The following is a 115343-nucleotide window of genomic DNA, read 5'->3' as shown; positions in this document are numbered from 1 at the left end:
GCTGTGACGATCGGGACAAGCGGAGCTATTCGAGCAGTGACTGACAAGCCAGTAGTTGATCCCAAAGGTCGTATTTTCTGTTATGCGTTAACTGAAGACCACTGGGTAATTGGCGGCCCTGTAAATAACGGAGGCATGATTTTTAGATGGGCTCGCGATCAGTTTGGAGCATCCGAAGTAGAAACAGCTAAACGCCTTGGAAAAGATCCGTATGAAGTATTAACGGATATTGCAGCTTTAGTGAAACCGGGAGCAGACGGCTTATTGTTTCACCCATACCTTTCAGGAGAGCGTGCGCCGCTTTGGGATGCAAATGCGAAAGGTTCATTCTTTGGCCTAGGTTTACATCATAAAAAAGAACATATGATTCGTGCTGTATTAGAGGGCGTTATTTTTAACTTGTATACGGTGTTATTGGCACTTGAAGAGTTAATTGGAGAGCCTACAAAAATTCAGGCAACAGGCGGATTTGCACGTTCCGCACTTTGGCGTCAAATGATGGCAGATATTTTTAACCAAGAAGTATCCGTGCCGGAAAGTTTTGAAAGTTCATGTCTAGGAGCAGTTATCCTTGGCTTATATAGCCTTGGCGAAGTTGACTCATTAAACGTTGTTTCTGATATGGTTGGAGCGACTAATCATCATTATCCAATCAAAGAAAACAGTGAAGTATATAAAGAGTTAACGGCTATCTATATTCGTTTGGCTCGCTTATTTAAAGAAGAGTACGAAAGCATTACGGCTTTTCAAAAAAAATATGTACATTAAGTTCAAAAATCATCGCTTGAAGCTTTCAAGCGATGATTTTTTGTGTGTTAGGTTATCTAACAATCAAAAGAGTTGACACTACACAATATATAAAAGTTTCCTCAAATAATGTTACAATTTGTCCAGTGTATCCCCGTTTCGCATTAAATATAATAAGGGATAACGTTAGTATTTATCACATACTAGAAGGAATCGTCACAAACGCCTTTATATTTCAGAAAATTCAAACAAAATTTGTTTTTTGAAATGAACTTATTTTATGAAAAGGGGTTTTATGGATGAAAACACAAATTGAGCAAGATGGAATTGTGACGCTCACAGATGAGACGCACAATCAGCTGAGCGGCAGTGACCTTTGGAATGAGGATTTACGTCCGACTACGATGAAAGAGCATTCTTGGAAAGGAGTTAACTTTGCCACGCTTTGGATTGGGATGTGTCTGTGTATTCCAGCTTACACAATGGCGAGCGGAATGATGACGCTTGGAATGAACTGGTGGCAAGCAATTGGTACAATCTTTTTAGGAAATGTTATTGTTCTTATTCCTATCTTGCTTAATTCTCACGCTGGAACCAAGTTTGGCATTCCTTATCCAGTATTTGCCCGCCTGTGGTTTGGAGATAAAGGAGCACATATCCCAGCACTGGCTAGGGCCATTGTGGCTGCTGGGTGGTTTGGAATTAATACATGGATTGGAACGGAAGCAATTGATACACTTCTAAGCGCTTCGTTTTCGTCTTGGAATGGTTTAGCTGGTCATACAGCCATTGTATTTGCTCTTTTTTGGCTTTTAAATGTAGGAGTAGCATATAAAGGACCGCAAGCGATTAAAGTATTAGGAGCGATTGCTGCTCCAGTTATTGGTATTTCAGCTATTATTCTTTTTATATGGGCTTATACCAACTCGGGAGGGTGGGGGCCCATTTTATCTGCGCCTTCTAAATTTACATCAACCAGAGAATTTCTAGCCATATTTTTCCCTGCTTTAACCGGAGTCATTGCATTTTGGGCGACGCTCGCTTTGAACATTCCTGATTTTTGTCGATATGCTAGAAGTCAGAAATCTCAAATGGTTGCGCAAACCTTTTCCTTGCCGTTGACGATGAGTATTTTTTCATTTATTGGAATTGCTGTTACCTCAGCAACAATCGTTATATTTGGAGAAGCTATTTGGGATCCAGTGGCGTTAGTAGCTAAATTCCCTCCATTTATCATTTTCTTAGGAACAATCGTTATCGTGCTTTCTTCTTTAACGATTAATGTGGGAGCAAACATTGTCGCGCCAGCCCGTGCAATTGAGAATCTGAATCCAAAGAAAATCACGTTTGCGATGGGGGCGCTAGTGACCGGTATTTTTGCTATTTTACTTCAGCCATGGTACATCATGTCTAATTTCGGGAACTATATTTTCGGCTGGCTTGGAACATACGGAGCACTGCTTGGCCCTATAGACGGCATCGCCATTGCTGACTACTGGCTTGTAAGAAGGAGACAGATGGCATTAAAGGATTTATATGAGGTAAACGGTCGCTACAGTTATTCAACAGGTTTTAATAAAAACGGTATTTATGCATTAGTAATTGGCGTGGCCATACCCGTTTTAGGCTTACTAATTCCTGGACTGCGTTTTTTATGGGATAATGCCTGGACATTTGGCCTGTTCATTTCTATCATCGTTTACACGTATCTCATGAGAGGAGATAAAAGTGTATTAGCGCCGGGGGAATATGAAGAAATAACGTTAAAAACAAGCGAAAAACCGATTATCGACAGTCAAACAGCTGATCCAACCATCACCAAATAAATAAGGTGAATCCAATCATTAACATGATTGGATTTTTTTATATGTTAAAAATGTATGGAAGAAAATTGATAAAATTTTTTTGAGTTTTTTTATTGATTTAAGAATTTTTTTTTCATATAATTTAAGTAATAAAAAAATGAAATCGTTTTCTAAATTAATTAATGTAAACGATTTCGATAATTGGAACTTATTTTTTAAAAAATTCACAGGGTGTAGAGCTTTTTTGCTACATAGAGAAAGCGTTTACTTAAAGGGAAGGTGGAAAGCAAGATGGATGCATACTTATTAGCTATTACAGTTGCCGCAATTGTTATTGTTATTGTAGGTGTTTCAGTTTTTAAATGGCATGCGTTTATTAGTTTAACGGTTGCGAGTTTGTTTTTGGCAATTGCTTCTGGGTTATCAATGGATAAAATTGTTGGCGCTTACGAAACGGGAGTGGGCGGTGTTTTAGGGCACTTAGTAGGAATTTTAGCGCTGGGAACGATTTTAGGTAAGCTGATGGCCGATTCAGGTGCCGGCATGCAGGTAGCGGATTATTTCGTAAGAATATTCGGTGTGAAAAGACTGCCATGGGCGATGCTAGTAGCAGGTTTCATTATTGGTATTCCTGTTTTCTTCGAAGTAGGAATTTTAATTCTACTGCCTTTAGTTATTTCGATTCATAAAACAACAAAACAAAATATATTATTGATTGCTCTGCCGGTTATTGCAGGATTATCAATTGTTCACGGTCTCGTTCCTCCTCATCCAGGAGCGATGGCAGCTATTAGTATTTACGGAGCAAATACGGGAAAAGTGCTTTTATACGCATTAATCATTTCAATTCCAGCTGCAGTTATCGCTGGACCAGTTTTTGCAAAATGGGTTCACAAACGAGTGATTCCAGAAGGAGAACCTGATCTAATTCGTATTACGACAACATCAAAAGATCTTCCTGGTACAGGCGTTTCATTTTTTGTCATTTTACTGCCCGTTCTATTAATGATCTTAGCAGCGATAGCACCTGTTATTAACGGATTGCCAAGCGGCGTAGTGAAGTTTGTAGAATTAATAGGAAGTCCATTAATTGCACTTTTAATTGCTTGTTTTGCAGCGTTTTACCTGCTTGGAAAACGTCAAGGTATGACAAAAGATGTGATTAAAAAACTAACGGAAGAATGTTTGCTTCCTGTAGGATCTATTGTCTTAATTATTGGTGCAGGGGGTGGCTTCAAACAAGTATTAATCGATAGCGGAGTAGGTACAACGATTGGTCAAATGTCTGAACATCTATCTCTATCACCACTTGTACTTGCATTTTTAATTGCTGGATTAATCCGTATTGCTACAGGTTCAGCAACAGTTGCATTAACAACAGCTGCTGGTATTGTCTCACCAATCATTGAGCATATGTCCGGTGTTAACTTAGAACTGCTTGTTATCGTTACGGGTGCGGGTTCACTAATGTTCTCTCATGTTAATGATGCTGGCTTCTGGATGGTGAAGGAGTATTTAGGATTAACAGTGAAAGAAACGTTCAAAACATGGACCGTTCTGGAAACGCTTCTATCCTTTATTGCTTTTGCAGGAGCACTTATTCTAAATGCATTAATTTAAAAATAAGACTCTTTTACTCTATGTAAAAGAGTCTTATTTTTTTATGAAAGAAAAGAATTTACAAGAAAAATAATCAAAATATTTTATTTATTCGTTAAATTATGGCAAAATAGAAATAGAAGAATAATAGCTTCTAAGAAGGGAATGACAGAGAGTGAGTAATCAACTAGTATTTTTCACAAACTTTTCAGAAGGAAAATTAGATTCAGACGTTTCTTGGTATTGTCCACCAGCTCAATTTCAAATTGATACAGAAACGAATCGATTAGTGATTAAAACAGACGCTAAAACGGATTTTTGGCAGCGTACTCATTATGGCTTTGAAGCGGACAATGGACACTTTCTTTACCGTGAAGTAGAAGGCGACTTTGAAATCATGACAAAGGTGCATACATATCCAGTTAATCGCTACGATCAAGCAGGTCTCATGATTCGTGTATCAAAAGATACGTGGATCAAAACGTCAGTTGAATACAATCCCGATGGTCCTAACCAATTAGGAGCAGTCGTAACCAACCAGGGCTTCTCAGATTGGTCCAGTCAAAATTTTACTCAAAACAAATCAGCGCTTTATTTTAAAATTCAGCGCAAAAACGATGATTACACCGTTTGTTATTCAAGTGATGGAGATTCTTGGACTCAGCTCCGACTCGCTCACTTATTGAACTCAACCAAAGAACCTGTTCAAGTTGGTATTTATGCTTGTAGTCCTCAAGGAGAAGGGTATGAAGCCCAATTTGATTTTATAAAAGTAGAAAAAATGTAAATAAAAACCACGATTTAGCCACAGCTAAATCGTGGTTTTTATTTAGAAAGCGCATTATCTAAAGGCTGTGTGGAAGAAGCGGATGTCGGTTGATTGTGTAAAGCAATCTTTTGTTTGAAGTAGCTGATGACAAAACCTGTAATCGCAATGGATATAACAGAGAAAATTCCTTTTGAAAGTCCAATTGAATACATGCTCGACAGCACGACAAGGAAATCAAATGAAAAATTCACTTTTCCAGGATCCCAACCGAATTTTCGCTGCGCGAATAACGCTAGAATATTAGCACCGCCGAGAGAAGCTCCGTTCATAAATAAAATGGATAAGCCAAGGCCGGCAATTAGTCCGCCCGTAACAGCACCCATCAGGCTGGGAAGTGTAAAAGAAGGAAGCAAGTGGTCGAGTGAAGTGAGAAGCGATAGCAAAGACACTGATCCTATAGTTGTGGCGGTAAATTTCCATCCCATTTGAAAGAAGGAAAAGAGATAAAAAGGAATATTAATGAGAAAAAAGATCACGGCAAACGATAAGGGAAGGGCATATGACAAGCTAAGAGACAGACCAGCTGTTCCCCCGGTCACTACGTGAGAGTGCCGCAAGATAAGAACACCAATACTTGCAATCGTACATCCAAGAATAATCCATAAAACTTTTTTCATAAATAAACCCCTTTGTTTGTTTTTTCGGAATTTTCATTTTCAATTATCTACTTTAATGATAGGATATTAAATAAAGAAAACACATGTATAAATGAAGGAAATAATACTTGTTCTGTTATCAACTTGAATAAAGATTTTATTTATTATATTCATTTTGAAAGGAAAGGTTTGTATGGATCAAATCGATGCACAACTATTGTCTATTTTGCAAAGGGACGGACGTATGACGATTAGTGATTTATCAAAAAAGCTGGCTCTTAGCCGTCCAAGCGTATCAGAAAGACTTCAGCGTCTTCAGGAACGAGGGGTGATCCAGCGTTTCAGCGCTACGGTGTCTCCGAAAGCTTTAGGAAGAGATACACAGCTGTTTATTCAAGTAAGTGAATTAAAAAGAAAACCGGAGGAATTTGAAGACTTTATTGAGCAAAATGAAGACGTGCTTGAATGTCATCGCGTAACGGGGCCGGTTTCTTACTTTATTAAAGCAGCCGTGTCTGGAATGGATGGACTTAGAATGCTAGTGGATGAACTGATTCCTTATGGAAATGTGAATACCTCAATTATTTTAAAGTCGCCTGTAGAAAACAGGCTGATTACTCCTGTACAAAAACCGGCCCCATAAGAGGCCGGTTTTTCGTATAAGGACATATTAATAAAATCCTTTAATAATATAAAAATGATTTTGTAAAATATCAGGTATTTCTTCTTCTGAAAGGTTCCTTTTCGTCTTTTTTTCGCCATCTGTTACAGTCAGAGTTTCACCGGAAAGGGTAATGCGCCCTGTAGGGGTTGCGATTGTAACAAGACGTTTGTGTACAAACGGAGAATCGGCTGACGTTTGATTGAACTCACACATGGGAGTAAAGTCAGTCAGTTTCTTAGGAAGCGTAGACACACGGTACAGCGTTTTCCATACATCATCTTCCCATCGCTGCAAATCGTACATATGCTCAGCAACGTTTGTCATACGATAAGAGCCGCTTACATCTCTTACTACTTCGCCATTTAAAGGCATTGGCTTGCGCACAGAATCTCCAAACCCAACGTCTACGATGTAAGGCTGATTTTTAATCGTCACAAGATTTGTAGCGTGACTTCCTTCAATGGTCCACGTGCCGTCGGGTTTTTTGACGGTAGCTGAAACGTAAGAGACTTCATATCCGCTTTCTTTTAATAGCCAGCCAAATAGACCGTTTAATTCGTAGCAAAATCCTCCCCGCAAATTTACAATTACTTTTTGAAAAATTCGTTCTAAATCAATTATAATAGGGGTTTGAGACAGAACATCTAAGTTCTCAAAAGGAACATGAAGCATGTGTTTGTTCTGTAAAGCAGCTAAGCTTTCATACGTTGGGCTATCCGGTTTCTTAGCTAAAAACCGACTAAAATAATAATTAATATTCATCAAATACACCTCTTAGTGAATCATTTCTCTCTGTCTTTAGCAGAACGTTCATGTAACAGCGCTTTTTCGATTGTCTCTTTGAAAGCGAATCCTTGAAGTACACGGCTGTCAATTTTTAAAGTTGGTACTTTCATCCCGTCACGCTCCTTTATGGCATGTTTTTATTTTATCAAAAGTAAAGACGATCCTTCCAACTTGGGAACTGCGGAAAAATAGTTGACAAAATTGGATAACTCTTTCTATAATATAGTCAATACATATCACGAGCGATTAGTTCAGTGGGAGAATACATCCTTGACAGGGATGGGGTCGGGGGTTCGAATCCCTCATCGCTCATACCAAAGCCGTTTTCTTATTAATAAGAGAGCGGCTTTTCTCTTTTGTTTGACAAATCAATGCTACATTAAATCTTGAGCGCGTATAGAAGAATTAAAGTATAATGAAACATAGTGCATCAGGTCATGATAAAGATAATCACTAATTTAAAATAAATGAGGGTACAAAATGAATCAAAGAAGTTTTAGTCAATATGGGCTTAGCGATAAGGTAGCTAAGGCGCTTTCTAGCCTGCAATACAATCATCCCACGGAAGTACAAAGCAAGGTGCTTCCCATCGCGCTAGAAGAAAGAGATGTTGTCGTGAAGTCTCAAACAGGAAGTGGAAAAACGGCTTCCTTTGGCATTCCACTGTGTGAATTAGTTAACTGGGAAGAAAATAAGCCCCAGGCCTTAGTGTTAACACCTACACGAGAGCTGGCCGCGCAGGTAAAAGAAGATATTACAAATATCGGCCGTTTTAAGCGAATTAAAGCAGCAGCTGTCTACGGAAAATCACCGTTTGCTAAGCAAAAAGTAGAATTAAAGCAAAAAACACATATTGTTGTAGGTACGCCTGGACGAGTGCTTGATCATATAGAAAAAGAAACGCTTGCATTAGAGAAAATTCGTTATTTGGTTATTGATGAAGCAGATGAAATGCTAAATATGGGTTTTATTGACCAAGTAGAAGCAATCATTCAACATCTTCCTAGTGAGCGTGTAACGATGCTTTTCTCTGCTACGCTTCCTGAAGATATTGAAGAGCTTTCTCGCAAGTATATGAAAAAGCCGGTTGATGTTGAAATCAAAGCGAATGGATTAACAACAAGTACGATTGACCATTCCGTTATATCAGTAGAAAACGAACGTAAATTTGAACTGCTGAAAGACGTAACCACAGTAGAAAACCCAGACAGCTGTATCATTTTTTGCCGCACACAAGAGCAGGTAAATACGCTGTTAGATGATTTAGATGATCTTGGGTATCCTTGTGATAAAATTCACGGGGCAATGGTACAAGAAGACCGTTTTGAGGTTATGAATGATTTCAAAAAAGGTAAATTCCGCTATTTAGTGGCGACAGATGTAGCTGCGAGAGGAATTGATATTGATAATATCACACACGTTATTAACTACGACCTTCCGTTAGAAAAAGAAAGCTACGTTCACCGTACAGGAAGAACGGGACGTGCCGGTAAAAAAGGAAAGGCTATCACATTTGTAACGCCTTATGAAGAGAGAATGCTATCGGAAATTGAAGAATATATCGGTTTTTCAATTCCAACATCTACTCCTCCTTCTAAAGAAGAAGTACAGCAGGCAGCATCCGCTTTTACTGAAAAAATCAATGAGCGTCCAGAAGTTAAAAAAGATAAAAGCGAGTCATTAAATAAAGACATTATGAAGCTGTATTTTAACGGAGGAAAGAAAAAGAAAATTAGAGCGGTTGATTTTGTGGGAACAATTGCGAAGTTAGACGGAGTAACCGCGGACGATATTGGAATTATTACGATCCAAGAAAATGTCTCTTATGTAGAGATTTTGAATGGAAAAGGTCCAAAAGTGTTACAAGCAATGAAAAACAAAACGATTAAAGGAAAGAAATTAAAAGTTCATAAGGCAATTAAATAGCAGAAGGAAGTCCATCTTTTTAAAGATGGGCTTTATTTATAGAGACAATAAAGGAGTTGAGAGTATGAAGTACATAAAAGAAGCGTGTGTAGAAGGGTATGAGCAGGCAAAAAAAGCAGAAAAGCTAGAAGCAGACCGCATTGAATTATGTGACAATCTCAGTCAAGGAGGCACTACGCCAAGTTACGGCACCATTCAATATGTAAGCGAACATCTTGATACAGATATCAACGTAATTATTCGCCCAAGAAGCGGTGATTTTATATATTCCGAAGCAGAATTTCAAATTATGAAAAAAGACGTTAAAACATGTAAAGACCTTGGAGTAAACGGAGTAGTATTTGGCATTTTAACAGAAGAAGCTGAAATCGATTATGGACGCACTAAAGAGTTAATAGCAGAAGCTCATCCTTTAAGCGTTACGTTTCATATGGCATTTGATGAGATTAAAGATAAATACAAAGCTATTGATATACTTAGTGAATTGGGAGCAGACCGTATTTTGACCAAAGGAGGGAAAGGATCTGCTTTGGAAAATCTTCATATGATCCGGGAATTGATCACATATGCTAACGAACGTATTATTATTTTGCCTGGCGGAGGAATTCATGAAGGCAACGCAGAGGCGGTTATAAAAGAAACAAAAGCAGCTGAATTACACGGAACAAAAATTGTAGGAGATTTATCTCGTTAAATAAAAAGAGGCTGCTACAAAAGCATTTTAATCCAAGTGAAAAACGAACCATTAATCAATATGTTTGATTCGTGGTTCGTTTTTTTTGATGGTGAATATAGTTTCATCTGTTTCGTTCCTTTTAGCAGGTGATTGGAGGGCAAGGCGAAGACTCCTGTGGGAACAGCGGAACAGATGAGACCCCGCAGGAGCACAAGCGACGAGGAGGCTCATCGGCAGCCCGCGGAAAGCGAAGCCTTGCACGGAAATCAACTGCGGTGTAATAAGCAGTCCAGCTCATCTATCTCATTTGTTCGTCTTAAGATTGAATTCATTTAGTTATGTCTCAATCTCTTTTATTTTGATGTATTTTCTTTTGCTGCTAAGCCGCTCGTCATTTTGGTACGCTGAAAGAAAAAAGAACCTACGACGAGTACAGCAATTAAAAGAGTTAAGAAGAACTGCGAACGTAATGAATCAATAAATGCCATGGCAATAAAAATACTAGTGATGGCAAGGATTGTAGCGTAAGTTAAGTAAGGAAATAACCACATTTTAATTTTTAATGCTTCGGGATTTTCTTTTTCATATTTTTTTCTCATTTTAATCTGTGAAAATGCAATAACAAGATATACAAGAAGCGCTACGCCGCCTGACGCATTCACTAAAAACAAAAAGATTTTGTCCGGTGAAATATAGTTAAAGATAACGCTAATGTACGAGATAACTGTACATGCTAATATCGCGCTAACCGGCACGCCTTTTTTATTTAATTTTGAAAAACTTTTTGGCGCATCGCCGTTTTGAGACATGGAAAACAGCATGCGAGAACTTGTATACAGACCAGAATTCAGACAGGAAAGAACGGCTGTTAAAATAATAAAGTTCATAATTTGAGCTGCGGCCGGTACATTCACTAATTCAAGAATAGATACAAATGGGCTTTTCATTAGGCTTGACGAATTCCACGGAAGAACCGTTACTAAAATAAAAATAGAGCCTAAATAGAAAAACAAAATGCGATAAATAACGGTATTGGTCGCGATGGTAATGGCTTTTTCAGGCTGAGACGATTCACCTGCTGCGGTTGCGACAATTTCTGTTCCCATAAAAGAGAACATGACAAGGGCAATTCCTAAAAATACAGAGCTAATTCCATTCGGTAAAAAGCCGCCTTTGTGCAAAAGGTTGGAAGTGCCGGGAGAATCAATTCCTGGAATGAATCCACAAATAATAGCTATACCTAAAAGTAAAAAAAGAACGATACTGACGACTTTAATGAGGGAAAACCAATATTCAAATTCTCCGAAAGATTTAACAGAGTACAGATTGGTCATCGTTAATAAAAAAGTAAGAGCCAGGCTTACTCCCCAAGACGGAAAAGACGGGAACCAGTATTGAATAATATTTGCACCTGCAATGGCTTCAACAGCAATAACGATAACCCAGAAAAACCAATAGAGCCAGCCAATCGTGTAGCCGGCCCAAGGGCCTAATGCTTCTTTTGCATAAGTAGAAAAAGAACCGCTGGAAGGATTGGCAGTAGACATTTCGCCAAGCATTCGCATGACTAAAATAACGAGCAAACCAGCAAATGCGTACGAAAAAATAGATCCCGGTCCAGCGGTGTTAATAAGTGATCCGCTTCCGATAAACAATCCTGCCCCGATAATTCCTCCAAGAGAAATCATGGTGATATGCCGGATCTTTAACTCTTTTTTTAACTGTGGCTGTGGATGGCTGTTCATTTGTAACCTCCTATATAACCTGAATTTTTAGTTAATATGGAGAATTATAGTATGTTGTAAGACGTATGGACAGGATGTTGTTAGAGGTTCTTTCATACAAAAAGCGGATATGAATGGTTGCATTCATATCCGGCTTACTCTGACACAGACATTCATTATGCGTATAAAGTACCTGATTAGCGTCTTTTTCCTTTTTTATAATAAGCAATGTAGATGAATTTCTTATGAATGGTAGCTGAAAATAAGCTGAATGATTGTTTCAAATAAGTTAAGCAAAAGAGGTATACATTCTATTAAAGGATAATGTGGAATGATATTCAAACTCTCTGCAAAGCTCTAAATGCGGGTTTTCCTTTCTGAAAACGGGTATATATAGTAGTAAGAAGTTTATTCTTTTGCTAAGTATAAAAGAAAGTTGTGCGATAGAAACAGGAGGTTATAAATAATGAAACATGTTGAAGTAGTAGAAAAAGGAGCAAACATTAACGAAGCAGTTAATCAATTTGCAGACAAAGGTTTTGAGAGAGATGAAGTATACGTGTTTACGTATGACAAGGAAAATTCTAAAAATTTAACAGAAGTAACGGACACAAATATTATTCGACTGTCTGAAGAAGGTCCTTTACATTCAGCAGCGAGTTTATTTTTAACCAGAGAAGATGAGCTTCGAACAAAAATGGCTTCACTAGGCTTATCAAAAGACGAAACAAAAAAATATGAAGAAGAGTTAAAGAAAGGCAGTGCGATTGTAGTGGCTGCTACAGGAGAAAGAAAAGACGTTTAATTTTAATAGAGACTATGGAAGAAGATCCGAATGCGTTTGATTCTTGATGAAGAATCAAACGCATTCGGATTTTTTTGTGGGGACGGTGTAACAGGTGAACCATACGAGCTTCTTTATCCCATTTGTTCGTCTTTAGATTTAATTGATTTCGTTACGTCTCACACTTTTTTTGTTTTTTCCAATATATGATTGATAAAACTAATGGTATTAGTTAAAATAAAAACTAATACCATTAGTTTTTATTTTGATAATAGGGGATGAGGAAATGAGAATAGTTCGTGAGAAAATGTTGTATCAACTGACGTTTTTGCCTCACTTTTTTCCAGTGAATTGTTATTTAGTCGAAGAGAAAGACAGTCTTACATTAATTGATGCAGCTCTTCCTTACAGCGCGTCGGGTATTTTGAAAGCTGCAGATCAAATTGGAAAACCGATTACTCGAATTGTTTTTACACATACTCATGAAGATCACATCGGAGCGATTGACAATTTGAAAAAAAGGTTGCCGAATGCTTCTGTTTATATGTCGCAAAGAGATTATCGATTGTTTTCAGGAGATTTCACACTCGATTCTGAAGAACCTCAAAACCCAATCCGTGGAGGAATACCAAAACTAGGAAAGGTTTCAACTAAAATTGATCATTTCATCGAAGAAGATTCTTATATAGGCTCACTTGCTCCTATTTTTACACCTGGACATACACCTGGATCTATGTCTTTTTTAGACCAGAGAACGAACGCATTAATTGCCGGAGATTCGTTCCAAGTGCGAGGAGGAATTGCAGTATCAGGTCAGTTAAAACCGCTGTTTCCGTTTCCTGCCTTTGGAACGTGGAGCAAAGAGCTAGCGCTTAAAAGTGCAGAAAAGCTACATGAACTAAACCCGTCACTTCTTGCTGTTGGACACGGAAGAATTCTTTCTCAGCCGCTAAAATTGATGGGAAAAGCAATACAACAAGCGAAAGTAAAAATAGAAAAAAGGAGATGAAAGGATGTCGCCACGACAAGGATTAGATTTCAAAAAGGTGATTCAAACAGGTGAAAATTTGGCCAATCGTGAAGGGTTTTATGCTGTTACAATTGCTTCATTAGCCAAAGAATTAAATGTTCGTCCACCGTCTTTATATAACCATATAAAAGGGTTAGAAGAGCTGCGCAAAGAACTGGCTTTAAGTGGACTGCAGCAGTTATATCATCTTTTAAAAAGTGCTGTTGAACATGCTTCTGCAGAAGACGCTGTTTATCGGCTAAGTAAAGCATACGTTTCATTTGTAAGAAAGTCTCCGGGAATATACGAAGCAACGGCAACGGTAGCACCAAGGATACAGGATGAAGAAGTACAAAAAGCATCTGATAACATTGTGTTTTTAGTGCTAGATGTGTTAAAACCGTATCATCTTCCGGAAAATGAAGCCCTTCATGCTGTTAGAAGTCTTCGCAGTATTTTACATGGGTTTTCTTATTTGGAGCAGAAAGGGGGATTTGGAATGTCATTAAGCACTGATGAGACTCTAGACTTTTTAATCCGTACGTTTGCACTGGGGCTACACCGGTATAAACAGACCACATAAATTTCATTAATGCCACTAAGCCTAATGCTTTAGTTGAAATTGAAAAAAAAGAGAAAGAATGATAGATTACAAATAAAGACATTTATTCCTATTGTTTTAGGGTTGTTACTGATGAAGCAGGCAAAACCTAAGCTGCAAGGACAGAAAAAGGTAGTTTCTGTTTGTTGCTGTTTAGGTATTTTTTGTTTTTGTTTAAAATAACCAGCCCTTTTCATTTGTTTTATAAGGGAGAAATCTTCTGGGAATGGAGAGAAGCAAACATGCTTAATTCAAGAATGATCGTCATATTAAGAGAACTAATGTCCGTACAGTCTACACTATCAACCGTTACGAGTGAATATTTAGCAACAGTAAATCAAGTATCTTCTCGAACTATTCGAACGGATATAAAACAGCTAGATGACATTTTGTCTCAGTACGGAGCTAAAATTAAATCAGCTCGTGGGACAGGGTATGAACTTAGCGTTTTAGATGAAAAACAGTTCCATCACCTATTAAAAGAACTTTCGGCTAATCAATTATTTGATGCAACTTCTATTCCAACCGTTCCTGATGACCGCGTGCATTATTTAATCAAAAGGTTGCTGCTAGCAGACGAATATTTGAAGCTCGAAGATTTAGCAGACGAGTTGTATATTAGCAAGTCAACGGTTCAAAACGATTTAAGAGATGTTAAAAAACAGCTTTGTAAATATGATATTCTTTTAGAAAAACGTCCTAACTACGGCTTGAAAGCCAAAGGGGACGAAATGAAAATGAGATTCTGTATGTCTGAGTACATATTCAACCGAAAAGATAAAGAAATAGATATGGTATACAATAAAATATCTATCCTGCCCCAAGAATCAATCTTAACGATTAAAGCCCACATTTTAAATCAAATAAAACGATACAATATTATGGTTTCAGACATTGGATTAAACAATTTAATCATTCATTTAGCGATAGCTTGTAAGCGAATACAAGAAGAAAATTTTATCTCTTTGTATTCAGAAGATCTGCTTGAGATTATGGCGCATAAAGAATATGAAGTGGCAGCTGAAATTGTGCGAGAGATTGAAAATGCATTCAAGATTCGTTTTCCGAAGTCAGAAACGGCATATATCGCCATTCATTTGTTAGGTACAAAGATGCTCAACAATAGCAATCATGAAGAAAAAGAAGTGAAGCAGTTTATCGACACAAATATCTATGAATTAACTGCAGCTATATTAGAAGCAATTGAAAAAGAGCTTCATTTAGGAATTAGTGAAGATTCAGAGCTGATCCTTGGCATGAGCTTGCATTTGAAACCGGCTATCAATCGCTATAAATATGGAATGAATCTGCGGAACCCGATGCTTGAAGGAATTAAGAGTCATTACCCTCTGGCTTTTGAAGCTGGGATTATAGCTGGGAAGGTTTTGAAAAATCGCCTTGAAATCGACATGCATGAAACGGAAATTGGCTATTTAGCTTTACATATTGGAGGGGCTATTGAACGTCGAAAAATTATCAATCAGCCTAAGCGCTGTTTGATTGTATGCGCATCGGGAGTAGGGAGTGCCAAGCTATTATCATATAAGCTGCAGGCTACTTTTGGATTAAATCTGACTATTTTAGGAACAACGCAGTATTATAAGCTTCACCAAATGTCTCTGCACTCTTTAGATTTTATTGTTAGTACCATTCCAATTCCAGATCATCTTCCTGTTCCTGTAGTACAAGTAAGTACGATTCTAGGAAACAGTGACTTTAAAAAAATTGATTGTTTAATGAAGAACAAACAGCAGCCTTCCTTAGAATACACAAAAAAAGAATTAGTATATTTACAGCAAGAATTTCAAACGAGAGAAGAAGTGCTTCATTTTTTAGGAGAGAAATTAACTCATCTAGGACTAGTTCCTTCTCAATTTATAGAATCTGTTTTTGAAAGAGAAGCTGCATCACCAACAAGTTTTGGCAATCTCGTTGCGATTCCTCATCCTATGGTTCCTCAAACGGATACGACGTTTTGGGCCATTTGCACGTTGAAAAAACCGATTATGTGGGAAGGAAACCTCGTACAATTTATTTGTCTTTTAAGTGTAAAAGCGAATAATCAAGGTGATTTGCAGAAGATGTACAGTTTGTTAGTCCGGGTTGTGGATGATAAGCAGGTCGTGCAGCGCTTAATAAAGTGTAAGGATTATGAGGAATTTATCGAGGTGTTTATGAAAAATATTAGATAAAAAAAGAAGTCTGAGAGAAGGGCTTCTTTTTTATCTGAATGTTCAAACATAATTTTTCCGTTAGTAGCGGAAAAAGGTTGTGTATAAATGTAAGCGCTTTTATTTTAAGATAAAACTATCAACAAAACAGATACCAAAATAAAAAAACGGGGGAATGACAAATGAATATTCTATTATGTTGTGCAGCGGGAATGTCTACAAGTTTACTAGTAACAAAAATGGAAAAGAGCGCTCAGGAGCAAAGCACGGAGTATAAAATTTGGGCGGTTCCTGGTGACTCTGTTCGCAACCATATTGATCAAGCGGATGTACTTTTATTAGGACCTCAAGTGCGCTACTTATTGCCGCAGCTTAAGAAGCTAGGTGAAGAAAAAGGAGTGCCAGTTGACGTTATAAATCCTGTTCACTACGGAACGTGTAATGGAGAACAAGTGTTAAAATTTGCAGTTCAACTAGTTTCAAAATAGGAGTGTGGACTACATGAGCAAATTTAATAGTATGCTTGAAAGCAAAGTAATGCCTATCGCGGGGAAAATGGCGGGTCAACGCCATTTACAAGCACTTCGAGACGGTATTGTTCTGACAATGCCGCTCATTATTATCGGTTCAGTATTTTTAATACTGTCGAATTTACCGATACCAGGTTACAACGACTTTATGGCAGGGATTTTCGGAAAAGAATGGGCAACGAAAATGGCCTACCCAGTTGGAGCTACATTCGATATTATGGCGCTGCTTGCTTGTTTCGGAATAGCCTATCGGTTAGCTGAAAAATACGGAGTAGATGCTTTGTCCGCAGGGGCTATTTCACTTGCTGCTTTTTTACTTGCTACTCCGTATAAAGTGTCCTTTCTCCCAAGTGGAGCCAAAGAAGCTATTTTAGTAGACGGCGGAATTCCAACCGCTTTAATGGGAAGTAAAGGACTCTTTGTAGCAATGATTGTCGCGATTCTCTCTACGGAAATTTACAGGTGGTTTATTCAAAAAGACTTTGTCATCAAGATGCCTGATGGAGTTCCTCCCGCTGTTGGAAAATCGTTTGCTGCTCTTATTCCTGGCTTTACGGTAATAGCATTTATTTGGATTTTACGTTTGTTAGTAGAACAAACTCATTTTGGAAGTCTGCATAATATCGTTGGAGAATTGCTTGGAAAGCCTTTAGGTGTGCTAGGCGGCAGTTTAGGGGGTACGCTAGTTGCCGAGCTTGTTATTATGCTCATGTGGTCTTGTGGACTTCATGGAGCAAATATTGTCGGTGGAATTATGGCTCCCATTTGGTATGGAGCTATGGATGAAAATCGAATTGCATTTGCTAATCATGAAGCATTACCAAATATTTTTACACAGCAGTTCTTTGATATTTGGATCAATATCGGAGGCAGCGGAGCAACGTTAGCTCTAGTTGTAGCTATGATTTTAAAAGCACGCAGTCAACAAATGAAGCAGCTTGGTAAGTTAGGGATAGGACCAGCTCTTTTTAATATCAATGAGCCGATCATCTTTGGACTTCCGATGGTGATGAATCCAATGATGCTTATTCCGTTTATTATTACCCCTCTTGTAACGGTAGTAGCAACCTATATTGCGATGTCGACAGGACTGGTAGCAAAACCAGCAGGTATTGCGGTTCCTTGGACTATGCCTCCAATTATTTCTGGCTATTTGGCAACAGGAGGGAAATTATCGGGTGCAGTTATGCAAGCTATTAATATCGGAATCTCTGTTTGCATCTACTATCCTTTCTTTAGAATGTGGGATAAACAAAAATTCACTGAAGAAAATGGTATACAGCCTGCAGCTGAAGAGGTACCAAGTGATACAAAGAAAGATATTGTGTGAGGAGGGATAAAGGATGGAAAGCATTCAAGAATATATTTTTAAATTAATCTTACACGGTGGAAACGGCAGAAGTTCAGCAATGGAAGCGATAGCGGCTGCTAAAAGAGGAGATTTTTTAGAAGCACGTGAAAAGCTTACACAAGCTGCAGAAGAATTAAATGCCGCTCATCATATCCAAACGTCGTTAATTCAAGGTGAAATTAGAGGAGAAAGCACAGAAATTTCTCTGCTCATGATTCATGCTCAAGATCATTTAATGAATGCAATGACGGTAAAAGAAATGGCTACTGAATTTGTAGATTTATATGAAGCAATCAAAATTTCCGGGGGGATTACACTATGACAAAAGGTATTAAGATTGTAACGATTGGCGGCGGTTCAAGCTATACGCCTGAACTAATAGAAGGATTTATTAAACGATATGATGAACTTCCAGTTCGAGAACTGTGGCTAGTAGACGTCGAAGAAGGAAAAGAAAAGCTAGAGATTGTTGGTAATTTAGCGAAGCGAATGGTGAAAAAATCAGGTTTGCCAATTAGTGTTCATTTAACGTTAGATCGAAGAGAAGCATTAAAAGATGCGGATTTCGTAACGACTCAATTTCGCGTTGGCTTGTTAGACGCCCGAGCAAAAGATGAAAGAATACCGCTTAAATACGGGGTGCTTGGTCAAGAGACAAACGGACCAGGCGGGTTATTTAAAGGACTTCGTACAATTCCGGTTATTTTAGATATCTGCCGTGACATTGAAGAGTTATGTCCAGAAGCTTGGCTGATTAACTTCACAAATCCTGCAGGTATGGTAACAGAAGCTGTGCTCCGCTATAGTAACATTAAAAAGATTGTAGGACTTTGTAATGTACCAATTGGAATGGAAATGGGCATTGCTAAGCTACTTGATGTAGATCACTCTCGCATTCGAATTGATTTTGCTGGTTTAAATCACATGGTCTACGGATTAGATGTGTATGTAGATGGCGTAAGCGTCAAAGATCAAGTTATTGATTTACTAAGTGATCCAACTAACAGCAGCTTTGTGAAAAATGTAGCGGGACTTGGATGGGAGTCAGAATTTACAAAAGCCCTAAATGCGTTAACTTGTCCATATCACATGTACTATTATAAAACGCGTGAAATGGTAGAAAAAGAGCTTGTTAATTATGAAAAAGGTGAAACCAGAGCAGAAGTCGTAAAACAGTTAGAAAAAGAGCTGTTCGAACTGTATAAAGATCCTAATCTAGACATTAAACCGCCTCAATTAGAACAGCGCGGCGGAGCCTATTATAGTGATGCAGCCGTTCGATTGATTACATCCATTTACACGGATAAAGGCGATATTCAGCCTGTAAACACTATTAATAATGGTGCCATAGCAAGCATTCCTGCTGATTCTGCCGTAGAAGTAAGCTGTATCATTACAAAAGATGGACCGAAGCCAATTTCAGTCGGCGACCTTCCTGTACCTGTGCGAGGTCTTGTTCAAACAATTAAGTCATTTGAACGGATTGCAGCTGAAGCAGCAGTGAACGGAGATTATGATAAAGCTATTTTAGCATTAACCATTAATCCGCTTGTGGCTTCTGATAAACTAGCTAAGCAAATTGTCGATGAGATGTTAGAAGCTCATAAAGATTACTTGCCTCAATTTTTTAAACCTGTTCAAGCTTAAAGTCAGGCTGTTCGAATACAGTACGTATTCGAACAGCTTTTTTGTGCAAAAGATATCTATTGTTTTTACTCTTTTCCATTTATACTAAGACACAAGACTCAGGGGGGGTACAGCGTGAACAGGAAGAGAGAAGAACTAAATTGTATTCATGAAATAGTAGATGGAGAATTAAAAACTATTTTTGATATTTCTTATGATGCTATTTATATGTCTGATGGAGAAGGAAGAACATTAAAGGTAAGTTCGGGGTGTGAAAAAATATGGGGATACAGGGAAACAGAGTTGCTTGGAAAAACGATTTATGAGTTAGAAAAGGAGGGTGCATACAGCCCCTCCGTTACTAGACTTGTATTAGAAAAGAAAGAAAAAGTATCAATGATTCAAGTCACAAAGTTGGGAAGGCGATTAAAAGTAATAGGTGCACCAATAAAAAATACGAAGGGGGACATTATTCGAGTCGTTAATATTTCAAAAGATATTACGGAACAGAACCAGTCTTTACAAAATGAAAAAAAAATTGCTCCATCTGAACATCTTTCTCAGGGTCAGATGGAAAGGTTCAATAACAAAAAGTTAAAGCAGATGTACATTTTAAGCGAAAACGAAGAAATGAAAACAGCGGTTTCTAGAGCTAAGAGAGCAGCTTTAGTAGAATCTAGTGTATTAATCCATGGGGAAAGTGGAGTTGGTAAAGAAACCATGGCATATTTAATCCACGAGCATAGTCCACGGAACAAAGGGGCGTTTGTAACAGTTCGTTGTGGTGCAATTTTATTATCTAATATAGAAAAGGAGATTTTTGGGGAAGGAGAGGAACTAGGAGCAATTGAAAAAGCTGCCGGTGGTACGGTTTTTTTAGATGAAATTGATTTATTGCCTTTGTCACTACAGCTGAAGTTATCTTACCTCATAGAACAGCAATTAACATCCTCATATACCAGTGCTCGGTTTATTACGGGGATTTCAACTAATTTAACGGAAAGTATAAAAATAGGAGAATTTAGAAAAGAGCTGTATTATCAGCTAAGTATTATCCCTATTCAAATACCTCCGCTTCGAAACAGAAAAGAAGATATCATTCCATTAGCTTTACATTTTTTAGAGAAATTTAATTTCTTGTATGAAAGTAAGAAAAAACTACATCCTAGTCTGTTGAAAAAGCTACAAAACCACTACCGCTGGCCAGGGAATGTTCGAGAGCTTAAAGCTTTAGTAGAGCGATTATTTGTATTAACGGAAGGAGAGTGGATTCAAGAAGAAAAATTAATGAGCGACATACTAATGAGTGCAAAAAACGAAAAAAAAATTGAAATTCATGAGCTAATGCCTTTAAAAGATGCAGTTCATTTAGTGGAACAAGAATTGCTGAGAAAGGCTAAGAAGAAATATAAATCCACTACCCAAATAGCACGAGTGCTGGGCGTTAATCAGTCTACAATTAGTCGGAAGCTAAGTCGCTTTTAATCAAAATGAAATGACTATGCAAAAGTGCATAAATTATAAAAGAAGGGAGATGAGCTCTGTAACTATCAAATTTTTTATAAGAAATATGTTCACAAGAACTTATGCATCTATGCATAAGTTTCTTTTTTTAGGAGATTGAATTTTCAGAAAATAATTGATATTAATAATAAAGTAGAGCGGTTTTATAGGCAGCATATTTTTCGTAGGGAGTGAGGAAAATGAGAGGGAAGTACAGATATTTTATTATGGGTATGATTGTATTTATGACCGTAGTCAATTATATCGATCGAGGTGCTATATCGTATGCACAAGAAGCAATCATAAGTGAGTTTAACTTAAACCCCAAAACATGGGGAGGGATATTAGGGTATTTTGGATACGGTTATATGTTTGGTGCATTATTTGGAGGAGCGTTAGCTGATAAGAAAGGGCCTAAATTTGTTTGGATCTTAGCAGGGATGGCTTGGTCCATATTTGAAATAGGAACGGCTTTTGCTGGTGAAATAGGAATGGCCTTGTTCGGTGGCTCTGCTATTGCTGGATTTGCTGTTTTCCGGGTTTTATTTGGATTAGCGGAAGGGCCAACTTTTTCGACCATTAATCGTACAATGGCTAACTGGGCAGCTCCAAAAGAGCGAGGATTTGCTGCTTCTATCGGATTACTTGGAACGCCGCTTGGTGCACTATTAACGGCTCCAATTGCAGTAGCCCTGCTGTCTTTTACAGATTGGAAAACGATGTTTATTATTCTTGGGTGTATTGGCCTTGTATGGATTACGATATGGATCAAAGTATTTACTAATCAGCCGGAAGAAAATAAAAGAGTTTCTCAAGAAGAATTAGCCGAAATACGATCCAATCAAGGCTTGCTAAAGTCTGAAAAAGAAAGCGGACAGAATGGAGAAACTGTTCCTTGGTATCATTTCTTTAAAAATCCTACATTAGTAATGAATGCTATCGGTTACTTTGCTTTTCAATATGTAAATTTTTTAATTTTGACGTGGACTCCTAAGTATTTGCAAGATACCTTTGATTTTCAATTAGGATCACTATGGTACTTAGGCATGATTCCGTGGACAGGCGCTTGTATCACCGTGCTGTTAGGAGGGAAAATATCTGATTACTTACGAGAAAAAACGGGCAGCTTGCGCGTAGCAAGGTCTGGATTAGCTGTTGTCTCTCTGTTTTTCACAGCTCTTTGTTTTATTTTCATTCCTACGGTTAACAGCGTAGCAGCAGTACTGACATTAATGACGATTGGAAATGCATTTAATTTCTTGCCCAACTCTGTGTATTGGACAGTAATCATTGATACAGAGCCATCAAAAGCAGGAACGTTTGGCGGTGTTACGCACTTTTTTACAAATATCGCCACTATCGTAGCGCCTACATTAACAGGCGCGTTAGTAGCTGCTAGTGGATACGGAGCGATGTTTACTGCAGCTGCCGTAGCTTCTGCTATTGGAATGATCGCCATGATTTTTGTGAAGCCAGGAAAGCGTATTATTCAGCCTATCAGTTCTATGAAGCATAAGCACAGTAGCTAATAGAAGTTAACTTTATATCAAAATAAAAAGAGGAGGAATATGTTTATGCAGTCGGATTCTATCTTAAAAATGGATATAACAACGTTATCCTTAAAAATAAAAAATAAGGAAATCTCTCCGGTGGAGATTACAGAGTGTCTCCTACATCGTATTAAAGATATTAATCCTGTTTTAAATGCTTTTATAACGATGAACGAAGAGGCAGTAAAACAATCGAAAATAGCCGAAAAAGAAATTATGAATAACAAGTATAAAGGAGCGCTTCATGGCATTCCAATTGGCGTTAAAGACCTGGTGTATACAAGAAATATAAAAACGACAATGGGTTCTAAAATTTATCAACATTTTATGCCAGATTATAACGCAACCGTTGTAGAGAAGCTTCATCATGCAGGAGCAATCACGATTGGAAAACTTAATACACACGAATTTGCGTATGGGCCAAGCGGAGATGTTTCATATTATGGAGCTGTAAAAAACCCGCACGATGCGAAGAGGATTTCAGGAGGTTCGAGCAGTGGTTCAGGGGCAGCTGTTTCAGCCGGATTATGTTATGGAGCAATTGGCACAGATACAGGAGGATCTATTCGTATACCTTCATCTGCATGTGGAATTGTAGGGATGAAGCCAACGTTTGGTCGAGTAAGTAAACATGGCGTATTTCCACTTGGTGAAACGTTGGATCACGTAGGACCTATGACGCGAACCGTTTCAGATAATGCTTTATTTTTAGAAGCAATTGCCGGCTATGATAAGAAAGATCTTTATTCAGTAAATAAGCCGACTGAACATTTTAGTAGATTCATTGGTTCTGCTATTTCGAAAAAAACGATTGGCATACCCTCTAATTTTTACTTTGATGCTTTAGATTCAGAAGTTGGAAATTCTTTAAAAGAAGCGATAAAATGTTTGGAAGAGCTTGGTGCAAGTATAAAAGCTATTGAGCTTCCTATGCTGTCACAAGCATCTTGGGCACAATTGAAAACGATTCAAAGTGAAGCCTATATGGTTCATGAGAAGCGAATGGAAACGTATAGACAAGACTATCAGCTCCCCGTTCTTGAGAGGCTAGAAGAAAGCAAAAAAAGTACGGGATATGAGTATGCAAAAGCGCAGCAAATTCGCTTACAAGTTCGGAAAGAGTTTCAGCAAGTATTTGAAAGTGTAGATGCTTTGATTGCTCCGACGCTACCGATTCTACCTCCTTATCTTGGAGAAGAAAAAGTAAGAGTTGATAATCAGATGAAGTTAGTCCGTTCGGAGCTGCTTCGCTTAACAGAACCATCTAACTTACTTGGCTTGCCTACGCTGTCACTACCGTGTGGTTATTCTCGTGAAGGGCTTCCAATCGGAATGCAGCTCATAGGACCACATTTCGCTGAAGCTACTCTATATCAAATCGGATACGCGTTTGAACAAGATCGCCATATCCCTACATTAAAATGGAATATTCAAACACAGTCAACGCTAAGCTAAAGAAAAAGGTTCATTTTGAACCTTTTTTCTGTTTGTTCAGCTAGATTTCTAGCAGCATCAGTGTAACAATATAAGATAGAAACAGACAGCAAAGGGTGGCTAGAAATGATTCATTTATTAATTATGATGGTAGAACGAGTCGGAGTTATTGTCATCTTAGGTTTTTTGCTGGCACATACAAAAGTTTTTCGGCAATTTCTCCGCAAACAGCAAGGGTATAAAGGAAAAGCAGTACTTATTTTTATTTTTTCTCTTTTTAGCATTATTAGTAACTACACGGGAATTGAAATTCAAGGAACAATTATTCGCAATGAAGACTTATTATTAAAAGTAGATCCATCAAGCTCGATTGCAAATACACGAATTATGGGTGTGGAAATGGGCGGTCTGCTTGGCGGTCCTTTTGTTGGTTTAGGAGTAGGACTACTTGCTGGCGTTCATCGCTTTATGTTAGGAGGGAGTACGGCGTTTAGCTGTGCAGTTTCATCCGTTTTAGCAGGGGTGTTAACTGGATATATCGGCTATGCCTACCGGAAAAAACATCGAACGATTACACCGCGCTTTGCTGCACTTGTAGGCATAGCGATGGAAACGCTTCAGATGCTGATTATTTTATTATTTGCTAAACCGTTTGATTCGGCATGGACGCTAGTGAGTATTATTGCTATTCCAATGATTATTGTAAATGGCACAGGAAGCTATATTTTCTTATCTATTATTCAGTCCATTTTACGGCAAGAGGAACAAATGAGAGCGCTTCAGACACACAAAGTATTATTAATCGCGGATCAAACTCTTCCACATTTTCGTCAGGGTCTTACTAGTGAATCATGTGAAAATGTTGCAAATATTATTCATCGCTTCACAGGTACGGATGCTGTTTCGCTAACTGATACGCACAAAATTTTAGCTCATGTAGGGGAAGGAATTGATCATCACGTTCCTTCGCATAGTTTGATTACCGGGCTGTCTCACGAAGTGCTGAAGACAGGAAAAATTATGAAAGCAAAATCGAGAGAACAAATTGATTGTCAGCATAAAGACTGTCCGCTTCATGCCGCCATTGTGATGCCGCTTACTTCTCACGGTACTACCATTGGAACACTAAAAATGTACTTTAAAGATGCGAGCGGGTTAAGCCGAGTGGAGGAAGAGCTAGCAGAAGGATTAGCTAAACTTTTTTCAACTCAGCTAGAGCTCGGCGAAGCAGAGCTTCGAAGTAAATTGCTAAAAGATGCGGAGATTAAAGCTTTACAGGCTCAGGTGAATCCTCATTTTTTATTTAATGCCATTAATACGATATCGGCGCTGTGCAGACAGGACGTAGAAAAAGCCAGAAAGCTGCTTTTGCAGCTAAGCATTTATTTTCGTTCCAATTTGCAAGGTGCAAGGCAGCTGCTGATTCCGTTATCAAAAGAGCTTGATCATGTTCACGCGTACTTATCGCTGGAACAAGCCAGGTTCCCTAATAAATACGAAATTGACATGTATATTGAAGAAGGGCTAGATGATGTCTTGCTTCCGCCATTTATTCTTCAAGTGCTTGTGGAAAATGCCATTCGGCACGCCTTTCCGCGTAAACAAAAGCACTGTCGCGTAGAAGTTCATATTAAGACAAAAGATAAATATGTATACGTAAAGGTAAAAGACAATGGACAAGGTATAGACACACAAAGATTACAAAAGCTTGGCAATCAGCCCGTTTTTTCAGAAAAAGGAACGGGGACGGCTCTTTACAATATTAAACAACGTTTGCACGGATTATTTGGAAAAGAAACAACGCTGGAGTTTGACGTAACAGAAGGAACAGCGGTTTCGTTTGTTATACCAATGGAATTAAAAAGCGAGGGTATGTAATATGCTGCGAGTACTAATAGTAGATGATGAAATGTTAGCACGAGATGAATTAAAATATTTATTACATCGAACGAAAGAAGTAGATTTCATTGAAGAAGCTGAAAGTATCGAAGAGGCGTTGGATAAAATGATGGATGAAAAGCCGGATTTATTATTTTTAGATATACAACTGTCAGATGACAGCGGTTTTGATATTGCTAAAAGGCTTAAAAAAATGAAAAATCCGCCAGCTATTATATTTGCAACTGCGTACGATCAGTACGCTTTACAAGCCTTTGAAGTAGATGCAATTGATTACATTTTGAAGCCTTTTGATGAAGAAAGAGTGGTGCAGGCCATTCATAAATATAAAAAAATGCGTGTTCCTCATCCCGCTTTGAAAGAAGAAGAATTGATAGGAGAGTCTTCTTCTCAAACTGGAAAGTTAGCGATTTCTGTAGACGATTCGATTGTGTTAGTAAATATAGAGGACATTTTGTTTGTAGGGTTAATAGAAGGAGAAGTCACCATTCAGACTATAACCGAATCCTATCATACTGCTGATACGCTGGCTATGCTAGAAAAAAAGCTCCCTTCTCAGTCGTTTAGTCGTGTGCACCGCGGTTATATCGTCAACGTACATCATATTTCCGAGGTACAGCCATGGTTTAATTCTACGTATAATTTAGTGATGAAAAACGATGAGCGAGTTCCTGTCAGCCGTACATATGCTAAAGAATTGAAGAAGCGTTTAGGAATTTAAGGAGAAAGCAGCTTGCGTATGCATTTTAGCAGGCTGTTTTTTGCATTTCAAGGCTCGATTTTTGTAAGTGAGCACAAATATTCGACTCTTTGATTTGAAAACGCTTTCTAATGTGTTTTCATTTTATATAATGAAGTCAACAAACAGAGAGAGGTGAAAGAAATGAGTGCTAAAAAAGTGTATGGCTTTTTAACACAAGCATTTATTTTTTCCGTAATTATGTTGATTTCAGATTTTATTGCAGAGCATTTGCCTTTTCCAATGCCTGCTTCAGTCATTGGACTTGTGCTGTTATTTCTTGCACTATGCTTGAAGATTATTAAACTAGAGCAAGTTGAATCACTGGGAACGGCTTTAACTTCTTTGATCGGATTTTTATTTGTACCAGCAGGTATTTCTGTTATGAATTCATTAGGTGTTATGCAGCAGTACGGCATTCAAATTTGTTTAGTTATCATCGTGGCAACGATTATTTTGTTAGGCGTTACAGGCTTATTTTCACAGCTTATACTTGGCATGACAAAAGATAATAAAGCAAAAGAAGAAATAAAAGATGTAGCTATGAGTGAAAAAACAAAAAAACAGGGCATTGCTTAATATCAATTATAAAGAGACAAGGTGGTTGGAAAGATGAATCCGTATTTTGGAATCGTGGTTTCTTTAGCTGCGTACGGTATTGGAACGTATTTATTTAAAAAGTCAAAAGGGTTTTTCTTATTTACTCCTTTATTTGTGGCAATGGTACTCGGGATTGCTTTTTTGAAAATTGGTCACTTTTCTTATGAGGAGTACAGTAGCGGCGGAAAAATTATCAGCTTCTTTTTAGAACCAGCAACGATTGCTTTTGCCATCCCTTTATATAAACAAGCTGATAAATTAAAAAAGTACTGGTGGCAAATCCTTTCTTCTATTGCGGTAGGATCAATTTGTTCGGTAGCGATTATTTTTGCGATTGCGAAAGGTATTCATATGGATGAAGTCGTGATGAAATCAATGCTTCCACAAGCAGCTACAACAGCGATTGCGCTGCCATTGTCTCAAGATATTGGAGGTATTCCTGCTATTACTTCCTTTGCTGTTATTTTTAATGCAGTCATCGTATATGCGCTGGGCGCTTTATTTTTAAAAGTATTCAAGGTGAAGAATCCAATTTCGAAAGGATTAGCTCTTGGCACTTCTGGACATGCGCTAGGAGTAGCCGTAGGGATTGAAATGGGAGAAGTAGAGGCAGCCATGGCAAGTATTGCAGTTGTTATTGTAGGCGTCGTCACAGTTGCCGTTATTCCACTTTTTGTTCAGCTAGTCATGTAACAAAAGCCTGAAGGAGTCAGAGATTTTCTGACTCCTTCAGGCTTTTGTTTGTTAATTAATATACCACTCCAAAATGTCGTGATGCGCAGTTTTGACAGGTTGTATGGTCAAAAAGACTCTCAGGAATGATAAATTCAAAACAAAATTGACATTGTTTGAATTGACTTTGTCTATAAAACATTGTCTCTAAGAAAATAGCTGTAATATGTTCGGTTATGTGCTTATGGGAACGTTGTTCTAAAGTGGACCATGGAATAGACTGATGCTCTATGTAAATCGGAAAGGAAGTATAGGGTGTATCCCATTGAATGGCTTGATATCCAAACGTAAGGCCATGATGAGCTGCAGATGTAAATATGATCAGGTTTTGATGGAATTCTGGCAGAGGTAATTCTAGTTTTTGATCTTTAAGCGATCTCGTTTTGGAATGAAGGTTATACAATTTAATTTGAAAATGAATCCACTGAGTGGCGTGAACGGTTATTGACATGTTTTAAACCTCCAATTCAGACTCTTTCTTTTATCATAATTGATTTCAAAATAAATAAATAGTAGGCAAAAAGAAGATAACAAAATTTTATATAGATTACTTATAAGGCGTAGGGAAAGGTGATATAAGCATAGCATCCTTTTTTCTACCCCTTTTTAAAGTATATTAATCTTCTATATAAAAGCTTGCTTTCAACGAATGGTATCGGCGTACTCCTACGCTTTAAACAGATTTTAATGTTAGAAGTTATAACAAGGTTCATTTCTTTTAGAGAAGTTTATGAAATAATAAAAAATGTATATTTTACGGTCTGAATCTATGTGTTGGAGGTTTTTATATGACGAAACAAAAGTTGATATTAATCGGAAATGGAATGGCGGGAATGCGCTGTATTGAAGAAATTCTTATTCATTCTCCAGATTGTTTTGATATTACTGTTTTTGGAAGTGAGCCTCACGTTAACTATAATCGAATTTTATTATCAAGCGTTTTACAAGGCAGTACAAAGCTTGAAGATATCAATATTCATTCTTTGGCATGGTATAAGGAAAATAATATCACTTTATTTAAAGGAGAAAGCGTTACGCACATAGACACCAAGAGAAAAATAATAAAAACAGATAAAAACAGAGAGACGAGGTACGACAAGCTTATTCTTGCTACTGGCTCGAGCCCGTATATGCTCCCCGTTAAAGGGCTTGAAAAAGAAGGTGTTCTCGGTTTTCGTACCATTGAAGACTGTCAAAAAATGATTGAAATTTCCAAACAGTATAAAAAAGCAGCGGTTATTGGAGGAGGCCTGTTAGGACTGGAAGCTGCTAGAGGGCTATTGAATTTAGGAATGGATGTTCAAGTTATTCACCATTCGGGTTTCTTAATGGAACGACAGTTAGACAAAGCAGCATCTAATATGTTAAGAGAAGAATTGGAACAGCAAGGCATGAGTTTTCTATTAAACAAACGTACGGATGAGGTTATAGGGGAAAGCCGAGTAGGAGGCATCCGGTTTGATGATAACAGTAAAATTGCAGCTGATTTAGTTGTAATGGCTACAGGGGTAAGGCCCAATGTTAATTTAGCTGAAAAAAGCGGAATAGAAACAAATAGAGCAATTATCGTAAACGATTATTTGGAAACGAGCATTCCAGATATCTATGCAGTAGGTGAATGCGCTGAACATCGAGGGATGACATACGGTCTTGTTGCGCCTCTTTACGAACAAGGAAAAGTTTTAGCGCGCACCCTTTGCCAAATAAAAAGCGAAGGTTATCAAGGTTCTGTTCTTTCCACTCAGCTGAAAATATCAGGAATAGACGTGTACTCAGTCGGAGAGTTTAAGGAAAATCAAGGTGCAAAAGCTATTACGATTTCGAATATGCTAGATGGCATATACAAAAAAGTTGTTTTTCGCGAAGGGAAAATAGTGGGAGCTGTTCTTTTTGGAGATACCAGTGATGCTGTAAAGCTATCAAAAATGATTAGTGAAAAAAAGGATTTATCGCAAGCAGAAAAAGTACAGTTATTTCCTTCTCAACATGAAAAAGAAAATGCAGTAGCTTCCATGTCACTTCCAGATATCGTATGCAACTGTAACGGTGTAACAAAGGGAGCTATTATTGAAGCTGTCCAGAAAAATGATTTAACGACAGTAGATGAAATAAAAAATTGTACAAAAGCTTCAGGTTCATGCGGAGGATGCAAACCTCTTGTAACAGATCTTTTAACATATATTCAAAGCGATGAGTTTGATGAAGTTATTGAAGAAAAGACTTTTTGTGCGTGTACACACTTATCAGAAGATGAGCTGGTAAGAGAGATGCAGCGATATCAATTTGAAACGGTTCAGCAAGTGAGGGAAGTGTTAAAATTTGAAGACATAAAAGGCTGCTCGTTATGTGAAGGCGGTCTTCATTACTATTTAGAAATGATGAATCCTCATCATGAAAGCGATCCACATTCTTTATTTATTACCGAGAATGAACAGGCCGTTTTGCTTCATGACGGGACTTACTCAGTGGTACCGCAAATTCACGGTGGTCTGACAAATGTACAGGAATTAAGAAACCTAGCAAATGTAGCTGAAAAGTACAACATCTCTACTATTCGTTTAACAAATGATCAGCGCATTCAACTCATGGGAGTGAAAAAAGAATATCTTCCGTTGGTAAGGGAGGAAATAGATAGAGGACTTCAGCAGCTATATGAACGTACAGTTAAAAACGTATCTGTTTATATAGGAAAAGGAACGTGTATTTGTGAGTATGAACCTGCTCTTGCTTTATCAAATGAATTAGATAAACAGCTTGAATATGTAAAGACTCCATGTGATATCAAAATCAGTATTGCTTCGTGTTCTCACATTGCAGAGAATGTAACAACAAGTGATATAGGATTAAGAAGAATAGACAGAGGATGGGAAATATATGCCGGCGGGAGCAGCGCAGAAGCTAGAAGCGGCGAGCTGTTTTATGTGGCCGAAACAAACGAAGAAGCAGTAGAAATCAGCTGTTCTTTGATTCAATATTACCGTGAAACGGGGAACTATTTAGAAACTGTCGGGACCTGGATCGAACGAGTGGGAATTGTTCATGTCAGAGAAGTTTTGTTTGAGGTAGACAATCGAGAGTATTTAATGAAGCAGCTCAGCTCAGAACGCTCTCGTGCAATCACATATTTATTATAGGAAAGAAGGGTGATCTACGTTGACTGAGATGCTATTGAAATATTTTCGTGAGCAGCAAAAGCAAGTTGAAACCGAGCGTATATATAATACTCAGTGTCCTTACTGCAGCATGCAGTGCAAAATGCAGTTAGTTGAACAAACACATGTAAAAAGGAAAACGTATAAAACAATTGGAACAGACAACCCTACTTCTCAAGGAAGGTTATGTATCAAAGGAATGAATGCGCATCAGCATCCTTTGCATAAAGATCGGATTCAATATCCTTTATTAAAAGTAAAAGGAGAGTTTGTAAAGATTTCTTGGAAAGAAGCTCTTCACTATATTAAAGAAAATGTTACAGAGATTCAAGAGAAGAATGGAGCAGATGCGCTAGGTGTTTATGGAAGTGCCTCTATTACAAATGAAGAAGCTTATTTATTAGGGAAATTCGCTCGAGTTGCGTTAAAGACAAAGTATATTGATTACAATGGACGCTTATGTATGTCGGCTGCTGCTTCTGCTGCTAGTAAAACATTTGGCATGGACCGAGGATTTACGAATAGCTTGCAAGAGATTCCGTTTACTGAATGTATTATGTTAGCTGGAACAAATATTGCGGAATGTCAGCCAACGATTATGCCTTATTTTGAGAAAGCAAAAGAAAACGGAGCTTTTATTATTGCAATTGATCCAAGAGAAACCGCTACAACTAAAATAGCTGATTTACACTTGAAACTTAAACCGGGGAGCGACGCGGCATTAGCCAATGGAATCTTGAAGGTCCTTATCGAAGAAGATTATCTAGATGAACGATTTCTACAAGAACGTGTTAATGGATTTGAAGAAGTAATTCAATATGTGGCGCCTCTAGAATTTAATATCATTGAAGAAATAACGGGAGTGCCACGTGAAGAGATGTACCAAGCTGCCCGTATGTTTGGTCAAAGAAAAACGGGAATGATTTTTACTGCTAGAGGGGTAGAGCAGCAAACAGACGGAAGTGCTGCGGTGCAAAATTTTTTGAATATTCTACTTTCCGTTGGGAAAATCGGTAAACCTCGCTGCGGATATGGGGCCATTACCGGTCAAGGAAATGGGCAGGGAGCCCGAGAGCATGGTCAAAAAGCGGATCAGCTTCCAGGCTACCGTTCAATCGAAAATCATGAGCACCGGATGTATATAGCAGATGTGTGGAATATAGAGGAGAAAGATCTTCCTAGAAAAGGTGTTTCTGCATATGAGATGATTGAAAAAATTCATGACGGTGAAATTAAAGGGCTGTTTTTGATGTGTTCAAATCCAACAGTTTCAAATCCAAACGCTAATTTTGTTAAGAAGGCTTTTGAAAAGCTTGAATTTCTAGTGGTAGCAGATATGTTTGAATCAGAAACGGCAAAATTAGCAAACTTGATCTTACCAGCATCTTCCTACTTGGAAGATGAAGGAACCATGACAAATGTAGAGGGAAGAGTTACATTACGCGAAGCTAGCTTTCCATGCCGCGGCGAAATCAAACACGACTGGGAAATACTATGTGAAATTGCTAAAGTTTTAGGGAAAGAGGAATATTTTTCGTTTTCATCAGCTGAAGAAATATTTAATGAACTGCGAATGGCAAGTAAAGGAGGGATCGCTGATTACTCCGGTATTACGTACGAACGATTACGAGAGGAAAAAGGAATTTTATGGCCATGCAGAAGCTTAACAGATAAAGGAACCGAGCGCCTGTTTGAAACGCGTTTTGCTCATAGTGATGGAAAAGCGATGATGGTCCCTGTCTCGAATCAAGCTATTGTACCTAAAGCAAAAATAACGGAAAAATATCCTCTCTATTTAACAACGGGAAGAGTGATGTCGCACTATTTAACGGGTGTACAAACGCGAAAAAGTGCGTCTTTATCTGCTAGAAATTTCGAATCTTTTATGGAAATCCACCCTTCAACAGCGAAAAAATATGAAATTTCGAATCAAGAATTAGTACAAATTGAATCTTCATATGGAAGGATTGTGGTAAGAAGCAAATTTTCAGAGGGCATTCGGCCAGATACCGTATTTGTTCCTTTTCACTGGGCGGATTCTCAAAATGTTAATAATCTTGTTTCTGAAAAATTAGATCCCGCCTGTAAGATGCCAGGGTTTAAAGTAAGTGCTGTGAAGATTAGCCCTTCTGTAAAAAGAAGCAGCTATTAAAAATGCTGATGCAAAAAGCCTCTTGAAAAAAGAGGCTTTTTGAATGGAATCAGGCAAGGTGCTTTTGGTTAATACGTACATCTTGTTTTTTGAATCCAGAATAATTTAGTAAGAGACAGAATAGGGCAAAAAGCGCTAGTAAAGAAAAACCGACAACGTAATCTCCGCTTGTATCTTTTATAAAGCCTAGCACAATAGGAGGGAAAAAGCCGCCTATTCCTCCGAATGCTCCTACGATCCCGGTAACAGCTCCAATATTTCCTGTTGAAACAGATGGAACCATTTTAAAAACAGCTCCATTTCCGATACCAAGAGTAATGGCTGCAAGTAAGCAACCTACGCTAAATAGAGAGAAGGCAGTGATGGTAAATGCAATAAATAACCCTATTAGTAGCATTCCGGTAAAGACGAAGGTAAGTACTTTTTTTGCTCCGAATACATCCGATAAATATCCTCCAAGAGGCCGTACAAACGTTGCTAGTACGACAAATACAGCTGTTTTTAGCCCACTGTCTACAGTTGAAGCATTAAATTGATCATGCAAAATGGTAGGAAGATAGATGCTGAACGTTACAAACCCACCAAATGTTAAAAAATAGAAAATGGATAAAAACCACGTTTCTTTAAATTTTAATACCGATAAAGATTCCTGCAGCGTTTTGGGGGAAGCAGCAGAAGGGTGGTCTGAAGTTCCTACCCATAATAAAAGAGCCATTAAGGCTACCGCAATTGCTAAACTCCAAAATACCCAAGGCAAGCCAAAAGAAGAAAAGATAAGTGGAATACTAAAGCTTGCTACCGCCGATCCTAAGTTGCCCATCCCGGCAATTCCTAAAATAAAACCTTGCTTTTGAGGTGAATACCATTTAGAGACATATGTAATGGAAATAGCAAAGGTTGTTCCGGCCATGCCAATAAAAAATGCCCAAAAGAGCAGCATGGTATAAGAATGAGTAAAGCCTGCACAAACGGTAGGGAGTAGAAGAGCCAGCATCGTCAAAGAATACACTTTTCTTCCTCCAAAGCGATCTGTTAAAATCCCCATCGGAATTCGCATAAGAGAACCTAATAAGACGGGAGTGGCAATTAAGATACTTTTTTCAGCATTGGTTAATGAATACATCACTTGAATATCTGCAGCGATAGGTGCGAAGACAGACCATACTGAAAAAGCAATAATCATAGATAAAGTCGAGATAAGAAGTACAGATAAAGGCCGTTTAGAAAACATTACTTAAAAACCTCCTTTTTTATATGCAGCGTAAAGCTGTTGCAATATGGTAATTATGATACTACGCTTTCTTTTTTATGTATCATTCTGTGTTAGGTTTTCTTCCGTACTTTTGCTGAAGAACGGACGCAGATAAAAGTGGAGAGATAACTTACACTCTATCTAAGTGCTGATGAAGAAACGGTTAAAAAGCTTTAAAAGAACAGTAGGTAGAAATATTGTCGAAAGAATGGAAGGAAAATTGAAATTAGAAGAGATTAATAGAGTCAGCACCTATAAATTTGTGCTATCGAATTATAGCCAAATCAAAAAAAATTCATATTTTATATAGAACACAAATTTTTGAAATAGAAGGTGGAAAAAGTGACAGAAAAGCATCCTCTTTCAGGTTATAAAAAGGATGATTATGGAGTTCTCTGGATATGGAGTTATGTTGGACAGGCTAGAGTAAAAATGGGGTATAAAGTAAAAAGTCTGCTTCACTATGAGCAATCTTCCTATCAACAAATCAGTATTGTGGATACAAAATGGTATGGGAAAATGTTGGTGCTAGATGGTACTCCACAAATTTCAACAGGAGAAGGATTTATTTATAATGAAATGATTAGCCATGTGCCGATTATAACGCATTCAAATCCTAAAAAAGTCGCGATGATTGGCGGAGGGGATTGTGGTCCTGCACGAGAGGCAATGAAGTATGATGGAATTCAACAAATCGATGTAGTCGAAATTGATCCAAAAGTTACAGAAATATGCCGCACATGGCTAACTCCGGCTTCTTGTTATGATGGTGAAACGAGGCTCAATATGATACATCGAGATGGAATAGAGTGGATTCAAGAACAAAAGGGAGTTTATGATGTTCTTATCATTGACCGACCTGACCCTGTTGGACCTGGAAAAAAATTATTTCAACCTGATTTTTATCAATATGTCTACAATAGCCTTAAAGATGATGGCGTAGTTGTTTTTCAATCGGGATCTCCTTATTACAATACTTCCACGCTACAAGGAACAGTTAAAAATTTAAAGGAACTGTTTCCAATTGTCCGCACATATTTAGTGACGATACCTCTTTTCCCATGCGGCATTTGGAGTTTTACGATTGCTTCTAAAAAAATGGATCCTCTTCAGGCCGATTTGACGAAGCTGCAGCATACACATACTCAATATGTTGATCCTGAAATTTTCCGCGCATCATTTGTTTTACCTAAATATATAAAAGAAATAGTAGACGGAAAAGATTCCTAAAAACTACGTAGCGACGAATGTTTGTTGAAAGTCATGAATAATCTCGGAAAATATATTTGTTATAGCAGATCTATGTTTGCTGCGCAGAGTTCGGGATAATTCGATTTGAAACGTATTAAAATTATGGCTGTAGCCTGTATAGTTCCTATTGTCACCTTGTCTGTGAAAAGCAATTGATTCGTTTCCAATAAATTTATTATCAAATATTACATGGATTTTTGGAAACGAATTTTCGGATTTTTTAGTCAGGACTTGTTGAAACCAATCCTTAACTTCCTTTGAGCAAGATTGTCCATATAAGGTTCCTACTTCAATTGCATGGGGCCCGTAATGTGTGTCCTTCATTCCATGAAAAGATAAATGCAAATAGGGTGTTAGAAGGCCATTATTGCTATCTATTATCTTCAAAGATTTGATAATTTCTTGGATTGTGCTTCTATATTCTTGTATCCCCTCATAGTTCGTTTTATTTAGATTTCTATTTAAATCTGCTACGGTTCGGGAAACCGTACTAATAATTCCAGCACATCCTGTTTTCTTTACTACATTCTCTACGATTTTATCCGTAAATAAATCAGCAGCGGGTGGTTCTGCATGAAGGGCGTCTACGTGACAGCTTATAAAACCAGTTCCTTTGTTATATTTTAAGTAGTTTCCATGAATGAATTTTAATGCCATTGACTATTTCTCCTTTTATATCGTTTGAAATCTATCCTTTCTATAATAAATGCAGTAAAAATAAAATCGGTGAATTATTACACGTGTTAAGTAAATACATAAAAAGTTTTTAGAGATGGTGGAAATAAATAGATAAATGTACAGGAGTATTTTGTATAGTTACATACTATGTGAGTAGCTGATTATTGTTATAGGGCATTAAAATAGCAAAATAAGATAGAAAGTTCTAATTAGGAGGCTTTAAAATGGATCCAATGAAAGAAGAGTTAGGGATATTATCTGATAAAGAAATGACGTTGCAAACTCTTAATCTGAATAATGTACCATCTGTTGAATTAGTTGACCCCAAAACCTGTTCATATCCAGTGATAGGGAGGAAGTATGGTCATCACAGCGGAAGAGATGTTGTTATCGTAAATACAAAGGATCAAGCAATATATGAAGGATATGATTATTTTACGAAAATGTATGCAATAGACAAAGAATATTGCCTAGAAGTGGAAGGACTGAGTGTAAAATCAGTACAAGTAGTTACTAGCGAACACGTTGTATTTAATGAAATACCCATTCGAACAAAAGCCTTCGGCTGGAAATTAGAACAGATAAACGGCATGGATGTACCGGAAATGTTGGTAAGCATAGCCATTCGAGCGCTTTATGTAACAGGAGCTAAAAGCGGCTTTGTCAAAATGGGGATATTAGAAAGTGGAGAGTGTATTGTCACAGATATTAACTCATCAGAAAGTGAGTGGATAGAAAATCCACTAAAGCCTACTATCCCTTTTAGCATGGGTGCTGATGTTGAGTTTATGTTAAGCTGTGACGGGGAACTTCTACCAGCTTCTACTTTTTTTTCTCTTGAAGGTGCGGTAGGCTGTGATGAAAGGCAAATAGAACAAGATAGCGGTGAGTATCCATTAGTAGAAGTTAGGCCTGAAAAAGCGAATTCATCAACAGAACTATTCCAGAATATCCAAAAATTAATAGAAAAAGCATCTGCACAGGTACCTTATGAAAATGTTCATTTTCGGGCAGGCAGCATGCCTTTTTCTGGATACCAATGTGGAGGACACATTCATTTTGGCATCCCGCTTTCTTTATCCTTATTAAGAGCTCTTGATCACTATCTGGCTATTCCCGTAGCGCTGATAGAAGAATCTAAGACTGCTAAACTCAGACGGAAAACGAACCATGGAGGTCTTGGACGCTATCGTGAGAAACCGTATGGATTTGAGTATTTAACTTTAAGCTCTTGGATTATCGACCCTAGAATTACTCTCTCCACTTTAGCTCTTGCTCAGCTAGTTGCTACCCATCATCATGAATTAAAAAGCGAATTTTTATTTCATCCACTTACGCAGCGTGCCTACTATCAAGGAAATAAAATCTTTCTTAAACAAATGTGGAAACATATCAAGGGCAATCTGATGAAAACATCCAGCTATCCACACTATCAAAATGAACTATCTTTTCTATTTGAAATGATAGAAAAAGAAATTCCTTGTGATGAATCAAATGATATTCGCAGAAATTGGAATGCAAAGATTTCTAAAGAAATCTATGACCGCGGACATATTATCCAAATTCCCAAAAAGCTCCGTTTAAAATACGGCCTTAAAGAGGGGCAGTCTACGATTGTTAGTGCAGGAAAGGCAATATCAACTGCAACTGTGCATTCTTATCCTTTTTCATTTCGCCATCCAAATATGGTTCAACTCTCTAAATCTCTCCGTGATAAACTATCTCTCCCAAAAGATTGGTGCCCCAAGCTATCAGCTTCAGAAGGCATCATAACTTTAGGTCCTATCATTGGCATTCTTGCTAACCGTCCTTTTGAAAGACAAACAACTTATTTCCATCATCTATGTCGCTTAGCAAATGAAAAGCGAATGCTTGTATATGTGTTTGAACCCGAAGATATTGATTGGGAGAAAAAATTGGTTAAAGGAACAACCATTAACGGTGAAGGGCTCTTTCCTTTTCCTGCTGTTATTTATGACCGTTATTTCATAGATGGTAGAAAAAATATTTTAATAGATGAAGTAAGAGCAAAACTTCAGGCGATTTATAAAGTTCCTTTTGTTAATTCTTCAAACTTGTTTCAGCTTACGGGAGATAAGTGGGCAACGTATGAACTTCTTATGAAAGAATATGAAGAATTTCTTCCAGAGTCACGTCTCGTACAAAACTCTGCTGACATTGCAGAAATGCTTGATAGCTACGGAGAAGTTTATTTAAAACCGCTTGGCGGGGCCTTAAGTAAAGGAGTCATGCGCATCGTTCGCCGACCAACAGGCATCTTTTGGTTTGATCTTAATAAAAAGGAGCTGCATCAATTCAGTAATATGGAAGAATTATTTACTTTGCTCACTCCTTTGATGAAAAACAATCCTTATCTTGTTCAAGAAGGAATTCGCAGAAAACAGCATAAAGATAAAAATTTAGAAATACGGGTTTATATGCAAAAAAATGAAAAGCAAATTTGGCTTCGAACGGGTATGGTTGCGCGTCTCACCGGTGAAGATGTGCTAACGGAAGATTCTGAAACGAATATGCGCCTCAGTAAAATATTAAACAGTTTATATCCTGATCCAACAGACAGAAGGCTCATTATAAACCAATTAGCTAAAATATCTAAAAATATTGTTGCAACAGTAGAGGAGAAAGTAGGTCCTTTTGGGGAGCTGGCGGTAGATTTATGTATAGATCAGTACGGTTCCATAAAGTTACTTGAAATAAATGCAAAACCAGATAGTCTATTCTCACAAATTAGAGCCTACAAGCTACGTACTTTGGCGGGGATTCGTCTGCTCAATTATGCGTCTTCACTGGCTGGTTACGAAGAAGAAAAGGAGGATTTAACATGAAGCACTTCACATTGAATGAAATTCTCAAACAAACGGGGGGAGACCTTTGTTACGGATCAGGAAATCCTATTATTAAACATGCTATAAACTACGCTAAAAAAGATATAGAGGATCATACACTCATCTTTCATTTAGATAGAGAACCGATTAGAGGGAAGTATTGGAAAGAAAATCATTCAATTGTCGTGATAACAGATCACCCTGAGCTGTGCACGAACTTAGAGGGAAATATTATTCTTGTTAAAACAGATCAATTAGAAGAGGCTTATTGGAAATTTATCGAATACTACCGAGGGCTTTTTGATCTTCCTGTTATTGGTATTACAGGAACTTGTGGAAAAACGACCACGAAAGAGATGATCCGACAAATATTAATTGAAGATTATAAAGTGAAAGCTACGTGGATGAGTATGAATTCTATGTCTGTAAATCTACGTTATTTAACAGGTATTGATGATACGACAGAAGTAGCTGTTTTTGAAATGCCGGTCGCTTATCCAGGATATTTAAAAGTTGCGTGTCGCTACTTTCAGCCACAAATACGAATTCTATTAAATATAGGCGTGCACCATCTTGCTGATTGTGAAACACCTGAAGAATATATGAAAGCAAAAGCCGAAATTGTAGAAGGCTTAGATCCAAATAGCGGCATTTTGATTTTAAACGCAGATGACGAAAATATTAAGAGAGTGCTTGATGTAAAGCATCTTCAAAATGTTGTATATATAGGTAAAAATGATAGTTCCCAATTTCAAGCAAAAGATATTAAATATGCTAAGGGAGGAATGGCTTTTACTTTAAAGTACCAAAACAAAGAATACGATGCCTTTATTCCTGGATATGGTGAACATAATGTGTATAATGCACTGGCTGCCATTGCTGCAGTATTTTATGTGGGCGTTGATATTTCCGTTGCCATACAAAGACTTAGCTTATTTGAACAAGTAGAAGAACATTTGGAATTTAAAAGAGGAATGAATGAATGTACGGTAATTAATGATACATGGAACTCTTCACCTTTATCGATGGCTACAGCTCTTGGAGTTCTTAGTGATATGTCAAAAGAGAAACAGTCTATCGCTTTATTAGGTTACATGCCCCAGCTAGGGGAAGGACCTTATGCAATTAAACAATATGAAGATATGGGAAAAAAAGCAGCGGAATCCAAAATTGACATTCTAGTTGTAGTAGGAGATGAAGCAAAAGCTATTGGCACAGGAGCTTTAAAATGTGGAATGGACCCTAAAAAAGTCTATTTTTGTAAGACTGGTGATGAAGTATACAATGTGCTAGCTCCATATTTAAATGAAAATACAGTAATTTTATTAAAAATAACGCACCGTGTTATGACAAAACCTACTTTTAAAGAATTAAGAAATAAACTTATTCCAGATAACGAAGAGTAAAAGGAGGATAGACATGAAGAAAACTAAACAGCTAAGAGAGTTGATAGAAAGTAAACGGCTAGAGTTTATTATGGAAGCTCACAGTGCGCTATCTGCAAAGATTGTAGAAGAAGCAGGTTTCAAAGGGATATGGGCCAGTGGCCTGTCTTTATCCGCAGCACTGGGTGTAAGAGATAATAACGAGGCTTCATGGACACAGGTATTAGACATCTTAGAGTTTATGAGTGACGCAACGTCCGTTCCAATTCTTCTTGATGGTGATACAGGCTATGGGAATTTTAATAATGCAAGAAGATTAGTTAAGAAATTGGAGCAGCGAGACATTCCAGGCGTATGTATTGAAGATAAATTGTTTCCAAAAACAAACTCATTTATTAAAGGTGAAGCACAGCCGCTTGCAGATATTAATGAATTTTGCGGCAAAATTAAAGCAATGAAAGATAGCCAAAATGACGAAGATTTTGTAGTGGTATCGCGTGTAGAAGCTTTTATTGCAGGGTGGGGGCTGAAGGAAGCTTTAAAACGTGCAGAAGCTTATCGCCAAGCGGGAACCGACGCCGTTTTGATTCATAGTAAAAGGTCAGATATGACAGAGATTGAAGCTTTTATGAAAGAGTGGGGAAACAGGCTTCCGGTTATTATTGTTCCAACCAAATATTATTCAGTTCCCACTGATAAATTTAGTGATTTAGGAATTAGCTTGAGCATTTGGGCCAACCATAACTTAAGATCTTCCATTACAGCTATGCAAAAAACGTCCGCTCAGATTTATTACGATAAAAGTTTGATTAACGTAGAAAAAAATGTCTCTCCGCTTGAGGAAGTTTTCCGTCTTCAAAAAGCTGAAGAGCTCGACATCGCAGAGAAACTTTATTTAAGCTCTGCCAATCATAGCACGAACGCTATGATTCTGGTAAAGAAATCAGCAAATGACACTTTAATAACTGAGCAGATAAATCAGTTAAAAAAAGTCGGCGTAACAAATAGTATAAAAGTAGATTCCAACAAAGCTATGGAAGACAATGTGTTTTCTAATAAAGGAGAATTATATGATCTTTATACTGCAAGAGATAAGCTAGGAACGGCTACTTTAATAAGCGATAGTAACATCGTATATAAAACCCATATTTTTGAGGAGTTACTTCATGAAAGTGGCGATATCACGATCGTAGCAGGAGCTGATTATGAGTTAAAAGGGAATCAAACATCTTATGTGACTGCTAAAATTCCCTATTCCAAGCAGCTGTATTCCAAAACAGTAGACTTGATTCAAATGTCGTGCAATCCAAACTCTAAAAACATTCATGGTGAATTCATTGGCCTTTGGAAAGTTTCCGGAAAAGGCACTGAGGTTGTAAAAAAAGCTTTGGAAGAACTGGCACAAAGAAAAGATTTTGCGCAGCTCACGTTTTCTGATTTCTTTAATTATATTAATCTAATTCACCCGGTTGCTGTTAAATATACGATGGGGTCATGGATAGATACCGAAACGTATACAAAGATTCAAAAAGATGGTGGGAAAAATGATTAGTACGTCCGTATTTGGAACTCAATTAAAAAAACTAGGTTTTCAATTTTATAGCGGAGTTCCTTGTTCCTATCTTAAACATCTTATTAACTACGCTATCAACGAATGTGAATATGTTGCAGCAGCAAACGAAGGAGAAGCGGTAGCGATTGCTGCTGGGGCATCAATTGCTGGCAACAAAGCGGTTGTTTTAATGCAGAACTCCGGATTAGCAAATGCTGTTTCCCCTTTAACCTCTCTTATTCATCCGTTTAAAATTCCTGTCCTTGGATTTGTCAGTTTTCGCGGAGAACCTGGATGTCCAGATGAACCGCAGCATGAATTAATGGGAGAAATTACTCCTGCCCTGCTAAATACGATGAAAATAAAATGGGAATATTTATCTTTTGATTTTGCCGAAGTTAAAAAACAGTTACAGCGGGCTAATCAAGCTGTTGAAAATAATGAAAGCTACTTCTTTATTGTAAAAAAAGGAACGTTTGAGCCAGTTAAGCTTTTAGAAAAATCAATAAAAAACGTTACTCCTAAAATGAAAAGTGAACAGATAACAACCGATGAGTTACCTTCAAGGTATGAGGCATTACAAGTAGTTAATTCATTAAAAGACAACGATACTATTCAATTGGCCGCTACAGGAAAAACAGGAAGAGAGCTTTACGAAATAGAAGACGCAAGAAATAATTTTTATATGGTTGGATCTATGGGGTGCGTTAGTTCCATTGGTTTAGGCTTAGCTTTGAGCAGAAATGAAAAGAACATCATTACAATTGATGGAGACGGAGCTTTGCTTATGCGCATGGGAAATCTAGCAACCAACGGATACTACTGTCCAGCAAATTTATTACACATTCTTTTAGACAATCAAACCCATGATTCTACAGGGGGGCAACATACGGTCTCTCATAACATTAATTTTGTAGATATTGCTTCTTCCTGTGGGTATCAAAATTCCATTCATGTTCATAACTTACATGAGTTAGAGACGTATATCAAACAGTGGAAAAGTGATAACAAATTAACGTTTTTATATCTTAAAATAGCGAAAGGATCTAAAAAGAACCTGGGGCGTCCTGAAATGAAGCCTTATGAAGTCAGAGAAAGACTGCAGGTGTTTTTAGATGATTAAAACAGCTGTTATTCTAGCTGCAGGGATGGGGAGCAGGATTCGTAAAAGAGCTGGAAACCGCCCTAAAGGTTTTTTGATGATTGATGAAAAATCGATTATTGAACATTCCATTTCGAAGTTAATAGAAGCAGGAGTCAAGACGATTTTTATTGGAACAGGATATATGAAAGAAGAATATGAAAAGCTAATGGTTAGATATCCTCAAATAAAATGTGTTTATAATTCTAGATACGAAACAACGGGAAGCCTGTTTACGCTGTATCAATTTAAAAATTATATTAAAGAAGATTTTTTACTATTGGAATCAGATGTAATTTATGAAAAGAATGCGTTGGAAACATTAGTAAACCATTCGAGATCAGATGTCATACTAGCGAGTAAATTGAACGGTGCTGGCGATGAAGTTTATATTGAAGCTGATGAAAATAATAACCTTAAGAATATGTCAAAACAAAAAGAAGAGTTGAATAGTATCTATGCAGAACTAGTTGGTTTAACCAAACTCTCTTATGCTACATTTCAGAGACTTTGTGATGAAGCAAATACGCTGTTTCAGTTTAATCAAACGATCGATTATGAATATGGCCTCGTTAAAATTTCCGAAAAAGCAAATGTGCATGTTCATAAACTGGATAATTTGGCATGGTGTGAAGTGGATGATGAAGATCACTGGGCAAGAGCAACTACTATTGTTTATCCGATTATTAAAGCTCGAGAAGGTATTCCGCATACAGTTAAGAGAAATATACTCCTAAACCCAGGGCCGGCAACTACAACAGATACCGTCAAATATGCTCAAATAGTGGAAGACATTTGCCCGAGAGAAAAAGAATTTGGAGAGACGATGGAATTTATCTCTGCTGAACTAACAAAATTTGTGGGGACTCCAGAGAAGTATACTACGGTATTATTCGGCGGATCTGGAACGGCGGCAGTGGAATCGATTTTAAGTTCAGTAATTGATAACGGTACGGTTGTTATTATCAATAATGGTCCATACGGTGAAAGAATGTGTAAAATCGCTGAGATTTATGGACTGAATTATTTAGAATATAAAAGCTCCGCCGAGCATGCTATTGATATGAACGATTTAGAAATTTTTATAAAAAAGATTTCAACGAACGTTTCTTATCTGGCGCTTGTTCACTGTGAAACTTCCACAGGGCTTCTTAATGATATTGAACAAATTGGGAAACTTTGTGCAGTGAAAAATATCGAAATGATTGTGGATGCAATGAGTTCGTATGCAGCTGTTCCAATTGACATGCAAAAAATGAATATAAGCTATCTGGCCGCAAGTGCAAATAAGAACCTCCAAGGAATGGCAGGCGTGTCGTTTGTTATAGCAAATAAAGCCCGGTTAGAAAAAACGGAGCAAATAAAGCCTCGTAACCTTTATCTTCATTTATATGATCAGTATCGATATTTCCAAATGAACAAACAAATGCGTTTTACTCCTCCTGTTCAGACTATGTACGCTTTAAAGCAGGCAATTATAGAAACTCAGTGGGAAGGAATTGAGAAACGATATGAGCGCTACTCAAAATCATGGACTACTTTAACGGATGGAATTACTCGGCTTGGGTTAACCTATTTGGTTCCTGAAACACATCATTCTAAAATTATTACCTCTATCATCGAGCCTTCCCATAAAAAGTATAATTTTGATATTATGCATGATTTTTTTTATAAACAAGGATTCACCATTTATCCTGGTAAAATTGATAAATTAGAAACGTTTCGAATAGCAAATATTGGTGATATCACATATAGAGAGATAGAAAGATTTCTTCACCTTCTTGAACAATATCTTAACGGTCTAAAAGGAGAGTGAGAAAAAGTTGAATCAAAAATTAGCTGTAGCAGTTATGGTAATAAATCAAGATCACCACGTGCTTCTAGTCAAGAACCATAGACGGGGATGGGAATTTCCCGGTGGTTTTGTCGAAGCAGGTGAATCGATAAAAGATGCGGGTATACGAGAAGTTAAAGAAGAATCTGGAATTGTTATTGAAGTTACCAACTTTCTAGGAGTAGAACAAGATGTTAAACGATCTACTACTGTTATTTTATTAAAGGGAAAAGCGATTAGCGGGGAAATTTCTGTCTCCAGTGAAACGCAAGATGTGGGGTATTTTACGTTAGAAGAAGCAAAAAATATAATTAAATTAGATAACTTTAAGGATCGAATGACTAGATGTCTAAAAGAGGCTGAAACACCATTTTTCTATGTTTTAAAAGACACGGGCTCTTTTTACGTATAGGCGGAAGGTTTCTGTGTTGTGCTAGAAATGAAGCCTGAACTCGATTGAATAAAAAACGCTCATCGTCATGCATGACGATGAGCGTTTTTTATCAGTAAAAGTATCGTTGTTTATTCAGCGGTCGCAATTTCTTCTTCTACATCATGGTCTTCTAAGTTAGCATTTAAAAATTCACTTGTTTCCGATAAATTGAGATTTAATTTCGTTTTTTTGCAGATTTGAATTGTAACATCCTGAACGGAGACATCTAAAACATGTCCCCCTTCTTTTTTATATTCATCAATAAAGTGCAGGTGGTAGCCGGGAACACCGATGCCTGAAGAATATTCTGGCGTGTAAAAACCTGCTAGTGTTCCATTTACATCTGAAGATGTAAATGTAGGCTGATCAGCAGCCGCATCTACCATAGAAGGATAGGGCTTCTCTTGCTTTGCAACCGTGCGCGTTTTTACTTCTTTAAACTTCCCGTCAATGCGAACTGCATAGAATAAATTCGGGCTAGGAATAAGCTCGTTCATTAAGCTTTCTAGTTGTTCACGATTCATTTCCTTTTCTACACGATAAGAGATATCTTCATAAAAGGTTGTCATAATGGCAAAAGGTGTTTTTGCATCTTTACTAATAGGTGCGGCTTTTCCATCAGCAATATGATAAAATTCTCCGTCAAAGGCAATCATTTCACCATCCAATTGATTAAACGTACCGATGCCGAAATCACCTTTCTTAGCTAAATCCTTGTATGTGACAACACCGTCAAATACTCCGTCTAATAAAGCGATCATAGTGGAAGTTTGGTGAATTGTTAATTTTTCTTTATTGCTCATTCTTTACTCAGTCCTTTCAGTTAATTTGATCTGGCAGTAGCTGTGTATTTAGTTTTTCATTATCTTTATAATCTACAGGAACATCAATGATAACGGGGCCTTGTTCACGAAAAGCGCTTGCTAGAGTGTCCAGAAATTCTTCTGGTGAGTTAACTCTAAATCCTTTGGCACCAAAACTTTCAGCAAGCGTAACAAAGTCTACGCTGCCAAACTCTACTGCAGATTTTCGGCCATATTTAATCTGCTGTTGAAAGCCAACCATATCGTAGGTTTGATCGTTCCAGATAATGTGAACAATTGGTAAGTTTAACCGAACGGCTGTCTCGAGCTCCATAGCTGAAAATAAAAACCCGCCGTCTCCAGACATGGACAGAACTTTTTTATGGGGGCGAACGAGTGCAGCTGAAATGGCCCAAGGCAAAGCAACACCTAGTGTCTGCATACCGTTGCTGAATAGTAAATGCTGAGGTTCATAGGAACGAAAATAACGAGCCATCCATATGTAATGCGAACCAACGTCACATGTGATGGTAGTATCATCTTCAACAAAGTTCTGCAGAGCTTCAATTAATTGTAGGGGATGAAGGTGAGTGTCATTAGAAAACTCGTACTGATCGTCAGGTTGTTCAAGTTTGCTTTTTAGTGTTTTTAAAAAAGAAGCACTTTCTTTTGAACGTATTAAATGTGGGAGTTTATCCGCTAATATGTCAATTGTGCTTGGAATATCTCCTACTAACTCAATTTCCGGCTGATAATGGTGGTCAGCTTGTGCTTGTAAATCATCTAAATGAATAATGGTTCTTTGACTTTCTGAGTTCCAAAGAGAAGGAGGGTATTCAACTGGGTCATATCCGATTGTTAAGACGACGTCAGCATGCTTCAATAAGACGTCTCCAGGCTGATTGCGAAAAAGACCTACTCGCCCAAAAAAGTGAGTTTCAAGCTCTCGTGAAACAGCTCCCGCACCTTGGAACGTTTCCACCACAGGAAGGTCATGTTCCGCTATAAGCTGACGGATTGATTCCACTGCTTTAGATTTACTTGCTCTCATACCTAAAAGCAATACAGGTAGTTTTGCTGTGCGAATAGTGTGTATAGCTTGGGCAACAGCGTCTAAATTAGCAGCCCCAATCGTAGGAGCTTTTAAAACGGATAGAGTGGAAGCTGATGTTTCGCTATCCATTACATCCTGCGGCAAGCTGACAAAAGATGCTCCTGAAGGAGAAGAAACAGCTTCGCGAAAGGCGTCTGTTATCACTTCTGGAACGTTTGCAGCGTCTTCTACCTCAACGCTGAATTTGGCGATAGATTTAAATAATCCTTCATTATCCATTGATTGATGCGTCTTTTTTAATCGATCTGCTCTTGGAACGGCTCCTGCTAGGGCTACCACTGGATCACCTTCAGAAGTAGCAGTGACAAGGCCAGTGGCTAAGTTAGCGGCACCTGGACCTGATGTGACAAGGCAAACGCCCGGCGTACCTGTCAGTCTTCCCATAGCAGCTGCCATAAACGCAGCATTTTGTTCATGGCGGCAAACAATTACTTCCGGCCCTTTTTCTTTCAAAACATCAAATACGCCATCAATTTTGGCTCCTGGAATGCCAAAAATATAAGGCACATTCTGACTTGCCAAACTTTCTACTAGCAAGTCAGCTCCTTTTTTTGTTTCGGTAGTATCAGCATTACTCATCATGCATTCTCTCCTTTATATTTCTTATATAGGTTTTAAGGCCTACTGATTGAATACCCAATTTGTATGACAACTAATCAAAGGAAAGGAGAAGGTTTTAATTTTCTAAATAAAAAACTTCCCTATTAATTAGGGAAGCAGAGATGTACCTATTGCGAATAAAACATATCTGTTTTATTTGTAGGTTTATGGTACCTGAGGGATAGCAAGTGAAAGTCCTACGCGGCTCTTATTTGGTATGGTTAAAAAGCTTTTGGTAACTAACAATTTTTTGATCTAGCTTTTGACTTAATTTTAAAATCTCACCCTGAGAATAGCTGCTTGTTTTCTTAGCTAATTGGTAAATATCTGATTGTAAGGCTCGAATTTCTTTTTCTAACTGAGGTTGCTTCATTGAAATCCTCTCCAAGTCAGAATACTTCTATCTTCTATGTTTTATCTTTTATCTAATAGTATGAAATTCCTTCATATTTGTAAAATGTTTTTTGTTTTGAAAAATATGACATAGGTGAAGAGCTGCCGACAAGCTTTGTCGAACACTTTTTTTACCTGTTTTCAACAAGTATGATATACTGAGGCTAGGAAAAATGACAATCTGGAGCGCACGTTCAGTTATTCTTAACAAGCGAATGAATTCTTAGCTTTGACAAGTTTAGCTTGTAAGGTGAAGAAATTCATCACATAATCTTATTAGATCTGAACCTTGTTAGCCCGGATGAGGATTTGTCGAAAACGATTCACTAGAAAAAACCTTCGAGACCGCCAACTCGGAGGTTTTTTTATTTTTGTGTATGGGAAGGGAAAAAAAGACATAGACTAATAAAGAAAAAGGTTCCGCACCCATAATCGGCCGTAGTTGATTACACCTTGTCCATTTCTGCAAGGAAGCTGTCTTTTTACTATAGGGAAGTGCCGCCAAACACCATTCCCTAAAGACAATCAGCACACGAGCCTTATGGATGAAGAACCTTTTAGACGATACTTATCGGTGATTACTTATTTTGCTACTGGAAAAATAGCAAAATAAGAGCGACTATGGCTCCTAAAAGCTCGACGTAAGCCGTTAGGAGCTGAACATTCTCAGCATCTAGGAAAAATGACTTGAGGATTTGTCTCAGACTATCCACCACCTTTTTTTCCTTGCGTGAATTCCCAAGGGAAAGAAAGGGGACGACAGTGCTTCTTTATTTTAACAAAAGTAGGAAATGATAAGTAGATTTATTTGAAGGATAAATTAAAAAAGCATGTAGAATACATGCTTTTTTAATTTGGGTAAATTTCTTTTATACGTCCGACTTGTCCATCTGTTAAACGAACTTTAATGCCGTGAGGGTGAAAGCTTGAATTGGTCAGAATGTCTTTGACCGTTCCATGTGTCAGTTTTCCAGAGCGCTGATCTGCTTTTAAAACAATGTCGACTTTAATTCCAGGAGCTACGTCTTTTCTATTTTGTCCGTTCATTATACACCTGTTCTCTTTCGCTGATTATTCGTTTTTTTTGTTTGTTGACTTGTCAGCTTTTTGGTTGCTTGATTAGTACTGCTGTTCTTAGCTTTATTTGAAGATTGGTTTTTCTTATTAGCAAGCTGCTGTTTAATAGCATCTTGAAGACTAATTTTCTTTTTTGATTGTTCTGTCATATGGGCTCCTCCTGAATACGTACATCGTCTGAAAAACAAAGAAAGTAAGGCAATGAAAAAGCTGACTAGATAGTCAGCTTTTTTAATTAGAAACAGTGACTTCTTCTACAGGCTGCATAAGTACAGCTTCTTTATCAGGATACGTTTTTTCAATATGGTGTTCTCCCCAAGAGCATAATGAATCAAGAATGCTTTTTAAAGACCATCCGTAATCTGTTAAAGAATATTCTACTCGAGGCGGCATTTCATTGTACATTTTTCTAACAATGATGCCGTCTGCTTCAAGTTCACGAAGCTGCTGCGTTAATACTTTTTGTGTAACGCGCGGCATAATTCTTTTTAATTCTCCAGGGCGCTTTGTCCCTTTAATTAAGTGGCAAAGAATAACGACTTTCCACTTGCCTCCAATGACTTCTAGTGCCGCTTCCACTGGAATATTATATTTTTTCACGTTAACAACTCTCCTTGTTCTAGAGATAACGGTTAAATGCATGGTTTCGCATTTTTTCTGATGTTTATCATACCACTATAGAGCAGAATTTTCTAGGTGTAAGCATTTTTTTAGAATACCCAATAGTTCATGACTTTAGTATTTACGCTTATTGTAACCTCCAGGTACCTATATCACTTGAAAGTGCGTACTTTTTCTTTGGTTTTACATCGCTCATAATAACAATTGTTGATGGCGAGTTAGCGAATATATGAAAGGTACCTAAGCTAATCAGCCATAAAAGAAGCTATTATAAAGAAGTTATTATAACGAACAGGAGGCGTTAAAAAGTGAATACACTTTCACAAACACAACAAAGTAAAAAAAGCGGTGCTTTGCCGCTATTAGCGCTAGCTATTAGCGCCTTTGGGATCGGAACTACAGAGTTCGTTCCAGTAGGTTTATTATCATCGCTTGCAGATGATTTAAATATTTCCATTACACTAGCAGGGTTATTAATTTCAGGATACGCAATGGGAGTGGCATTTGGAGCTCCCGTATTAACAGCTTTAACAAGTAAAATGAGCAGAAAATCACTGTTGATGCTATTGATGGTTATTTTTATCGTAGGAAATTCAGTAGCAGCTTTATCAACAAGCTTTGGACTGCTGCTTATAGCACGAATTATTACTGCATTTTCACACGGAATTTTCTTTTCTATCGGTGCGACTATCGCTGCTGATTTGGTACCGGAAGATAAGCGGGCAAGTGCCATTGCTTTAATGTTTACAGGTTTAACAGTTGCAACGGTTACAGGTGTTCCGCTTGGTACATTTATCGGACAAGCTTTCGGCTGGAGAGCAACATTTTGGGGAGTAGCGTTACTTGGGGTTATTGCCATTATTGCAAGTGCTCTTTTAGTGCCTAAAAACTTAAAAGAAGCGCCGCCGGCAAAGTTTAGTGATCAATTGAAAATTTTGAAAAACGGGCCGCTTTTACTATCGTTTGCTATTACTGCCTTAGGATATGGCGGAACGTTTGTAGCCTATACGTATTTAGCACCTATTCTTGAAAAACTAACAGGATATGCACCAAGCGCGGTTAGTATCTTACTGCTGGTATACGGTGTAGCGGTAGCCATCGGAAATACAATCGGAGGAAAAGCTGCGAATAAAGACCCGTTAAAAGCATTATTTTGGATGTTTCTAATTCAAGCCGTTATCTTAGTTATTTTATCGTTTACTGCATCATTTAAAGTAGCGGGAACGATTACGATTTTTGCCATGGGCTTATTGGCATTTATGAACGTACCTGGACTGCAAGTGCTGGTCGTGAACTTAGCTGAAAAGTATGTTCCTTCAGCAGTGAATGTAGCGTCTGCGCTTAATATTGCTGCATTTAACGTTGGAATTGCTATTGGCTCCTTTGTAGGCGGCCTGATTGTTGATTCGATTGGTCTTGTTCATACTCCTTGGATTGGAGGAGTTATGGTTTTAGGAGCGGTCTTATTAACAGCATGGAGCCGCTCAATAGAAGCAAAAGCAAAATAAAACAAGAGATCATCGCCTTTTGCGATGATCTCTTATCTATAAAAGGAGAGGAAGCAAATGACTGCATTTCAACATCATAAGGCGTATCGTCGTATGTACAAGGAGAATGAGTTAACGTTAGGTTTGCATATGCCGCTTGAAAATTATCAGTATGCCACGCCTACGATGGAAAAACAAGTAGAGCTCACGCAGCTTGCAGAACAATATGGATTTACAAGCTTATGGTTCCGTGATGTCCTTCTTCAAGATCCATCATTTGGCGATCCAGCAACGGGTCAAATTTATGATATGCTTATTTATTTGACTTACCTTGCCAGTCAAACAAAAGAAATTGCTCTTAGTACATCTGCTATTGTGCTGCCTTTGCGTCATCCGCTTCGTGTAGCTAAAGAAATGGCAACCATTGATCAGCTTTTTCCTGAGCGGTTGATTATGGGCGTATCTTCTGGAGACCGTCAAGCAGATTTTCGAGGACTAGGTATTCCTCATGAAGAAAGAGGAAAGCGATTTACAGAGGCTTTTCATTATTTAGAAGCAGCGTTAAATCAAGATTTTCCATCTATCCAGTCTACTTTGGGTTCTGTTCAAGGAGCAAATGTGGTTCCTAAGCCAACGAAACGTATTCCAACGATGATCACGGGATACAGTCAGCAAAATATGGAGTGGTTTGCCCAGTATGGAGCCGGCTGGATGTATTATCCTCGTCATCCTCATTTTCAAGCAGAAGCTATTACACAATGGAGGAAACTGGTTGACATCTATCATCCAGGCGTTTTTAAACCTTTTACGCAACCTATGCATCTAGATTTGGCAGAAGATCCAAATGAAATGCCAACGCCAATTCGTTTAGGATTTCGAGCAGGTCGTAATGCATTAATTGAGCTTCTTTCTATTTATAAAGAAATAGGAGTTAATCATCTCTTTTTTGCTCTTTTTGATAGTAAGCGTCCCGCTGAAGAAGTTATACATGAGCTTGGCGAAGAAGTGCTTCCGCATTTTCCGGCTCATCTGTAGCTAAAAGTACTTTAGTTGAAGATCCGAACGAGTTAGATTCTTAATGGAGAATCTAACTCGTTCGGTTTTTTTTATTGATAGGACGAACGTAGATTTTATGTATGGAGTTGCTTCTAGCGGTTGATTGGAGGACAAGACGAAGACTCCTGCGGGAAAAGCGGAATAGGTGAGACCGGCAGAAGTTTAGCGACGAGGAGGCTCAGCGGACGCACGCGGAAAGCGAAGTCTTGCACGGAAATCAACCGTGATGGAACAAGCGAGCCATATGAGCTCATGTATCCCATTTTTTCGTCTTTAGATTGGATTCATTTAGTTATATCCCAACCTCTTTTTTATATAGATTTCAAGTTATAGGATATATAAGAAATATGTATTAGAGTTATTGATCCTATGTTCTTTATAATAAAATTATCCATTATCTCCTTGGATGATATAAAGTCGAAAGGAGAAACACGATGAGTGTTGCATTTCTATTTCCAGGACAAGGTGCACAATATGCTGGTATGCTTCATGATATAAAAAATAAATGGGGATTAGCGACTACGTTTGAAGAAGCAAGTGAGGCATTAAATCAAGACGTATTATCGTTAGATTCGTCAGAAAAATTGAAATATAATAAAAATGTTCAGATATGTCTTTTTATTGCAGGAGTAGCTGCGGCTAGGTCGTTTAAAAACAAAGGATACTCGCCAGACGTAGTAGGGGGGCATTCAATAGGGGCGTTTGGAGCAGCAGTTGCATCTGAAGTGTTATCTTTTAAAGAAGCTCTTCTTCTTGTGAAAAAAAGAGGGGAACTGATGGAAAATGCTTATCCTGATGGTTATGGTATGGGGGTTGTAATGGGACTTCGCGAGCATCAGCTTCTCTCTATTGTACATGAACTAGCAACTGATGCAGCTCCTGTGTACGTAGCGAATCTAAATGCTCCTGATCAAATGACGATTTCTGGCACCTTAAAAGCAATCGAGAAAGTTCTTGAAAAAGCATCTAAAAAAGGGGCTAGAAAAACTAAAATGCTTCATGTAACGGTGCCTTCTCACTGTCCTCTTATGGAAGGAGTTTCGAGTGAATTACGAAAAACAATAACTGAAGTAAAAGGAAAAGACCCGATCGTTCCTTTTATAGGTAATTGTAAAGCTCGGAAATTATGGAAAGCTGCTGATGTTAAGGAAGACTTGGCTGCGAGTGTTGCCCTGCCCGTTCGTTGGCATGATACGACGGAAGTTATGTATGAAATGGGCACAAGATTATATATTGAAATGGCTCCAGGAAGAGTGCTGACGGATTTGGCTGCTAAGAGCTTCCCTGAAGCAAGGGCTATTTCGGCAGCCGAATCTACGATGAAAACTTTGCTGATTTTAATGGAAAAAGAAAAAATGTAAGCGTATTAATTTAGAAATGTCAGAAAGGAGCTAGAACATGAGTGGCATAAAAAAAACTTCAAAATCATGGACAACTCGCCGAGATCAAAAAGCAGCTCGCCTTGCACAAATAGACCATCTTCTTAAAGGAAAGTTATTGGGTAATGAACACATTATTGAAGCGTTAGAATTGCTTATATCACCCGGAGATAAAGTAGTGCTTGAAGGAGATAATCAAAAGCAAGCATCTTTTTTATCAAAAGCGCTGAATGAAGTAAGCGCTGATAAAGTAAACGGCCTTCATATGATTATGTCTAGTATTTCACGTCCCGAACATCTCGACATATTTGAAAAAGGAATTGCTGAAAAAATTGATTTTTCGTACGCCGGTGCTCAAAGCCTTCGCGTGTCTCAAATGATTGAAGATGAGACGTTGAAAATGGGAGAAATTCATACATATCTAGAGCTTTACGGACGCCTTTTCATTGATTTAATTCCGAACATTGCCTTAGTGGCTGCTGACAAAGCGGACGCACAAGGTAATTTATATACAGGAGCAAATACGGAAGAAACACCAACCATTATCGAGGCAACGGCGTTTAAGGATGGAATTGTTATTGTGCAGGTAAATGAACTTGTTGAAGAACTTCCGCGAGTGGATATTCCGGCTTCTTGGATTGATTGTATCGTCGTGGCGGATCAGCCTTATCAATTGGAAGCTTTATTTACGCGAGATCCTCGTCATATTACAGAGCTCCAAATTTTAATGGGTATGATGACAATTAGGGGGATCTATGAACGCCACAGCGTACAATCATTAAATCATGGCATTGGCTTTAATACCGCTGCAATTGAGCTTTTGCTGCCTACTTATGGAGAAAAGTTAGGACTGAAAGGTAAAATATGCAAGCATTGGGCTCTGAATCCTCACCCTACGTTAATTCCGGCTATTGAAAGCGGATGGATCGAGAGCGTGCACTGCTTTGGCGGAGAAGTAGGAATGGAACAATACACAGCAGCGCGTCCAGATGTGTTTTTTACAGGACGCGACGGCAGCCTGCGCTCAAACCGTGCGATGTGTCAAGTGGCTGGTCAATATGCGGTAGATGCTTTTGTAGGATCAACTTTGCAAATAGATGGAGAAGGAAATTCTTCTACCGTCACATCTGGACGTTTGTCAGGGTTTGGCGGAGCGCCTAATATGGGACATGACCCTAGAGGCCGCCGACATTCTACCCCTGCTTGGCTAGATATGATAAACGAGCAGCACGAACTAGCAAGAGGCAAAAAGCTAGTTGTTCAAATGGTTGAAACCTTTCAATCAGGAAATGAGCCTGTTTTTGTGGAGTCTTTGGATGCGATAAAGGTAGCGAAACAAGCAGGATTAGCTACTGCTCCTGTCATGATTTACGGAGATGATGTGACGCATGTTGTGACGGAAGAAGGAATTGCTTATTTATATAAAGCACAAAGCTTGGACGAAAGAAAAGCAGCGTTTGAAGCAGTAGCAGGGGTAACACCTATAGGCCTGCGACATAACCAAAATAAAGTGGAAAAGATGCGCAGAGATGGCCTAGTGGCTTTTCCCGAAGATTTACAGATTCGCCGTACAGAAGCAAAGCGTTCATTATTGGCAGCAAGAAGTGTCGAAGATTTAGTAGAATGGTCGGATGGCTTGTATAATCCGCCTGCTAAATTTAGGAGCTGGTAAGGAATATGCGTATTCAAAGTATTCAAGAAGAGCCAAGACCAGCTGTGTTTTACTCATGTCTAATAGCTAAAATGGCAGTTACCGCTCTGGTTGATGAAGCGGTGCTTACACCTAAGCCTGGGCTTGTAGATGCAGCAACAACTGGATCTCATCAAGATATGAATATTCAGACGCTGTTAACTTCTGCTTATGCTTTACAACCGACCTTTTTACAGATTGCATTATACAGTCAAGGAAAGCAGCCAAGTCAGATGCTGAGGGAAGAAATTGCTCGAATTGGACGCGAGGGCGAACAAATTATGTACGCGGCTACGGATGGTGTTAATACACACAAAGGAGCCATTTGGGCATTAGGTCTACTTGCTTCTGCAACAGCAGTTTGCGGCATTCAAGCATCACCTGCATCCATCACAGAAGCTGCAGGACAAATTGCTCGTTATGCAGATCGTTTTTGTCCTCTGCATTCATCTAATGGACTTCGTGTGAAAAAACAGTATGGCGCAAAAGGAGCGGCTGGAGAGGCGAAGCAGGGGTTTCCCCACGTGATTCATATAGGCTTGCCTGCTTTACATAAAGCTCGCAAGCTAGGCATACATGAAACATCAGCAAGGATTGATACTTTAGTAACATTAATTGCCAACCTTGATGATACGTGTATTTTGCATCGTGCTGGTCCGGTTGTGTTAGAGGAGGTTAAAATGGCGGCATCCAATGTGTTACAAGCTGGAGGGGTATCTACATCAATGGGAAAACAGCGGCTAGAAGCGTTAGATCATATGCTTCTATCATCTAACGCTTCTCCAGGCGGAAGTGCAGATTTGCTGGCTGCTGTATTATTTTTAGATCGAATATCTCTTTTTAAAGAATCGTAAACGTCTGCAGGGAGGAGTGGCTAATGGAAACGTTAGTGTTTAAATACAAAGCCGATCGAAAGTTAACTCAGCGCGCACATGTAGGCGTTGTTGGTTCAGGGGATTTAGAAATTTTATTGGTTCCTTCGGATGAAGAACATGCTCACGTATCAGTACGAACAGGAAGTGAAGGGTTTAGTGAAACCTGGAAAGCCGTATTAGACCGGTTCTTTAGCGTTCATACCATTCAAGCGAAAATTGTAATTAATGATTTCGGTGCTACGCCTGGTGTAGTCGCCTTGCGTCTTGCACAAGCTTTGGAGGTGAGTGAAAATGGGAGTGAATAGTCAAAGCTTTATTGAGTTAAATGGAAGAGAACGAGCGGAGGCAATCTTAGATCAAGGAACATTCTATGAGCTGCTTGGCCCTTTTGACGGAATCGAATCGCCTCATTTACCTAAGCAAAATATTGTTCCTCAAAGCGATGATGGTGTCATTATAGCAGGTGGGCTGATAGCAGGAGAACCAGCCGTTGTCATTTCCATAGAAGGAGGATTTCAAGGGGGAGGCATTGGTGAAGTATCGGGAGCTAAAATTGCAGGAGCTTTAGAACTAGCCCTTAATAATCACAAAAAAGGTGTTCCTGTCAGACCTGTTTTTCTATTCGATACAGGAGGGGTAAGGCTCCAAGAAGCGAATTATGGACTTTTGTCGATATCTGAAATTGGCTCAGCTGTGGTTGCTTTGCGTGAGTATACACCTGTTGTTGGAGTTATCTCAGGAAATGTAGGCTGCTTTGGAGGAATGTCCATCACTGCTTCACTCTTTAGTTATCTCATTATGACAAAAGAAGCAAGGTTTGGCCTTAACGGCCCTGAAGTGATCGAGCAAGAAGCAGGGGTTGAAGAGTTTGATGCAAGAGACCGAAGCTTAATCTGGAAAACGATTGGCGGTATTCAACGCTATGAAACCGGGTTTGCAGATGCCTTAGCACAGGATGATGTCACTGCTATTCAACGAGCGGTTCAAGAGACGTTTCAGAAGAAAGAAAAAGCAACTAGTAAAACAGAACAAGTAGATTTTTACAGACATTTGCTTAGTAAGGTTGATCCTTCAGAAAAAATGGCTCCTGATCAGTTTCAACAATTGTATAAAGCAACAAAAAATGAACCTATCCCTTCAACAGTCTCTTACTCATTGAATGAAGTTCCAGGTCACATGCCCAACAGCCGCGGTCGCGTGTGGATCAACGCCTTAATAAATGATGAAGAAGCAGATTTTGAAATTCCTTCCGTTCTTTATAAAGACGCATTGCTAGGAAGAGAAAAGGTCCGATATATATCGGTTGTACCTAATCCTTATAATCGTTTCTTACGTGCACGAAAAGGGGAAGTAGGACTCGATGAAGGATGGGCAATTGCCAAGCACGTTCGTGAAGTAATAAACGAAGATCGAAATCAATCTCCGCGCCCTATAATTGCCATTGTAGACGTACCGAGTCAAGCGTATGGCTATCATGAAGAACTTCTAGGTATTCACTATGCTTGCGGTGCTGCGGCTGATGCTTATGCAGCAGCGCGCTTAGCAGGTCATCCGGTTATTACGCTAATTGTCGGAAAAGCAATTTCAGGAGCATTTTTGGCTCATGGATACCAATCAAATCGAATTGTGGCTTTAAAAGACGAAGGAGTAAATGTTCACGCCATGTCCAAACAGTCGGCAGCGCGTATTACTAAAAGAAGTATAAAAGAACTTGAAGAAGCTTCAAAGAAAGTCCCGTCCATGGCTTATGATATTGAATCATTTGCCTCACTTGGCGCTTTATATGAGCTGGTTAGCGGTATTCAAGCAGAGCAGCCCACAGAGCGCGACGTTCAAACGATTCAAGATATTTTGACTGGAGCAGTAGAAGATGTACGCCGTGAAGGTGTGTACGATTTAAGCACCCGGCTATACAGTGAGCAAGCAAGGAAGGAAGGGCGAAAAGCTTCTTTATTAGTAAGAGATGAGTTGGAAAGACAATGGAATATATAGCTCATGATTTACTTCAGTTAAAAGAGGAAGTAAAGCTTATCAGTTATACACCTATCCCCGATTGGGTGGAGCATTCTTTAGCGAAGGCTCCGCTTGTCGTTGTAAGGCGGGCTGTTCACCGAGATAGCCTGATACCTGTTGGAGTAAGGGGAGAAAGAAGAAATCAACGTTTTGGAGCATTTGTATCTGAGCAGGCCGTTAAACAAAGAATTAGGCCGGAAGATCTCGTTTCTATTTTTCAAAACGGCCACTTTAGAAACATGCCAGCCATAGGTGCTTTAAAAGAAGTCACAATTATTTTAAAAGATTTTGCGTGGGGACCAACCGGCAGTGTGGGATTCGAATTTGCAAGTGGTGCCGAAGTTGTTACAACAACTAGTGATTTGGATATACTTATTCGACTTTCTTCTTATTTGTCGGTGGAACAAGCGCAACTGATAGTTAATCAGTTAAAAGAGTGTCCAGTTTCTGTAGATGTACAGGTAGAAACAGAAAAAGGAGCATTTTCTCTGATGGAATATGCAAGAGGAGAAAAGAAGCTGCTTCTGCGTACTGTATATGGACCTACCTTAGTAAAACTGAATCAATTAGTATAAAAGACGGAAGAGGTATTTGCACCTTTTCCGTCTTTTCTATCAATACCAGCTTTTTTCCTTGCTTAACAAGCGTTTTGCTTCAAAAAAGAATATTTGAATGAACTTTTTAGTGTTAATGCGAATCGGCAAAATTTTAGAATCTCCCTGCAATTCTTTCATTTTTTTACGAACGGCTGTAAAGTCAAAAAACTTAGAAGCATAATTTTCAAACTTTGGATTTGAAAAATCTGTTAATCCAATAGAAGCAAAGTGATTTAGTGAGTGAGTAACTGCTCGTCTTATACGCTGTTCACAAGCTTTGGTTTCACGGTTAATTTCAATAGAAGACGCGTGAGCTCCTAATTTTTTCTCCGCAACATTTACAAAAATATTTTTTAGAGAAGGAAAATGTTTTTCCACACTTTCTCTTTGGTCATAAGTGTACAGAAACTGTAAAATATCCAGTAAATCTTTTGCACCATTTTCTCCTACAATACCTAACTCGGCTAATAAGAATTTTCCTACATCGTATAGATGGGCTTGTTTCGTTATCGGCTGGCTTGAAGGGGGAGCGTGATGAGCTGTCGCTAAACTATTCAAGGAGGTTTTAATATCGTCGATTGATTTCTCAAGGGAGATTCGTTCCATTACTTTTCGAATAACCGTTAAAATTTCAATTCGATTAATTGGTTTTGTAATATAGTATTCAATTCCTAATGAGTAAGCCTCTCCTATCAATTCTTTGGACTCTACCTGTGAAATCATAATCATTTTTCCGTTAAATGAATCTTTTAAATGACGGATTGTTTCGATTCCGTCCCGTCCTGGCATAAGTAAATCGATAAATAAAATATCAATTTGTTTTAAATTTAACGTAGAGGCATCTAAAAAGCTTCCGTCGACGACTTCTTCTACAACTTCTCCTAAATCCTCATCTTCAATCAGCTGACTGAGCGTTGAACGAATAGCTGAATCGTCATCTGTAATACAAAATCGCATAAACTCATCCTTTCTGAATTAGATTACGAAGGGGGATTTGAATGATAAAGGTCATTCCGCTGTCTTCTTGTGTAGCTTTAATCGTACCTTCAAGTTCTTGAACAATATCTTTTACATAAGAAAGACCAATGCCAGTAGAGGGGTTTCCAAATTGATCGTACTTTGAGGTGAAACCAGGTTCAAAAATAGCTTTTTCGTACTTTAAAGGTACTCCAGGACCGTTGTCTTGTACATGAAATTCTACATGTTCAGCTTGTCTATGTACCGATAAAACAATCCTTCCCTCATCTTTAATCGCCTCCACTGCGTTTGCTACCAAGTTATTAATGATCGATAAAATGGTATAAACGTGGTAGCTGAAATGTTCCCCGTTTACAGAAGAAAAAAAGGTGATTTGTTTGTGAAGAGAATCGGCATATTTTTTGTTGATGCGTACGATCAGCTCGATTAATTCCTCTGCTTTCATATAATTTTGGAAACTTTCATTTGAAATTGTTTTAGATAAGCCCGCAAAAATACGCTGGTTGTCTTTTTTTACTTCGTGAATATCTCCGGCAATCCGAAGCGCTTTTTTACTGAGCGTTTGGTTTAGCACAGAATGATCTTTTTCCTGCTGATTTAATACACGGTATAAATCGTACGAAGCTTTTGTAATGGCTTCTGTATTATGAAGGGTCTTTTTTAAATGAACGGTTTCTTCATAAAGGCTTGTAATGAGCATTAGCATGTGCTCATTTTGTTTGCGTATTTGACGTTCCCGTGACTGTGATTCATAAATCGTCATCATATTAAAAAAGCTGAGTACAATGAAGCTGTGAGCAAAAGCAATAACGGCCATGTCAGATAATGAATCGACATGGATTGTTGTGTGCAAAACTATATACTGCGCAGTTAGTTCCACTACATCAGCAGCAATTTCAATGATGAGTCCAATCACTCCAATTACAATAGCACTATAGTTCATGCGGCTTACTTTAAAAATAAAAAATAAAAGTGCATACGTAAAGTAGAAGAAAAACGTAGGGTAATGCGTATGTGCAGAAGCCGCAAATTGAAAATGATCGAGCATGATATAATCGAGCATGATGCGAAAGAGAACGACGCTTAAAGCGGTTAACAAGCCCCCGGCTAAAACGGTTTTCCGTTTTAAAAGCAACAGGAAAAAGAAAAATGTAGGAGCTCCAAATGTAATTCGAAATGTTTCATTTAACGGATAAAATTTTAACTCTCCCGCCAGCGGGACAGTAATGAGCATGAGCAATAAAATGTACGGATCTTTTCGAATGAAAGATTTAAAATTCAGACAATTCCACCTCCTGAAGTGATTCGTGAATTAGTATACATTGTGACGGCGTCCAGCACAATGGAGAAGAGTGCCAAAGATAAAAATATAATTCCAAAAAGTTTTGTAGGTTTTTGTATGCTCTCGTAGGTTGCATTGTACATTAAAAACGAAAATGAAATCTCGCTTTATGAAAGCGCTTTAAAATAAAAAGTTAATTAAGTGATGAGGTGATTTTAATGAAAAGAGAAATTGAACAGGAAATGTCTTACTTACAGCTCACTGCAAAAGACCGGTTACATGAGTGGGTGCAACAAATAAAAGAATTTTCGTCAGAAGGAAAGACGGCTGATTACATTCCAGCGCTGAAAGATATGGACTCGTCTCAATTAGGTATTTGTTTGATTGGTGCTGACGGAACAGTTATCCAATCTGGAGATTATGAATCGGTATTTACTCTTCAAAGTATTTCCAAAGTCATTAGCTTTATAGCAGCTTGCTTATGCTGCGGCATTCCTTATGTGCTAGAGAGAGTGGATGTAGAGCCGACTGGAGATGCATTTAATTCTATTATAAGACTGGAAATGCATAAACCAGGAAAGCCGTTCAATCCTATGATTAACGCTGGTGCTTTAACGGTTTCATCTCTTTTATCTGGGGAGACGGCAAAAGAAAAATTAAGCTATTTGTTTGATGTGATAACGATGCTTACCGGGAAAACACCACTCATTAATGAAACGGTCTTTGAATCAGAATGGCAAACGTCTCATCGAAATCGTGCGCTTGCTTACTATTTAAAAGAAACGAACTACTTGCAAGGAGAAGTAGAAGAAGTTCTAGAGGTTTACTTAAAGCAGTGCTCAATTGAAGTAACGACTGAAGATATTGCACTGATTGGATTAATTCTGTCATTAGACGGATACCATCCAGTGTTTCATAAACAAGTAATTCCAAAAGAAGTAGCTAAATTAACAAAAGCGCTCATGCTTACATGCGGTATGTATAATGCTTCAGGAAAGTTTGCGGCATTTGTTGGTATGCCAGCTAAAAGCGGTGTATCGGGAGGAATCATGTCATTGGTGCCACCTAATACGAAAAAGCAGTCTCCATTTCCAGACGGATGCGGTATCGGAATATACAGTCCAGCTATTGATGAATACGGGAATAGCGTAAAAGGTGTTACGCTGCTAAAAAAAATCGCAAAAGAATGGGATTTGAGTATTTTTTAGTCTATTTACGTACTCTTCATTCGCTTCAATAATATAAACACCAAGAGAAAAAACTTTCATGTTTTGCATTTGTTCTACCAAATTTTTAATGAGGTGATAGGCATGCAACAAGCAATCGAAAGTGTGATTAGCGTCATCAATGATTTTTTTTGGTCGAATTTATTAATTATTTTACTTGTCTCAATTGGTATTTATTTTACGATTCGCTCTCGTTTTTTGCAGTTTCGCATGTTGAAAGAAATGGTACTTGTTTTGAAAGAAGGACGAGCGGCTAAAGGTGGAGGAGTCTCCCCGTTTCAAGCTTTTTGCATAAGCATGGCAGCTCGAGTAGGAACGGGAAATATTACAGGGATAGCGATTGCTATTGCACTTGGTGGCCCGGGTGCTGTATTTTGGATGTGGATTATTGCCATTATCGGTTCAGTATCAAGTTTTGTAGAAAGTACACTCGCTCAAATTTATAAAGTAAAAGGATCAAACGGGTTTCGAGGAGGACCCGCTTATTATATGGAAAAAGGGTTAAATAAAAGGTGGATGGGCGGGCTATTTGCTGTACTCATTACACTATCATTTGGCCTGGTGTTTAACGCTGTGCAGTCTAATACGATTACGCTGGCATTTGAGAACTCTTTTGGAACGAGCCGCTTGTTGGTTGGGATTATTATGACAGTTATATTTGCGGTAATTATTTTTGGCGGAATCAAACGCATCGCCAAGATATCGGAATACATCGTGGTCGTATTGGCCGTTTTATACATTGGAATGGCTCTGTTCATTATCTTTAAAAATATTGATCAAATGCCTGCGGTTCTATCTCTAATTGTGAAAAATGCATTTGGATTTGAACAAGCGCTTGGGGGATCAATTGGTGCAACGTTAATCAATGGAGTAAAGCGCGGACTGTTTTCCAATGAAGCAGGAATGGGAAGTGCTCCCAACGCGGCGGCAACTGCAGTGACGAGTCATCCAGTTAAACAAGGTCTTATCCAAGCATTTGGTGTCTTGACGGATACACTCGTGATTTGTACAAGCACAGCATTTATCGTTCTCTTATCCCCAGCCTATAAGCAGGGACTAAGCGGCATTGAACTAACGCAGGCTTCTCTTAGTACCCATATCGGCTCTTGGGCATCGGGGTTTTTAGCTATCATGGTATTTCTATTTGCTTTTAGTACGTTAATTGGCAATTATTATTATGGAGAAACGAATATTGAGTTTTTAAATTCAAATAAGATGTGGCTTTGGTCTTATCGTGTAGGTGTTTTAGCGATGGTTATTTTTGGATCGATTGCTCAGCTTCAGCTTGTATGGAACTTGGCAGACTTATTTATGGGGATGATGGTAGTCGTGAACTTGATTGCTATTTTTCTATTATCGAAAGTGGCATTTTCCGCCTTGCATGACTATACTCAGCAGAAAAAGGAAGGGAAAAATCCAGTCTTTTATAGAGATGCGTTAGAAAACAATCAAAATATCGAATGCTGGGAAAGAGAATCTACTCCACCCCCTTCTGAAAAAGAGAATATTATCTAAAAAAAGTTCAGCCAATTGGCTGAACTTTTTTATGCGTTTTTCTTTAATTCAGTTTGCGGAGTGCCTTTAGAAAACAATGTTTCTTTCACACCGTTAGTTGCTGCTTTTGTTTTGGCCGAAAAGATTGGATTTAAAATAACAACTACGAGTAAGTTAGATAATAATCCCCAGAACCCTTCATAAAGACCAAATGAATTTCCTGTGGCATGGACGGTAAACGTTACAACCAGCCCTACTACTAATCCAGCAATCGTACTTTCTTTCGATTGATTTCTCCAGAACAGGCTGATAACGATAGCCGGGAAGATTTGTACCATACCAGATACCCCTAGTAACTGTAGGGAAACAAGTGCTTGAGGGAATAATAAACCGAATAAAAGTGCCAGTCCAATAACAACGAAAACCATAGAACGAGTAACCATTGTTAATGTTTTACCCTGTACATTTGGATTAATTAAATCTCTGAATATATTATTTGCAAATAAGTTAGATGCTCCGATAGCCATGATAGAACATGGAATTAATGAAGCAAGAGCAATCGTTGCATAAGCTAACCCTTGGCCAATGCCGCCATATGAATACTGAATTAAGGTTAATAATGCTAATCTAGGATCCGTTGTATCTTGAGGTAATACTTGATAAGCAATAAATCCTAAGAAGATGACTAGAATTAAAACAATATTGTAAAGCGGTAAGAAAATAGCATTTTTACGAAGCGAATCTGCACTTTTAGCAGTGAAAACACCTGTAGCAGCGTGGGCCCACATGAATAAAGCTAAAGCAGATACGAGTGATGCTGTAATAAACCATGGAATGCCTTTAGGTCCTTGTGTTGGGATCGTTAATAGCTGAGGTGCATCCTTTGCAACATTGTCGATCATGTTGCCCCAGCTTCCAAAATGCATAATTGGCAGAGAAACAACCATAAATAACATAATGGCCCATACTAAAATATCTTTAATAATTGCCGTATATGTGGGACCTTTAATTCCGCTGAAAAAGGTATAAAGAGCCACAAGAAAGAATGAAAGAATAACGACTGCTTTTACGTTAATGTAGCCAGTTCCTGCAACGCGAAGAGTATCTTGAATACCGCTAAGCTGAAGATCAATATATGGAATGAGCATCAATACACCTACTATAGCAATTAAAGAGGAGAGAAATTTACTGCTAAAACGTTCTCTGGCATAATCAGCAAGCGTAGTAAGTTTGTGCTTTTTAGCAACAGTCCAAAGCTTTGGAAGAAAAAAGTATGAAATTAAAAAGGCTAAAACAGAGTAAGGGATGGCAAAAAATGCGATGCTTCCTCCCTGATAAGCTGTACTTGTAAGACCTAGGAATGTATAAGCAGTATATAAATCTGCTCCTACTAAAAGCCAGACGAGCAGGCTTCCAAAACGTCTTCCACCTACAGCCCACTCTTCAACTGAGCTTCTAGATGATTTGTCACGTCCCGCTATAAAGCCAATTGCGATAACAACAAGAACAATTGCTGATGTGATTAAAAGTGCTGTTAAATTTCCTTGCATTATTCAATGTCCCCCCAAGATTTTTGTAAACGATAAATAATAAATGTACATACAGGCGTTAAGAAGACCCATAAAAATAACCATAAATGCAAAAGAGGTAATCCAAAAATAATTGGATGAATGTTATTTACAAAAGGTAAAACAGCGAATTGAGCAATAAATGGAATGATGAATAAAATAAAAATTATGAATTTTCTGTTCAATTTTACTCCTCCTACTAAAAATTTATCTAACAATGTTCACTATGATAGCAAGTCTGACATGGTAAAGCAATAAGTTTTTTGAAAATTTCGTTATAATCTATGAAAATTTTTTTAGAAAAACAAAAAAGAGCTTGTGATGAGAGTATATTTGAAATGATTATGAAAGAAAAAAAGGGGAATAATCTAAGCGAAGTTGCTCTTGAAGCAAAAAGAGAACGGAAAAGAAGAAATTTAGTTTTGACCGGGAAGTTTTTGTTATTTCGCTGAGATAAAGTATATTGCTATTGCATCATAAGAAAAGAATTTGTATGTTCAAATAGAGATTCATGGAAAGAATAAAACAGAGCAAATAAAAAAACTAGACAATAAGTGCTTGTCTAGTTCCACCACTCTGTCAATGGTCCTTTGTCGCCATAAACAGGATCTGTTGTAGGAATAGGTACTTGTGCAATTTCATCAAATACGTGAGGGCGGTCAGTTTGTTTTCCTGTTCGTAAATTGTAATCCATGCCCTCTGGATAAGCTCCAACCACTTTAAAATCAGCAGTTGACTGCAGACGCATATGCCCTGTTCCTGCAGGAAGTACGAGCACATCGCCAGCATGCACCACGATATTTTCCCCCATATGTCCACCTAGTTTTAAACGTGCAGATCCGCTAATTACACCTAGTGCTTCATGGGAATTGCTGTGGTAATGGTGAAAATCATGTATGCCACCTACCCAGCTGTTTTTCCAGTTGTGAGAATTAAAAATGCTCTCCACTTTCTCTTTCTTACTAATAAATACGTGTTCATACAATAAAACTGGAAGACGAGGGTGATTTGGAATGGTTCCGTCGTCATCAAAATAAAGAACTTTTACATTTGCATAATTCATAAGCATCCCTCTAACAATCTTTTTTCGTAATTTTCCCTGTTTTTTGCTTGCGTAAACAGAGAAGTTTGCTCGAAGTACTTCATTTGTTGCGAAGTGCATGATATGTAGGTTTTAACGTTTTCCTAAAAGAAGTCTCCCACTTCAAGCGTAGCTAAGTGGTGGACAGTTCACTTTAGTATCTTTTCTTCATATTGTATATAAGTAAAGGGTCTAGTGCAAGAATTCTATGGATATATAGCTGTTAATTCTTATTATGTAAATGAATACTATATATTAGTATAATCTTTAGAAGGTAATCTACTCGTGGAGTAAAAGAATCAAACAACAAGAAAAGTTAGGGTTTTAGTTATTTTTGTAATTAAAAAGAGGTTTCTAGAAGTTTTATTCGGAATTTTACGAATAATTTATTATTTTTATAAAAGTAATGTAAACATTTTTGTGTATTGAGTAATAGAAATGAATGTTATATACTGATAAAAAATATATTCCTATATGTGACTGGCGCAACATGGATGACCATGGGGGAGCATATAGCGTATAAGCCGCGCGCCTGGGCAAACACTTGAGAAATTTTCGCAAGTGTTTTTTTTATTTTCCTAGGGAAGAGGAGTAGATTTGGATGAGCAATATGCAAAGGAAGATGGGAACATTTGCTTTAACCATGACAGGCATAGGTTCGATTATCGGTTCAGGGTGGCTGTTTGGAGCATGGAAAGCAGCTCAAATTGCGGGACCCGCGGCTATTTTTTCATGGGTTATTGGAATGGTGGTTATTTTGACCATTGCTCTATCATATGCTGAACTGGGCGCGATGTTTCCACAAGCAGGGGGGATGGTTAAATATCCTCAGTATTCACACGGATCATTTATTGGTTTTTTGGCTGCTTGGGCTAACTGGATTTCAATCGCTTCAACGATAACAGTGGAGGCTATTGCATCTGTGCAATATATGAGTACTTGGCCGTGGAAATGGGCTCGCTGGACTCACGAATTAGTAGATAATGGAATTTTAACGTCCAAGGGGTTGGCAGTTGCGTCTTTGTTATTATTCGTTTACTTTTTTGTGAACTATTGGACGGTAAATCTCTTTGCTAAAGCAAACTCATTTATTACGATTGTTAAATTAATTATTCCTGGTTTAACGGCAGGGGCTTTATTTTTTGCTGGTTTTCATAGCGGAAACTTTTCAAGTGAGCATGGGGTTGCCCCTTATGGATGGGCCAGTGTTTTAACGGCAGTGGCAACATCAGGTATTGTGTTTGCATTTAATGGGTTTCAAAGTCCTGTAAATATGGCAGGAGAAGCAAAATCACCTAATAAATCGATTCCGGTAGCTGTAATTGGTTCAATTTTTATTGCAGGAATTGTATACATTATATTGCAAATTGTTTTTATCGGAGCAGTAAGTCCGTCATCAATTGCTGATGGATGGAATCATTTGAATTTTAATTCTCCTTTTGCTGATTTAGCGATTGCGCTTGGAATTAACTGGCTAACAATTGTGTTATACGCAGACGCATTTGTTTCTCCTTCCGGCACAGGTGCTACATATACGGCAACTACTTCTAGAATGTTATACGGGATGCAGCAAAATGGATATTTGCCAAAGATCTTTGGTACGCTTCATCCACTTTACAATGTCCCGCGCCCAGCTATGTGGCTAAATTTAGCAGCTTGCTTTTTGTTTCTCTTTTTATTTAGAGGATGGGGTGTCTTAGCAGAAGTGATCTCAGTAGCGACGCTTATCTCTTATATTATGGGTCCTGTAGCGCTTATAACATTAAGAAAAACGGCTTCACACTTTTACCGTCCATTTTATTTAAAAGGGGCATCAGTTATTGCGCCATGCGGCTTCGTTTTTGCTTCCTTGACGCTTTACTGGGCAAGGTGGCCACTTACAGGTGAAGTGATCTTTATTATGGCAATTGGCCTGCCTGTTTATTTTTATTACCAAGCGAAAAATAAATGGGTGGGCTTTAAAAAAGAATTTTTAACCGGGGCTTGGATGCTTATCTATTTAGCGTGCATGATTTTTATTTCCTACATAGGAAGCGAAAAATTCGGAGGCAAAAATATTTTGCCTTTCGGATGGGATATGCTAGTGATTGCTTGCGTATCATTAGCTTTTTATTACTGGGGAATTAAGAGTGGCAAATCTAACCGATATATGAAAGAAGCTGAACAAATCAATCAAGAAAATTTTAAATCTAAATAAAAAAACACGAGCCAGTGCTCGTGTTTTTTTATTTAGGTGAGTGGAGAGTTTAGACTTAGTTTTTATCAAAATATTGTAAAAAATATAGATTTTAAGGTTTAAGTATTTATACAGAGGGAACCTTTATTTGGGATAAAGTTCTAAAAAAACAAAATAAAGGGGATTAGGCAGCTGTGAAAAAAATGAATGTTTTGGCTTTAGCTTTTGTACTTATGCTAGTATTAGCGGCTTGCAACAGTTCTAAGGAAACGGGAGGGTCTACTTCGGCTAAAAATAAGGCGATTGAAGCATCTATTGACAGCGCTTCTTACATTTTAGTAGATAGTGATGAAGGAGCTACAAGTGAAGAAAAAGGGCTGTTGAAAGTTGATTTAAAAGTGAAAAATGTCTCCAAAAACAGTATATCTTTATCGGATTATGACGGTGTTTATTTATACGAAGGAGATGAACAGCTGTCTCCAAAAACGGGAGTGAACAGTCGTGAGCTCGGACTAGAAAGCAGTGCATCTGACAAAATTGGTGCTGGAAAGCAAAAAAATTTAACGTTTGTCTTTGAAGTCAAAAAAGATAAAAAGTATAAAATTGGGCTTCAGCCAAAATCATCTGATTATGATGAAGAAATTGACGAAGTGACATTAACACTGGATACAAAGAAATACGCGAAAAGCTATAATAAGCTGCAAGACCCAGAAAAAGCTCTGCAAGCTTATACAGAAGTCCTTTACTTAAATAAAGAAAACGTAGACTATGATAAATATGTAACAGCAGATAAAACAGCTGTTATAGAAGAACAGAAAAAAGCGTTTAAAGAAGAATTAAAAGGTGCGTTTTCTAATAGTTTAACCGACAAAGCAAAAAAAGACTTTTTTAACATGTATAAAGATGTTTTAAAAGAAAAAGCAAGCGTGAAAACAAATGTGATTGCGAATGCAAATAATAAAGCAGTAGTAGAGGTGGAGTACACGACTCTTAATTTATCAGACTTGTATTCATACGTATCGCAGCTTAAACGAGCCTACACAGAGGAAACGAAGGATTATGATACAGAACACTCTGAAGAGTTTGCCGCTTCTCACTTCAAAGATATTGTAAATGAATTGGAAACAAAAGAAGGAAGTCGCCCCCTACGAATTTTTATGGTGAAAGAAGATGGGAAATGGACTGTGAAACCAAGTGACCTATACAGTGATTCTTTAGGTAAAACGTTTGGATCAAGCTATATTCGATAGACAAAAAAGAGAAGAATTTTTCTTCTCTTTTTTGTTTTCTGTAAATAAATCAACGAGTTTTTTGTAAAGCTAAATTTATCAAAATATGCTAGTATAGGTTCATTCATTCTTTTATTCTTATTATGATAGGCATCAATGGAGGTTCTTACTAATGAAAGCAAATTATTGTAAAGATACAAAGGCTGTTCGAACGAGCCGCATTTTTCCTAATGATATTAATAATCACAATACGTTATTTGGCGGAAAGTTAATGAGTGATATTGATATGATTGCGTCCATTTCAGCTTATCGTCACAGTCGTACAGAGTGTGTAACAGCTTCAGCAGACTCTATTCATTTTCTGCACCCTATTACGCCTCAGGATTCTGTATGTTTGGAGTCATACGTATCATGGACAGGTCGTTCATCCATGGAAGTGTTTGTGAAAGTGATTAAAGAAAATTTAAAAACCGGGGAGCGTCAAATTGCAGCCACATCATTTTTAACTTTTGTGGCAATGGATGATGATGGAAAGCCCCGTGCAGTACCGGAGCTTATTCCAGAAACAGAAGAAGAAAAATACCTGTTTCAAACGGGGGCAGATCGCGCTGCCACGCGTAAGCAAGTGCGTAAAAAAAGCAATGAACTAGCATCGGTATTGGATTTAGGACAACCTTGGTAGCATAAAAGAGAGGCCGAGACAAAAGTGTTTTAGCTCAAATGAAAAACGAACCAGTGATCAACGTGTTTGATTAGTGGTTCGTTTTTTTTGTTATGGTGAACGTAGGTTTCATCTGTTTCGTTCCTTCTAGCAGTTGATTGGAGAGCAAGACGAAGACTACGGGGGAAAAGCGAAAGAGACGAGGAGGCTCATCGACCGCCCGCAGAAAGCAAAGTCTTGCACAGTAATCAACTGCGGTGTCACAAGCGGTTCAGCTTATGTATCCCATTTGTTCGTCTTTAGATTGGATTCATTTAGTTATGTCTTAACCTCTTTCTATATTTGATGAATCTCCTCTCCTGAACGAGAGGAGGAAATAAAATTATATGAAATTTATTTTCGTTCATGGTAATATGGATTTAATATAATTTTCTAAAAAGTTTAAAAAGTACAACATTTATAAAGAAAGGTGTCGTGTCTAATGGTAACAGTAGAAGCAGCAGAAAGACAAAACAGCAGCACTGCCCTGCGCCGTGATGTAAAGTTTCTCGGTCAATTGTTAGGGAAAGTTCTGGTTCACCAAGGTGGAGAAGAACTGCTCAACAAAGTAGAAAAAATACGCGAAGTAGCAAAATCACTTAGAGAAAACAAAGATGAAGTTATCTATAAAGAAATAAAAAATGAAATCGTTACTCTTGAACAGCCGATGCGCGAGCAGGTTATTCGGGCGTTTGCAGTTTATTTTCATTTAGTTAATATTGCAGAGCAAAATCATCGAATTCGTCGCAGACGGGAATATCAGCAGCAAGAAGATTCTATTATGCAGCCGGGCTCATTGGAAAGTGCCGTTGTTTCGCTTAAAAATAATGGAGTGGCGCCAGACGTAATTGCTAACTTGCTTCAAACTTTATCTCTAGAGCTCATCATCACTGCTCATCCAACAGAAGCCACTAGACGAAGTGTTCTTGATATTCATAAACGAATGGCTGAGCTTCTCAAAAACTTGGATAATCCAACGTTAACAAAACGCGAACGTACGGAAATTGAAGAAAGACTGTTTAGCGAAGTGTTGATTTTATGGCAAACAAATGAACTGCGAGATCGCAAGCCAACCGTAATGGATGAAGTATCGAATGGATTATATTATTTTGATGAAACGTTATTTGAAGTGCTTCCTCAACTTCATCAGGAGTTGGAAAATTCATTGCAGGAGAATTACCCCCAAGAAAATTGGAAGGTGCCTAATATTCTTCGATTTGGTTCATGGATTGGCGGAGACCGGGATGGAAATCCAAACGTAACTCCCAAAGTAACGTGGCAAACGCTTGTCAAACAAAGAAAGTTAGCTATTCGTAAATATAAAGAGTCGCTTACTCAATTGAGACAAAGGTTAAGTCAGTCTACAAAAAGAGTCGCAGTTTCAGATAATCTGCTTGATTCTATTAATCAAGAAATATCGCTGCTGCCTGAGAAAAAGCGATGGAGAATCAAACACGAAGTGTATCGCTGCAAGCTTACGATTATGCTTCATAAATTAAATTTAGTTGGAGAGTCGGAAGCGGGTTATCAAAGGTCGGAAGAACTTCTACATGATTTACTTCTAATCAAAGACAGTTTGCAAAAGCACCAGCCTCAGGATTATCAGTTAAAAAGCTTATGTAAATTAATTCGCCAAGTTGAGCTGTTTGGTTTTCATTTAGCAACGCTTGATATCCGTAATCACAGCGGGGAACATGAAGCGGCAATCAAAGAAATTTTCCATGCGGTTTCTTTAGCTGAAGATTATTCAGCGTTAACAGAAGAGAAAAAAGTTGAGCTGTTAGGGAAAGTTCTTCAAGACCCAAGACCTGTGCTATCGTTTGTAGAGAATTACTCTAAAGAAACGCAGCAAGTAATTGAAGTATTTAATATGATACATCGAGCACATAAAGAATTTGGAGAAAGATCTATTGAAGTCTACTTAATCAGCATGACGCAGTCTGCAAGTGATTTGTTAGAAGTCATGGTACTTGCCAAAGAAGCAGGTATTTATCGCCTTCATGCAGATGGCCGCATTGAAAGTAAGTTAAATATAGCTCCGCTGCTTGAAACGATTGATGATCTCACAGCGGGTCCTAAAATTATGGAACAGCTATTTCAATTAGATTTTTATCGTGAGCACTTAAGGAAACAGCAGGATTTGCAAGAAATTATGCTTGGCTACTCAGATGGAAGTAAAGACGGAGGAACGCTTACTGCTAATTGGAAGCTCTATAAAGCGCAGCAGGAAATTCACGATATGGCGAGGAAGTATCAAGTTCGTCTGAAGTTTTTCCATGGCCGAGGCGGCTCACTAGGCCGAGGAGGTGGACCGTTAAACCGAAGCATTTTATCTCAGCCTGTTGAGACGCTAGGAGACGGCGTGAAAATTACAGAGCAAGGAGAAGTTCTTTCTTCTAGATACGCTTTATATGACATTGCCTACCGAAGCCTTGAACAAGCGGTCTCAGCTCTTCTTACAGCGGCAGCAAATGTTTCTCAAGAAGCTGAACAATGTGATATTCGTACACATGAATGGGAAGAAACAATGGACGAGATTTCAACTGCTTCTTTACGTAAGTATCAAGAGCTTGTTTTCAAAGATCCAGACTTTTTAACGTATTTTAAACAAGCTACACCTCTTCCTGAGCTGGGAGCTTTAAATATTGGGTCACGTCCAATGAGTCGAAAAGGAAGTGATCGCTTTGAAGACTTGCGAGCAATTCCGTGGGTATTTGCATGGACGCAAAGCAGACAGCTGCTTCCAGCCTGGTACGCTGCAGGTACGGGCTTACAGCATTTAGTAGAGAAGTCGGGAGATATACAGCTTCTTCAGCAAATGTATAAAGAATGGCCATTTTTCCGCTCGACCGTCGATAATCTGCAAATGGCCTTAACAAAAGCAGATTTAATGGCAGCAAAAGAATACACGGAAATGGTACAAGACCCGGCTATTTCAGAGCGGATTTTTACCGCCATTAAAAAAGAGTATAATCTCACAAAAGAAATGATTCTTCAAATCACAGGTCAAAAAGAACTAATGGATCATCTTCCTACGATTAAAGAATCTATTAAATTACGAAATCCGTATGTGGACCCTCTAACATTCTTACAAGTTAAAGTCATTTCCAAGCTGCGTGAAGATGAGGCTGGAACGTTAAATGAAGAACTTTTAAAAGAAGCGTTATTAACGATTAACGGCATTGCAGCAGGGTTGCGTAATACAGGCTGATGATACCAAAAGACACCTCAAGAAAATAAAAGAGGTGTCTTTTGCCTATTCTTCTCACATAAAGAACTGCCTGTCAGTTCCCTCTCTTTTAAAGAGAACTTCCGCCTGTTAAATAGGCACTGAGAAAAATCAATGATAGAATAGAAAAAAGATGGAAATATTTTACAACTGAATGCGAGTGATGGGGGAACTAGATTGAATATGGAGGACGAGGACAATGGTAAAAAATTCGCAAATCTTTATTGAAGCTGACTCCGAGAATTCTGTATTTATTGGACTGGAATTTTGTGAGTATACACAAAAAATGAATCCTACTTGTTTGTCCAAACAGCATATAAATGTGTTTATTCATCCGGAAGAACTCACCGTGGAATTTAAGAAAACAAAAAGTGATAGAACTATCGATGATTTTCATCTCATGCATATCGTTCCGGTTCATTGCTTTAATTATTTATTATGTTCGATTTCGCAAGGTATTGTTACAGATGTTCAGCTGAAAGCGGTTGGTCATCAAGGAGAAACGTTGTTTGAAGAAAGTCTTACATTGAAGTTTCATGAAAAAGCGACGGATTATGAAGAAACCCTCTCATTTTTCAAACATTTAAATCAAGAAATACAAAAGCAGACGAAAAAATATACAGCCAGTTATATGAGCTCATAATAAAGCAAGCTGCGGTTTTTAAAACCGCAGCTTTTATTCGTTTAACCGAAAAAATTATGTTAGAGATGCTTACAAATCAAGAGATTTTTCAGTGGGAAATTGATAAAGTAAAGCTAAGAGAAATCAGTGGACAGAAAAGCTTTTAGCGGCTGGCCGCTCTTTATTCAATATATAAGGGTTAGGTTTTGAGATTAAAAAAATAGCGATGAACACGTATTGTCATTGTAGATGAAGTGCTAAGGTCGCTCTATCTGCAATCATGTAGAATCTTCGCGCGCTTATAGTCTGTTTTACGGAACGAAAAAGCTGCGGAAGTAGAAGCACTCCTTCTATTTCTGCGGTTTTTTTTATAAACAAGAAATAAATTTACTTATTGTACGGAGGCGATGCAGATGATTAAAGATTTAGTATTGGCTAAGGAATGGCTGCCTGCAGCTTATTCACATGATTTAACAGATCAGCCCTTGCAAGTAACGATTTTAGAAGAGCGAGTTGTGCTTTTTCGCACAACTAATGCCATTAAAGCATTTAAAGATTTGTGCATCCATCGCGGTGCAGCGTTATCTCTTGGAAAGGTGGTAGATGATTGCATTGTATGCCCTTACCACGGATGGAAATACGATGATGCCGGGGCTTGTGTGAAAATTCCTCAACAGCCGCCAGGAAGAGCTATTCCTTCAAAAGCAAAAGCACAGGTGTATGACTGCGTTGAAAAGTACGGAATTATATGGGTGAAGATGAATAGAGAGGCGGGCGATACTCCTCTTCCCCTGTATGACGAACATCTTAACTCCGGATTCAAAACGGTTTGCGCCAACTCTCATACTCTGCAGGCAGCAGCTCCTCGTGTCGTAGAAAACTTTCTAGATGTAAGCCATTTGGCTTTTGTTCACGAAGGAAGCCTTGGACACTCTGACTACGCCGAAATTCCTGATTATAAGGTGCATTGGAAAGATAACCGATACGTTTCTGATGAAATCGCTGTGTACGCAGATGCAGATGGTACGGGTAACTTTGCGACTATTTATTATACCTTTGAAATTCTTCGTCCTACTGTTGCAAGATTGAAAAAAGTGAACTATGAAACGGGTGAAATCTTTTCAATGCTGTTTGCGGTTTTACCTGAAGAGGAAAGAAAGTCCACGGTGTTTGCGCTGGTTTCTAGAAACTATTCGTTTGATGCACCTGATCAATATTTCCGCGATTTTCAGCAGCTTATTATTGAACAAGATACCAGTATTGTGGAAAGTCAAAAACCAGAAGAGCTGCCGCTTGACTTACAAGCAGAGCTTCATTTGAATCCGGACCGATTGAGTATTGCCTATAGAAGATGGCTCGGTGATTTAGGAGTGACCTTTGGAAGTGACGTAGGATCAAGATTAAAAAAAGCTGCTCAGTAAAAAAAGAAGAAAGGAGTCTCCTTTCTTCTTTTTATGTATGCTCACGGATAAGCTGCTGATAGCTATTAAAAAGGGTAGGGTATGTTAATCGGCTTAAGATGACGCAGGAAAGCGTAGCAGACGCTAGAATAGTAAAAACGATAAGCAGCTGGAATTTGACAGCTTGTATCGGATCTGCCCCTCCAATAATCTGGCCTGTCATCATACCCGGAAGCTGAACAAGTCCAATTGTTTTTTGGCTTTCTACCGTAGGAATCATGCTAGCTTTGATTGCGGCGTTTAAAATACTATGAATAGCTTGTTTAGGAGTACCCCCAAGCGCCAGAATTAATTGAATTTCCTCTCTTCTTCGACTTACTTCAGCATCTAACCGATTTAAAAATAAATTAGCCAAAATCATCGAATTTCCAATAATCATACCGCTGACAGGAATGACGTAGCGCGGAGTAGCAGGGATAATATGTAGACCGAGCATAACGCTTTGGGTCAGGATTTCTACAATAAAAAGAGTGACAAATACACGAAAAAAAGCTTTAAATTCCTGCTTTTTTTTCTTTACAACGTTTTGAGAAGCGACTGTGAGCATAACGAATAAAATGAGAATCATAAAAACAGGATGATTCGCGTCAAAAATAAACGATAAAACATATCCGATCACTAACAGCTGAACGGCTGCTCGAATACTGGCAATGATAATATCTTTTTCGAGTCCTATACGAAAAGATTTTGATAAAAAAAGAGCAATAAAAACAAAAACAATTGTAAAAATCAGTGAAAGTGAACTCATAGAAAGGCTCCTTCAATAAATTGTTTTGTTTCAGCTTTTACAGGAGCATGAAAAAAGGTCTCCGTCTTCGCTTTTTCTACAATCACTCCGTTCATTAAAAGCCAGACTTCCTCTCCTAAACGTTTCGCTTGATCTAAATTATGGGTAACCCAAATAATCGTTTTATTCTGCTCTTTATGTAAATGAGAAATAAGCTGCTCAATTTCATGAGCAGAAGTGGCATCCAAAGCAGAAGTGATTTCGTCTAAAAGTAAAAGGTCAGATCCGTTGGACAGCGTGCGGGCTAATGATAACCTTTGTCTTTGACCACCGGATAAATCTCTGGCATCCTGGTCTAACAAGTCAGGGGAAAGACCGGTCAAGGCACAGAGTTCTTCAGGCATAATATCCTGTTTGCCGTGCAGTTTTTGAACAAGCATCATATTATCTCGCACTGTTCCATCAATAACAGGAGCAGATTGAAAAGCAATGCCCACTTTTTTTCGCAAATCAGAAATAGTCCATTTGCTAATGTCTTTTCCATATACTTCAATACTTCCTTCATCAGGTGCAGAGAGTAAATTGCACATGGAAAGAAGGGTGCTTTTTCCGGATCCTGATGGTCCTACCATCATGACGAGCGAGCCTTGCATCACTGTACCCGATATGCCTTTTAAAACACTATGTTCTTTATCCTTAAATGTTTTATGAACGTCTGTAAATGTGATAGCAGGTATTGAATTGAACGTGTTCATAGTAACTCCTTTTTCATTCGTTTTGTTTATTGTAGCATAAGCGAAAGTATAAAAAGTTATTGGATGATATAAAAAAAGCTGTGAAAAATCACAGCTTTTAAACAGTTGTATTCACTTTTTGGCTGGCTTTTAAGGCATAATCCAAATCTTCAAGAAGGTCGTCGATTGCTTCTGTTCCAACCGATAAACGAATGAGTTCTGGCGTCACACCCGAAGCTTTTTGTTCGTCTTTAGATAGCTGTTGATGAGTGGTGCTTGCCGGGTGAATAATGAGTGATTTAGAGTCGCCGATATTGGCTAAATGAGAAAATAACTGAACCGAATCAATTAACTTAGCCGCAGCGTTTTTTCCTCCCCTTACACCAAAGGTTAAAATTGCTCCTTGCCCTTTAGGCAAGTATTTTTGTGCCAAAGAATAGGAAGGGTGGGAAGGAAGCCCCGCATAATTTACCCATTCTACTAATTCATGCTGCTCTAAAAATTTCGCTACCTTTAATGCGTTTTCGCTGTGACGCTCTAATCGCAGATGGAGTGTTTCTACCCCTTGAAGGAGTAAAAAGGAATTAAAAGGTGATAAAGCAGCTCCAATATCTCGTAAAAGCTGAACGCGCGCTTTTGTAATATAAGCAGCTTCACCGGCAGCTTCTGTGTATACGAGGCCATGGTAACTTGGATCTGGAGTTGTTAAGTCTGGAAATTTCCCGCTCGCTTCCCAATCAAATTTTCCACTGTCTACGATAACACCCCCAATTGCTGTTCCATGCCCTCCAAGAAACTTAGTAGCAGAATGAACGACAATATCTGCTCCGAAATCGATGGGACGAAGAAGGTAAGGGCTTGGAACCGTATTATCAATAATAAGAGGAACTCCATGTTCATGAGCAATGTCTGCAACTGCTTCGATGTCTAGCACATTTCCCTGCGGGTTTCCAACGGATTCAGCATAAATTGCCTTTGTTTTGGAAGTGATTGCACTTCTAAAGTTTTCTGGATTATCGGCGTTTACAAATTTGACGGTAATGCCCAGTTTAGGAAGCGTAGACGAAAAGAGGTTATATGTTCCCCCATATAAACTGCTTGCTGATACAATTTCATCTCCTGCCGAAGCGATATTCAAAATGGAAAAGGTAGTAGCTGACTGACCCGAAGCTACTCCTAGAGCACCTACTCCGCCTTCTAACTCAGCAATTCGCTGTTCAAAAACGTCCGTAGTAGGGTTTACAATTCGAGTGTAGATGTAGCCTTGTTCACTTAAATTAAATAAAGATGCAGCATGCTCCGTATCTTTAAATCCAAATGAGCTTGTTTGATAAATAGGTACCGCACGCGAAAAAGTAGCCGGGTCAAGCTGTTGGCCAGAATGGATGGCTTGTGTTTCAGGACGAAATGGTTTCTTAGCAGACATTGAAACTCCTCCTTAGATATAAAACTTATAAAAAGCATAGGAATAATAAACTTTAATCATAATATACGGATTCTATTGAATGATGTCAAATAATAATTAGAATATTTAGAAATTATAAGTAAGATTAATACTTTCATTCAGACATCTCTTTAATTTCTAAAAATACCATAAAAAATATAAAATGTAAGAAAAATGTCAATTAATTTGTATAATTATGTTAGAATATTAGGTGTTTGAGAGTTTCTTAGAAAGAGTCGATTTTGCTAGAAAACTTTAAAAAACAGCAAAAGACGGGTCTTAAGAGCTAATAACGAAACAAAATAAAAGGAGTTTGATTATGAGCACAGAAGTTAACGTATCTTCGGAAGTCCAAGAGAAAGGAAAGCCTTCTATTTTTGGTTTTATTACGAGTCCAGTTGTACAGTTTGAGAAAATGAAAAGCAACCCGGTCATTTGGGGCCCTCTTTTACTTATCCTCATCTTAACAGCTGCAACAACGATTCTAGCCGTCTATACCCCTCAGGCAAAAGAAGCATTACAGCAGCAAAAAGAAGCTGGCATTGAAGTGAATTCAACATTTAGTATGATCGGCGGAACGGTTGGAGGAGTGATTGCAATAGTTGCTACACTGGCATTCACGAGTTTAATTTTGTTTTTAATTGCAAAGTTAGGGACTGGAAAAACAACTTACCGCCAAATGTTTAGCTTAAATTTGTTTGTTACGTTCATCACAGCAATCGGTCAGCTAATTAATACGGGAGTAGCTGCACTAGCACATACTTCAGCTAATGTGACTTCGTTAAATGGAATGGTTGGTGCGAAAGGTGCTATGGGAGGAGTATTTACTTCCATTGAAATCTTTTCTATCTGGGGACTTATTCTGACAGCAGTAGGACTACAAAAAGTGGCAAATGTATCAAAAGCTGCTTCTATTATTACAGTGATTATTTTATTCATCTTAGGAGCCGCTATTTCAGGAGTTGGAGGAGCTGCTTCAGAAGCGCTTAAAGGAGCAGGATTGTAAATGAAAAAAGGAATAATTATTACAGCTGTAGCAGTTGTTATTGTTGCGGTTATTGGAATTAACGTATATCGTGCACAAAGTGTAAGTGGGAAAGCAATCAATGTTCACGTAGCAAATATAAAGGAAAAAAAGTTAAGAAATACAGTTATGGTTCCCGGTACGTTAAAGCTTGCTGATGAGCAATATGTCTATTTTGATGCTGAAAAAGGCGAGGTTGAACGATTTCACGTAACGGAAGGATCTCGTGTACAGCAGGGAACCTCTCTTGTAACATACGAAAGCGATACGCTTGATTTAGAGCAAGAACAAAATAAGCTAGAAAAAAAATCCAGCCAGCTGCAAATTGACTCAGTAAGCAAACAGCTTTCTAATTTAAATAAAAAACAAAAAGAATTGGAAAAAGAAATGAGTAAGCAAGAAGCGAGAGATCAAATCGATACAGAACGTACGCAGCTCAATCTCGATTTAGAAACGGCTAAAATTGATTTAGAACGAAACAAACTAGAAGCCAAATCAATTGCTAAAAAAGAACGTAATTTAGACGTAGCGAGTGATATTAATGGGACGGTGCTAGAAGTAGATAAAGAAGCGGTTAATAACACAAGTGACGTTCAAAAACCGCTTATACATATTGGTAATACCGATGAATACTTAGCTACTGGTGTGCTGTCTGAGTACGATGCATTAAAAATTAAAACCGGTCAAGCTGTCAAAATTACATCAGATGTGCTGCCTGATAAAGAATGGGCAGGGAGCGTTAAACAAATTGACTATCTACCTCAGCAGCAGGCATCAGCAGAAGCGGGCAATGATGGGGCTAATCAATATCCAGTTGAAGTAAAAGTAGATGACCAAGATATCACGATGATTAAGCCGGGATTTAAGCTGCTGCTTGAAATTGAAACAAGCAGTAAAAAAGCTTCATCTTTGCCGATAAAAGCAGTTGTAAATGAAGATGGGGAAAAATATGTATATGTGGTGAAAGATAAAAAGGCGGTTCGTAAGGAAGTAAAGATTGGAGAAACAACAAATAAATTTATTGAAATCAAAAGCGGCGTATCTTCTAAAGACAAAGTCATTACAAATCCTACAAAGAACTTAACTGATGGTGCGGAAGTGACTGTTCAATGATTGAGCTTGTGAATATTCATAAAAGTTATCATCTTGGCAAAGAGGAAGTGCCAATTTTAAAAGATATTAATTTGAAGATTTATGACGGTGAATTTGTTGCGATTATGGGACCTTCTGGCTCAGGTAAATCAACGCTAATGAACATTATCGGATGTTTAGACCGTTCGTCGTCAGGGTCCTATTTATTAAATGAACAAGAAATCTCCACTTATAGTGATGAGCAGCTTGCAAAAGTAAGAAATATTCATATCGGTTTTGTTTTTCAGCAATTTCAGCTGTTGCCGCGTTTAACAGCGGTAGAAAACGTAGAGCTTCCAATGGTATATGCAGGTGTAACGCGTAAGGAAAGACGAGCCAGAGCAGAAGCTGCGCTTGAAAAAGTAGGGCTGAGTGAGCGGATGAAACATTTACCGAGCGAGCTATCAGGAGGGCAAAAGCAGCGCGTTGCTATTGCTCGTTCTATTGTTAACAATCCGACGCTTATTTTAGCAGATGAACCAACAGGAGCTCTAGATACAAACACAAGTGCTGACATTATGGAGCAATTTTCTCAGCTTAATGCAGATGGCACAACGGTTGTAGTCATTACCCATGAACCTGAAGTGGCAGAATACACATCGCGTACAGTTATCGTTCGTGACGGTAAAGTGCTAAGTCATAGCGATAAGGAGAACGATAGCCTATGAGTTTGATAGAAAATATTCGCATGGCGCTCTCTTCGGTTCTTGCTCATAAAATGCGCTCTATTTTGACGATGCTTGGTATTATCATTGGCGTAGCGGCTGTTATTATCGTTGTAGCCATTGGTCAGGGCGGAGAACAGATGATTAAGTCGGAAATAACAGGAGCAAGCAATACAGTTGATGTATACTATCAGCCTCCTGAAGACGAGATGCAAGCTGATGACCTTTCAATGACGGGTGAGCCTATCTTTACAGAGGATGATATCAAAGCTCTTTCGACTATTCCCGGAGTGAAGAATGTGGTGGCCTCTAGTTCAATGGGAATGGGGATAAGATATAGAGACAAGGAATCTGATACGACTGTTAATGCTATTAACGAAGGCTATATTGAAGTTAATCAGCTGGAAGTTTCAAAAGGAAGAATGTTAGACAGCTCTGACTTTTTATCAGGTAATCGAGTAGGTGTTATCACAAGCGATATGAAAAAAGAGCTATTTGATAAAAAAGAAGCCCTTGGACAAGTAGTATGGGTGCAAGGTCAGCCTATCAAAATTATTGGTGTCACAAAAAAGGCAACGGGCTTTTTAGCATTTGAAATACCAACCATTTATATTCCGAATAATACGTATAAATCAAGCTTCGGTAAGCTCGATTACACAAACCTTAGTGTTCAAGCAAAAAGCTCTGATCAACTAAAAAAAGTAGGCAATGACGCAACGGATTTGTTAAATAATTTGCATGATGCGGAAGATGCTTACCAAGTGCAGAACTTAGAAGAAATAGCAGATAGCATTGGAAATGTAACGCGGATTATGACAACGATTATTGGATCGATTGCAGGCATTTCCCTGCTTGTTGGCGGGATTGGCGTTATGAACATTATGCTGGTTTCTGTAACGGAACGTACAAGAGAAATTGGTATTCGTAAAGCGTTGGGAGCATCTAAAAGACAAATTCTAACTCAGTTTTTGATTGAATCCATTACCCTCACGTTAATTGGTGGTTTGCTTGGAATTGGTCTCGGCGCGGGCGGGGCAGCTCTTGTTTCATTATTTGCTGGCTGGCCGTCGTTAATTTCGTGGCAAGTGGTACTTGGAGGAGTGTTGTTTTCCATGACGATTGGCATTGTATTCGGCATGCTTCCTGCAAACAAAGCGGCGAAGCTAGATCCAATCGAAGCATTAAGATATGAATAAAGACATGCGTTCGCATGTCTTTATTTCAATTTAACGAGAACCAAGAAGATTTCTCGTTTTTCTTATTTATTACTTACTAGGGTTGATACGGGCTACGTTAATAATATCATGTATTTTCTCTACCAAATCGAGCATGAGAAACCCGTTTCCTTCAGAGCTTTTTCGATATCCAAGAGGAAGCGTCCTTCTTACAAGTTGAGCATAGATTTCGGCTTCGATTAAAGAGCGGCCAAATTCCTTCTCACATAAGTTAATTAATAGAGCTAAAGCTCCTGCTACGTGGGGAGTTGCCATTGAAGTTCCTGAAAGAGTCGCATATTTACCTTCTAAAAAAGTAGAGATGATTTTAACTCCCGGTGCCACTAAATCCACTTCTTCATTGACGTTGGTAAAAGGAGCCAAGCTTAAGCTGTTGTCCACTGCTCCTACTTGAATGACTTCGTTGTAACTTCCTGGATATGAATATTCAAAGGTTTCTTCGCGGTCGTCACCTTCGTTTCCAGCTGCAACAACGACAGAAACATCTTTATTCACAGCATTCTGAACAGCTTCGTGCAGTTCTGGAACGTCTTGTGGTCCCCCCAGTGACATGGAAATAACTCGTGCTCGCTCATTGTTAGGACCGCGCCATTCGACGGCGTAGTTAATAGCGTCAATAATCCATTCGTAATTTCCCGATCCTTCACCGGTAAGTACTTTTAAGCTTAGAATTTTTGCTTTTGGTGCCACTCCTACTACCCCTTCATTATTAAGCGCAGCAGCAATGGTACCAGACACGTGAGTGCCGTGCCCATTATTATCTTCAAATACAGAAGAATCTCCGTCATAATCCGAAGTGAAGTTTCTTCCTCCGATAATACAATCTTTTAAGTCAGGATGATTTGTGTCAACACCAGTGTCGATAACTGCAATTACAATGCCTGCTCCTTGATTGCTTTGTTCCCAAATAGCAGGCGCTTGAATTAAGCTTACTCCTTTAGGCGTTTCGTTTGTTGAGTCGATAATCGACTCAATTGTATAAGGAATTAATTTGACTTGTAACGGTTGTTGAGTCATAGTCATCCTCCTTAAAATGAATTCCATAAAAATGGAAGTTACTTAATTATAAATTCCCAACTATTGCTATAAATTAAACACTTTTCATGCGAATCCTTTCTTTTTGAATAAAAAGACTCACAAAAGATGTGAGAAAAGGAAAAAAGACCCTGAAGACAAGCCCGATAGAGATTTTTAATGTTATCTATGTATTCACTTTTAATGTTTATCTCACACTATAGAAGAAAGAAACTCTAAGAAAAATCACATAGGACCGGCGACTTTTGATATAATTACGAACGGTATGACATTCTCAAAATACATGATATTTATAAATATACATCAATTTGCAAATTACGAAGGGGCTGAGGATAGTGTCAACTTTAACGTCTCAATCCGTCATCAAATGCGGAAAATATGAACTGAATTATGCGGACCGTACGCTTATTATGGGGATTTTAAACGTAAACCCGGATTCATTTTCAGATGGCGGAAAATACTACGATGTAGATAAAGCGGTGGCTCATGCTGAGGAAATGGTGAAGCAAGGAGCAGACATCATTGATATCGGAGGAGAATCAACTCGTCCTGGGTATACAAGAATTAGTGATGAAGAAGAGATTAAACGGATTGTGCCCGTTATTTCTGAAGTGGCTAAGCGCGTAGAGGTGCCGATTTCTGTAGATACATACAAGTCGGAAGTGGCCAAACATGCGCTAGAAGCAGGAGCACATATTATTAACGATATATGGGGCGCAAAGGCTGATCCCAAAATGGCTCAAGTTGCAGCTGACTATAATGTTCCTATTATTTTAATGCATAATCGCCATGAGCCCAATTATACAAATCTGATTACAGATATGATAAGTGATTTGGAAGAAAGCATATCAATTGCAAAAGCTGCAGGAGTTCGAGATGATCAGATTATTTTAGATCCAGGCGTTGGCTTTGGAAAAACGGCTGCGCATAATGTAGAAGCGATTCAGCATCTAGATCAGCTGACAAAGATGGGCTATCCTGTGCTGCTTGCTACTTCTCGTAAAGGATTTATTGGACAAATAGTCGATGCTCCTCCAACGGAAAGAATGGAAGGAACTGCAGCTACTGTATATGCAGGGATTGCACAAGGCGTTCAAATGGTTCGAGTTCATGACGTATTAGAAATCAAGCGCTTTGTAAAGATGGCAGATGTACTGGTAGGAAAACATATATTTCAGTTTTAATAATCATTTAAGCAGACGCGTAAGCGCTGCTTTTTTATTTTCCTTGATTTCTCCGGATAGAATACATGCCTTTAGATAAATTTAAGTAATATGAAGGTTGTAAAAATGGAGGGTGAAAATGAGAGCAGTAACGTATCAAGGACCTAATCAGGTAAAAGTAGCAGAAGTAGAAGATGCGAAGTTAGAGAAGAAAGATGACATTGTCATTAAAATAACGTCAACGGCTATTTGTGGTTCTGATCTGCATTTATATCAAGGAAGCATGCCATTGCCTCACGGTTATATTATTGGTCATGAACCAATGGGGGTTGTGGAAGAAGTAGGGCCGGAGGTTACAAAAGTAAAAAAAGGAGATCGCGTTATTATTCCGTTTAACGTAGCGTGCGGACAGTGTGCATACTGTAAGGATGATTTAACGAGCCAATGTGATAATTCTAATCCACATTACGATTCTGGCGGCTATTTCGGTTATACTGAAAAGTTTGGAAATCATCCGGGAGGTCAAGCTGAATATTTAAAAGTGCCGTTTGGGAATTTTACACCATTTGTCATTCCGGAATCGTGCGAATTAGAAGATGAATCGCTTCTTTTTTTATCAGATGTGCTTCCAACTGCTTATTGGAGTGTAGAGCATGCGGATGTTAAAAAAGGAGATACCGTTATCGTACTCGGCTGCGGACCAGTGGGATTAATGGCTCAAAAGTTTGCTTGGATGAAAGGTGCCAAACGGGTTATTGCCATAGATCATGTTCCATACCGAATTCAGCATGCAAAGAAAATGAATGCCGTAGAAACCTTTGACTTTACAGAATACCCAGATATGGGGGAGCATTTAAAAGAAATCACAAAAGGCGGAGCTGATGTGGTGATTGACTGTGTAGGTATGGATGGCAAAAAGTCGCCTCTTGAATACATTGAGCAAAAATTAAAACTTCAAGGTGGAACGCTCGGACCCATTCAAATTGCGACAAAAGCCGTTCGTAAATGTGGAACCGTCCAAATCACCGGGGTATACGGAAGCAACTATAACAGTTTTCCTTTAGGAGCTTTTTTTGCTCGAAATGTAACTCTCAAAATGGGGCAAGCTCCTGTCATTCCGGTTATGCCGAAATTGTATGATCAAATTGTACAAGGAGAATTCGATCCAAAAGAAATTATTACTCATAAAGTCGCTTTAGAAGACGCAGCTAATGCCTACAAAATCTTTAATGATCATCAAGATAACTGCATTAAAGTTATTTTAAAACCTTAAAAGGCCAGTTCTATTAGGTGAAGATTCCCGAGCAGTGAAGCTCGGGAATTTTTTATGTATGTAAAGTGGGGGAGGAAAATAATGCACGATTGGATGGTTGATTTTACATAATTTAGCTTTATGATAGAAAGAGAAGATATAACGCTTTCATATTCTGATTAAATCGTGCTGCTTAAAATGAAATAAATAACATCTTGGTATTCAGTCTTATTCAATCACCGAAATATGGAGGAGAGAATGAATGAAATTAGCATTGCTTCTTGTCATTATTATCGGCGTTGCTGCCCTTGCAGGTACGATCAGTGCTGCAAAGAAAGTAGATGAAGATTACGGAAAATCTAAAAAGAAAAGTATAGTGAATTTATCTATTATTTACGGAGTCGTATTCATAGGCTCAATCGTAGGAGTAGCGTGGTATATTGCAGTGAGACCATAAATAAAACGAACACTTCCGTGTTCGTTTTATTTTGATTTTAACGTTAATTCTCCGCTTGAAACAGCTGCATCAATAGGATATTTTCCATTTCCATGCTTTCCTTTTAATACATCTTCTGTTACGGTTGCATTGCTTAACTTAAAGTCATTGTTTATATCACCGCTGCTTACTTTTCCATTCACTTTAAAACCAGCGCTTTTCGGAAGAACCAGCACGGCATCTCCAGATCCTACATCTACAGAAACGGCCTCTTCTAGCTTTTTAAAATCCATATAGAGATCACCAGATCCAATGCGCGCCTGAAGTTTTCCTTTATAGTTTGTTCCTTTAATTTCCCCAGATCCTACAGCAAATTTAGCTGTTTGGCTTTCAACATTACTCAGCTGTAAATCTCCAGAATTGACATCCGTACGAAGAGAGGTGCTCCTCAAGTTTGAAATACTTGCATTTCCAGAACCTACTTTAATCGAAACATCTTTCAGCTGAAGCGCTTGCTCAGGCTGTGTAGCAACTTGAAGGTCCCCAGAACCTACCGTAAGCGCAAGGTTGTGGTGATAATCTCTAGGAATGTAGATTGTCACTTTTGTGTTTGAAAAAATAGAAAGCCATTGAAAAGGACTTTTTTGATAAGTGACGACTAGGGTATCTCCATTTTGCTTTACATCTACTTTTCCTTTACCTTCTACTTTTGTTTTAATATCTTGACGATCTTGCGGCACGACAGTTGTACTAATGCTTGGAGAGTCAATTTGAATATGCTGAATATCACTTGATAACGCCGCTTCAGACTTGGACGTCTTGAACGAACTTAACGACCAAGAGGAAGGTGCAAACGCAGTAGAAAAGAGGACTGCCGTACCACCTATCACTAAAATAAAAGCCAATATTTTTTTCACGTTATAACCCGCTTTCTACCTAAATTAAATTTGTTTTCTTCTACCATAAAGTGTAAATTGAAAAGCGGTTAATTTCAACGAACAGCAGGATTATTTTTTTCTACGTCTCAAGTCGTAAAAATGAAATATTTTTTTGAGGAATTAAATGAAAAGCGAAGTAGATATTTAAACATACTCATCAAAGAATCAAATTCTTTGTTTCAAAAATAGGAAAATAATTGAGTTAAAAGAACGGTTAAATTCACTTTTTTTGTGTAATTTTCTGATGAGTAGTTCAAAAGAAGTAATAAATAAATAGAATTTTCATACCAATTTTATTATTCCGAAAAACTTTTAAAGTGTTGATTATTAAAAAAATAAAGGGTAGAATTTGTTCATATCAATTGAATACAGCTAAGATTACGATCTTGTATATTATCAGTAATATGGTCTGATAGTCTCTACCTAGTAACCGTAAAAAACTAGACTACAAGAAAGTTTGGATATAAGCAGCAAAAAGAAGGGCGTATTCTCATGAGTACAGTCTTCTTTCAAAGCTCTTACTTTTCATACTTTCTGTTATTGTCAGAATTTATGAAAAGTAAGAGCTTTTTTTGTTTTTCAAATACACACCTGGGAGTGGCTTGCATGTACTTTTTATTAAATTTATTAGGCGTTTTTGTAGTAATGGGTGTCGTCTTTTTATGTTCTCCTAAAAAGAAAGAAATAAAGTGGCGTCCTATTGCTTCACTGCTAGTCGTTGAAGTCCTCATTACTTGGTTTATGTTAGGCACTTCAATCGGAACATGGATTATTAATAAGATTGCTTCGTTCTTTACTTGGCTAATTTCCTGTGCTAACGATGGAATTGCTTTTGCGTTCCCATCCGTGATGGGAAATGAAACGGTTGACTTTTTCTTCAGTGCATTACTGCCTATCATCTTTGTCGTGACATTTTTTGATATTTTATCTTACTTTGGTATTTTAACGTGGATTATTGATAAAGTAGGCTGGGTCATTTCGAAAGTTTCTCGTTTGCCTAAATTAGAAAGCTTTTTCGCTATTCAAATGATGTTTTTAGGAAATACGGAAGCATTAGCGGTTATTCGTAATCAGCTTTCTGTGTTAAAAGACAACCGTTTGCTTACGTTTGGAATTATGAGTATGAGCAGTATTAGCGGATCTATTATCGGTGCTTATTTAACGATGGTTCCCGCTACGTATGTGTTTACAGCAATTCCACTGAACTGTTTAAACGCGCTTATTTTAGTGAGCTTATTGAATCCAGTTCATGTTACAAAAGAAGAAGATATGATTTACGTACCGCCAAAGTCGGAGAAAAAAGACTTTTTCTCTACCATTTCAAACAGTATGTTAGTCGGAATGAACATGGTTATTGTTATTTTAGCGATGGTTATTGGATATGTAGCTCTTACATCTGCGCTTAACGGTATTTTAGGCGTTATCGTAGACGGCTTGACTGTACAAAAGATTTTCTCTTATATCTTTAGTCCATTCGCATTCTTACTAGGGCTAACGGGACATGATGCAATGTACGTAGCTCAGCTGATGGGTATCAAGCTAGCAACAAATGAATTCGTGGCAATGATGGATTTGAAGAAAAATCTAGATACACTTCCACCGCATACGATTGCAGTTGCTACAACATTCTTAACATCTTTTGCTAACTTCAGTACGGTGGGTATGATTTATGGGACGTATAATTCTACGTTATCAGAAGGTAAATCAACGATTATTGGAAAAAACGTATGGAAACTGCTTGTGAGCGGTATCGCTGTTTCGTTATTAAGTGCTATGATTGTTGGATTGTTTGTTTGGTAAAAAGTTAAAAAAAGCTGTGCTTTCGTCTTAGAAAGCACAGCTTTTTTTCTTGTTGCATCACCTATTCATTTGCAGAAAAATGGTTATGAATATCCACAGTAAAAGAAAATCACACTATTCAAGAAAAATTCATTTTACTTTTGCAGAAAAACATTTTAAATCTAGTGAGCATTATGTTAAGATTACAAAAGGCTGTTTCATTTAAATTGAGAACACCGCATAAATATGTAAGTAAATATGCATAGAAAACAAAGGTTTATTAATTTTTTTCTAGGTAATATCTCGTAATAAATAGGTTGAAAGGAAATGTCGTTAATATGATAGAAGGACAACAGCAAACAAATGAATTAAAAAAGACGATGAAAAGCAGACATTTGTTTATGATTTCGCTCGGCGGGGTTATCGGTACAGGTTTCTTTTTAGGAACAGGATACACGATTAGCCAAGCAGGAGCGATTGGAGCTATCCTTTCGTTTATCGTAGGTGGCTTCATTATGTATTTAACAATGCTTTGCTTAGGGGAACTTGCAGTAGCAATGCCAGTTTCCGGTTCGTTTCAGACATATACAACAAAATTTATTGGCCCTGGTGTTGGTTTCGCTTTTGGATGGTTATATTGGTTGGGCTGGGCTGTAACGGTTGCATTAGAATTTTTGTCAGCAGGTCAGCTTATGCAAAGATGGTTTCCTGATTCTCCTGTATGGATCTGGTGTGCTATATTTGCGCTTTTATTATTTTCATTAAATGCACTGTCAGCTAAAGCGTTTGGTGAAGCGGAGTTTTGGTTCGCCAGCATTAAAGTGTTAGCTATTATTTTATTTATCGTACTTGGTGGAGCTGCTATGTTTGGTTTTCTTCCATTAAGCAATGGAGACAGCGCGCCGCTTTTCTCTAACTATACGGCTCACGGCGTGTTCCCTCACGGAATTAGTGCCGTGCTGATTACGATGATTACAGTTAACTTCTCATTTCAAGGTACGGAGCTTATCGGTGTAGCTGCTGGGGAAAGTGAAAACCCAGACAAGACTGTACCAAGAGCCATTAAACAAACGGTATGGAGAACGCTTGTATTTTTTGTACTAGCTGTAGCTGTCTTAGCGGGGATGATTCCGCTTGAAAAAGCAGGCGTAGTTGAAAGTCCATTTGTTGTTGTATTTGACCAAATTGGTATCCCATACGCAGCGGACATTATGAACTTTGTTATCCTAACGGCACTGTTATCTGTAGCTAACTCAGGTCTTTATGCAGCAACGCGTATGCTGTATTCATTGTCAAAAGATAACATGGCAAGTTCAGCTTTCATGAAAGTAAATAAACGCGGTGTGCCGATGAACGCCTTGCTTTTAACATTAGGCATTGCACTTTTATCTTTGCTTTCAGGATTCTTTGCTCAAGAAACAGTATTTGTATGGCTTATTTCTGCAGCGGGTTTAGGTGCACAAATTGGCTGGATTACAATCGCTGCATCACTGCTTGCATTTAGAAAAAGATATATAAATCAAGGAGGGCAAATCGAGGATTTAAAATTCAAAGTCCCTCTTTACCCGGTATTGCCTTTAATCGCATTAGTATTAAATACGATTGTACTTGGAAGCATGGCATTTGATGCAGAGCAGCGAATGGCACTGTATGTCGGTATTCCACTAGCGCTGCTGTTTTATGCTTATTATCATGCACGTGTAAAAAAGAAAGTTGATTTATCTATCAGCCGTCAAGAAGTGCAGCTTAAAGACGACAAAAAGGTAATTTTATAAAAATCAAAAAGACGCAAAAGCCCAGGTTTTTGCGTCTTTTTTTATATTTTATTTGTAAACTTAAATTAAAATTAAGTTGACAAATAAAAAGAGATTATTGCAAACTTAAAGCAGCGAACAGAGAAAGGAGGGTGAACATGAAAACGAGAACAATGGCGTATGTTTCTTTATTTGCTGCTTTAACGGCGATTGGTGCATTTATAAAAATTCCTATTCCCTACATACCGTTTACTCTTCAAATTGTTCCTGTTTATTTAGCCGGGGCGCTATTAGGACCGCGTTTAGGTTTGTATAGTCAGCTATGCTACATAGGTATTGGGTTAATCGGTGTTCCGGTTTTTGCAGAAGGAGGAGGTTTAGGGTATATCTTCAAACCAACGTTTGGCTATTTAATTGGCTATGCTATGGGTGCATTTATGAACGGCTACCTTATTCAAAAATATGACTTAAAGAAACCTTTTTCTATCTTTTTAGCTAATTTATCTACGTTAGCTATTGTGTACGCAGTCGGCTGCTTTTGGCTTTACGGAGCAATGAAATGGATAATTGAAAAGCCTCTTTCACTGAGTGATACACTTCTTTTTGGAGCTGTTTTGCCAATGCCTGGAGATCTTTTATTGTGCATTTTATGTTCAGTGCTGATTCACCGAATGAAGCCTCAATTTAGCCGTTTATCATCAAAGCGGGCTAAAGCGGGGTAATGAAGACATAGAAAAAAGAGGAGGAAAGAAAGTGGGCAAAGCGTATTTTATTACGGGAACTGGAACAGATATTGGTAAAACGCTGGTGACAAGCATTTTGTATAAAGTACTTAGCCGTCTAGGAATAAAAACGACAATTTGCAAACCGTTTCAAACCGGCTACCAAGATGAAATCGGAGGTTATCCAGATATTCACTGGTTTGAAACAAGGCTCGGAGTAGCAAATACAGGTATTTATCAGTTAAAGCCAGAGACGTCTCCTCACTTGGCTATTAAACTGAGCAATAGGCAAGTAGAGCCTTCAATCGTCTTAAAGCGCATTAATGAATTAAAAAAGGCATTTGACGTAGTACTCGTGGAAGGAGCGGGAGGACTTGCCGTACCTTTAATTGAAGAGGAAACAACGTTTTATATGACAAAAGATTTGATCCTAGATGCACAAATGCCGGTTATTGCTGTTGGAACAACGGAATTAGGAGCTATTCACGATGCGCTTTCTACCTTTTCATATGCAAGTGAGCATCATCTTAAAATCAACGGACTCATTTTTAATCGTTTTAATCACAGCAGTATCATTCATAAAGACAATGTTCGAACGATTGAAAAGCTGCTTCAAGTCTCTTCTTTAATGACTGTACCTGTATTTACTCATATCGATGAAGAGTTAGAAGCATATATTGAGAAATTGGTGAGGCAAAAAAGTGTGATTCAACATATTCAGGAGGTGTTTGACTGTGTCGTATCAAAAAGCTGAGCTGGAAAAATGGGATAAAGAATATGTATGGCATCCCTTTACACAAATGAAAGCTTACCGTGAATCGAATCCCCTTATCATTGAAAGAGGAGAGGGAAGCTATTTGTATGACGTAGCGGGAAACAAATATTTAGATGGATACGCTTCTCTATGGGTGAACGTGCATGGACATAATGATCCGGAATTAAATACAGCTTTACATATACAAGTGGAGAAATTAGCGCATTCTACGCTGCTTGGATCGGCAAACGTTCCATCCATTTTGTTAGCTAAAAAGCTAGCGGAAATTACTCCTGGCAGCTTATCGAAAGTATTCTATTCTGATACAGGCTCTGCCGCTGTTGAAATTGCGTTGAAAATTGCCTATCAATATTGGCAAAATCTCGACTCTGCAAAGTACAAAAACAAAAGTAAATTTATCTCATTGAATGAGGCATATCACGGAGATACAATCGGGGCAGTCAGTGTAGGAGGCATGGATTTATTTCATCGCATCTTTAAGCCTTTACTGTTTGAACGCATTCCCACACCTTCTCCTTACATCTACCGTATGGACGGGTTCGAAACCGAAGAGCAAGCTTCAGCTTACTGTATTCACCAGCTGGAGAAGCTCTTGCAGAACAACGGAGAAGAAGTAGCCGGCTTGATTATTGAACCGCTTGTGCAAGGAGCAGCGGGTATTATTACTCATCCTCCCGGTTTTTTAAAACAAGTAGAGCGTCTGTGCAAAGCGTACGGGGTATTGCTGATTTGTGATGAAGTAGCCGTTGGATTTGGACGAACAGGAACGCTGTTTGCGTGTGAACAAGAAGATGTTGTACCGGATATTATGTGTGTAGGAAAAGGGATAACAGGAGGGTATATGCCGCTTGCTGCTACGTTAACAAGCGAAAAGATATTTAATGCTTTTTTAGCTCATCCAGATGAAAATAAAACGTTCTTTCATGGACATACGTATACCGGAAATCAATTAGCCTGTACAGTAGCGCTTAGAAATATTGAACTGATAGAAGAAAGGGAGTTAATCCGTAGTGTAAAAGAAAAGGAAAAAGTTTTTAAACGTTATCTATTAAAGCTTTATGAACTGCCCAACGTGGGAGACATTAGACAAAGAGGATTAATGGCAGGAATCGAAGTTGTGAAAGACCGCCAAACAAAGTCTATTTTTGAAGATAAAAAAGTGATGGGAGACATCATTTTAGCGGCTCGTCAAAAAGGTTTAATTATTAGAGAGCTAGGTCCTGTGATTACGATGATGCCTATTCTTTCAATGACAGACGAAGAATTAAAAACAATGGTTGAAATTGTATATGAATCAATTAAAGAAGTAATCGCACGTCATACAGTGAGTTAAATAAAAAGAGGATAGGACAAAAGTTTTTTATTTAGCTTAAAAAAGATCCGAACGATTCATCGTTCGGATCTTTTTATGGTTATGGGAACGTGAATTTCTCCTTTTTTTTATCAATAAATATTTTTAATGCTTGATAGGCGAAGTGATCGTACATGCTGATTTTCATCTTTTAATAGAAGCGTTTGTTCGAGTAAGTTTAAGTTTTGAATATAACCTTTTACCGTTTGAACAAAACCGTTGTTTTGATAGTTAATAGTTAATAATTTATTTGTTTTTAATGCTTTTAAAATCATACCTATTTTCTCCCTTCTTATATCGTAGCTGCCGAAAAACTACAAAATAATGAAGAAGCAATTGGAGGCTTGTATTATTTATAAAAATTACTCTGTTTTTTATAAATGCTCTCCTGCTACTAATAGTAGAGGGTGATGGTGAAAAACAGATGAAAGATAAAGGATAAGGTTTGATTTATTGTAATGAACTGACTTTTCCTTTACAAATACCTATTTCAAATTTCTTTTTAGTGATAAAATACTGTTAGTGAAATAACTACTTCTCTTCATTAAAGGGTAAGAACGGGTTATATTGATAGAGTTTTAGTTCTCTATTTCTAGTAATGAAATAAGAGATAGAGAAATAGACTAATAAAAATCAATCAAGGAGTTTTTTTATGGATCAGAGTTTTATTTTAAATCTTTTAGAAATTTTACTGATTAACATTGTACTGAGTGGCGATAACGCAGTCGTGATTGCTTTAGCTTGTCGGAATCTTCCGGACCAGCATCGAAACAAAGCGGTTGTTTTCGGTACATTAGGAGCGGTTGTATTACGTGTAGGGCTAACGTTTGTCGCTGTATATTTATTAACAATCCCATTTTTAAATTTCATCGGAGGCCTGCTTCTTCTATGGATTGCGATTAGTCTTTTAAAAGGTGAAGATGACGGAGATATTAAAGCGAATTCAACTCTAGCAGGTGCTATTAAAACAATTATTATAGCGGATCTTGTTATGAGTTTAGATAACGTAGTAGCGGTTGCGGGTGCGGCTAACGGCAATATTCTACTCATTATCCTTGGTCTTGTTATCAGCATTCCGTTAATCATTTGGGGAAGTCAGCTTTTGATGAAAATTATGGAAAAATTTCCAATTATCATCATTGCCGGAGCAGCGCTTCTTGGCTATACTGCTGGTGAAATGATCTTTAAAGACAAAGCGGTGGGACATGTATTAGAAGGATTAAATCCGTATTTGCATACGATTGTTCCTATTTTGTTAGCTATTTTAGTTGTTGTTGTTGGGAAACTTAGCGGACGTTCTAAAAAAGAAACGCATTAATAATAAAAAAAGACCCCTGTGAGGGGGTCTTTTTTTATTATTTAGCTAATGGAGGTGCGGAATTAACATCTTGTACTGTTTCTACAGGAGGATGAAATTCATTTTCCATTTTCGATACAACTACAGTTGCTACACCATTTCCAATTAAGTTCGTAATAGCACGAGCTTCCGACATGAAGCGGTCTACCCCGATTAACAGCGCGATTCCTTCAACTGGAATCATTGGGAATGCAGCAAGCGTAGCGGCTAGTGTAATAAATCCAGAGCCAGTAACTCCGGCAGCTCCTTTAGACGTTAACATTAAAATACCAAGCAGCGTAATCTCTTGCATTAACGACAGGTCGACTCCATACGCTTGAGCGATAAAGATAGCAGCCATGGATAAGTAGATGGCTGTTCCATCTAGGTTAAATGAGTACCCAGTTGGAATGACAAGTCCTACCACCGATTTTGAACATCCGTACTTCTCCATTTTGTCCATCATTTTTGGCAGTGCAGATTCCGAAGAAGACGTACCTAATACAAGTAGAATTTCTTCTTTAATAAAAGCAATGAATTTAAAAATATTAAATCCATAAATCTTAGCAATGGTTCCAAGTACAAATACAATAAATAAGAACATAGTAATGTAAACAGATCCCATTAAGAAACCGAGTTTTTGAAGAGAGCCTATTCCAAAGTTACCGATCGTATAAGCCATCGCTCCAAACGCCGCAATAGGTGAAAGTTTCATAATCATATTAACAATGCCAAAGAAAATATCTGTACAGCGTTCAAAGAACGTAATGACAGGAGCCGCTTTTTCGCCGAGTGTAGCTGTAGCCATTCCAAATAGTACGGCAAAGAATAAGATTGGCAATAATTCACCATTTGCCATTGCGCCAAATACGCTGTCTGGAATAATTCCCATGATAAACTCCATAAAGCCATGCTCCGCTTCAGCTGCTTGCTGCGTATATTGAGTAACATCAGCTCCGTTTGCGCCATTGATATTAAAGCCAGCCCCAGGTTTAATAAAGTTTACAACGATAATTCCAATTGCTAAGGCAAAAGTAGTGACAATCTCAAAGTATAAAAGAGCTTTACCTCCAATTCGTCCCACTTTCTTTAAGTCTCCCATGCTTCCGATACCGATGACCACTGTTAAGAAAATAATTGGGGCAATCACCATCTTAATTAGTTTAATGAAGATATCAGCCAATACTTTTAATTTAGCTCCAAATTCAGGAAACATGAAGCCAATTGCAATACCAAGAAGGATACCGATAACAACTTGAACAGTTAGATTTTTAAAACTTAATTTCATACGTAATGCTCCTTTCGAGAATATTTTTGTTAACGCTTACATTATTCTTATCCTTATATTAACTGATAATTTTAACTATTTATATTTCTGGTGATAATGTTCTTTTTGGTCATTTTGGTCAAAAAAAGTGATGAACATATAGTCATCACTTTTTGCTTTCGATATTTTTTATTTGCTGAATGATATCAAGCGTTTGTTTTGTTGCATTGTTTTCAAACGATTGATAAAGAGAGTTAAACTGTTTTTTCCATTCGGCTTTTTGTAAATCATTTAAGTAATAAACGCGCATGCCAGATTTATTTTTTATTTGCTGCAGCTGTTCATCGTTCATCATTTTTGATTGAGTCCAAATCCAGTTAGTTGTTTCTACCATTGCATCACTTAATAGTTGTTTTACATCTTCAGGGAGGTTGTCCCAATACTTTTCATCCATTAAAACAGCATAGCCCAAGTATCCATGGTTGCTGATGGTCATATATTTTTGCAGCTCGTACAAACGTTTTGAATAAATATTAGAAATGGTATTTTCCTGTCCATCAAATTCCTGTCGTTCGAGGGATTGATATACTTTATTAAACGAGACAGCCTGAGGCTTGGCGCCAAGAAGTTCGAATTGTTTTTTGATTACTTCACTTGGCATAATGCGAAACGTTTGACCTTGAAAATCTGCTGGATGGAGCAAAGGTTTCGTATTGCTAGTCATTTGTTTAAAGCCGTTGCTCCATAACGCAAGCCCTTTAATGTTTTTCTCTTGCAGCGTACTCAACAAATCCTGTCCGATTTTACCGGTAAACACTTGTTTTGCCTCGCTGTAATCATCGAAAATGAAGGGAAGATCAAAAAGTTGCCACGTAGGGGAGAGGTCGCTTAGCTTTGAAATGGAAGGTGCAATCATTTGTACATCATTTCGGCGAAGGGCGGCAAGTTCTTCATCGTCTGAATACAATACACCGTTTGAATATACTTCAATTTTAACTTTGCCATCCGATTTTTGATTAACGATTTCAGCAAATTTTTGAGCGGCTAAGCCTTTTGGAGTGTTTTCGGCTACAACGTGGCTAAAATTAATCACAATTTGCTTGTTTAATCCTTTTTGCTCATCGTCATGATACACATTATCTTGATTTATAACCGTATACTGCAAAAAAACATAAATCATCAAGAAAACGCTGACAATGATACTTGCCCCTATAAACATCTTCAAAATGTCCAACCCCGCGATTCAATAATTTTTCTCTACAAATATTCTAACACGCAATTTCTCAACGTGGTAAAATTAAAATAAACTTCAATCAGCAGTAGGTGTTCCGCTATGACGCGCTTATCGATGCAAACGAAAATGACGGGGTTAATCTTTTTTATCGTGGTCTTTTCGTTGTTTTTAGCAAGTATCGTGGTGATTAATAATTTTGTACAGTCAAAAGAAAACGATTTAGAGCAAAGGGCTTTAATCACTTCGAGAACAGTTGCTGAAATGCCTGAAATTCGAGAAAAAATTGAAAAAGATAGCAAGAACATTAATCAAATTGTAGAGCCGATTCGCATTATTCACGGTGCTTATTATGTAGTGGTTATGAATATGAATCATGAACGTTTGTCTCACCCTTTGCAAAGCATGATTGGAAAAATCTCTAAAGGAGATGATGAGGGACAGGCGTTTGCAGAACATACCTATACCGATAAAGCAAAAGGAGAAGGCGGAATGGTCATTCGCTCTTTTGTGCCCGTTGTGAACGATCAGCATGAACAAGTAGGCGTAGTCGTCTCAGGCTATCTTCTTCCGAAATTTACAGAGGTCATTTTAAGTTTAAAAAAAGAAATTTTTCTTATCTCAGGTCTTGCTCTTTTTTTTGGAGGATGGGGAGCGTGGGCGCTTGCATCTCGTATCAAAAAAGAGATGTTTGAGCTTGAACCTCATGAAATTGCTCGTTTGTTCGTAGAACGAACGGAGACCTTTAATGCCATGCATGAAGGAGTCATTGCCATTGATAAAGAGGAGAACATCACTATTTTTAATCATAAAGCGAAAATTATGATGGATGTACCCGATGAGGTAATTGGAAAAAAGATCTATGATGTGATTCCAGATACAAGACTTCCAGAAATTCTGCAGCTTAATCAGCCTGTTTATAATCGAGAGCTTCAAGTTCGGAATTTGAATATTTTAAGCAATCGTGTGCCGATTAAGGTTAATAATCACACAGTCGGTGCGGTCGCTATTTTTCAAGACCGAACGGAAGTTAAAAAATTAGCTGAAGAGTTAACAGGAGTTAAATCATTTGTAAGCGCTCTTAGAGTTCAAAACCATGAATACATGAATAAACTTCATACGATTGCAGGGCTTATCCAACTTGGAAATAAAGACAAGGCTCTTCAGTATGTTTTTCAAGTGTCTGAACAGCAAGAAGAGCTCACCCAGTTTCTTCATAAGCATATTAAAGATGAAAGTATATCGGGATTGCTGTTGAGCAAAGTCAGCCGTGCCAAAGAACTTGGAATTGAGTTAGCTATCGATCGCCACAGTGAGCTTCACTCATTTCCTCCTTACCTAGATCATCATGATTTTGTGATTATTATTGGTAACTTAATTGAGAACGCTTTTGATTCATATCAACATTTGGAGCGTCGTGAACGGAAGATCTATATAAGTATGGAACAAAATGACGGGATTCTTTCTATATTAGTTGAAGATAACGGGTGTGGCATGAATGAGGATCAAGTAGAGAGAATCTTTGATGAAGGTTTTTCAACCAAGGCAAAGGAAAATAGAGGAATTGGTTTGCATTTAGTGAAACAAATTGTTGAAAAAGGAAACGGTCAGATCGAAGTAGAGTCAGAAGTAGATGTTGGAACGACTTTCATCATTACATTCTTTTTATAGGGGGAGTGGGAAATGAATAAAAAAGAATGGACGGTGCTTCTCATAGAAGACGATCCTATGGTACAAGAAGTGAACCGCCAATTTATTGAACAAGTTGAAGGGTTCATCGTTATCGCTGCAGCTTCGAATGGTTTAGAGGGTATGCAGCTCATTAAACAGCATCAGCCTGATTTAACGATTATTGATATGTACATGCCTAGTCAAGATGGCTTAACTACCTTACAGCAAATTCGAGCAAATGGCTATAAAACAGACGTGATAGCAGTTACGGCTGCAAGTGATATTGAAACCGTACGGAAAGTTCTTCAATACGGGGCGGTGGATTATATTATGAAACCGTTCAAGTTTGAACGAATGAAGCAAGCGCTTGAGCAGTATCGTTCGTTTCAAGTTAAAATAAGTCAAAAAGAACATATTACTCAGTCTGAATTAGATTCTATGCTGTTTCAGCAATTCGAAGAAAAAGCCGATTTGCTTCCAAAAGGGCTAAATGCGGTTACGCTAAGGAGGATACAACAATATCTTTCCGAACAAAATCATCCAATTTCCGCTGAAGAAGTAGCGGACGGCGTAGGAATTGCGCGTGTGACGGCAAGAAGATATTTAGAGTTTTTAGAACAGGAAAACGAGCTGAAATTATCAGTTGAATACGGCAGAGTGGGGAGACCTATTAATCGCTATATGTTAAAAATAAATTAAATGATACAGAACAGCTTTTATTTGGAAAAGCTGTTTTTTTGCGTTAGAAAGTATATCTTTTTCTCTCCTAGAACAAATTAAGGTATACAGTTTTCGCTATCCAAAGAATATTTCGTGCGGTCATTAATTCATAAAATGTCCCTGAAAAAGGATTAATGGCGGAAAAATTGGGGAATATGCACTTTGACATTTAATTTTAGCACAGGAAGGTTTTGAAACATGGACATATTTTTAGCCGTCTTACCAGCCATATTTTGGGGAAGCATTGTGCTTTTCAATGTGAAACTAGGCGGAGGACCTTATAGTCAAACGCTTGGAACTACATTGGGAGCTTTGATTTTCTCCATAGGTATTTATATTTTTGTACACCCTACGCTTACACCTTTAATCTTTGGCGTTGGAGTTGTATCGGGGCTATTTTGGGCAGTTGGACAAAGTAATCAGCTGAAAAGTATTGATTTAATTGGAGTTTCTAAAACGATGCCTATTTCAACTGGGCTTCAATTAGTTTCCACTTCATTATTTGGAGTAATTGTGTTTCACGAGTGGTCTACAAAAACTTCAATCATTCTTGGTGTGCTCGCTCTTATCTTTATTATTGTAGGGATTGTTTTAGCATCACTTCAAAGCAAAGAAGAGAAAGAGGCTGAAGAAGGAAAAGGAAACTTCAAAAAAGGAATTGTTATTTTATTAATTTCAACCGTTGGTTATTTAGTTTATGTTGTAGTAGCCCGTCTATTTAATGTAGACGGATGGTCGGCTTTATTACCTCAAGCGATTGGTATGGTTATTGGAGGAGTATTGCTGACGTTTAAGCATAAGCCATTTAATAAATATGCAATTCGCAACATTATCCCAGGTCTTATTTGGGCCGCTGGTAATATGTTTTTATTCATCTCACAACCTAAAGTAGGCGTAGCGACAAGCTTTTCGCTTTCCCAAATGGGAATCGTCATTTCAACATTAGGCGGGATCATTATTTTAGGTGAGAAGAAAACGAAGCGTCAGCTAGTTGGGATTATTATTGGAATTATACTGATCATCATAGCAGGAGTCATGTTAGGGCTCGCCAAAAGCTAACTAGGAGGGTATTAACAATGTATAAAGATTTAGAAGGAAAAGTAGTTGTCATAACAGGTTCATCTACCGGTTTGGGAAAATCAATGGCGATTCGCTTTGCGACAGAAAAAGCCAAGGTAGTTGTGAATTATCGTTCGAAAGAAGAAGAAGCTAACAGCGTTTTAGAAGAAATTAAAAAAGTCGGCGGAGAGGCAATTGCCGTTAAAGGTGACGTAACAGTTGAGTCTGACGTGATCAATCTAGTTCAATCTGCTATTAAAGAATTTGGAAAGTTAGACGTTATGATTAATAACGCAGGAATGGAAAATCCGGTTTCATCTCATGAAATGTCTTTAAGCGATTGGAATAAAGTCATTGATACGAACTTAACGGGAGCATTTTTAGGCAGCCGTGAAGCGATTAAATATTTTGTGGAAAATGATATTAAGGGAACAGTTATTAACATGTCGAGTGTTCACGAGAAAATTCCTTGGCCGTTATTTGTTCATTACGCAGCAAGTAAAGGCGGAATGAAGCTCATGACTGAAACACTTGCATTAGAATACGCTCCAAAAGGTATTCGTGTAAATAACATTGGACCGGGAGCGATTAATACACCGATTAACGCTGAAAAATTTGCTGATCCTGAGCAGCGTGCAGATGTAGAAAGCATGATTCCAATGGGATACATCGGAGAGCCGGAAGAAATTGCAGCGGTTGCTGCATGGTTAGCTTCTTCAGAGGCAAGTTATGTAACAGGGATTACGCTCTTTGCTGACGGCGGTATGACACAGTACCCATCATTCCAAGCAGGACGCGGATAAGAAAAAACGCACTCTATGATAGAGTGCGTTTTTTAGTTTTCCTGAGCTTTTTTTTGGTTCTTAGGAGCTGACTGGTGTTGAATTCGTAAAAAAAGCAAAATCAAAACGGTGCAGCCAGTGATGCTGTACATCCCAAGAACAAGCGGCTGCTGTGTATCTGTTCCAGAAGTAATGCCGTGATACAGTGCAAGCAAATAGCCTGGAAAAGCAAGAAAATGAATAGCTTTCCATGTTTTTCTCCCCAGCTGTTTTATAAAATCGGATGTGATGATCAGTACGAATAAAATGTAGAGTGAAATAGTACCAAGACCTGTGCTAATTGGTTTGTAATCGGAAGTGAACGGAATTAAAATGTCAGAAAGTGAAAAATGAATAGATTGATCAAATGATAAAACAAGTCCGTGAATCATACCAAATAATAACCCGAACCACCCTGATGATTGATGAACCAGCAAAAGCTGTTTTTTTCGTTTTGGTTTAAAAAATGAAAAGCTGTGAGAAATGCCAGCGGCAACCGATACAAACATGAGTAAATAAGAAGTTAAGCCGGCTGCCCGAATGGTATTCCAAACGGGAAAGTGGGCACTAAATTGCGCGAGGAGAGTAGCCATAATGGTATACCTGACCTTTCACATTTTTTTCGATTAACACTTCGCCTTCTTTTGTAACCGCAATGACCTCTAAAGAAGGGTGATGCATTTTAGCTAATCTTAATCCGGCGTCCCATCCGAGAATAAGCATGCATTTTGCATAGACTTCAGAAACGGTCAAGTCTTCTGAAACAACCGTTGCTTGCAGAAGTTCTGATGAACTAGGCTTGCTGATTCTGCCGTCAATAATATGATGGTGAGTGTGGCCGTTTACTTTCCACAAACGCTTGCCCACACTGCTTGTGGCAATGCCGCTGTTGCTCTTTACTTTAATACTCATGAGATTTTTTGATAAATCAAATGGATGAGAGAGCGCAATAGACCAGTGCTTGCTAGCAGGCCCCCATGTTACAATATCACCGCCTCCATCGATTGCCCCAAGTGAAGTTCCTTTTTTCTTTAATTGATTCGCCATTTGCTGAATGCTCCAACCTTTTGCGATTCCGCCTAAATCCAGGCCGACATTAGAAGCAAGGTGAATACTTCTCATTCCTTTATGAATCATAAGAGGGTTAACAGCATCAAAAGCTTCTACTTCTTGAGGAAGCTGATTGTTAGGCAGTTGTTCAAAACTTTGGTCATATCCTAGAGTTTGAATAGAATGATACAGAAATGGGTTGAAAATTCCGTTTGTCTCATTGTAATAGTAAGAGGCTGTTTTTACAGCTTCATACAACATTTTTGACGGTAAAAATAATCTTCCGTTCAGCGAATTAAGCTGTGAAAGTTCGCTTGTTGGAAGAAAGCGGCTTAGGGTTTCTTCTACAAGATAACACCAGCTCTCCACTTTTTGGCTGACATGTGTTTCAAGCTGATATACGTTAAATTCGGTATTCATTGCTTTAAATGAGTAGCTCATTACATCACATCCTTAAGAAGGTCTTGATTGCATAGAAAAATCATCGTTATTGCCCCAATTATCCTGACTATTTCCGGAATCATCATTAGACCACTGATCTTGCTGATTACTTGAATCATCGTCTGACCACTGATCACTTTGCTCACTAGAACTGTCACTTGACCATTGATCTTGCCCGTTAGTTCCATTGTCCGTATTGGAGTCAGATCCTGAATCTGGAAATAGGTCCGTCTCATTTTCCGTTTGAGTTTGAGATGAATTATCAGCTGATGCATCGTTATTTAGTGCTGTAGTTGTTGAATTTGTTTGATCATATTTTTGAGAAAGTCCTATAAAAGTGGTAAATGCAGCAACGCTCGATAAACCAATCATCCATTTTGTCCATTTATTAGCTGCCATTGATATGCTCCTTTTATCTTTCATATTTTGCAACTGAACACTGAAGAAAAACTGCAGTGGAAGGTAACATACATCGTTCAATTGTTATAGTTCAATATAGACAGAGAAAATGAAAAAATAGTGAAATAGATGTAGGTCGGATTATTTTTGTGGGGGAATTCATTGAATTATTAGATTAAAAAAGGGTTGTTCTTTTTAGAACAACCCTTTTTTAATCACCGATAAATCTTACTAATTGATACGTAATAAACCGTTAACTGTACAAGAGAAAGAAGCAAAAGAACGGCAATGGGATAGAAGCTAAAAGAATTAGGTAACAGCGGATAAAAAGCTATTAATATAGCACCTATAGGAATAGAAAATAGGAGGAAAACAAAGGCTTTTTTACAAGCTTCTGCTGTTATCATCTTTTCACGTTCATCTTCTTCTGCAAATTCAAACGGAAATAATAAAGGCGAAACGTTCTTCGTCTTTTTACGCGCGCGGTAGTAAAAAAATGAGACAATTGAAAGAACAATTAAAGAAGCAAAAGAGCCTATAGACATAGTAATTTCCCACGGAGGTTCAGGGTCGGTCATAACTTCACTAAATTGAATATTTAGGCTTAAAAAATCATATAAAAACCAACCTACGCACAACAGAGAAACTACATTCAACAAATAAGATTTAATAACATTACTCAACATTTTTCTCCTCCTTTTGAAGTGTAAAAACATCTTCCATTTTTAATTGAAAGACATCACAAATTGTTAAACCAAGTAGTAGGGAAGGAACGTAATTTCCCTTTTCAATAGCTGCAATGGTTTGGCGAGTGGCTCCAACTTTTTCAGCTAAATCTCCTTGCGTATATCCATGTTTAGCTCTAAGCTCTTTTACGTGATTAATAAGAGTCAATATGATCACCCGCTGACTTTTCAATAAATTTGTTAAGTTGATTTAACATTATGTAAAGTTAATTTAACATCAATTGGATGATTTTTCAATAACTAATGGATAAAAAATACAAAAAAGATCCTAGAAGAATTCTTCAGGATCTTTTTTGTTAATAAATTTCTTTAATGCCAGACAAACGAATGGAAAAAATGTTTTGTTTTTCATCTCGTAGGGAGAGGGTTTGGTCGGTTAGGTTTAAATTTTGGATTTTTCCTTTGAAGGTTTGAAGCAGGCCATTTTCGTAATAATTCACGGTTACATGTTTGTTTTTCTTTAACGCTTTTAAAATCATTTATTCATCTCCTTTCATGTGTGCATCTGTTATGAAAAGAAAGCTGTGGCTTAAGCATAAGAATTTGAAGAATGCTCAAGGCAGAATTATTATTATACAGCAAGATGAGAATAGTTTGTAGATAAATTGTGAAAAAATGCACAAGTTTGCAGTACGGGTGTTGCAACAGAATACAGTATATGAGGGGATAAGGGGTTTTATGATAAAAAAGGTGATTTTAGTTTATTTATTTATGGGTATTAGGTAAACTAGTAGATGAATTTAAAGAATCTATCTATAGTTGTGAAGGCTAGGATTTCATTTAATTTTCATTTTCTATGAGTATAATGATAAAGGTTTTCTATATGTTCTTTGTGAATCTACTCATAAACTAATCGAGAAAGGAAAATCAAAATGAAGCGAATCGTTTCTAAGCCGCTGCACTATTTCATATTAGCCGCTGTTTTAATGTGGATAAAGTCGTATGTGGCTTATAAAACTGAATTTAATTTAGGCGTAAGCGGCGTAATGCAGCAAATGCTGCTGTTCATAAACCCTGTGAGTTCAGTGCTGATTTTTTTAGGAATCGGCTTATTTTTTAAAGGAAAGAAAGCAGGAGCTTGGATTCTTGCAGGCAGTTTCATTATGACGCTGCTGTTATACAGCAACATTCTCTATTATCGTTTTTTTAACGATTTTGTAACGCTTCCCACACTGTTGCAGACAAGTAATGCAGGAAGTATGGGCGGAAGCATTATGGATTTATTAAAAGCGCATGATGTTTTTTATTTTGTTGATTTTATTATTTATTTTTTCTTCTTTTTTAGTAAAAAAATTGACTGGCATAATGAAAAAGTATCGGTTAAGAATGCTGTAACCATTCTTTCTTTAGGATTCATGGTCTTTTCTGTCAACTTAACATTAGCAGAAATTGATCGCCCGCAGCTTCTATCTCGAACTTTTGACCGCAATTATTTAGTAAAGTATTTAGGGGCATATAATTATACGATGTATGACGGTGTTCAAACTGCTCAAAACTCTAAACAGCGAGCTTTTGCAAGCAGCAATGATTTAACAAACGTCGTTAATTTTAAAAACAGTCACTATGCGGAGCCTAATTCCGTTTATTTTGGAAAAGCTAAAGGGAAAAATATTATTAAAATTCATTTGGAATCATTTCAGTCTTTTTTAATTGATTACAAATTAAATGGCCAGGAAGTGACACCTTTCTTAAATTCATTGGCCCATGGAAATGACTTTACGTATTTTGATAACTTCTTTCATCAAACAGGACAAGGAAAAACATCAGATGCTGAGCTGATGATGGACAACTCTCTATACGGCCTTCCTCAAGGTTCTGCCTTTGTACTGAAAGGAAGCAATACGTATCAGGCAGCACCAGCTATTTTAGATCAAAAAGCTGGCTATACGAGCGCTGTGCTTCACGGAGACTATAAGACGTTTTGGAACCGTAACGAAATTTACAAGCAGTTCGGTGTGGATAAGTTCTTTGATGCAAGTTATTACAATATGGCGGGTGAAAATAAAATTAATTATGGCTTAAAAGACAAACCGTTCTTTAAAGAATCTGTTCCAATGCTGCAGTCTTTACCACAGCCGTTCTATGCGCATTTAATTACGTTAACAAATCATTTTCCATTTTTACTTGGAAACAATGAGGCAAGCATCCAGCCGGCTAACACGGGCGATGCAACAGTTGACCGTTATTTCCAAACGGCTCGTTATTTAGACGAATCATTGCAATCTTTCTTCCAAGAACTGAAAGCTTCTGGGCTTTATGATAATTCTGTGATTATGATTTATGGAGATCACTACGGTATTTCTGAAAATCATAATGCGGCAATGGAAAAAGTAATAGGAAAAGAAATTACGCCTTATGAAAATGCTCAGCTGCAGCGTGTACCTCTATTTATTCACGTTCCTGGAGTGAAAGGCGGAGTTAATCATACGTACGGTGGAGAAATTGACGTTGTGCCAACTCTTCTTCATTTAGTAGGAATTGACAGCAAAGAATTTATCCAATTTGGTACAGATTTATTTTCTAAAAATCATGATGATGTAGTGGCATTCCGTAATGGCAACTACGTATCTCCGAAGTATACATTAGTGGATGGAACGTATTATGATTCTAAGACGGGCCAAGCGCTTAACGAAAATAATCAAATGAAAGCTTATAAACAGAAGGTAGCGAAAGAACTGGAGTTATCTGATCAGGTTCTTTATGGAGACTTACTTCGTTTCCACAAGCTGAAGGATTTCCAAACAGTCGACCCTTCCAAATATATGTACGGGAAAGAAGAAACAGAAACACCAGCTAAATAAAGCTAAAATCAAAAGAACATGATGACTTCTGCAAAGCAGAATGAACATCATGTTCTTTTTTACTGTAAACTATTCATCAATAAATTTCTTTAATTCCCGATAAGCGAATAGAGAAAGTATTTTGCTGTTCATCTTTTAATGAAAGCGTTTGGTCTGTTAAATCTAGGCGCTGTACTTTTCCTTTAAACGTTTGAAGCAAACCGTTTTTATAATAGTTAATTGTAACGGCCCCGTTTTTTCTTAATGCTTTTAAAATCATTTTCAAAACTCCTTCCATATTTAAAATGTGTATGATTAACGAGCTGTAACATTCATTTTCATTTGCATATTTTTATTATACACAAAAATAGAAAGCGTTTTCACTTAAAGTTTGAACACTTTGTGAAAACTTTAACAGAGAATGTGACAAATACATACAGAAACTGATTTATTTGTCGTATTCATCATAAAACACATTTATGAAAGGAGTGTTAAGAACGTGTTAAAACTTTATGGATGGAAGAATATTATAAAATATTGTTTGAAATGTCGTAGTGAATCCATTCATCGTTCGTTACATTTCCGCCCATTTTTCTGTAAAGCGTTTGGGCTCTTGTATTATCACGAGCCGTTTCCCAAGACATAGCTGCATACTGCTGTTCTTTTGTATACTGGTGACTAGTAGAAAATAATTTTTCGCCAATTTTTTGTCCTCTTGCTTTTTCTATAACGTACAAGTCATTTAAAATCGCTACAGGCTTTACACGCGTGGTGCTAAATGTAAAATAAAGCGTTGAAAAACCTACTGCCTCGTCATTTTGAGTCGCGATAAACTGAACGCCAGCATCCGGATGGTGAAACAAGTGATTAATCAAATTTCTCAGCTGCTTTTTGGTAGGCTGAGGGCGCTTGTAAAAATCAACAATGTATTCGTTCATTAATGAAATAAGTGCTTCCATGTCAGCAGCATTAGCTTGACGAATTGTAATAGTAGTCATTAAATCTTCTCCTTTTTAATCAGATGATCTACACTTATAGTAAAAGAAATGCATCTCCTCTAAAAGAGCCAGATTTGAAAAATAAAATAGGGACAGATGAAAGGAGCTAGCGTGAAGTTCACACCTTTATTAAACCGCAAGGATGATATACCTTTGTATCACCAGCTATATGAATATATAAAAAAAGAAATTGTGTCCAGCAGGGTAGAAGTGAATGACAAACTGCCTTCTATCCGGTCTCTTGCTGCTTACTTAAACGTAAGTCGAAATACTGTAGATATGGCCTATCAGCAGCTTTTAGCTGAAGGGTATGTAGAAAGCAAGCCCAAAAGTGGACTGTACGTAACGAATACACGGTTTGATTTACTGCAAACAGATAGAAAGCCGACTGTATTTTTACACCCTCACTCAGAAACAAAGTCGTGTACCTATGATTTTCGGTATGGAAAAGTTGATAGCCGTTTGTTTCCCTTGAATGAGTGGAAAAAACGATACAATGAAAGTCTTCAAACTTATAGAGAAGCTTTGTTCACGTATCAAGAAAGTCAAGGAGAAGAATCACTGCGTGAAGAAATTGCGACGTACCTTTATCAGTCAAGAGGAGTGGTTTGTTCAAAACATCAAATTGTTATTGGAGCAGGTACGCAGCAATCACTCAGTTTATTAGCGCAGATGTTAAAGCAAAGCATCAGAGATATTGCCTTTGAAAATCCTTGTTATGACGGGGCTAGCTTTGTATTTAAGCAGCATGGATTTTCCTTAAAACCCGTGTCGCTTAACAGCAAAGGCATAAACATTCAAGAGCTTTATGATAGCCAAACACGAGCTGTTTATGTTACACCATCTCATCAGTTTCCATATGGAATGATCATGCCCGTTTCAAGAAGAATAGAGCTTCTTGAATGGGCGAATGACTGCAATGGGTTTATTATCGAGGACGATTATGACGGAGAGTTTCGTTATAAAGGAAGTCCTATTCCTTCATTGCAAAGCTTGGATTCGAATGGTCGCGTCATTTATACAGGTACATTTTCAAAATCTTTTATGCCTTCTTTAAGAATCAGCTACTTTGTGTTACCTGAAGTTCTTCTAAAAACATATCATGAACAACGTTTCTCTTTATACGAGCAAGCTGTTCCAACTCTCCATCAACAGACGCTCGGGCTGATAATGAAAAATGGAGAGTGGAATAAGCATTTAAGAAGAGTGAGAACTGCTTATCAACTGAAACACAGTACTCTTTTAGCAGCTTTAAAGAAAGAGTTTAACGAAAACATTACGATATCAGGTGAATTGGCAGGTTTGCATATACTTGTACGCGTACACAACGATATGAACGAACAGCAATTAATTAACGCAGCTCGAAAGCAAGATGTCTCCGTCTACGGTACCTCTCGTTATTGGCTTACGGAAGTACCTAAACAAAAACCTCATATTTTGTTAGGCTTCGGAAGTTTGAGGAGAGAAGAAATAGAAGAAGGAATAAGGCGGTTAAAAAAAGCTTGGTTATAAATCCATGCTTGTTTTTTCGGTTTCTTGACAAAAGTTGCCTAGTCCTTTAGACTTTTTTGCATATATTTTAAATTATCTGAAAGGAGGATAGGGTAATCGAAGCTAACTGCTAGTGGACAACCCTAGATTAAACAATGAATCCTATCCAACAAATTTTACATACATTCCCTGTGATTGTACTAGATGGTGCAATGGCAACTGAACTTGAAAGATATGGCTGTGATTTAAACGACAGCTTATGGTCTGCAAAAGTGCTGATGGAGCAGCCGGAATTGATTAAGAGAGTGCATCAAGATTACTTTGAAGCAGGAGCTGACTGTGCGATTACAGCAAGCTATCAAAGCACATTTGAAGGTTTTGCTAAACGTGGACTGAGTGAAGCAGAGGCTCGCGAGTTAATTCAAGCATCTGTAAAAATTGCGGCTGAAGCAAGAGATGAATTTTGGCACCAAGAAGAGAATCGTCTTAATCGTCCCAAACCAATTGTCGCCGCTTCGGTAGGGCCTTACGGAGCATTTTTAGCAAACGGATCGGAATATACTGGACAGTATGACGTAACAGAAGAAGAGTTAATGGAATTTCATCGTCCTCGTATGAAAGCATTAGTTGAGGCAGGAGCGGACGTATTAGCTTGTGAAACTATTCCTAATGTAATGGAAGCAAGAGCTATTGCGAGGCTGCTACAAGAGTTTGAAGGAGCGTACGCATGGATTACGTTCAGCGCAAAAGATGACCTGCACATTAGCAGCGGAACATTAATCTCGGAGTGTGCACGCTATCTGGATTCTTATGAGCAAGTAGCGGCTCTTGGAGTTAACTGTACGCCGCCTCAATATATTTCTTCACTTATTAAAGAAATTAAATCTCAAACGGATAAGCCAGTCATTGTGTATCCAAATTCAGGGGAGCATTATGATGCTGAATCTAAAACATGGAACGGGACATCTGCTGGCGAAACGTATGGCTGCAGCGCTCACAGCTGGTATGAAGCAGGTGCTCAGTTAATCGGAGGGTGCTGCCGTACAACTCCAGATGATATCAAAGGCATTACAAAATGGGCTAGAAAATAACAGATTGAAAGAAAGAGAATGTGAGAAAAGTTGTTTCGCTAACGTTAAACACGAACGATCTATTTTTGATAGATCGTTCGTGTTTTTTTATGGTCCTGGTGAACGTAGGCTTCGTGTGGGCAGGTCCTTCTAGCTGTTGCACGGAAATCAACAGAGGTGTCACAAGCAGTTCAGCTCATTTATCCCCATGTTCCGTCTTTAGAGTAGATTCATTTTATTATGTCCCAGTCTTTTTTTCTTGTAAAATAAAAGAATATAAGTTAAAAAATCTTTATTTGAACGAAAGAAGGGATGATGAAAGTGAAAGATATTAAAAATATTTATTGTGTAGGCCGAAACTACGCACTGCATGCAAAAGAATTACATAATGATATTCCAACATCACCTTTTTTATTTTCCAAACCTACTCACGCTCTCGTTGAAGCAGCTGGACAATCAATCACTCTTCCTAGCGACCAAGGAGAGGTGCACTTTGAAACTGAACTGATTCTTCATATTGGACAATCTTACAAAGAAGGCATAACAGTGGATGAACTCGTTGACGAGATGACGATTGGATTAGACTTGACTCTTCGAGACGTGCAGAGCGAATTAAAACAAAAAAAGCACCCTTGGCTGCTTGCAAAAGGATTCAAACATTCAGCGGTTGTGGGAAACTTTATTCCATTTGAAGGAGTAGAAGCATCTAAGAAGAAAAACTTTTCGCTAGTGAAAAACAATGAACGCGTGCAGCTGGGGAATATTAAAGATTTGATTTTTGACTTACAAACGATTATTGATTTTACAGGAAAACATTTTGGTCTTGATAAAGGAGACCTTATTTTTACAGGTACACCTGAGGGAGTAGGTCCGCTTACTCATCATGATGAGCTTTCACTTAAATGGGGACAGCAAGAGCTTGGTTCTTGCATCATTTCCTTTCGTTAACAAAAAGAAGCTGAAACAAAAGTAGTTCAGTTGAAAGAAGATCCGAACGATGAATTGAGATTCTTGATAGAGAATCCAACTCGTTCGGATTTTTTATTGTGATGGTGAACGTAGATTATATATATTTGCTTCTAGCTGTTTAGAGGGTAAAGCGAAGACTCCTAGGGGTGAAGTGGAATGGATGAGACCCCGCAGGAGCATGAGCGACGGGGATGCTCAGCGGCCGCCCGCGAAAAGCAAAGTCTTGCGCGGAAATCAACAGCGGTGTGCCAAGCAGTCCAAAACATTTATCTCAGTTCGTATTTAGATTATCTTGACTTCGTTATGCTTCAATCTCTTTTTTTACGAAGTCTTAATTTTTTAGCCTTCAGAATGAATTTAATATCCAATGGGAAAGCTGTTTCTATCTCCTATAGAAAACGAGGTTCTCAGCGTGGTGCTCTTAATTCTTACAACGGTGATTTCTATTTTGAGTGTACTAGTTATGCCAAAGCGTATCAGCTGGATAGAAATGTATACAACTTCTTTGTTTGTCATGTTTTTAGGATCGGTAGCAGATATATATCTTGATGTTAAATATGATCTTTATGGATTCTTCACAAAAGGAGTAGATTTTGAATATCTTTTAATTTTTATTTTTGTTTATCCTGCAACGAATAGTGTATTTTTAAATTTTTATCCACAGAGCAAGAGTTTGGCTAAAAAAGCTTTATATATTACAGTGTGGGTAATTCTTACAACCCTGTTTGAATACATTTCTGCCCAAACAGAAGTGTTTTATTATAACGAATGGAAGACGCTATACTCGTTTTTTTGCTATCCTTTTCTTTATATAGCAATGGTTTTAAATTTAAAAATGATACGGAGGCTTCAGATTATCGATAAACAAAAATAGAAATAAAAAAAAGTAATGATAAATCATAAAAAAATGATATTTTATTAATGGCTACATATGTAATATAGTAAAAATAGAAAATAAACGAAGCAGCATATAAGCAGGGTTAAAAAACATCAAAACGGGAATCTTGACATTAACTTCATGTTTTTAACCATGTATTGTGAATGAATATACTTATTGCTAAATAATATGTTGTAGAAGGAATTTAGCAAAGGAGGCAAGAAGATGTTTAAGCGTAGTGAAAAAATCCAAATTCATGGCGTAACGTTTCATGGAGTCATGAGTGCGAAGCAAAAAGCCGCCCTGCAGGAAATTGCTAATGTAACAGACGAAAAAGACTGGGATGGGCTAAAAGGCGTGTATTGCTTAGGCAGTGTAAAAGTGCAAGGGAAAGATGTGCTAGGCGTGTACTATGGCCAATTTAATGATAACCTTCCAAAAGATAAGCGCAAACTTCAGTTTGAAATTGACTATATTAAATATACAGTAACGGAATGTCCTATTGTCTTTATCGATACAACAAAAAATAAAAAGCCTCATCAATTTGCTTTTATCATTCTGCATGAATTAGGCCATCATGTGGATCGTATGACAAATGGAACGCTTTTAAAAGAAGGAAATAGAACGCAAGAAATGTTTGCTAATACGTATGCTTTAGAGAAATATTCAAAAATAGAAAAGTTCCAAACAAAGAAGTTGAAAAACATTCCATTTTTAGAGGAGTCTCTTGCTCAATGGAATAAAACTCCTCATTCTGGAGCTTATTCTCTTAGAGTTCAAATTGAATAATTCACGAGAATAGTTCCTCTCTCTCCGTTTTTTATTTTCCTATCTTTTTTCCTCTTCCTTTCTTTTATTCTTCCAATGAACAAAAAGGATTTAATTACCCATAAAGTTTTAAAAGTTTTTATAGTACGAATTATTTACACTATACCCTTCTGTAAATTATGATTATTTTAAGAAAAAACAGAAAATTTTAAAGTTTTAAGGTACAACTTAATAGTGAACAAGCGATGTTGTAATCGTATAGACGAACTGGCATACATATGCGAGTCATACATACAAACGAATCGCTTCCACTGTTATGAAAGCGGATTCAAAAATAGGAGGGGTAATAATGTTAGCTATTCTTGGGTTTTTGATGGTTTGTACATTTATGTTTCTAATTATGACAAAACGATTAACGCCGCTTATTGCTTTAATGGTTATTCCAGTATTGTTTGCAATCATAGGGGGATTCACAAGTGATATTGGAGAAATGGCTTTAAATGGTGTAAAAGAATTAGCACCTACAGGCGTTATGTTAATGTTTGCTATTTTATATTTTGGGATTATGATTGATGCTGGTTTGTTTGATCCAGTTGTAGGAAGAATTTTAAAAATCGTAAAAGGTGATCCACTAAAAATCACAATTGGTACAGCTATTTTAGTTCTTATTATCTCATTAGACGGAGACGGAACAACAACATATATGATTACGCTCTCAGCGATGCTTCCGCTTTATAAAAAGCTAAACATGAAGCCTATGATTTTAGCCTGTATCGCTATTATGGGCAGTGGAGTTATGAACTTAACGCCTTGGGGCGGACCTACTGCTCGTGTGATGAGCGCATTGAAGTTAGATGCTTCACAGGTGTTCACACCACTGATTCCAGCCATGATTGGTGGAGCTGTTTGGTTATTATTTACGGCTTACTATTTCGGGAAAAAAGAGCGCCAGCGCTTAGGTGTTATTGATATTCAAGACGTTACAAATGCTCAAGTAGCTTTTGCAGAAGCAGCCGCTGCTGAAGGAATCGAGTACAAGCGTCCGAAGCTTTTATGGGTAAACTTTGCTTTAACAGCTCTATTATTAGTAGGACTTATCACAGCAGTTATGCCGCTTCAAATCCTGTTTATGATTGGATTTGCAATCGCTATCATGATTAACTATCCAAATTTAGAAG

The 115343-nt window shown here is 37.9% G+C and carries 106 protein-coding genes, 1 tRNA gene and 2 riboswitches (2 of these 109 running past the window's edge); of the genes, 74 read left to right on the top strand and 33 right to left on the bottom strand.

Annotation, left to right across the window (positions count from 1 at the left end):
* The 4 genes from gntK to ACFX40_RS05310 all read left to right on the top strand — a co-directional run.
* Positions 1-768, top strand: the end of a protein-coding gene (gene gntK / locus ACFX40_RS05325; RefSeq protein WP_028407499.1) for a gluconokinase. It extends 774 nt beyond the left edge of the window; 768 of the gene's 1542 nt are visible here — the last part of the coding sequence; its start codon lies beyond the left edge, outside the window; it ends in the stop codon at positions 766-768.
* Between the two features lie 278 nt (positions 769-1046).
* Complete coding sequence (locus ACFX40_RS05320; RefSeq protein WP_028407500.1) at positions 1047-2573, top strand: NCS1 family nucleobase:cation symporter-1; 1527 nt, start codon at positions 1047-1049, stop codon at positions 2571-2573.
* Positions 2574-2843: 270 nt separating this feature from the next.
* The gene (locus ACFX40_RS05315; protein WP_028407501.1) at positions 2844-4172 is read left to right on the top strand and encodes a GntT/GntP/DsdX family permease; all 1329 of its coding nucleotides are present in this window, start codon (positions 2844-2846) and stop codon (positions 4170-4172) included.
* A gap of 154 nt (positions 4173-4326) precedes the next feature.
* Complete coding sequence (locus ACFX40_RS05310; RefSeq protein WP_028407502.1) at positions 4327-4938, top strand: DUF1349 domain-containing protein; 612 nt, start codon at positions 4327-4329, stop codon at positions 4936-4938.
* A gap of 38 nt (positions 4939-4976) precedes the next feature.
* Here ACFX40_RS05310 and ACFX40_RS05305 read toward each other — a convergent pair whose 3' ends face one another.
* Positions 4977-5597 (bottom strand): YitT family protein, encoded by a 621-nt coding sequence (locus tag ACFX40_RS05305; RefSeq protein WP_028407503.1) that lies wholly within the window; start codon positions 5595-5597, stop codon positions 4977-4979.
* A gap of 172 nt (positions 5598-5769) precedes the next feature.
* Here ACFX40_RS05305 and ACFX40_RS05300 point away from each other — a divergent pair, with 172 nt between their 5' ends.
* A complete protein-coding gene (locus ACFX40_RS05300) occupies positions 5770-6219 on the top strand; it encodes an Lrp/AsnC family transcriptional regulator (protein WP_377237332.1) in 450 nt (149 codons plus the stop codon).
* A gap of 27 nt (positions 6220-6246) precedes the next feature.
* Here the strand turns inward: ACFX40_RS05300 and ACFX40_RS05295 are convergent, their stop codons facing one another.
* Positions 6247-7002 (bottom strand): arylamine N-acetyltransferase family protein, encoded by a 756-nt coding sequence (locus ACFX40_RS05295; RefSeq protein ID WP_098248675.1) that lies wholly within the window; start codon positions 7000-7002, stop codon positions 6247-6249.
* A gap of 264 nt (positions 7003-7266) precedes the next feature.
* Between ACFX40_RS05295 and ACFX40_RS05290 the strand changes: the two genes are divergently transcribed.
* The 4 genes from ACFX40_RS05290 (at position 7267) to ACFX40_RS05275 (ending at position 9909) form a co-directional block, all read left to right on the top strand.
* Positions 7267-7338 (top strand) — tRNA-Val (locus ACFX40_RS05290).
* A 168-nt stretch (positions 7339-7506) separates the two neighbouring features.
* A complete protein-coding gene (locus ACFX40_RS05285) occupies positions 7507-8952 on the top strand; it encodes a DEAD/DEAH box helicase (protein ID WP_028407505.1) in 1446 nt (481 codons plus the stop codon).
* Between the two features lie 64 nt (positions 8953-9016).
* The gene (locus tag ACFX40_RS05280) at positions 9017-9646 is read left to right on the top strand and encodes a copper homeostasis protein CutC (RefSeq protein ID WP_377237333.1); all 630 of its coding nucleotides are present in this window, start codon (positions 9017-9019) and stop codon (positions 9644-9646) included.
* A gap of 128 nt (positions 9647-9774) precedes the next feature.
* Positions 9775-9909 carry a hypothetical protein gene (locus ACFX40_RS05275; protein ID WP_377254362.1) on the top strand — a complete coding sequence of 45 codons (135 nt, stop codon included), beginning with the start codon at positions 9775-9777 and terminating at the stop codon, positions 9907-9909.
* A 72-nt stretch (positions 9910-9981) separates the two neighbouring features.
* Here the strand turns inward: ACFX40_RS05275 and ACFX40_RS05270 are convergent, their stop codons facing one another.
* Positions 9982-11373 (bottom strand): amino acid permease, encoded by a 1392-nt coding sequence (locus ACFX40_RS05270; protein ID WP_098333824.1) that lies wholly within the window; start codon positions 11371-11373, stop codon positions 9982-9984.
* A gap of 445 nt (positions 11374-11818) precedes the next feature.
* On the opposite strand from ACFX40_RS05270, the gene ACFX40_RS05265 reads away from it, so the two are divergent.
* The 15 genes from ACFX40_RS05265 to lrgB all read left to right on the top strand — a co-directional run bounded on the left by ACFX40_RS05265 (position 11819) and on the right by lrgB (position 27842).
* Positions 11819-12157, top strand: a complete 339-nt coding sequence (locus tag ACFX40_RS05265; protein ID WP_377254359.1) for a YflT domain-containing protein — start codon at positions 11819-11821, stop codon at positions 12155-12157.
* Between the two features lie 265 nt (positions 12158-12422).
* A complete protein-coding gene (locus tag ACFX40_RS05260) occupies positions 12423-13145 on the top strand; it encodes an MBL fold metallo-hydrolase (protein ID WP_375346469.1) in 723 nt (240 codons plus the stop codon).
* A 4-nt stretch (positions 13146-13149) separates the two neighbouring features.
* Entirely contained in the window at positions 13150-13728 is a 579-nt protein-coding gene (locus ACFX40_RS05255; protein ID WP_377237335.1) for a TetR/AcrR family transcriptional regulator, read from the top strand.
* A 260-nt stretch (positions 13729-13988) separates the two neighbouring features.
* Positions 13989-15938: a BglG family transcription antiterminator gene (locus ACFX40_RS05250; protein WP_028407510.1), complete on the top strand. Its 1950-nt coding sequence runs from the start codon at positions 13989-13991 to the stop codon at positions 15936-15938.
* A gap of 161 nt (positions 15939-16099) precedes the next feature.
* Positions 16100-16405, top strand: a complete 306-nt coding sequence (locus ACFX40_RS05245; protein WP_013055477.1) for a PTS sugar transporter subunit IIB — start codon at positions 16100-16102, stop codon at positions 16403-16405.
* A gap of 13 nt (positions 16406-16418) precedes the next feature.
* Positions 16419-17777 carry a PTS cellobiose transporter subunit IIC gene (celB, locus tag ACFX40_RS05240; protein WP_028407511.1) on the top strand — a complete coding sequence of 453 codons (1359 nt, stop codon included), beginning with the start codon at positions 16419-16421 and terminating at the stop codon, positions 17775-17777.
* A gap of 13 nt (positions 17778-17790) precedes the next feature.
* Positions 17791-18120: a PTS lactose/cellobiose transporter subunit IIA gene (locus ACFX40_RS05235; protein WP_028407512.1), complete on the top strand. Its 330-nt coding sequence runs from the start codon at positions 17791-17793 to the stop codon at positions 18118-18120.
* A complete protein-coding gene (locus ACFX40_RS05230) occupies positions 18117-19445 on the top strand; it encodes a 6-phospho-beta-glucosidase (protein ID WP_377254356.1) in 1329 nt (442 codons plus the stop codon). The genes ACFX40_RS05235 and ACFX40_RS05230 overlap by 4 nt, the downstream gene beginning before the upstream one ends.
* A gap of 114 nt (positions 19446-19559) precedes the next feature.
* Complete coding sequence (locus ACFX40_RS05225) at positions 19560-20909, top strand: sigma 54-interacting transcriptional regulator (RefSeq protein WP_377237337.1); 1350 nt, start codon at positions 19560-19562, stop codon at positions 20907-20909.
* A 218-nt stretch (positions 20910-21127) separates the two neighbouring features.
* Entirely contained in the window at positions 21128-22456 is a 1329-nt protein-coding gene (locus tag ACFX40_RS05220; RefSeq protein ID WP_116515144.1) for an MFS transporter, read from the top strand.
* 45 nt (positions 22457-22501) lie between these two features.
* The gene (locus tag ACFX40_RS05215) at positions 22502-23932 is read left to right on the top strand and encodes an amidase (protein WP_377254353.1); all 1431 of its coding nucleotides are present in this window, start codon (positions 22502-22504) and stop codon (positions 23930-23932) included.
* Positions 23933-24037: 105 nt separating this feature from the next.
* Positions 24038-25789: a sensor histidine kinase gene (locus tag ACFX40_RS05210; protein WP_028407514.1), complete on the top strand. Its 1752-nt coding sequence runs from the start codon at positions 24038-24040 to the stop codon at positions 25787-25789.
* 1 nt (position 25790) lies between these two features.
* A complete protein-coding gene (locus ACFX40_RS05205) occupies positions 25791-26531 on the top strand; it encodes a LytR/AlgR family response regulator transcription factor (RefSeq protein ID WP_028407515.1) in 741 nt (246 codons plus the stop codon).
* A 162-nt stretch (positions 26532-26693) separates the two neighbouring features.
* Positions 26694-27128, top strand: a complete 435-nt coding sequence (gene lrgA, locus ACFX40_RS05200; RefSeq protein ID WP_028407516.1) for an antiholin-like murein hydrolase modulator LrgA — start codon at positions 26694-26696, stop codon at positions 27126-27128.
* Between the two features lie 33 nt (positions 27129-27161).
* Complete coding sequence (gene lrgB, locus ACFX40_RS05195; RefSeq protein WP_050689329.1) at positions 27162-27842, top strand: antiholin-like protein LrgB; 681 nt, start codon at positions 27162-27164, stop codon at positions 27840-27842.
* 55 nt (positions 27843-27897) lie between these two features.
* On the opposite strand, the gene ACFX40_RS05190 is transcribed toward lrgB, so the two are convergent.
* The gene (locus ACFX40_RS05190; protein WP_050689328.1) at positions 27898-28332 is read right to left on the bottom strand and encodes a hypothetical protein; all 435 of its coding nucleotides are present in this window, start codon (positions 28330-28332) and stop codon (positions 27898-27900) included.
* A gap of 337 nt (positions 28333-28669) precedes the next feature.
* Here ACFX40_RS05190 and nirB point away from each other — a divergent pair, with 337 nt between their 5' ends.
* Both nirB and nasC read left to right on the top strand, forming a co-directional pair.
* Positions 28670-31015: a nitrite reductase large subunit NirB gene (gene nirB, locus ACFX40_RS05185; protein WP_377254350.1), complete on the top strand. Its 2346-nt coding sequence runs from the start codon at positions 28670-28672 to the stop codon at positions 31013-31015.
* Positions 31016-31034: 19 nt separating this feature from the next.
* Complete coding sequence (gene nasC, locus ACFX40_RS05180; RefSeq protein WP_377237340.1) at positions 31035-33185, top strand: assimilatory nitrate reductase catalytic subunit NasC; 2151 nt, start codon at positions 31035-31037, stop codon at positions 33183-33185.
* 49 nt (positions 33186-33234) lie between these two features.
* Here nasC and ACFX40_RS05175 read toward each other — a convergent pair whose 3' ends face one another.
* Entirely contained in the window at positions 33235-34416 is a 1182-nt protein-coding gene (locus ACFX40_RS05175) for an MFS transporter (RefSeq protein WP_098333820.1), read from the bottom strand.
* Positions 34417-34779: 363 nt separating this feature from the next.
* Between ACFX40_RS05175 and speE the strand changes: the two genes are divergently transcribed.
* A complete protein-coding gene (gene speE / locus ACFX40_RS05170) occupies positions 34780-35667 on the top strand; it encodes a polyamine aminopropyltransferase (protein WP_050689324.1) in 888 nt (295 codons plus the stop codon).
* 3 nt (positions 35668-35670) lie between these two features.
* Here speE and ACFX40_RS05165 read toward each other — a convergent pair whose 3' ends face one another.
* Positions 35671-36345: a hypothetical protein gene (locus ACFX40_RS05165; RefSeq protein WP_098525514.1), complete on the bottom strand. Its 675-nt coding sequence runs from the start codon at positions 36343-36345 to the stop codon at positions 35671-35673.
* A gap of 245 nt (positions 36346-36590) precedes the next feature.
* Between ACFX40_RS05165 and ACFX40_RS05160 the strand changes: the two genes are divergently transcribed.
* The 6 genes from ACFX40_RS05160 to ACFX40_RS05135 are packed head-to-tail and all read left to right on the top strand — an operon-like array spanning position 36591 to position 45536.
* Positions 36591-39212, top strand: coding sequence for a putative amidoligase domain-containing protein (locus ACFX40_RS05160; RefSeq protein ID WP_028407523.1), 2622 nt, complete (start codon positions 36591-36593; stop codon positions 39210-39212).
* Positions 39209-40618 (top strand): Mur ligase family protein, encoded by a 1410-nt coding sequence (locus tag ACFX40_RS05155; protein WP_377237341.1) that lies wholly within the window; start codon positions 39209-39211, stop codon positions 40616-40618. Before ACFX40_RS05160 ends, ACFX40_RS05155 begins: the two co-directional genes overlap by 4 nt.
* 13 nt (positions 40619-40631) lie before the next feature.
* Complete coding sequence (gene aepX, locus ACFX40_RS05150) at positions 40632-42149, top strand: phosphoenolpyruvate mutase (protein WP_377237342.1); 1518 nt, start codon at positions 40632-40634, stop codon at positions 42147-42149.
* Positions 42142-43272: a phosphonopyruvate decarboxylase gene (gene aepY, locus ACFX40_RS05145; protein WP_377237343.1), complete on the top strand. Its 1131-nt coding sequence runs from the start codon at positions 42142-42144 to the stop codon at positions 43270-43272. The genes aepX and aepY overlap by 8 nt, the downstream gene beginning before the upstream one ends.
* A complete protein-coding gene (locus ACFX40_RS05140) occupies positions 43265-45106 on the top strand; it encodes a 2-aminoethylphosphonate aminotransferase (RefSeq protein ID WP_377237344.1) in 1842 nt (613 codons plus the stop codon). The genes aepY and ACFX40_RS05140 overlap by 8 nt, the downstream gene beginning before the upstream one ends.
* Positions 45107-45113: 7 nt before the next feature.
* Positions 45114-45536 (top strand): NUDIX hydrolase, encoded by a 423-nt coding sequence (locus tag ACFX40_RS05135; RefSeq protein ID WP_098332476.1) that lies wholly within the window; start codon positions 45114-45116, stop codon positions 45534-45536.
* A gap of 110 nt (positions 45537-45646) precedes the next feature.
* Here ACFX40_RS05135 and budA read toward each other — a convergent pair whose 3' ends face one another.
* The 6 genes from budA to ACFX40_RS05105 form a co-directional block, all read right to left on the bottom strand.
* Positions 45647-46360: an acetolactate decarboxylase gene (budA, locus tag ACFX40_RS05130; RefSeq protein ID WP_060744847.1), complete on the bottom strand. Its 714-nt coding sequence runs from the start codon at positions 46358-46360 to the stop codon at positions 45647-45649.
* Between the two features lie 16 nt (positions 46361-46376).
* Entirely contained in the window at positions 46377-48056 is a 1680-nt protein-coding gene (alsS, locus tag ACFX40_RS05125; RefSeq protein ID WP_081731991.1) for an acetolactate synthase AlsS, read from the bottom strand.
* A 226-nt stretch (positions 48057-48282) separates the two neighbouring features.
* Positions 48283-48447: an aspartyl-phosphate phosphatase Spo0E family protein gene (locus ACFX40_RS05120; protein WP_081731992.1), complete on the bottom strand. Its 165-nt coding sequence runs from the start codon at positions 48445-48447 to the stop codon at positions 48283-48285.
* A gap of 869 nt (positions 48448-49316) precedes the next feature.
* Positions 49317-49514, bottom strand: a complete 198-nt coding sequence (locus ACFX40_RS05115; RefSeq protein WP_028407531.1) for a YwbE family protein — start codon at positions 49512-49514, stop codon at positions 49317-49319.
* Positions 49514-49693, bottom strand: a complete 180-nt coding sequence (locus tag ACFX40_RS05110) for a hypothetical protein (RefSeq protein ID WP_060744848.1) — start codon at positions 49691-49693, stop codon at positions 49514-49516. The genes ACFX40_RS05115 and ACFX40_RS05110 overlap by 1 nt, the downstream gene beginning before the upstream one ends.
* 82 nt (positions 49694-49775) lie before the next feature.
* Positions 49776-50144: a winged helix-turn-helix transcriptional regulator gene (locus ACFX40_RS05105; protein WP_013055500.1), complete on the bottom strand. Its 369-nt coding sequence runs from the start codon at positions 50142-50144 to the stop codon at positions 49776-49778.
* 329 nt (positions 50145-50473) lie between these two features.
* Here ACFX40_RS05105 and ACFX40_RS05100 point away from each other — a divergent pair, with 329 nt between their 5' ends.
* The 9 genes from ACFX40_RS05100 to ACFX40_RS05060 all read left to right on the top strand — a co-directional run bounded on the left by ACFX40_RS05100 (position 50474) and on the right by ACFX40_RS05060 (position 59240).
* Positions 50474-51673 carry an MFS transporter gene (locus tag ACFX40_RS05100; RefSeq protein WP_028407533.1) on the top strand — a complete coding sequence of 400 codons (1200 nt, stop codon included), beginning with the start codon at positions 50474-50476 and terminating at the stop codon, positions 51671-51673.
* Between the two features lie 57 nt (positions 51674-51730).
* Positions 51731-52687 (top strand): LLM class oxidoreductase, encoded by a 957-nt coding sequence (locus ACFX40_RS05095; RefSeq protein ID WP_377237345.1) that lies wholly within the window; start codon positions 51731-51733, stop codon positions 52685-52687.
* A gap of 120 nt (positions 52688-52807) precedes the next feature.
* Positions 52808-53041, top strand: a complete 234-nt coding sequence (locus ACFX40_RS05090; protein WP_176536144.1) for a hypothetical protein — start codon at positions 52808-52810, stop codon at positions 53039-53041.
* Positions 53042-53142: 101 nt separating this feature from the next.
* Entirely contained in the window at positions 53143-54069 is a 927-nt protein-coding gene (mdcH, locus tag ACFX40_RS05085) for a malonate decarboxylase subunit epsilon (protein ID WP_098433423.1), read from the top strand.
* A 37-nt stretch (positions 54070-54106) separates the two neighbouring features.
* Positions 54107-55759, top strand: a complete 1653-nt coding sequence (gene mdcA, locus ACFX40_RS05080) for a malonate decarboxylase subunit alpha (protein ID WP_377254347.1) — start codon at positions 54107-54109, stop codon at positions 55757-55759.
* A gap of 5 nt (positions 55760-55764) precedes the next feature.
* Positions 55765-56631: a triphosphoribosyl-dephospho-CoA synthase gene (locus tag ACFX40_RS05075; protein ID WP_098248658.1), complete on the top strand. Its 867-nt coding sequence runs from the start codon at positions 55765-55767 to the stop codon at positions 56629-56631.
* Positions 56632-56654: 23 nt separating this feature from the next.
* Positions 56655-56957 (top strand): malonate decarboxylase subunit delta, encoded by a 303-nt coding sequence (locus tag ACFX40_RS05070; RefSeq protein ID WP_028407538.1) that lies wholly within the window; start codon positions 56655-56657, stop codon positions 56955-56957.
* On the top strand, positions 56944-58644 hold the full coding sequence (gene mdcD / locus ACFX40_RS05065; RefSeq protein WP_377237346.1) for a biotin-independent malonate decarboxylase subunit beta: 1701 nt from the start codon (positions 56944-56946) through the stop codon (positions 58642-58644). Before ACFX40_RS05070 ends, mdcD begins: the two co-directional genes overlap by 14 nt.
* Positions 58632-59240, top strand: a complete 609-nt coding sequence (locus ACFX40_RS05060; RefSeq protein ID WP_098790865.1) for a malonate decarboxylase holo-ACP synthase — start codon at positions 58632-58634, stop codon at positions 59238-59240. The genes mdcD and ACFX40_RS05060 overlap by 13 nt, the downstream gene beginning before the upstream one ends.
* Before the next feature lie 39 nt (positions 59241-59279).
* Here ACFX40_RS05060 and ACFX40_RS05055 read toward each other — a convergent pair whose 3' ends face one another.
* Both ACFX40_RS05055 and ACFX40_RS05050 read right to left on the bottom strand, forming a co-directional pair.
* Complete coding sequence (locus tag ACFX40_RS05055) at positions 59280-60218, bottom strand: response regulator (RefSeq protein WP_028407541.1); 939 nt, start codon at positions 60216-60218, stop codon at positions 59280-59282.
* 4 nt (positions 60219-60222) lie between these two features.
* Entirely contained in the window at positions 60223-61473 is a 1251-nt protein-coding gene (locus ACFX40_RS05050) for an ATP-binding protein (protein ID WP_217599001.1), read from the bottom strand.
* Between the two features lie 266 nt (positions 61474-61739).
* Between ACFX40_RS05050 and ACFX40_RS05045 the strand changes: the two genes are divergently transcribed.
* The gene (locus tag ACFX40_RS05045) at positions 61740-62729 is read left to right on the top strand and encodes a glutaminase (RefSeq protein WP_028407543.1); all 990 of its coding nucleotides are present in this window, start codon (positions 61740-61742) and stop codon (positions 62727-62729) included.
* A gap of 102 nt (positions 62730-62831) precedes the next feature.
* A complete protein-coding gene (locus ACFX40_RS05040; RefSeq protein WP_050689307.1) occupies positions 62832-64262 on the top strand; it encodes an alanine/glycine:cation symporter family protein in 1431 nt (476 codons plus the stop codon).
* Positions 64263-64291: 29 nt separating this feature from the next.
* Here ACFX40_RS05040 and ACFX40_RS05035 read toward each other — a convergent pair whose 3' ends face one another.
* The 3 genes from ACFX40_RS05035 to ACFX40_RS05025 all read right to left on the bottom strand — a co-directional run bounded on the left by ACFX40_RS05035 (position 64292) and on the right by ACFX40_RS05025 (position 66971).
* Complete coding sequence (locus ACFX40_RS05035) at positions 64292-65791, bottom strand: sodium:solute symporter family protein (RefSeq protein WP_028407545.1); 1500 nt, start codon at positions 65789-65791, stop codon at positions 64292-64294.
* A complete protein-coding gene (locus ACFX40_RS05030) occupies positions 65791-65994 on the bottom strand; it encodes a DUF3311 domain-containing protein (RefSeq protein WP_028407546.1) in 204 nt (67 codons plus the stop codon). Before ACFX40_RS05030 ends, ACFX40_RS05035 begins: the two co-directional genes overlap by 1 nt.
* Positions 65995-66371: 377 nt before the next feature.
* Positions 66372-66971, bottom strand: a complete 600-nt coding sequence (locus ACFX40_RS05025) for a cupin domain-containing protein (protein WP_081085187.1) — start codon at positions 66969-66971, stop codon at positions 66372-66374.
* A gap of 385 nt (positions 66972-67356) precedes the next feature.
* A riboswitch (ZMP/ZTP riboswitch) is annotated at positions 67357-67435 on the top strand.
* A gap of 56 nt (positions 67436-67491) precedes the next feature.
* Here ACFX40_RS05025 and ACFX40_RS05020 point away from each other — a divergent pair.
* The 6 genes from ACFX40_RS05020 to ACFX40_RS04995 all read left to right on the top strand — a co-directional run bounded on the left by ACFX40_RS05020 (position 67492) and on the right by ACFX40_RS04995 (position 76267).
* Entirely contained in the window at positions 67492-69087 is a 1596-nt protein-coding gene (locus ACFX40_RS05020; RefSeq protein WP_028407547.1) for a glutamate/serine transporter AimA, read from the top strand.
* A 182-nt stretch (positions 69088-69269) separates the two neighbouring features.
* Positions 69270-70316 carry a DUF5105 domain-containing protein gene (locus ACFX40_RS05015; protein WP_377237759.1) on the top strand — a complete coding sequence of 349 codons (1047 nt, stop codon included), beginning with the start codon at positions 69270-69272 and terminating at the stop codon, positions 70314-70316.
* A gap of 151 nt (positions 70317-70467) precedes the next feature.
* Entirely contained in the window at positions 70468-70977 is a 510-nt protein-coding gene (locus ACFX40_RS05010; RefSeq protein WP_013055518.1) for an acyl-CoA thioesterase, read from the top strand.
* A 460-nt stretch (positions 70978-71437) separates the two neighbouring features.
* On the top strand, positions 71438-74206 hold the full coding sequence (ppc, locus tag ACFX40_RS05005; protein WP_098966068.1) for a phosphoenolpyruvate carboxylase: 2769 nt from the start codon (positions 71438-71440) through the stop codon (positions 74204-74206).
* A gap of 217 nt (positions 74207-74423) precedes the next feature.
* Entirely contained in the window at positions 74424-74867 is a 444-nt protein-coding gene (locus tag ACFX40_RS05000; RefSeq protein ID WP_050689301.1) for a hypothetical protein, read from the top strand.
* A 392-nt stretch (positions 74868-75259) separates the two neighbouring features.
* On the top strand, positions 75260-76267 hold the full coding sequence (locus ACFX40_RS04995) for an aromatic ring-hydroxylating dioxygenase subunit alpha (RefSeq protein ID WP_028407551.1): 1008 nt from the start codon (positions 75260-75262) through the stop codon (positions 76265-76267).
* A 31-nt stretch (positions 76268-76298) separates the two neighbouring features.
* Here the strand turns inward: ACFX40_RS04995 and ACFX40_RS04990 are convergent, their stop codons facing one another.
* The 3 genes from ACFX40_RS04990 to ACFX40_RS04980 all read right to left on the bottom strand — a co-directional run bounded on the left by ACFX40_RS04990 (position 76299) and on the right by ACFX40_RS04980 (position 79193).
* Complete coding sequence (locus ACFX40_RS04990) at positions 76299-77054, bottom strand: ABC transporter permease (RefSeq protein ID WP_028407552.1); 756 nt, start codon at positions 77052-77054, stop codon at positions 76299-76301.
* On the bottom strand, positions 77051-77788 hold the full coding sequence (locus ACFX40_RS04985; RefSeq protein WP_028407553.1) for an ABC transporter ATP-binding protein: 738 nt from the start codon (positions 77786-77788) through the stop codon (positions 77051-77053). The genes ACFX40_RS04990 and ACFX40_RS04985 overlap by 4 nt, the downstream gene beginning before the upstream one ends.
* A 97-nt stretch (positions 77789-77885) precedes the next feature.
* Positions 77886-79193, bottom strand: coding sequence for a homocysteine synthase (locus ACFX40_RS04980; protein WP_028407554.1), 1308 nt, complete (start codon positions 79191-79193; stop codon positions 77886-77888).
* A 337-nt stretch (positions 79194-79530) separates the two neighbouring features.
* Here ACFX40_RS04980 and yknW point away from each other — a divergent pair, with 337 nt between their 5' ends.
* The 4 genes from yknW to ACFX40_RS04960 are packed head-to-tail and all read left to right on the top strand — an operon-like array spanning position 79531 to position 83227.
* Entirely contained in the window at positions 79531-80217 is a 687-nt protein-coding gene (gene yknW, locus ACFX40_RS04975; RefSeq protein ID WP_098248652.1) for a YknW family membrane protein, read from the top strand.
* Positions 80218-81348 carry an efflux RND transporter periplasmic adaptor subunit gene (locus ACFX40_RS04970; protein ID WP_028407556.1) on the top strand — a complete coding sequence of 377 codons (1131 nt, stop codon included), beginning with the start codon at positions 80218-80220 and terminating at the stop codon, positions 81346-81348. It abuts the gene before it with no gap.
* Positions 81345-82034 (top strand): ABC transporter ATP-binding protein, encoded by a 690-nt coding sequence (locus ACFX40_RS04965; protein WP_028407557.1) that lies wholly within the window; start codon positions 81345-81347, stop codon positions 82032-82034. Before ACFX40_RS04970 ends, ACFX40_RS04965 begins: the two co-directional genes overlap by 4 nt.
* Positions 82031-83227: an ABC transporter permease gene (locus ACFX40_RS04960; protein WP_016763129.1), complete on the top strand. Its 1197-nt coding sequence runs from the start codon at positions 82031-82033 to the stop codon at positions 83225-83227. The genes ACFX40_RS04965 and ACFX40_RS04960 overlap by 4 nt, the downstream gene beginning before the upstream one ends.
* A 69-nt stretch (positions 83228-83296) precedes the next feature.
* Here ACFX40_RS04960 and ACFX40_RS04955 read toward each other — a convergent pair whose 3' ends face one another.
* Complete coding sequence (locus tag ACFX40_RS04955; protein ID WP_098966075.1) at positions 83297-84283, bottom strand: S8 family peptidase; 987 nt, start codon at positions 84281-84283, stop codon at positions 83297-83299.
* A 353-nt stretch (positions 84284-84636) separates the two neighbouring features.
* Between ACFX40_RS04955 and folP the strand changes: the two genes are divergently transcribed.
* The 3 genes from folP (at position 84637) to ACFX40_RS04940 (ending at position 87173) form a co-directional block, all read left to right on the top strand.
* Positions 84637-85485, top strand: a complete 849-nt coding sequence (gene folP / locus ACFX40_RS04950; protein ID WP_081085188.1) for a dihydropteroate synthase — start codon at positions 84637-84639, stop codon at positions 85483-85485.
* Positions 85486-85603: 118 nt separating this feature from the next.
* Positions 85604-86737 (top strand): zinc-dependent alcohol dehydrogenase, encoded by a 1134-nt coding sequence (locus ACFX40_RS04945; RefSeq protein ID WP_098333808.1) that lies wholly within the window; start codon positions 85604-85606, stop codon positions 86735-86737.
* Between the two features lie 241 nt (positions 86738-86978).
* Complete coding sequence (locus ACFX40_RS04940; protein ID WP_013055532.1) at positions 86979-87173, top strand: hypothetical protein; 195 nt, start codon at positions 86979-86981, stop codon at positions 87171-87173.
* Positions 87174-87199: 26 nt separating this feature from the next.
* Here ACFX40_RS04940 and liaG read toward each other — a convergent pair whose 3' ends face one another.
* Complete coding sequence (gene liaG / locus ACFX40_RS04935; RefSeq protein WP_098333807.1) at positions 87200-88069, bottom strand: LiaG family protein; 870 nt, start codon at positions 88067-88069, stop codon at positions 87200-87202.
* A 387-nt stretch (positions 88070-88456) separates the two neighbouring features.
* Positions 88457-88558, top strand: a riboswitch (purine riboswitch).
* A 138-nt stretch (positions 88559-88696) separates the two neighbouring features.
* On the opposite strand from liaG, the gene ACFX40_RS04930 reads away from it, so the two are divergent.
* The 5 genes from ACFX40_RS04930 (at position 88697) to bioA (ending at position 94453) form a co-directional block, all read left to right on the top strand.
* Positions 88697-89890: a NupC/NupG family nucleoside CNT transporter gene (locus ACFX40_RS04930; RefSeq protein WP_013055534.1), complete on the top strand. Its 1194-nt coding sequence runs from the start codon at positions 88697-88699 to the stop codon at positions 89888-89890.
* 317 nt (positions 89891-90207) lie between these two features.
* Positions 90208-91644 (top strand): amino acid permease, encoded by a 1437-nt coding sequence (locus tag ACFX40_RS04925; protein ID WP_013055535.1) that lies wholly within the window; start codon positions 90208-90210, stop codon positions 91642-91644.
* Positions 91645-91781: 137 nt separating this feature from the next.
* On the top strand, positions 91782-92345 hold the full coding sequence (locus ACFX40_RS04920; RefSeq protein WP_377254344.1) for a biotin transporter BioY: 564 nt from the start codon (positions 91782-91784) through the stop codon (positions 92343-92345).
* Positions 92346-92376: 31 nt separating this feature from the next.
* Positions 92377-93099: a dethiobiotin synthase gene (gene bioD, locus ACFX40_RS04915; protein ID WP_033578116.1), complete on the top strand. Its 723-nt coding sequence runs from the start codon at positions 92377-92379 to the stop codon at positions 93097-93099.
* Positions 93080-94453: an adenosylmethionine--8-amino-7-oxononanoate transaminase gene (gene bioA / locus ACFX40_RS04910; RefSeq protein WP_377254341.1), complete on the top strand. Its 1374-nt coding sequence runs from the start codon at positions 93080-93082 to the stop codon at positions 94451-94453. The genes bioD and bioA overlap by 20 nt, the downstream gene beginning before the upstream one ends.
* A 110-nt stretch (positions 94454-94563) precedes the next feature.
* Here the strand turns inward: bioA and ACFX40_RS04905 are convergent, their stop codons facing one another.
* On the bottom strand, positions 94564-94746 hold the full coding sequence (locus tag ACFX40_RS04905) for a YolD-like family protein (protein ID WP_013081858.1): 183 nt from the start codon (positions 94744-94746) through the stop codon (positions 94564-94566).
* 377 nt (positions 94747-95123) lie between these two features.
* Between ACFX40_RS04905 and ACFX40_RS04900 the strand changes: the two genes are divergently transcribed.
* Positions 95124-95789, top strand: coding sequence for a TerC family protein (locus ACFX40_RS04900; protein ID WP_050689286.1), 666 nt, complete (start codon positions 95124-95126; stop codon positions 95787-95789).
* Between the two features lie 37 nt (positions 95790-95826).
* On the opposite strand, the gene ACFX40_RS04895 is transcribed toward ACFX40_RS04900, so the two are convergent.
* Together ACFX40_RS04895 and ACFX40_RS04890 are read right to left on the bottom strand one after the other, a co-directional pair.
* The gene (locus ACFX40_RS04895) at positions 95827-97095 is read right to left on the bottom strand and encodes a dicarboxylate/amino acid:cation symporter (RefSeq protein WP_028407566.1); all 1269 of its coding nucleotides are present in this window, start codon (positions 97093-97095) and stop codon (positions 95827-95829) included.
* A 145-nt stretch (positions 97096-97240) separates the two neighbouring features.
* Positions 97241-98299 (bottom strand): DctP family TRAP transporter solute-binding subunit, encoded by a 1059-nt coding sequence (locus ACFX40_RS04890; protein WP_028407567.1) that lies wholly within the window; start codon positions 98297-98299, stop codon positions 97241-97243.
* A gap of 108 nt (positions 98300-98407) precedes the next feature.
* Between ACFX40_RS04890 and ACFX40_RS04885 the strand changes: the two genes are divergently transcribed.
* The 4 genes from ACFX40_RS04885 to gdh all read left to right on the top strand — a co-directional run bounded on the left by ACFX40_RS04885 (position 98408) and on the right by gdh (position 102558).
* The gene (locus ACFX40_RS04885) at positions 98408-99976 is read left to right on the top strand and encodes an ATP-binding protein (RefSeq protein WP_060744869.1); all 1569 of its coding nucleotides are present in this window, start codon (positions 98408-98410) and stop codon (positions 99974-99976) included.
* 12 nt (positions 99977-99988) lie between these two features.
* Positions 99989-100675: a response regulator gene (locus tag ACFX40_RS04880; protein WP_028407569.1), complete on the top strand. Its 687-nt coding sequence runs from the start codon at positions 99989-99991 to the stop codon at positions 100673-100675.
* 219 nt (positions 100676-100894) lie between these two features.
* Positions 100895-101755, top strand: a complete 861-nt coding sequence (locus tag ACFX40_RS04875; protein ID WP_028407570.1) for a RhaT/GlcU family sugar-proton symporter — start codon at positions 100895-100897, stop codon at positions 101753-101755.
* Between the two features lie 17 nt (positions 101756-101772).
* Positions 101773-102558 carry a glucose 1-dehydrogenase gene (gene gdh / locus ACFX40_RS04870; protein ID WP_043980290.1) on the top strand — a complete coding sequence of 262 codons (786 nt, stop codon included), beginning with the start codon at positions 101773-101775 and terminating at the stop codon, positions 102556-102558.
* Positions 102559-102590: 32 nt separating this feature from the next.
* Here the strand turns inward: gdh and ACFX40_RS04865 are convergent, their stop codons facing one another.
* From ACFX40_RS04865 to ACFX40_RS04840, 6 genes are all read right to left on the bottom strand, one after another.
* Positions 102591-103169 carry a ferric reductase-like transmembrane domain-containing protein gene (locus tag ACFX40_RS04865; protein ID WP_028407572.1) on the bottom strand — a complete coding sequence of 193 codons (579 nt, stop codon included), beginning with the start codon at positions 103167-103169 and terminating at the stop codon, positions 102591-102593.
* The gene (locus tag ACFX40_RS04860; protein WP_377254338.1) at positions 103144-104067 is read right to left on the bottom strand and encodes an FAD:protein FMN transferase; all 924 of its coding nucleotides are present in this window, start codon (positions 104065-104067) and stop codon (positions 103144-103146) included. Before ACFX40_RS04860 ends, ACFX40_RS04865 begins: the two co-directional genes overlap by 26 nt.
* 12 nt (positions 104068-104079) lie before the next feature.
* On the bottom strand, positions 104080-104466 hold the full coding sequence (locus tag ACFX40_RS04855; protein WP_377254335.1) for a hypothetical protein: 387 nt from the start codon (positions 104464-104466) through the stop codon (positions 104080-104082).
* Between the two features lie 215 nt (positions 104467-104681).
* Entirely contained in the window at positions 104682-105152 is a 471-nt protein-coding gene (locus ACFX40_RS04850; RefSeq protein WP_377254332.1) for a DUF2178 domain-containing protein, read from the bottom strand.
* Positions 105142-105360: a helix-turn-helix transcriptional regulator gene (locus tag ACFX40_RS04845; RefSeq protein WP_013081870.1), complete on the bottom strand. Its 219-nt coding sequence runs from the start codon at positions 105358-105360 to the stop codon at positions 105142-105144. The genes ACFX40_RS04850 and ACFX40_RS04845 overlap by 11 nt, the downstream gene beginning before the upstream one ends.
* A 148-nt stretch (positions 105361-105508) precedes the next feature.
* Complete coding sequence (locus ACFX40_RS04840; RefSeq protein ID WP_013081871.1) at positions 105509-105691, bottom strand: YolD-like family protein; 183 nt, start codon at positions 105689-105691, stop codon at positions 105509-105511.
* A gap of 393 nt (positions 105692-106084) precedes the next feature.
* Here ACFX40_RS04840 and ltaS point away from each other — a divergent pair, with 393 nt between their 5' ends.
* Complete coding sequence (gene ltaS, locus ACFX40_RS04835) at positions 106085-108013, top strand: lipoteichoic acid synthase (RefSeq protein ID WP_377254329.1); 1929 nt, start codon at positions 106085-106087, stop codon at positions 108011-108013.
* A gap of 76 nt (positions 108014-108089) precedes the next feature.
* Here ltaS and ACFX40_RS04830 read toward each other — a convergent pair whose 3' ends face one another.
* A complete protein-coding gene (locus tag ACFX40_RS04830; RefSeq protein WP_074893948.1) occupies positions 108090-108290 on the bottom strand; it encodes a YolD-like family protein in 201 nt (66 codons plus the stop codon).
* 229 nt (positions 108291-108519) lie between these two features.
* Positions 108520-108990: a GNAT family N-acetyltransferase gene (locus ACFX40_RS04825; RefSeq protein WP_028407577.1), complete on the bottom strand. Its 471-nt coding sequence runs from the start codon at positions 108988-108990 to the stop codon at positions 108520-108522.
* 111 nt (positions 108991-109101) lie between these two features.
* Between ACFX40_RS04825 and pdxR the strand changes: the two genes are divergently transcribed.
* The 6 genes from pdxR to ACFX40_RS04795 form a co-directional block, all read left to right on the top strand.
* The gene (pdxR, locus tag ACFX40_RS04820; protein ID WP_377254326.1) at positions 109102-110502 is read left to right on the top strand and encodes a MocR-like pyridoxine biosynthesis transcription factor PdxR; all 1401 of its coding nucleotides are present in this window, start codon (positions 109102-109104) and stop codon (positions 110500-110502) included.
* Positions 110503-110636: 134 nt separating this feature from the next.
* On the top strand, positions 110637-111572 hold the full coding sequence (mmuM, locus tag ACFX40_RS04815) for a homocysteine S-methyltransferase (protein WP_028407579.1): 936 nt from the start codon (positions 110637-110639) through the stop codon (positions 111570-111572).
* 294 nt (positions 111573-111866) lie between these two features.
* Complete coding sequence (locus ACFX40_RS04810; RefSeq protein ID WP_028407580.1) at positions 111867-112499, top strand: fumarylacetoacetate hydrolase family protein; 633 nt, start codon at positions 111867-111869, stop codon at positions 112497-112499.
* A 469-nt stretch (positions 112500-112968) separates the two neighbouring features.
* The gene (locus ACFX40_RS04805) at positions 112969-113394 is read left to right on the top strand and encodes a CBO0543 family protein (RefSeq protein WP_176528180.1); all 426 of its coding nucleotides are present in this window, start codon (positions 112969-112971) and stop codon (positions 113392-113394) included.
* A gap of 228 nt (positions 113395-113622) precedes the next feature.
* Complete coding sequence (locus ACFX40_RS04800; protein WP_377237351.1) at positions 113623-114186, top strand: ImmA/IrrE family metallo-endopeptidase; 564 nt, start codon at positions 113623-113625, stop codon at positions 114184-114186.
* 328 nt (positions 114187-114514) lie between these two features.
* Positions 114515-115343, top strand: the 5' portion of a protein-coding gene (locus tag ACFX40_RS04795; RefSeq protein WP_028407583.1) for a CitMHS family transporter. 476 nt of this gene lie beyond the right edge of the window; 829 of the gene's 1305 nt are visible here — the first part of the coding sequence; it begins with the start codon at positions 114515-114517; the stop codon falls past the right edge of the window.

The sequence above is a fragment of the Priestia sp. YIM B13552 genome (assembly GCF_042787775.1).
GTDB classification, from domain to species: Bacteria; Bacillota; Bacilli; order Bacillales; family Bacillaceae_H; genus Priestia; species Priestia megaterium_E.
Note: the sequence above shows the minus strand (reverse complement) of the source record. Positions and strands in the feature narration are given on the sequence as shown.

Bases quoted from the DNA above. Each gene is read 5' to 3' on its own strand.
- ACFX40_RS04990 (WP_028407552.1), bottom strand. From the start codon at position 77,054: ATGAGTTCACTTTCACTGATTTTTACAATTGTTTTTGTTTTTATTGCT.
- ACFX40_RS05060 (WP_098790865.1), top strand. From the start codon at position 58,632: ATGGAATATATAGCTCATGATTTACTTCAGTTAAAAGAGGAAGTAAAG.
- ACFX40_RS04830 (WP_074893948.1), bottom strand. From the start codon at position 108,290: ATGGAAGGAGTTTTGAAAATGATTTTAAAAGCATTAAGAAAAAACGGG.
- ACFX40_RS05055 (WP_028407541.1), bottom strand. From the start codon at position 60,218: ATGCGATTTTGTATTACAGATGACGATTCAGCTATTCGTTCAACGCTC.
- ACFX40_RS05295 (WP_098248675.1), bottom strand. From the start codon at position 7,002: ATGAATATTAATTATTATTTTAGTCGGTTTTTAGCTAAGAAACCGGAT.
- ACFX40_RS04855 (WP_377254335.1), bottom strand. From the start codon at position 104,466: ATGGCAGCTAATAAATGGACAAAATGGATGATTGGTTTATCGAGCGTT.
- ACFX40_RS04900 (WP_050689286.1), top strand. From the start codon at position 95,124: ATGGATCAGAGTTTTATTTTAAATCTTTTAGAAATTTTACTGATTAAC.
- ACFX40_RS05025 (WP_081085187.1), bottom strand. From the start codon at position 66,971: ATGCACTTCGCAACAAATGAAGTACTTCGAGCAAACTTCTCTGTTTAC.
- ACFX40_RS05075 (WP_098248658.1), top strand. From the start codon at position 55,765: ATGCGTATTCAAAGTATTCAAGAAGAGCCAAGACCAGCTGTGTTTTAC.
- ACFX40_RS05000 (WP_050689301.1), top strand. From the start codon at position 74,424: ATGGTAAAAAATTCGCAAATCTTTATTGAAGCTGACTCCGAGAATTCT.
- ACFX40_RS05045 (WP_028407543.1), top strand. From the start codon at position 61,740: ATGAAAAGAGAAATTGAACAGGAAATGTCTTACTTACAGCTCACTGCA.
- ACFX40_RS05165 (WP_098525514.1), bottom strand. From the start codon at position 36,345: ATGGCATTAAAATTCATTCATGGAAACTACTTAAAATATAACAAAGGA.
- ACFX40_RS05280 (WP_377237333.1), top strand. From the start codon at position 9,017: ATGAAGTACATAAAAGAAGCGTGTGTAGAAGGGTATGAGCAGGCAAAA.
- ACFX40_RS05250 (WP_028407510.1), top strand. From the start codon at position 13,989: ATGCTTAATTCAAGAATGATCGTCATATTAAGAGAACTAATGTCCGTA.
- ACFX40_RS05095 (WP_377237345.1), top strand. From the start codon at position 51,731: ATGACTGCATTTCAACATCATAAGGCGTATCGTCGTATGTACAAGGAG.
- mdcD (WP_377237346.1), top strand. From the start codon at position 56,944: ATGGGAGTGAATAGTCAAAGCTTTATTGAGTTAAATGGAAGAGAACGA.
- ACFX40_RS05160 (WP_028407523.1), top strand. From the start codon at position 36,591: ATGGATCCAATGAAAGAAGAGTTAGGGATATTATCTGATAAAGAAATG.
- ppc (WP_098966068.1), top strand. From the start codon at position 71,438: ATGGTAACAGTAGAAGCAGCAGAAAGACAAAACAGCAGCACTGCCCTG.
- ACFX40_RS05220 (WP_116515144.1), top strand. From the start codon at position 21,128: ATGAGAGGGAAGTACAGATATTTTATTATGGGTATGATTGTATTTATG.
- lrgB (WP_050689329.1), top strand. From the start codon at position 27,162: ATGAATCCGTATTTTGGAATCGTGGTTTCTTTAGCTGCGTACGGTATT.
- ACFX40_RS05015 (WP_377237759.1), top strand. From the start codon at position 69,270: ATGAATGTTTTGGCTTTAGCTTTTGTACTTATGCTAGTATTAGCGGCT.
- ACFX40_RS04850 (WP_377254332.1), bottom strand. From the start codon at position 105,152: ATGTTGAGTAATGTTATTAAATCTTATTTGTTGAATGTAGTTTCTCTG.
- ACFX40_RS04860 (WP_377254338.1), bottom strand. From the start codon at position 104,067: ATGAGCTACTCATTTAAAGCAATGAATACCGAATTTAACGTATATCAG.
- ACFX40_RS04825 (WP_028407577.1), bottom strand. From the start codon at position 108,990: ATGACTACTATTACAATTCGTCAAGCTAATGCTGCTGACATGGAAGCA.
- ACFX40_RS04930 (WP_013055534.1), top strand. From the start codon at position 88,697: ATGTACTTTTTATTAAATTTATTAGGCGTTTTTGTAGTAATGGGTGTC.
- aepY (WP_377237343.1), top strand. From the start codon at position 42,142: ATGATTAGTACGTCCGTATTTGGAACTCAATTAAAAAAACTAGGTTTT.
- ltaS (WP_377254329.1), top strand. From the start codon at position 106,085: ATGAAGCGAATCGTTTCTAAGCCGCTGCACTATTTCATATTAGCCGCT.
- ACFX40_RS05070 (WP_028407538.1), top strand. From the start codon at position 56,655: ATGGAAACGTTAGTGTTTAAATACAAAGCCGATCGAAAGTTAACTCAG.
- ACFX40_RS04885 (WP_060744869.1), top strand. From the start codon at position 98,408: ATGACGCGCTTATCGATGCAAACGAAAATGACGGGGTTAATCTTTTTT.
- ACFX40_RS05115 (WP_028407531.1), bottom strand. From the start codon at position 49,514: ATGAACGGACAAAATAGAAAAGACGTAGCTCCTGGAATTAAAGTCGAC.
- ACFX40_RS05120 (WP_081731992.1), bottom strand. From the start codon at position 48,447: ATGAAGCAACCTCAGTTAGAAAAAGAAATTCGAGCCTTACAATCAGAT.
- mdcH (WP_098433423.1), top strand. From the start codon at position 53,143: ATGAGTGTTGCATTTCTATTTCCAGGACAAGGTGCACAATATGCTGGT.
- ACFX40_RS05230 (WP_377254356.1), top strand. From the start codon at position 18,117: ATGACAAAAGGTATTAAGATTGTAACGATTGGCGGCGGTTCAAGCTAT.
- ACFX40_RS05040 (WP_050689307.1), top strand. From the start codon at position 62,832: ATGCAACAAGCAATCGAAAGTGTGATTAGCGTCATCAATGATTTTTTT.
- nirB (WP_377254350.1), top strand. From the start codon at position 28,670: ATGACGAAACAAAAGTTGATATTAATCGGAAATGGAATGGCGGGAATG.
- ACFX40_RS05035 (WP_028407545.1), bottom strand. From the start codon at position 65,791: ATGCAAGGAAATTTAACAGCACTTTTAATCACATCAGCAATTGTTCTT.
- ACFX40_RS05320 (WP_028407500.1), top strand. From the start codon at position 1,047: ATGAAAACACAAATTGAGCAAGATGGAATTGTGACGCTCACAGATGAG.
- ACFX40_RS05205 (WP_028407515.1), top strand. From the start codon at position 25,791: ATGCTGCGAGTACTAATAGTAGATGATGAAATGTTAGCACGAGATGAA.
- ACFX40_RS04995 (WP_028407551.1), top strand. From the start codon at position 75,260: ATGATTAAAGATTTAGTATTGGCTAAGGAATGGCTGCCTGCAGCTTAT.
- ACFX40_RS05190 (WP_050689328.1), bottom strand. From the start codon at position 28,332: ATGTCAATAACCGTTCACGCCACTCAGTGGATTCATTTTCAAATTAAA.
- lrgA (WP_028407516.1), top strand. From the start codon at position 26,694: ATGAGTGCTAAAAAAGTGTATGGCTTTTTAACACAAGCATTTATTTTT.
- ACFX40_RS04905 (WP_013081858.1), bottom strand. From the start codon at position 94,746: ATGATTTTAAAAGCATTAAAAACAAATAAATTATTAACTATTAACTAT.
- ACFX40_RS04800 (WP_377237351.1), top strand. From the start codon at position 113,623: ATGTTTAAGCGTAGTGAAAAAATCCAAATTCATGGCGTAACGTTTCAT.
- ACFX40_RS04810 (WP_028407580.1), top strand. From the start codon at position 111,867: ATGAAAGTGAAAGATATTAAAAATATTTATTGTGTAGGCCGAAACTAC.
- ACFX40_RS05255 (WP_377237335.1), top strand. From the start codon at position 13,150: ATGTCGCCACGACAAGGATTAGATTTCAAAAAGGTGATTCAAACAGGT.
- ACFX40_RS04945 (WP_098333808.1), top strand. From the start codon at position 85,604: ATGAGAGCAGTAACGTATCAAGGACCTAATCAGGTAAAAGTAGCAGAA.
- ACFX40_RS05110 (WP_060744848.1), bottom strand. From the start codon at position 49,693: ATGACAGAACAATCAAAAAAGAAAATTAGTCTTCAAGATGCTATTAAA.
- ACFX40_RS05285 (WP_028407505.1), top strand. From the start codon at position 7,507: ATGAATCAAAGAAGTTTTAGTCAATATGGGCTTAGCGATAAGGTAGCT.
- ACFX40_RS05010 (WP_013055518.1), top strand. From the start codon at position 70,468: ATGAAAGCAAATTATTGTAAAGATACAAAGGCTGTTCGAACGAGCCGC.
- ACFX40_RS04960 (WP_016763129.1), top strand. From the start codon at position 82,031: ATGAGTTTGATAGAAAATATTCGCATGGCGCTCTCTTCGGTTCTTGCT.
- ACFX40_RS04865 (WP_028407572.1), bottom strand. From the start codon at position 103,169: ATGGCTACTCTCCTCGCGCAATTTAGTGCCCACTTTCCCGTTTGGAAT.
- ACFX40_RS04920 (WP_377254344.1), top strand. From the start codon at position 91,782: ATGAAAACGAGAACAATGGCGTATGTTTCTTTATTTGCTGCTTTAACG.
- ACFX40_RS05300 (WP_377237332.1), top strand. From the start codon at position 5,770: ATGGATCAAATCGATGCACAACTATTGTCTATTTTGCAAAGGGACGGA.
- ACFX40_RS04955 (WP_098966075.1), bottom strand. From the start codon at position 84,283: ATGACTCAACAACCGTTACAAGTCAAATTAATTCCTTATACAATTGAG.
- alsS (WP_081731991.1), bottom strand. From the start codon at position 48,056: ATGATGAGTAATGCTGATACTACCGAAACAAAAAAAGGAGCTGACTTG.
- gdh (WP_043980290.1), top strand. From the start codon at position 101,773: ATGTATAAAGATTTAGAAGGAAAAGTAGTTGTCATAACAGGTTCATCT.
- ACFX40_RS05155 (WP_377237341.1), top strand. From the start codon at position 39,209: ATGAAGCACTTCACATTGAATGAAATTCTCAAACAAACGGGGGGAGAC.
- budA (WP_060744847.1), bottom strand. From the start codon at position 46,360: ATGAGCAATAAAGAAAAATTAACAATTCACCAAACTTCCACTATGATC.
- ACFX40_RS04940 (WP_013055532.1), top strand. From the start codon at position 86,979: ATGAAATTAGCATTGCTTCTTGTCATTATTATCGGCGTTGCTGCCCTT.
- ACFX40_RS05215 (WP_377254353.1), top strand. From the start codon at position 22,502: ATGCAGTCGGATTCTATCTTAAAAATGGATATAACAACGTTATCCTTA.
- ACFX40_RS04895 (WP_028407566.1), bottom strand. From the start codon at position 97,095: ATGAAATTAAGTTTTAAAAATCTAACTGTTCAAGTTGTTATCGGTATC.
- mdcA (WP_377254347.1), top strand. From the start codon at position 54,107: ATGAGTGGCATAAAAAAAACTTCAAAATCATGGACAACTCGCCGAGAT.
- mmuM (WP_028407579.1), top strand. From the start codon at position 110,637: ATGAATCCTATCCAACAAATTTTACATACATTCCCTGTGATTGTACTA.
- ACFX40_RS04880 (WP_028407569.1), top strand. From the start codon at position 99,989: ATGAATAAAAAAGAATGGACGGTGCTTCTCATAGAAGACGATCCTATG.
- ACFX40_RS04980 (WP_028407554.1), bottom strand. From the start codon at position 79,193: ATGTCTGCTAAGAAACCATTTCGTCCTGAAACACAAGCCATCCATTCT.
- ACFX40_RS05260 (WP_375346469.1), top strand. From the start codon at position 12,423: ATGAGAATAGTTCGTGAGAAAATGTTGTATCAACTGACGTTTTTGCCT.
- ACFX40_RS05305 (WP_028407503.1), bottom strand. From the start codon at position 5,597: ATGAAAAAAGTTTTATGGATTATTCTTGGATGTACGATTGCAAGTATT.
- ACFX40_RS05265 (WP_377254359.1), top strand. From the start codon at position 11,819: ATGAAACATGTTGAAGTAGTAGAAAAAGGAGCAAACATTAACGAAGCA.
- ACFX40_RS04840 (WP_013081871.1), bottom strand. From the start codon at position 105,691: ATGATTTTAAAAGCGTTAAAGAAAAACAAACATGTAACCGTGAATTAT.
- ACFX40_RS04925 (WP_013055535.1), top strand. From the start codon at position 90,208: ATGATAGAAGGACAACAGCAAACAAATGAATTAAAAAAGACGATGAAA.
- ACFX40_RS05270 (WP_098333824.1), bottom strand. From the start codon at position 11,373: ATGAACAGCCATCCACAGCCACAGTTAAAAAAAGAGTTAAAGATCCGG.
- ACFX40_RS05050 (WP_217599001.1), bottom strand. From the start codon at position 61,473: ATGCTCATTACTGTCCCGCTGGCGGGAGAGTTAAAATTTTATCCGTTA.
- celB (WP_028407511.1), top strand. From the start codon at position 16,419: ATGAGCAAATTTAATAGTATGCTTGAAAGCAAAGTAATGCCTATCGCG.
- ACFX40_RS05020 (WP_028407547.1), top strand. From the start codon at position 67,492: ATGAGCAATATGCAAAGGAAGATGGGAACATTTGCTTTAACCATGACA.
- ACFX40_RS05140 (WP_377237344.1), top strand. From the start codon at position 43,265: ATGATTAAAACAGCTGTTATTCTAGCTGCAGGGATGGGGAGCAGGATT.
- ACFX40_RS05210 (WP_028407514.1), top strand. From the start codon at position 24,038: ATGATTCATTTATTAATTATGATGGTAGAACGAGTCGGAGTTATTGTC.
- ACFX40_RS05175 (WP_098333820.1), bottom strand. From the start codon at position 34,416: ATGTTTTCTAAACGGCCTTTATCTGTACTTCTTATCTCGACTTTATCT.
- ACFX40_RS04970 (WP_028407556.1), top strand. From the start codon at position 80,218: ATGAAAAAAGGAATAATTATTACAGCTGTAGCAGTTGTTATTGTTGCG.
- ACFX40_RS04965 (WP_028407557.1), top strand. From the start codon at position 81,345: ATGATTGAGCTTGTGAATATTCATAAAAGTTATCATCTTGGCAAAGAG.
- ACFX40_RS04985 (WP_028407553.1), bottom strand. From the start codon at position 77,788: ATGAACACGTTCAATTCAATACCTGCTATCACATTTACAGACGTTCAT.
- yknW (WP_098248652.1), top strand. From the start codon at position 79,531: ATGAGCACAGAAGTTAACGTATCTTCGGAAGTCCAAGAGAAAGGAAAG.
- ACFX40_RS05245 (WP_013055477.1), top strand. From the start codon at position 16,100: ATGAATATTCTATTATGTTGTGCAGCGGGAATGTCTACAAGTTTACTA.
- aepX (WP_377237342.1), top strand. From the start codon at position 40,632: ATGAAGAAAACTAAACAGCTAAGAGAGTTGATAGAAAGTAAACGGCTA.
- ACFX40_RS04875 (WP_028407570.1), top strand. From the start codon at position 100,895: ATGGACATATTTTTAGCCGTCTTACCAGCCATATTTTGGGGAAGCATT.
- ACFX40_RS05235 (WP_028407512.1), top strand. From the start codon at position 17,791: ATGGAAAGCATTCAAGAATATATTTTTAAATTAATCTTACACGGTGGA.
- ACFX40_RS05315 (WP_028407501.1), top strand. From the start codon at position 2,844: ATGGATGCATACTTATTAGCTATTACAGTTGCCGCAATTGTTATTGTT.